The organism is Rhodococcus cerastii, from assembly GCF_033042195.1.
Classification (GTDB): Bacteria; Actinomycetota; Actinomycetes; order Mycobacteriales; family Mycobacteriaceae; genus Rhodococcoides.
In genome coordinates this window covers 56,220-171,562 of record NZ_JAWLKF010000007.1, presented here as the reverse complement: position 1 = coordinate 171,562, position 115,343 = coordinate 56,220, and the positions used below count along the sequence as shown (strand labels likewise).

The 115,343-nt window shown below is 65.2% G+C and carries 104 protein-coding genes and 1 pseudogene (2 of these 105 cut by a window edge); 60 read left to right on the top strand and 45 right to left on the bottom strand.

The window, feature by feature from the left end:
* Together R3P93_RS14825 and R3P93_RS14820 are read left to right on the top strand one after the other, a co-directional pair.
* Window positions 1-2,987 carry the 3' portion of a DNA-directed RNA polymerase subunit beta' gene (locus R3P93_RS14825; protein WP_243596072.1) on the top strand. It extends 970 nt beyond the left edge of the window, so the window shows 2,987 of its 3,957 coding nt (coding positions 971-3,957); its start codon lies beyond the left edge, outside the window; its stop codon occupies window positions 2,985-2,987.
* A 199-nt stretch (window positions 2,988-3,186) separates the two neighbouring features.
* Entirely contained in the window at window positions 3,187-3,576 is a 390-nt protein-coding gene (locus R3P93_RS14820) for a VOC family protein (RefSeq protein ID WP_094641133.1), read from the top strand.
* A gap of 155 nt (window positions 3,577-3,731) precedes the next feature.
* Here the strand turns inward: R3P93_RS14820 and R3P93_RS14815 are convergent, their stop codons facing one another.
* Window positions 3,732-4,151: a VOC family protein gene (locus R3P93_RS14815; protein WP_094668733.1), complete on the bottom strand. Its 420-nt coding sequence runs from the start codon at window positions 4,149-4,151 to the stop codon at window positions 3,732-3,734.
* Between the two features lie 121 nt (window positions 4,152-4,272).
* Here R3P93_RS14815 and R3P93_RS14810 point away from each other — a divergent pair, with 121 nt between their 5' ends.
* Window positions 4,273-5,886 carry an alkaline phosphatase D family protein gene (locus R3P93_RS14810; RefSeq protein ID WP_317533363.1) on the top strand — a complete coding sequence of 538 codons (1,614 nt, stop codon included), beginning with the start codon at window positions 4,273-4,275 and terminating at the stop codon, window positions 5,884-5,886.
* 9 nt (window positions 5,887-5,895) lie between these two features.
* On the opposite strand, the gene R3P93_RS14805 is transcribed toward R3P93_RS14810, so the two are convergent.
* Window positions 5,896-6,237, bottom strand: a complete 342-nt coding sequence (locus R3P93_RS14805) for a hypothetical protein (protein WP_317533362.1) — start codon at window positions 6,235-6,237, stop codon at window positions 5,896-5,898.
* 45 nt (window positions 6,238-6,282) lie between these two features.
* Entirely contained in the window at window positions 6,283-7,923 is a 1,641-nt protein-coding gene (locus R3P93_RS14800) for a GMC oxidoreductase (protein ID WP_317533361.1), read from the bottom strand.
* Window positions 7,924-8,056: 133 nt separating this feature from the next.
* Here R3P93_RS14800 and R3P93_RS14795 point away from each other — a divergent pair, with 133 nt between their 5' ends.
* A complete protein-coding gene (locus R3P93_RS14795; protein WP_317533360.1) occupies window positions 8,057-8,992 on the top strand; it encodes an endonuclease/exonuclease/phosphatase family protein in 936 nt (311 codons plus the stop codon).
* Here the strand turns inward: R3P93_RS14795 and R3P93_RS14790 are convergent.
* Entirely contained in the window at window positions 8,989-9,363 is a 375-nt protein-coding gene (locus tag R3P93_RS14790; RefSeq protein WP_317533359.1) for a VOC family protein, read from the bottom strand. The genes R3P93_RS14795 and R3P93_RS14790 overlap by 4 nt on opposite strands.
* Before the next feature lie 93 nt (window positions 9,364-9,456).
* On the opposite strand from R3P93_RS14790, the gene R3P93_RS14785 reads away from it, so the two are divergent.
* Window positions 9,457-10,425: an MsnO8 family LLM class oxidoreductase gene (locus tag R3P93_RS14785; RefSeq protein ID WP_317533371.1), complete on the top strand. Its 969-nt coding sequence runs from the start codon at window positions 9,457-9,459 to the stop codon at window positions 10,423-10,425.
* Here the strand turns inward: R3P93_RS14785 and R3P93_RS14780 are convergent.
* On the bottom strand, window positions 10,401-11,300 hold the full coding sequence (locus tag R3P93_RS14780) for a LysR family transcriptional regulator (protein WP_269595362.1): 900 nt from the start codon (window positions 11,298-11,300) through the stop codon (window positions 10,401-10,403). The genes R3P93_RS14785 and R3P93_RS14780 overlap by 25 nt on opposite strands.
* Window positions 11,301-11,430: 130 nt before the next feature.
* Here R3P93_RS14780 and R3P93_RS14775 point away from each other — a divergent pair, with 130 nt between their 5' ends.
* Window positions 11,431-12,753 carry an NAD(P)/FAD-dependent oxidoreductase gene (locus R3P93_RS14775; protein ID WP_317533358.1) on the top strand — a complete coding sequence of 441 codons (1,323 nt, stop codon included), beginning with the start codon at window positions 11,431-11,433 and terminating at the stop codon, window positions 12,751-12,753.
* Here the strand turns inward: R3P93_RS14775 and R3P93_RS14770 are convergent.
* The 3 genes from R3P93_RS14770 to R3P93_RS14760 form a co-directional block, all read right to left on the bottom strand.
* Window positions 12,750-13,403, bottom strand: coding sequence for a response regulator transcription factor (locus R3P93_RS14770; protein ID WP_068053396.1), 654 nt, complete (start codon window positions 13,401-13,403; stop codon window positions 12,750-12,752). The two genes, R3P93_RS14775 and R3P93_RS14770, sit on opposite strands and share 4 nt — an antisense overlap.
* A complete protein-coding gene (locus R3P93_RS14765) occupies window positions 13,400-14,650 on the bottom strand; it encodes a sensor histidine kinase (RefSeq protein ID WP_317533357.1) in 1,251 nt (416 codons plus the stop codon). Before R3P93_RS14765 ends, R3P93_RS14770 begins: the two co-directional genes overlap by 4 nt.
* Before the next feature lie 80 nt (window positions 14,651-14,730).
* The gene (locus R3P93_RS14760) at window positions 14,731-15,306 is read right to left on the bottom strand and encodes a hypothetical protein (RefSeq protein WP_317533356.1); all 576 of its coding nucleotides are present in this window, start codon (window positions 15,304-15,306) and stop codon (window positions 14,731-14,733) included.
* Window positions 15,307-15,487: 181 nt separating this feature from the next.
* Here R3P93_RS14760 and R3P93_RS14755 point away from each other — a divergent pair, with 181 nt between their 5' ends.
* The 3 genes from R3P93_RS14755 to R3P93_RS14745 all read left to right on the top strand — a co-directional run bounded on the left by R3P93_RS14755 (window position 15,488) and on the right by R3P93_RS14745 (window position 18,482).
* On the top strand, window positions 15,488-16,819 hold the full coding sequence (locus R3P93_RS14755) for a hypothetical protein (protein WP_317533355.1): 1,332 nt from the start codon (window positions 15,488-15,490) through the stop codon (window positions 16,817-16,819).
* Window positions 16,816-18,219, top strand: coding sequence for an outer membrane protein assembly factor BamB family protein (locus tag R3P93_RS14750; protein WP_317533354.1), 1,404 nt, complete (start codon window positions 16,816-16,818; stop codon window positions 18,217-18,219). Before R3P93_RS14755 ends, R3P93_RS14750 begins: the two co-directional genes overlap by 4 nt.
* A 62-nt stretch (window positions 18,220-18,281) precedes the next feature.
* Window positions 18,282-18,482 (top strand): hypothetical protein, encoded by a 201-nt coding sequence (locus R3P93_RS14745; protein WP_068053408.1) that lies wholly within the window; start codon window positions 18,282-18,284, stop codon window positions 18,480-18,482.
* A 34-nt stretch (window positions 18,483-18,516) separates the two neighbouring features.
* Here R3P93_RS14745 and R3P93_RS14740 read toward each other — a convergent pair whose 3' ends face one another.
* Together R3P93_RS14740 and R3P93_RS14735 are read right to left on the bottom strand one after the other, a co-directional pair.
* Window positions 18,517-19,041, bottom strand: a complete 525-nt coding sequence (locus R3P93_RS14740; protein WP_317533353.1) for a SixA phosphatase family protein — start codon at window positions 19,039-19,041, stop codon at window positions 18,517-18,519.
* Window positions 19,028-19,570 (bottom strand): GtrA family protein, encoded by a 543-nt coding sequence (locus tag R3P93_RS14735; protein ID WP_068053418.1) that lies wholly within the window; start codon window positions 19,568-19,570, stop codon window positions 19,028-19,030. Before R3P93_RS14735 ends, R3P93_RS14740 begins: the two co-directional genes overlap by 14 nt.
* Window positions 19,571-19,632: 62 nt before the next feature.
* Between R3P93_RS14735 and R3P93_RS14730 the strand changes: the two genes are divergently transcribed.
* Entirely contained in the window at window positions 19,633-20,826 is a 1,194-nt protein-coding gene (locus R3P93_RS14730; protein ID WP_317533352.1) for an MFS transporter, read from the top strand.
* Here R3P93_RS14730 and R3P93_RS14725 read toward each other — a convergent pair.
* Entirely contained in the window at window positions 20,805-21,410 is a 606-nt protein-coding gene (locus tag R3P93_RS14725; RefSeq protein WP_094641146.1) for a TetR/AcrR family transcriptional regulator, read from the bottom strand. The two genes, R3P93_RS14730 and R3P93_RS14725, sit on opposite strands and share 22 nt — an antisense overlap.
* Window positions 21,411-21,476: 66 nt before the next feature.
* Between R3P93_RS14725 and R3P93_RS14720 the strand changes: the two genes are divergently transcribed.
* The 3 genes from R3P93_RS14720 (at window position 21,477) to R3P93_RS14710 (ending at window position 23,456) form a co-directional block, all read left to right on the top strand.
* Complete coding sequence (locus R3P93_RS14720) at window positions 21,477-22,118, top strand: GAP family protein (protein WP_317533351.1); 642 nt, start codon at window positions 21,477-21,479, stop codon at window positions 22,116-22,118.
* Window positions 22,119-22,152: 34 nt separating this feature from the next.
* Window positions 22,153-22,404, top strand: a complete 252-nt coding sequence (locus R3P93_RS14715; protein ID WP_317533350.1) for a hypothetical protein — start codon at window positions 22,153-22,155, stop codon at window positions 22,402-22,404.
* 104 nt (window positions 22,405-22,508) lie between these two features.
* Window positions 22,509-23,456, top strand: a complete 948-nt coding sequence (locus tag R3P93_RS14710; protein ID WP_317533349.1) for a CPBP family intramembrane glutamic endopeptidase — start codon at window positions 22,509-22,511, stop codon at window positions 23,454-23,456.
* Here R3P93_RS14710 and R3P93_RS14705 read toward each other — a convergent pair.
* Complete coding sequence (locus R3P93_RS14705) at window positions 23,446-23,955, bottom strand: GNAT family N-acetyltransferase (protein WP_068053435.1); 510 nt, start codon at window positions 23,953-23,955, stop codon at window positions 23,446-23,448. The genes R3P93_RS14710 and R3P93_RS14705 overlap by 11 nt on opposite strands.
* Window positions 23,956-24,029: 74 nt before the next feature.
* On the opposite strand from R3P93_RS14705, the gene R3P93_RS14700 reads away from it, so the two are divergent.
* The 7 genes from R3P93_RS14700 to R3P93_RS14670 all read left to right on the top strand — a co-directional run bounded on the left by R3P93_RS14700 (window position 24,030) and on the right by R3P93_RS14670 (window position 31,901).
* Complete coding sequence (locus tag R3P93_RS14700; protein WP_317533348.1) at window positions 24,030-26,192, top strand: HNH endonuclease signature motif containing protein; 2,163 nt, start codon at window positions 24,030-24,032, stop codon at window positions 26,190-26,192.
* Window positions 26,193-26,343: 151 nt separating this feature from the next.
* Window positions 26,344-26,895 (top strand): biotin transporter BioY, encoded by a 552-nt coding sequence (locus tag R3P93_RS14695; protein WP_176460393.1) that lies wholly within the window; start codon window positions 26,344-26,346, stop codon window positions 26,893-26,895.
* Complete coding sequence (locus R3P93_RS14690; RefSeq protein WP_317533347.1) at window positions 26,892-28,019, top strand: AMP-binding protein; 1,128 nt, start codon at window positions 26,892-26,894, stop codon at window positions 28,017-28,019. The genes R3P93_RS14695 and R3P93_RS14690 overlap by 4 nt, the downstream gene beginning before the upstream one ends.
* Window positions 28,016-29,167, top strand: a complete 1,152-nt coding sequence (locus tag R3P93_RS14685) for a thiolase family protein (RefSeq protein ID WP_317533346.1) — start codon at window positions 28,016-28,018, stop codon at window positions 29,165-29,167. The genes R3P93_RS14690 and R3P93_RS14685 overlap by 4 nt, the downstream gene beginning before the upstream one ends.
* A 10-nt stretch (window positions 29,168-29,177) precedes the next feature.
* Window positions 29,178-29,858 (top strand): energy-coupling factor ABC transporter ATP-binding protein, encoded by a 681-nt coding sequence (locus R3P93_RS14680; protein WP_269595346.1) that lies wholly within the window; start codon window positions 29,178-29,180, stop codon window positions 29,856-29,858.
* Window positions 29,855-30,466, top strand: a complete 612-nt coding sequence (locus tag R3P93_RS14675; RefSeq protein WP_317533345.1) for an energy-coupling factor transporter transmembrane component T family protein — start codon at window positions 29,855-29,857, stop codon at window positions 30,464-30,466. The genes R3P93_RS14680 and R3P93_RS14675 overlap by 4 nt, the downstream gene beginning before the upstream one ends.
* The gene (locus R3P93_RS14670; RefSeq protein ID WP_317533344.1) at window positions 30,453-31,901 is read left to right on the top strand and encodes an AMP-binding protein; all 1,449 of its coding nucleotides are present in this window, start codon (window positions 30,453-30,455) and stop codon (window positions 31,899-31,901) included. The genes R3P93_RS14675 and R3P93_RS14670 overlap by 14 nt, the downstream gene beginning before the upstream one ends.
* On the opposite strand, the gene R3P93_RS14665 is transcribed toward R3P93_RS14670, so the two are convergent.
* From R3P93_RS14665 to aroQ, 5 genes are all read right to left on the bottom strand, one after another.
* Complete coding sequence (locus R3P93_RS14665) at window positions 31,805-32,596, bottom strand: acyl-[acyl-carrier-protein] thioesterase (RefSeq protein ID WP_394855307.1); 792 nt, start codon at window positions 32,594-32,596, stop codon at window positions 31,805-31,807. The two genes, R3P93_RS14670 and R3P93_RS14665, sit on opposite strands and share 97 nt — an antisense overlap.
* A 21-nt stretch (window positions 32,597-32,617) precedes the next feature.
* A complete protein-coding gene (locus R3P93_RS14660; protein ID WP_283347681.1) occupies window positions 32,618-34,150 on the bottom strand; it encodes a C40 family peptidase in 1,533 nt (510 codons plus the stop codon).
* 145 nt (window positions 34,151-34,295) lie between these two features.
* Window positions 34,296-34,868 carry a vitamin K epoxide reductase family protein gene (locus R3P93_RS14655; protein WP_283347680.1) on the bottom strand — a complete coding sequence of 191 codons (573 nt, stop codon included), beginning with the start codon at window positions 34,866-34,868 and terminating at the stop codon, window positions 34,296-34,298.
* A gap of 16 nt (window positions 34,869-34,884) precedes the next feature.
* Window positions 34,885-35,637 carry a DsbA family protein gene (locus R3P93_RS14650; RefSeq protein ID WP_317533343.1) on the bottom strand — a complete coding sequence of 251 codons (753 nt, stop codon included), beginning with the start codon at window positions 35,635-35,637 and terminating at the stop codon, window positions 34,885-34,887.
* Window positions 35,638-35,700: 63 nt separating this feature from the next.
* Window positions 35,701-36,135 carry a type II 3-dehydroquinate dehydratase gene (gene aroQ / locus R3P93_RS14645; protein ID WP_082899543.1) on the bottom strand — a complete coding sequence of 145 codons (435 nt, stop codon included), beginning with the start codon at window positions 36,133-36,135 and terminating at the stop codon, window positions 35,701-35,703.
* Between the two features lie 92 nt (window positions 36,136-36,227).
* Here aroQ and R3P93_RS14640 point away from each other — a divergent pair.
* Window positions 36,228-37,516, top strand: a pseudogene (locus R3P93_RS14640) (MFS transporter).
* 92 nt (window positions 37,517-37,608) lie between these two features.
* Window positions 37,609-39,303 (top strand): MDR family MFS transporter, encoded by a 1,695-nt coding sequence (locus tag R3P93_RS14635; RefSeq protein WP_317533342.1) that lies wholly within the window; start codon window positions 37,609-37,611, stop codon window positions 39,301-39,303.
* A gap of 77 nt (window positions 39,304-39,380) precedes the next feature.
* On the opposite strand, the gene R3P93_RS14630 is transcribed toward R3P93_RS14635, so the two are convergent.
* On the bottom strand, window positions 39,381-40,061 hold the full coding sequence (locus tag R3P93_RS14630; RefSeq protein ID WP_032393995.1) for a TetR/AcrR family transcriptional regulator C-terminal domain-containing protein: 681 nt from the start codon (window positions 40,059-40,061) through the stop codon (window positions 39,381-39,383).
* Between the two features lie 390 nt (window positions 40,062-40,451).
* Between R3P93_RS14630 and R3P93_RS14625 the strand changes: the two genes are divergently transcribed.
* From R3P93_RS14625 to R3P93_RS14615, 3 genes are all read left to right on the top strand, one after another.
* Complete coding sequence (locus R3P93_RS14625; protein ID WP_317533341.1) at window positions 40,452-41,828, top strand: ice-binding family protein; 1,377 nt, start codon at window positions 40,452-40,454, stop codon at window positions 41,826-41,828.
* A 3-nt stretch (window positions 41,829-41,831) separates the two neighbouring features.
* Entirely contained in the window at window positions 41,832-42,509 is a 678-nt protein-coding gene (locus R3P93_RS14620) for a class F sortase (RefSeq protein WP_317533340.1), read from the top strand.
* Window positions 42,510-42,611: 102 nt separating this feature from the next.
* Window positions 42,612-44,717, top strand: coding sequence for an ArnT family glycosyltransferase (locus R3P93_RS14615; RefSeq protein ID WP_317533339.1), 2,106 nt, complete (start codon window positions 42,612-42,614; stop codon window positions 44,715-44,717).
* Between the two features lie 90 nt (window positions 44,718-44,807).
* Here R3P93_RS14615 and R3P93_RS14610 read toward each other — a convergent pair whose 3' ends face one another.
* The 3 genes from R3P93_RS14610 to R3P93_RS14600 form a co-directional block, all read right to left on the bottom strand.
* Complete coding sequence (locus R3P93_RS14610) at window positions 44,808-46,661, bottom strand: HNH endonuclease signature motif containing protein (RefSeq protein ID WP_317533338.1); 1,854 nt, start codon at window positions 46,659-46,661, stop codon at window positions 44,808-44,810.
* A 401-nt stretch (window positions 46,662-47,062) separates the two neighbouring features.
* The gene (locus R3P93_RS14605; protein ID WP_317533337.1) at window positions 47,063-47,464 is read right to left on the bottom strand and encodes an ASCH domain-containing protein; all 402 of its coding nucleotides are present in this window, start codon (window positions 47,462-47,464) and stop codon (window positions 47,063-47,065) included.
* Between the two features lie 7 nt (window positions 47,465-47,471).
* The gene (locus R3P93_RS14600) at window positions 47,472-48,539 is read right to left on the bottom strand and encodes an endonuclease/exonuclease/phosphatase family protein (protein WP_317533370.1); all 1,068 of its coding nucleotides are present in this window, start codon (window positions 48,537-48,539) and stop codon (window positions 47,472-47,474) included.
* Window positions 48,540-48,639: 100 nt separating this feature from the next.
* Here R3P93_RS14600 and R3P93_RS14595 point away from each other — a divergent pair, with 100 nt between their 5' ends.
* The 18 genes from R3P93_RS14595 (at window position 48,640) to R3P93_RS14510 (ending at window position 70,287) form a co-directional block, all read left to right on the top strand.
* On the top strand, window positions 48,640-49,452 hold the full coding sequence (locus R3P93_RS14595) for a TIGR03084 family metal-binding protein (RefSeq protein WP_317533336.1): 813 nt from the start codon (window positions 48,640-48,642) through the stop codon (window positions 49,450-49,452).
* Window positions 49,449-51,176, top strand: coding sequence for an acyclic terpene utilization AtuA family protein (locus tag R3P93_RS14590; protein ID WP_317533335.1), 1,728 nt, complete (start codon window positions 49,449-49,451; stop codon window positions 51,174-51,176). Before R3P93_RS14595 ends, R3P93_RS14590 begins: the two co-directional genes overlap by 4 nt.
* On the top strand, window positions 51,173-52,321 hold the full coding sequence (locus R3P93_RS14585; RefSeq protein WP_149407531.1) for an acyl-CoA dehydrogenase family protein: 1,149 nt from the start codon (window positions 51,173-51,175) through the stop codon (window positions 52,319-52,321). Before R3P93_RS14590 ends, R3P93_RS14585 begins: the two co-directional genes overlap by 4 nt.
* The gene (locus R3P93_RS14580) at window positions 52,318-53,916 is read left to right on the top strand and encodes an acyl-CoA carboxylase subunit beta (protein WP_300521721.1); all 1,599 of its coding nucleotides are present in this window, start codon (window positions 52,318-52,320) and stop codon (window positions 53,914-53,916) included. Before R3P93_RS14585 ends, R3P93_RS14580 begins: the two co-directional genes overlap by 4 nt.
* Before the next feature lie 4 nt (window positions 53,917-53,920).
* Window positions 53,921-55,894, top strand: coding sequence for an acetyl/propionyl/methylcrotonyl-CoA carboxylase subunit alpha (locus R3P93_RS14575; protein WP_317533334.1), 1,974 nt, complete (start codon window positions 53,921-53,923; stop codon window positions 55,892-55,894).
* Window positions 55,891-57,051, top strand: a complete 1,161-nt coding sequence (locus R3P93_RS14570; RefSeq protein ID WP_317533333.1) for an acyl-CoA dehydrogenase family protein — start codon at window positions 55,891-55,893, stop codon at window positions 57,049-57,051. The genes R3P93_RS14575 and R3P93_RS14570 overlap by 4 nt, the downstream gene beginning before the upstream one ends.
* Window positions 57,051-57,803, top strand: coding sequence for an enoyl-CoA hydratase family protein (locus R3P93_RS14565; RefSeq protein WP_317533332.1), 753 nt, complete (start codon window positions 57,051-57,053; stop codon window positions 57,801-57,803). Before R3P93_RS14570 ends, R3P93_RS14565 begins: the two co-directional genes overlap by 1 nt.
* A gap of 45 nt (window positions 57,804-57,848) precedes the next feature.
* Window positions 57,849-58,472: a TetR/AcrR family transcriptional regulator gene (locus R3P93_RS14560; RefSeq protein ID WP_094641518.1), complete on the top strand. Its 624-nt coding sequence runs from the start codon at window positions 57,849-57,851 to the stop codon at window positions 58,470-58,472.
* A 61-nt stretch (window positions 58,473-58,533) separates the two neighbouring features.
* Complete coding sequence (locus R3P93_RS14555; protein ID WP_317533369.1) at window positions 58,534-59,940, top strand: amidohydrolase family protein; 1,407 nt, start codon at window positions 58,534-58,536, stop codon at window positions 59,938-59,940.
* 42 nt (window positions 59,941-59,982) lie between these two features.
* Window positions 59,983-60,510 carry a hypothetical protein gene (locus R3P93_RS14550; protein ID WP_317533331.1) on the top strand — a complete coding sequence of 176 codons (528 nt, stop codon included), beginning with the start codon at window positions 59,983-59,985 and terminating at the stop codon, window positions 60,508-60,510.
* 21 nt (window positions 60,511-60,531) lie between these two features.
* Window positions 60,532-61,032, top strand: a complete 501-nt coding sequence (locus R3P93_RS14545; RefSeq protein WP_394855309.1) for a DUF3558 domain-containing protein — start codon at window positions 60,532-60,534, stop codon at window positions 61,030-61,032.
* Complete coding sequence (locus tag R3P93_RS14540) at window positions 61,029-61,556, top strand: DUF3558 domain-containing protein (protein WP_149407536.1); 528 nt, start codon at window positions 61,029-61,031, stop codon at window positions 61,554-61,556. The genes R3P93_RS14545 and R3P93_RS14540 overlap by 4 nt, the downstream gene beginning before the upstream one ends.
* 294 nt (window positions 61,557-61,850) lie before the next feature.
* Window positions 61,851-62,225 carry a 30S ribosomal protein S12 gene (gene rpsL / locus R3P93_RS14535; protein WP_008714048.1) on the top strand — a complete coding sequence of 125 codons (375 nt, stop codon included), beginning with the start codon at window positions 61,851-61,853 and terminating at the stop codon, window positions 62,223-62,225.
* 1 nt (window position 62,226) lies between these two features.
* Window positions 62,227-62,697 carry a 30S ribosomal protein S7 gene (rpsG, locus tag R3P93_RS14530; RefSeq protein ID WP_003941856.1) on the top strand — a complete coding sequence of 157 codons (471 nt, stop codon included), beginning with the start codon at window positions 62,227-62,229 and terminating at the stop codon, window positions 62,695-62,697.
* 95 nt (window positions 62,698-62,792) lie between these two features.
* On the top strand, window positions 62,793-64,895 hold the full coding sequence (fusA, locus tag R3P93_RS14525) for an elongation factor G (RefSeq protein ID WP_037191357.1): 2,103 nt from the start codon (window positions 62,793-62,795) through the stop codon (window positions 64,893-64,895).
* A gap of 102 nt (window positions 64,896-64,997) precedes the next feature.
* Window positions 64,998-66,188, top strand: coding sequence for an elongation factor Tu (tuf, locus tag R3P93_RS14520; protein WP_032380840.1), 1,191 nt, complete (start codon window positions 64,998-65,000; stop codon window positions 66,186-66,188).
* A gap of 281 nt (window positions 66,189-66,469) precedes the next feature.
* The gene (locus tag R3P93_RS14515; RefSeq protein WP_317533329.1) at window positions 66,470-67,765 is read left to right on the top strand and encodes a 3' terminal RNA ribose 2'-O-methyltransferase Hen1; all 1,296 of its coding nucleotides are present in this window, start codon (window positions 66,470-66,472) and stop codon (window positions 67,763-67,765) included.
* On the top strand, window positions 67,762-70,287 hold the full coding sequence (locus tag R3P93_RS14510; RefSeq protein ID WP_317533328.1) for a polynucleotide kinase-phosphatase: 2,526 nt from the start codon (window positions 67,762-67,764) through the stop codon (window positions 70,285-70,287). Before R3P93_RS14515 ends, R3P93_RS14510 begins: the two co-directional genes overlap by 4 nt.
* A gap of 88 nt (window positions 70,288-70,375) precedes the next feature.
* Here R3P93_RS14510 and R3P93_RS14505 read toward each other — a convergent pair whose 3' ends face one another.
* From R3P93_RS14505 to R3P93_RS14485, 5 genes are all read right to left on the bottom strand, one after another.
* Window positions 70,376-70,765: a hypothetical protein gene (locus tag R3P93_RS14505; RefSeq protein ID WP_149407539.1), complete on the bottom strand. Its 390-nt coding sequence runs from the start codon at window positions 70,763-70,765 to the stop codon at window positions 70,376-70,378.
* 33 nt (window positions 70,766-70,798) lie between these two features.
* Entirely contained in the window at window positions 70,799-71,317 is a 519-nt protein-coding gene (locus tag R3P93_RS14500; protein ID WP_149407540.1) for a hypothetical protein, read from the bottom strand.
* Window positions 71,318-71,611: 294 nt separating this feature from the next.
* A complete protein-coding gene (locus R3P93_RS14495) occupies window positions 71,612-72,613 on the bottom strand; it encodes a GAF domain-containing protein (RefSeq protein WP_317533327.1) in 1,002 nt (333 codons plus the stop codon).
* Between the two features lie 132 nt (window positions 72,614-72,745).
* On the bottom strand, window positions 72,746-73,297 hold the full coding sequence (locus tag R3P93_RS14490) for a hypothetical protein (RefSeq protein ID WP_149407542.1): 552 nt from the start codon (window positions 73,295-73,297) through the stop codon (window positions 72,746-72,748).
* Complete coding sequence (locus R3P93_RS14485) at window positions 73,297-74,235, bottom strand: Asp23/Gls24 family envelope stress response protein (protein WP_317533326.1); 939 nt, start codon at window positions 74,233-74,235, stop codon at window positions 73,297-73,299. The genes R3P93_RS14490 and R3P93_RS14485 overlap by 1 nt, the downstream gene beginning before the upstream one ends.
* Before the next feature lie 186 nt (window positions 74,236-74,421).
* Here R3P93_RS14485 and ilvA point away from each other — a divergent pair, with 186 nt between their 5' ends.
* The gene (gene ilvA, locus R3P93_RS14480; RefSeq protein ID WP_218829037.1) at window positions 74,422-75,585 is read left to right on the top strand and encodes a threonine ammonia-lyase; all 1,164 of its coding nucleotides are present in this window, start codon (window positions 74,422-74,424) and stop codon (window positions 75,583-75,585) included.
* A 22-nt stretch (window positions 75,586-75,607) separates the two neighbouring features.
* Here the strand turns inward: ilvA and R3P93_RS14475 are convergent, their stop codons facing one another.
* Window positions 75,608-76,744 carry an adenine nucleotide alpha hydrolase family protein gene (locus R3P93_RS14475; protein WP_317533325.1) on the bottom strand — a complete coding sequence of 379 codons (1,137 nt, stop codon included), beginning with the start codon at window positions 76,742-76,744 and terminating at the stop codon, window positions 75,608-75,610.
* A gap of 166 nt (window positions 76,745-76,910) precedes the next feature.
* Between R3P93_RS14475 and R3P93_RS14470 the strand changes: the two genes are divergently transcribed.
* From R3P93_RS14470 to R3P93_RS14460, 3 genes are read left to right on the top strand one after another with little or no spacing between them, the layout of a single operon-like run.
* Complete coding sequence (locus tag R3P93_RS14470) at window positions 76,911-80,042, top strand: arabinosyltransferase domain-containing protein (RefSeq protein ID WP_317533324.1); 3,132 nt, start codon at window positions 76,911-76,913, stop codon at window positions 80,040-80,042.
* Window positions 80,043-80,097: 55 nt separating this feature from the next.
* Window positions 80,098-81,066: an ATP-binding cassette domain-containing protein gene (locus R3P93_RS14465; RefSeq protein WP_068052812.1), complete on the top strand. Its 969-nt coding sequence runs from the start codon at window positions 80,098-80,100 to the stop codon at window positions 81,064-81,066.
* Window positions 81,063-81,857: an ABC transporter permease gene (locus tag R3P93_RS14460; protein ID WP_094669390.1), complete on the top strand. Its 795-nt coding sequence runs from the start codon at window positions 81,063-81,065 to the stop codon at window positions 81,855-81,857. The genes R3P93_RS14465 and R3P93_RS14460 overlap by 4 nt, the downstream gene beginning before the upstream one ends.
* Window positions 81,858-81,927: 70 nt before the next feature.
* On the opposite strand, the gene greA is transcribed toward R3P93_RS14460, so the two are convergent.
* On the bottom strand, window positions 81,928-82,422 hold the full coding sequence (greA, locus tag R3P93_RS14455) for a transcription elongation factor GreA (RefSeq protein WP_032394210.1): 495 nt from the start codon (window positions 82,420-82,422) through the stop codon (window positions 81,928-81,930).
* A 225-nt stretch (window positions 82,423-82,647) separates the two neighbouring features.
* A complete protein-coding gene (locus tag R3P93_RS14450) occupies window positions 82,648-83,088 on the bottom strand; it encodes a DUF4307 domain-containing protein (RefSeq protein WP_068052817.1) in 441 nt (146 codons plus the stop codon).
* Between the two features lie 104 nt (window positions 83,089-83,192).
* On the opposite strand from R3P93_RS14450, the gene mca reads away from it, so the two are divergent.
* The 4 genes from mca to R3P93_RS14430 all read left to right on the top strand — a co-directional run bounded on the left by mca (window position 83,193) and on the right by R3P93_RS14430 (window position 87,378).
* Complete coding sequence (gene mca, locus R3P93_RS14445; RefSeq protein ID WP_176460389.1) at window positions 83,193-84,068, top strand: mycothiol conjugate amidase Mca; 876 nt, start codon at window positions 83,193-83,195, stop codon at window positions 84,066-84,068.
* Complete coding sequence (locus tag R3P93_RS14440; protein ID WP_300525448.1) at window positions 84,065-84,337, top strand: hypothetical protein; 273 nt, start codon at window positions 84,065-84,067, stop codon at window positions 84,335-84,337. Before mca ends, R3P93_RS14440 begins: the two co-directional genes overlap by 4 nt.
* The gene (locus R3P93_RS14435) at window positions 84,337-86,346 is read left to right on the top strand and encodes a thioredoxin domain-containing protein (RefSeq protein ID WP_317533323.1); all 2,010 of its coding nucleotides are present in this window, start codon (window positions 84,337-84,339) and stop codon (window positions 86,344-86,346) included. The genes R3P93_RS14440 and R3P93_RS14435 overlap by 1 nt, the downstream gene beginning before the upstream one ends.
* Before the next feature lie 96 nt (window positions 86,347-86,442).
* Window positions 86,443-87,378 carry a sensor domain-containing diguanylate cyclase gene (locus tag R3P93_RS14430; RefSeq protein ID WP_317533322.1) on the top strand — a complete coding sequence of 312 codons (936 nt, stop codon included), beginning with the start codon at window positions 86,443-86,445 and terminating at the stop codon, window positions 87,376-87,378.
* A gap of 6 nt (window positions 87,379-87,384) precedes the next feature.
* On the opposite strand, the gene trhA is transcribed toward R3P93_RS14430, so the two are convergent.
* Window positions 87,385-88,050, bottom strand: coding sequence for a PAQR family membrane homeostasis protein TrhA (gene trhA, locus R3P93_RS14425; protein ID WP_068052828.1), 666 nt, complete (start codon window positions 88,048-88,050; stop codon window positions 87,385-87,387).
* A 146-nt stretch (window positions 88,051-88,196) separates the two neighbouring features.
* Between trhA and R3P93_RS14420 the strand changes: the two genes are divergently transcribed.
* Window positions 88,197-88,979, top strand: a complete 783-nt coding sequence (locus R3P93_RS14420) for an isoprenyl transferase (RefSeq protein ID WP_037191390.1) — start codon at window positions 88,197-88,199, stop codon at window positions 88,977-88,979.
* Window positions 88,980-88,982: 3 nt separating this feature from the next.
* Here the strand turns inward: R3P93_RS14420 and coaA are convergent, their stop codons facing one another.
* Window positions 88,983-89,906: a type I pantothenate kinase gene (coaA, locus tag R3P93_RS14415; protein ID WP_037191653.1), complete on the bottom strand. Its 924-nt coding sequence runs from the start codon at window positions 89,904-89,906 to the stop codon at window positions 88,983-88,985.
* Window positions 89,907-90,071: 165 nt separating this feature from the next.
* Here coaA and R3P93_RS14410 point away from each other — a divergent pair, with 165 nt between their 5' ends.
* The 3 genes from R3P93_RS14410 to R3P93_RS14400 all read left to right on the top strand — a co-directional run bounded on the left by R3P93_RS14410 (window position 90,072) and on the right by R3P93_RS14400 (window position 94,455).
* A complete protein-coding gene (locus tag R3P93_RS14410) occupies window positions 90,072-91,268 on the top strand; it encodes a DUF885 domain-containing protein (protein WP_317533321.1) in 1,197 nt (398 codons plus the stop codon).
* Between the two features lie 46 nt (window positions 91,269-91,314).
* The gene (gene glyA, locus R3P93_RS14405; protein ID WP_037191396.1) at window positions 91,315-92,598 is read left to right on the top strand and encodes a serine hydroxymethyltransferase; all 1,284 of its coding nucleotides are present in this window, start codon (window positions 91,315-91,317) and stop codon (window positions 92,596-92,598) included.
* 531 nt (window positions 92,599-93,129) lie between these two features.
* Window positions 93,130-94,455 carry a PhoH family protein gene (locus R3P93_RS14400; protein WP_170945933.1) on the top strand — a complete coding sequence of 442 codons (1,326 nt, stop codon included), beginning with the start codon at window positions 93,130-93,132 and terminating at the stop codon, window positions 94,453-94,455.
* Between the two features lie 86 nt (window positions 94,456-94,541).
* On the opposite strand, the gene R3P93_RS14395 is transcribed toward R3P93_RS14400, so the two are convergent.
* On the bottom strand, window positions 94,542-94,949 hold the full coding sequence (locus R3P93_RS14395; protein WP_317533320.1) for a limonene-1,2-epoxide hydrolase family protein: 408 nt from the start codon (window positions 94,947-94,949) through the stop codon (window positions 94,542-94,544).
* Window positions 94,946-96,538 carry a serine hydrolase gene (locus R3P93_RS14390; protein ID WP_394855308.1) on the bottom strand — a complete coding sequence of 531 codons (1,593 nt, stop codon included), beginning with the start codon at window positions 96,536-96,538 and terminating at the stop codon, window positions 94,946-94,948. The genes R3P93_RS14395 and R3P93_RS14390 overlap by 4 nt, the downstream gene beginning before the upstream one ends.
* A 129-nt stretch (window positions 96,539-96,667) precedes the next feature.
* Here R3P93_RS14390 and R3P93_RS14385 point away from each other — a divergent pair, with 129 nt between their 5' ends.
* Window positions 96,668-97,525, top strand: a complete 858-nt coding sequence (locus tag R3P93_RS14385; protein ID WP_317533318.1) for an acyl-ACP desaturase — start codon at window positions 96,668-96,670, stop codon at window positions 97,523-97,525.
* 101 nt (window positions 97,526-97,626) lie between these two features.
* Here R3P93_RS14385 and R3P93_RS14380 read toward each other — a convergent pair whose 3' ends face one another.
* Both R3P93_RS14380 and glpX read right to left on the bottom strand, forming a co-directional pair.
* Complete coding sequence (locus R3P93_RS14380) at window positions 97,627-99,027, bottom strand: class II fumarate hydratase (RefSeq protein ID WP_094641182.1); 1,401 nt, start codon at window positions 99,025-99,027, stop codon at window positions 97,627-97,629.
* A gap of 47 nt (window positions 99,028-99,074) precedes the next feature.
* The gene (gene glpX / locus R3P93_RS14375) at window positions 99,075-100,115 is read right to left on the bottom strand and encodes a class II fructose-bisphosphatase (RefSeq protein WP_068052852.1); all 1,041 of its coding nucleotides are present in this window, start codon (window positions 100,113-100,115) and stop codon (window positions 99,075-99,077) included.
* A gap of 135 nt (window positions 100,116-100,250) precedes the next feature.
* Here glpX and R3P93_RS14370 point away from each other — a divergent pair, with 135 nt between their 5' ends.
* Window positions 100,251-100,823, top strand: a complete 573-nt coding sequence (locus R3P93_RS14370) for a DUF4245 domain-containing protein (protein ID WP_269595257.1) — start codon at window positions 100,251-100,253, stop codon at window positions 100,821-100,823.
* Here the strand turns inward: R3P93_RS14370 and R3P93_RS14365 are convergent.
* The 3 genes from R3P93_RS14365 to R3P93_RS14355 are packed head-to-tail and all read right to left on the bottom strand — an operon-like array spanning window position 100,820 to window position 102,917.
* The gene (locus R3P93_RS14365; RefSeq protein WP_068052858.1) at window positions 100,820-101,044 is read right to left on the bottom strand and encodes an exodeoxyribonuclease VII small subunit; all 225 of its coding nucleotides are present in this window, start codon (window positions 101,042-101,044) and stop codon (window positions 100,820-100,822) included. The genes R3P93_RS14370 and R3P93_RS14365 overlap by 4 nt on opposite strands.
* A 14-nt stretch (window positions 101,045-101,058) precedes the next feature.
* Window positions 101,059-102,321 (bottom strand): exodeoxyribonuclease VII large subunit, encoded by a 1,263-nt coding sequence (gene xseA, locus R3P93_RS14360; protein WP_068052861.1) that lies wholly within the window; start codon window positions 102,319-102,321, stop codon window positions 101,059-101,061.
* Window positions 102,318-102,917 carry a lipid droplet-associated protein gene (locus R3P93_RS14355; protein ID WP_068052864.1) on the bottom strand — a complete coding sequence of 200 codons (600 nt, stop codon included), beginning with the start codon at window positions 102,915-102,917 and terminating at the stop codon, window positions 102,318-102,320. The genes xseA and R3P93_RS14355 overlap by 4 nt, the downstream gene beginning before the upstream one ends.
* A 122-nt stretch (window positions 102,918-103,039) precedes the next feature.
* Here R3P93_RS14355 and R3P93_RS14350 point away from each other — a divergent pair, with 122 nt between their 5' ends.
* On the top strand, window positions 103,040-104,047 hold the full coding sequence (locus R3P93_RS14350) for a 4-hydroxy-3-methylbut-2-enyl diphosphate reductase (RefSeq protein ID WP_068052876.1): 1,008 nt from the start codon (window positions 103,040-103,042) through the stop codon (window positions 104,045-104,047).
* A gap of 60 nt (window positions 104,048-104,107) precedes the next feature.
* On the opposite strand, the gene R3P93_RS14345 is transcribed toward R3P93_RS14350, so the two are convergent.
* Both R3P93_RS14345 and R3P93_RS14340 read right to left on the bottom strand, forming a co-directional pair.
* Window positions 104,108-105,250, bottom strand: coding sequence for a DUF6542 domain-containing protein (locus R3P93_RS14345; RefSeq protein WP_317533317.1), 1,143 nt, complete (start codon window positions 105,248-105,250; stop codon window positions 104,108-104,110).
* Between the two features lie 20 nt (window positions 105,251-105,270).
* Window positions 105,271-106,437, bottom strand: a complete 1,167-nt coding sequence (locus R3P93_RS14340; protein ID WP_317533316.1) for a DNA recombination protein RmuC — start codon at window positions 106,435-106,437, stop codon at window positions 105,271-105,273.
* Window positions 106,438-106,559: 122 nt separating this feature from the next.
* Here R3P93_RS14340 and R3P93_RS14335 point away from each other — a divergent pair, with 122 nt between their 5' ends.
* Both R3P93_RS14335 and R3P93_RS14330 read left to right on the top strand, forming a co-directional pair.
* Complete coding sequence (locus R3P93_RS14335; RefSeq protein WP_317533315.1) at window positions 106,560-107,750, top strand: exonuclease SbcCD subunit D; 1,191 nt, start codon at window positions 106,560-106,562, stop codon at window positions 107,748-107,750.
* A complete protein-coding gene (locus R3P93_RS14330; RefSeq protein WP_317533314.1) occupies window positions 107,747-110,755 on the top strand; it encodes an SMC family ATPase in 3,009 nt (1,002 codons plus the stop codon). The genes R3P93_RS14335 and R3P93_RS14330 overlap by 4 nt, the downstream gene beginning before the upstream one ends.
* On the opposite strand, the gene R3P93_RS14325 is transcribed toward R3P93_RS14330, so the two are convergent.
* The 5 genes in view from R3P93_RS14325 to R3P93_RS14305 are tightly spaced (at most 57 nt apart) and all read right to left on the bottom strand, a layout consistent with a single transcriptional unit that may run on beyond the window.
* On the bottom strand, window positions 110,737-112,017 hold the full coding sequence (locus tag R3P93_RS14325) for an AI-2E family transporter (RefSeq protein ID WP_394855306.1): 1,281 nt from the start codon (window positions 112,015-112,017) through the stop codon (window positions 110,737-110,739). The two genes, R3P93_RS14330 and R3P93_RS14325, sit on opposite strands and share 19 nt — an antisense overlap.
* A gap of 51 nt (window positions 112,018-112,068) precedes the next feature.
* Window positions 112,069-112,566, bottom strand: coding sequence for a methylated-DNA--[protein]-cysteine S-methyltransferase (locus R3P93_RS14320; RefSeq protein WP_317533313.1), 498 nt, complete (start codon window positions 112,564-112,566; stop codon window positions 112,069-112,071).
* Complete coding sequence (locus tag R3P93_RS14315; protein WP_317533312.1) at window positions 112,563-114,029, bottom strand: DNA-3-methyladenine glycosylase 2 family protein; 1,467 nt, start codon at window positions 114,027-114,029, stop codon at window positions 112,563-112,565. Before R3P93_RS14315 ends, R3P93_RS14320 begins: the two co-directional genes overlap by 4 nt.
* A 57-nt stretch (window positions 114,030-114,086) precedes the next feature.
* Window positions 114,087-114,257, bottom strand: coding sequence for a YbdD/YjiX family protein (locus R3P93_RS14310; protein WP_094641195.1), 171 nt, complete (start codon window positions 114,255-114,257; stop codon window positions 114,087-114,089).
* Window positions 114,258-115,343, bottom strand: partial view of a carbon starvation CstA family protein gene (locus R3P93_RS14305; protein ID WP_269595267.1) — the end only. The gene runs 1,188 nt beyond the window's last position; the window shows 1,086 of its 2,274 coding nt (coding positions 1,189-2,274); its start codon lies beyond the right edge, outside the window; its stop codon occupies window positions 114,258-114,260.

Sequence of the window (115,343 nt, the reverse complement as noted above, 5' to 3'; positions counted from 1 at the left end):
TTCGTCCGATGGTGCAGCTCGACGGTGGCCGTTTCGCGACGTCCGACCTCAACGACCTGTACCGCCGCGTCATCAACCGCAACAACCGCCTCAAGCGTCTGATCGATCTCGGTGCTCCCGAGATCATCGTCAACAACGAGAAGCGGATGCTGCAGGAGTCGGTCGACGCCCTGTTCGACAACGGCCGTCGTGGACGTCCGGTCACCGGACCGGGTAACCGTCCGCTGAAGTCGCTCTCCGACTTGCTCAAGGGCAAGCAGGGTCGATTCCGTCAGAACCTCCTCGGCAAGCGCGTCGACTACTCGGGCCGTTCGGTCATCGTCGTCGGCCCGCAGCTCAAGCTGCACCAGTGCGGTCTGCCGAAGCTGATGGCCCTCGAGCTGTTCAAGCCGTTCGTGATGAAGCGTCTGGTGGATCTGAACCACGCGCAGAACATCAAGTCGGCCAAGCGCATGGTCGAGCGTCAGCGTCCGCAGGTGTGGGACGTTCTCGAAGAGGTCATCGCCGAGCACCCCGTGCTGCTGAACCGTGCACCCACCCTGCACCGGTTGGGCATCCAGGCGTTCGAGCCGCAGCTCGTCGAGGGCAAGGCCATCCAGCTGCACCCGCTCGTGTGTGAGGCGTTCAACGCCGACTTCGACGGTGACCAGATGGCTGTCCACCTCCCGCTGTCCGCCGAGGCTCAGGCCGAGGCACGCGTGCTGATGCTGTCGTCGAACAACATCCTCTCGCCTGCATCGGGCCGTCCGCTCGCCATGCCGCGTCTGGACATGGTGACGGGTCTGTACCACCTGACGCGTCTCGATGCCGGTGCTGTCGGCGAGCGCGCCGACGCCAAGACCGACACGGCCGAGTTCGGGGCGTACTCCTCCCCGGCCGAGGCTCAGATGGCCGTCGACCGTGGATCGCTCACGGTGCAGTCGCAGATTCGGGTTCGTCTCACCACGCAGCGCCCGCCGCGTGACATCGAGAACGAGCTGTTCCCCGAGGGCTGGACCCGTGGCGAGGCATGGACCGCGGAAACCACTCTGGGACGCGTTCTCTTCAACGAGCTGCTGCCGGCGGACTACCCGTTCGTCAACGAGCAGATGCCGAAGAAGCGTCAGTCGACCATCATCAACGATCTCGCCGAGCGTTACCCGATGATCGTCGTCGCACAGACCGTCGACAAGCTCAAGGACGCAGGCTTCTACTGGGCCACGCGTTCGGGTGTCACCATCTCGATCTCCGACGTCCTCGTGCCGCCGGAGAAGCCGCAGATCATGGAGACCTTCGAGGCTCAGGCCGATCAGATCGAGAAGAAGTACCAGCGTGGCGCACTCGACAAGGTCGAGCGCAACTCCGCATTGGTCAAGATCTGGCAGGACGCGACCGAGCAGGTCGGTAAGGCCATGGAGGCCCACTTCCCCGACGACAACCCGATCCCGATGATCGTGAAGTCCGGCGCAGCCGGAAACATGACTCAGGTTCGCTCGCTCGCCGGTATGAAGGGCCTGGTGACGAACCCGAAGGGTGAGTTCATCCCGCGTCCGATCAAGTCTTCCTTCAAGGAAGGCCTGACGGTCCTCGAGTACTTCATCAACACGCACGGTGCTCGTAAGGGTCTGGCCGACACGGCGCTTCGTACCGCCGACTCGGGCTACCTGACGCGTCGTCTGGTCGACGTCTCGCAGGATGTCATCGTTCGGGAAACCGACTGTGGCACCGAGCGCGGCATCGTCACGACGATCGCCGAGAAGACGGCCGACGGCAAGATGATCCGCGACGCTCACGTCGAGACCAGCACGTACGCCCGCACCTTGGCGAACGACGCTGTCGACGAGAACGGCACGGTCATCGTCGCTCGTGGACACGATCTCGGTGACCCGGCCATCGACGCGCTGCTCGCTGCGGGCATCACGTCGGTCAAGGTTCGCTCGGTGCTCACCTGCACCACCGGCACCGGCGTTTGCGCCACCTGCTACGGCCGCTCGATGGCCACCGGCAAGCTGGTCGACATCGGTGAGGCCGTCGGCATCGTTGCCGCACAGTCCATCGGTGAGCCCGGAACCCAGCTGACCATGCGTACCTTCCACCAGGGTGGTGTCGCCGGAGATGACATCACCGGTGGTCTGCCTCGCGTGCAGGAGCTGTTCGAGGCACGTGTGCCGAAGGGCAAGGCTCCGATCGCGGACGTGTCGGGACGCATCCAGCTCGAGGACGGCGATCGTTTCTACAAGATCACCATCGTTCCGGACGACGGCGGCGAAGAGGTTGTCTACGACAAGCTCTCCAAGCGTCAGCGTCTGCGCGTCTTCAAGCACGACGACGGCACCGAGCGCCTTCTGGCGGACGGTGACCACGTCGAGGTCGGCCAGCAGCTCATGGAAGGTGCTGCCGATCCGCACGAGGTGCTGCGCGTGATGGGTCCTCGCCAGGTGCAGATCCACCTCGTCAACGAGGTCCAGGAGGTGTACCGGTCGCAGGGTGTGTCGATTCACGACAAGCACATCGAGACGATCGTGCGCCAGATGCTCCGTCGCGTGACGATCATCGACAGCGGCTCCACCGAATTCCTGCCCGGTTCACTCACCGAGCGCAGCGAATTCGAGTCGAGCAACCGTCGCGTCGTCTCCGAGGGTGGCGAGCCCGCAGCCGGACGTCCGGTCCTGATGGGTATCACCAAGGCGTCGCTGGCCACCGACTCGTGGCTGTCGGCAGCGTCCTTCCAGGAGACCACTCGTGTGCTCACCGACGCGGCGATCAACTGCCGCAGCGACAAGCTCATAGGTCTCAAGGAGAACGTCATCATCGGTAAGCTCATCCCGGCTGGTACCGGCATTAACCGGTACCGGAACATCACGGTGCAGCCGACCGAAGAGGCACGTGCCGCGGCGTACGCGGTGCCGTCGTACGACGATCAGTACTACAGCCCGGACGGCTTCGGCCAGGGAACCGGCGCTGCAGTGCCGCTCGACGACTACGGTTTCTCCAACGAATACCGCTAGAGCGACTTCGTCGCACGTGCACGGCTGAGTTTTGGGTCGCTTCGCAGGCTCCGCTCCTGCCTCGTAGCCCACTACGAGTTTCCGTTCACGACGACAGAGCCAGCAGACAAAGCCCCGCATCGACTTCGGTCGATGCGGGGCTTTGTTGTATATCTGGGGTGCGCGGTGAGTTTTCGATGCGCCTCGAGTCGGTACCGGCATGACCAACCAAACCCCCAGCACCATCGTGAACATCGGCGTGGCCATGTTCACCGTCGCAGACCAGGATGCCGCTCTCGAGTTCTATTCACGCGTGCTCGGTTTCGAGCTGCGCGACGATACGCGTTTCGGCCCCGAGGGCGAGTATCGGTGGGTCGAGGTGGCCCCGCCCGGTTCGACGGCACGTCTGGCCTTGAATCCGCCGATGGGTGATTCGCCCGGCGGGTCCTCGATCGGTGTGGAAACCCCCGACGTCGAGGCGGAACATGCGCGGCTGGCCGCGATCGGCGGTGTCGACATGGACGCAATGTCCGGGACGGAGGACGGTGCGCCGCCCATGTTCGTGCTGCGTGATCCCGACGGCAACATGGTGTGGGTGGTTCAGGCCTGAATCGCACACCGGGCGGGTGGACCACCACGATCTACGGCGGCTACTGCGACGGCACTGTCGTCATGGATGTTGCTGCATATCCTGTCTCGCCGCTGCCTGTCTTGTCGCCGATGTTCGGCAGTAGCTGACCGACTGAGAACGCGTTCGTCGAATCATCAGTGATGGCAGACGGCTTCGAGGTCGATGCCGTTGAGATCGCGGACGAATGATCCGTAGTACGTGGCGTGGTATTCCGGCTGCAGCCCTGGAGGCCTGAGCTCGATCGCTCCTGCCGAGAGTGCCGCGGCGTGGAAGGCATCGACGGTGGCGCGATCCGGGGCGCTGAAGGCGAGATGGGTGTGCGGTCCGATGGCCGAACCCGGTGCGTCGACGATCCAGAAGAAGGGCTTCACCTGCGCCCAGCCGAACGCGATCATGGCGAGTTGGTTCGCCTCGGGGGTGTGCGGTACCCGCATGATCTCGCTGATCCCCAGTGGTTTCAATACAGCGCCGTAGAACTCGGCGCTGGCGTCGAGATCGGCGACGCCGATGTTGAGGTGGTCGATTTGGGAGCCTGTGCGGTCGGTGTTCGTCATGCGTTCGAGTTTTGCCGTGATTGCGGACGACTCAGGTCCTGAATCGAATGGAAATTTCGTGTTCATGTGCCCTTTCGATCGACGACGCGCACAGTTCGTTCGGGCGCGACAGCCTCGAAGGATGGTGAGACGGGGTAACGAGATACGGTTCGGTTCGGACATCTCCATGCGAGCGGGGGCCACACGTCGACAGTTTCTGACGTGGACTGCGCTGGTGGGGGCGTTGGCGTTCACTCCGGGACTCGCGGGAACCACGGCGCAGGCCCAGTCCGTGGTGACGCCCGATTACCCGTTCCGCCTCGGCGTGGCATCCGGCGATCCACTGCCCGATTCGGTGGTGCTGTGGACCAGACTCGCTACCGATCCCTTTGCGCCACTGGGCGGAATGACGCCTGGCGTCGTGCCGGTGCGGTGGCAGATCGCCGCGGACGAACGATTCGTGAACATCACCCGCGAGGGCGTCGAGCTTGCCACCGAGTTCGACGGCTGGTCGATTCACGTCGACGTCCGAGGGCTGGAGCCTGCTCGCGAATACTTCTATCGGTTCCTTGTCGGACCGCACTTCAGCTCGGTCGGCCGCACCAAAACCGCACCGGCGCTGGGCCAACCGTTGAGCAGGCTCGATTTCGCGTGGGCGTCGTGCCAGAAATGGGAGGACGGCTACTTCGGCGCGTACCAGGACCTGGCGGCGTCGAATCTCGATGTGGTGTTCTTTCTGGGCGACTACATCTACGAGTACGCGATCAAGGACGAGGGTGCTCGCAAGGGTGAGCCGCGTACCGAGTCGGCTGCCCGAGAGACCATGGTACTCAACGACTATCGAGACCGGTATGCGTTGTACAAGGCGGACGAGAACCTCGCCGCGGCCCATGCGTCGGCACCGTTCGTCTCGACGTTCGACGATCACGAGGTGGACAACAACTGGGCCTCGCAGATCAGTCAGGACGACGACGATCCGCGAGAGTTCCTGTTGCGCAGAGCCGATGCCTTCAAGGCGTGGTGGGAGAACACTCCGGTTCGGTCGAACCTGAAGCCCGTCGGCCCGGACATGACGGTCTATCGCCGGTTCTCGTTCGGCGATCTGGTGGACTTCTCGGTACTGGACACGCGGCAGTACCGCAGCGATCAGGCGCACGGAGACGGCGAGCATGCGCAGGACGCGGAGACGGCCGATCCGTCGCGCACCATAACCGGTGCAGCGCAGGAGAAGTGGATTCTCGACGGGTTCGCATCGCCGTCGACGTGGAACTTCCTGGCGCATCAGACGGTCATCTCGGACTTGGCTCGTGGGCTCGGTAGCGATCGCAAGGTCGGGATGGATCCGTGGAGCGGATACGAGGCGTCTCGGCACCGAATTCTGGACGGAGCCAGGGATCGTGGCGCGAAGAACGTCGCGTCGATCGTCGGCGACATTCATCGCACGATCGTCTCCGAACTGCGACGCGACTACCAGGATCAGGTGTCGCCGATCCAAGGTGTGGAGATCGCGGCCACGTCGATCGCGTCGGGCAAGGACGGTGCCGATGTCGACTCCGCCGGGGCGGCCATCGCCGAGGCCTCACCGCACGTCAAGTACGGCAATGCTCGCCGCGGCTATCTCCGCAGCACGCTGACGAACACCGAATGGCATTCGGAAGTGAGGGTTCTCGATGCGGTGTCGACGCCGGGCAGGCAGGTTCGCACCGCCGCAACCGTCACCGTCCCCGAAGGCCGCCCGGAGATTCAGTTGGGTTGACGCCGACGGTCACTGACGGACGGCGAACATCGGCATCGCAAGACCGAGCAGCATCACGGTGAACAGGAACCATGCCGCGCCCTGCCAGATCGGCCACGTGCCACCGGCTCGGTAGGACTTGTATCCCAACGTCAGAGCTCCGATACCGCCGAGGAAACACACCGCAGGCACCGACGCGGCCAACACAGGACTGGTGCGGTCGACTATCAGGAACACCGCGGTCAGGGCAGCCGCCACCGCCACGACGCCGGAGCAGTATCCCGCAGCCTTACGGAGGGCACCGGGGTCGTTCCAGCGCTTTTCGACGTCGCGGTCGGCGATGGTGCGTTCGGTCGGGTCGTTGACGGGCATACCTGTGGGCTACCCGTTCGGCGCGGGTCTACCCACTTCGGACGGTCAGCGACCGTCGGCGATGATCTGCGCGACGTTGCGTTCGGCCAACGCGGTGATGGTGAGCGACGGGTTGGCGGCTCCGGTGCTACCGGGGATCAGCGCACCGTCGACGACGTAGAGCCCGGGGTGACCCTTCACCCGCCCGTAGTTGTCGGTGGCGTCGCCCAGTACCGCGCCGCCGAGTGGGTGGGCGGTGAAGGTGTCGTCGACGTCGCGGGTGAACGGTTCGGCTGCGACGACGGTACCGCCGGCCTGAGCCATCCGATTCTGCACTGCGCGTAGGGCTTCCACGGTGTCGCGGCTGCCACCCTTCGGCCAGTTCAGGGTCAATGTGTCTGTGGCGGAATCGAATCCGAAGTTTCCACGCAGGGGATCGATGGTCATACCGAGGGAGCCGATGAAACCGAGATTCACCGGAACGCCCGGCACGTACCAGTTCTCGACGGTCAGTGGCAGTCCTGAGTCGTCGACGATGCGGGACGCGCACGGCGCACCCTGCGGCCCTGCCGACATCGGCCCCAGTGACCGCGTCATCGACGCGTCGCCGTTGGTGCCCCATCCGGTGCCGATGAATTCGTTGAGGTTCGCCAGCGCACCGGTGGTGCGGGCGCGCATCAGCAGCTCGGTGGTGCCGATGGACCCGGCTCCGAGGACGAGGGTGTCGCAGGTGAGTGTGCGTGTCTCGAGTACGTTGCCGAACGGGTCGAGGCGTTCGATCTCGACGCGGTGGCGGCCGCCGGATTCGGTGCCGATCGCCGCGACGCGATGGCTGTGACATACCGTCGCGTTGCCGGTGGCCTCGGCCTGGGGGATGTAGTTCTGGGTCAGGTCGTGCTTGGCACCGTTGGAGTTGCCGAAGGTGCTCGCGCCGACGGTCGCGGACGGCCTCGAGCGGCCGCCGATCTCGTCGCGGACGACGTTCCAGTTCCAGTTGCCGTCCACTGCCTGAGGGGTGAACCCGGCCCGCCTGGCGTGGTCGTCCCAGGTGCGTGAGTGTGCGAAGTTCGGGCTGTTGTAGACGTCCTCGGGCATCGCCGACGGCCGGAGCATCGAGAGCGCCTTGGGGTACCAGGTGGCGGCCATCTCGTCGTAGTTCAGTCGTCCGCCGAAGGAGAGGTCGAAGAACTTCTTGTCCGGGGCGATGGTGACGCCGGTGTAGACGATCGAGCCGCCGCCGACGGCAGCGCCGCGCCAGACGGAGAGGTTCTCGTAGCGGGTGGTGTCGAGGACGCCGCCGAACAGGTCGACCGGCCCGACGGGCATGCCGGTGATGTTGGTGAACGAGCTCTGCTGCCACAGTCCGCGTCCGTCGGCGGTCATGTCGGCGGTGAAGATCTCGCGCCACGGATCACGTGGCCAGCGCAGTCCGCGTTCGAGGACGGTGACCTGGGTGCCGGCCTGAGCCATGCGGAGGGCGGCGGCGCTGGCACCGAATCCGGAGCCGATGACGATCACGGGTGAGTGGTCCGGTGGGCGCGGGGGATCGGCGAACAGCTCGGGAACCAGTGCTCGGATGCGTTCGGCGCCGATCGGCAGCGCACCTGCGGTGGCGGAGCCCGGCATTCCGGCCGAGTTCAGGACCGGAGCGGCGGCAGCGCCGAGCATTCCGGCAGCGGCCAACCGCAGCAGTTGCCTTCGGTTCACGGAAAGTCCCCCTACTTGACTCACGGACAGCGTTGTCGATTCTGTCGTGTTTGCGGCGAGAAAGCGAACAGTTCGGTCGGTCTCGAGGATGCTTCCCAGCTCGGCCTCAGGTTTGCCTGTAAGACTTCCGCTCATGGTTTCGGCATCGATGGCCCTGTTACTGCTCTTCGCAGCGGTACTCGGCATCGTGGCGCACCTGGTCGACGCGCGGGGGCAGGCGATGCTCGTTGCCGCGTCTTTGGCACATGTCCTCATGCTCGCCGCGGTGCCCGGCGCTGCACTCGCGGCCGTGGCGTTCGGGTGGTGGGGGCTGGCTGCGGGGGCGGCTGTACTGACGGGTGCCATCGCAACGCAGCTGCCGCTGCAGAGGCGCAGATTCACAACGAACTCCGACGAGCCGACTCTGACGGTCCTGCACGCCAACATCTGGCTGGGACGGGCCGATCTCGACGCGTTGGTTGCGCTGGTCGAGCAACACCGCCCGGACGTGCTCACTCTCGTAGAACTGACGCCCGAGGCCGAGGCCCGTCTTCGCCCGAGACTGTCCGGCTCGTTGCCGCACGCGTACGTCAGCGCCGCCCCCGGCGGCGAAGGTACCGGCATCTACAGCCGCTTCCCGCTCGTCGACGAGCAGCGGCACGACGGTTTTGTCACCGAATTGCTCTCTGCACGGGTGGAGATGCCGGGTCGGCCGCTGGTGTTCGCGGTTCACCCGGTGCCGCCGTGGCCGCGGGAGCCGTCCGAGTGGGTTCGCGAGCTCGCGCTGCTGCGTCAACTACTGGCCAAGATCCCCGTCGACGACGGTCCCGTGGTGGTGGCCGGCGACTTCAACGCGACGCAGGATCATCGGCGGTACCGAGATCTACAGGACGGCCGGTTCGTCGATGCCGCGGTGGCCACCGGGGCCGGGATGCTCAGGACGTATCCGGCGCACACCTGGTACCCACCCGTCATCGCCATCGACCATGTTCTGGTGGCGGACATGGCGGTTCGATCGGTCGAGCCGGTGACGATCACCGGTTCCGACCACCGCGGCATCGTTGCCAGACTGGCGTTTCGGCCGGTTTAGGACCGGGCCGGCAACTGCTGCACCGACCACGTGTTTCCGTCGGGGTCAGCGAAGTACACGAACGTGCCCCAGCCCTCGTCCTTGGGCGGATCGATGGTCAGACCCGCCGACGTGAGGTGCTCGTAGGCCTCCTGGACGTCGTTCACGACCATCAGAATTCCGGCTCCCTTGCCCGGTTCGGCGTCGGTGATGCCCTCACCGATCGCGATGGAGCACGCCGATCCCGGGGGAGTGAGCTGGACGTACCGGATGCCGTCCCAAGGGCGGGCGTCATGGTCGGCGTGGAAGCCGATCGAGACATAGAAGTCCTTGGCGCGGTCCACATCGGTGACGGCCAGGGTGACGAGTTCGATCTTCATGGTGAGGTTCATGGAGAAATGATGAGCGCCTTTGCGGACACATTCGGTCCGCTATCAACGAACGCTTCGAGAAATATGCTCGACGCTTCCCCGGTTGACACACAGGTGTTCTTCTCACTGCTCGACAGATCCCGCACTCGGTCCGGAATGGACGACGCCTCGGCGCTGCGGCATACCGTCGAACGAGCGGTGCATGCGGAGAAGATCGGGCTGCACCGGTTCTGGGTGGCCGAGCATCACGGCGTTCCCGGTATCGCGTCGGGCGCGCCCGCGGTACTTGCTGCGGGGGTGGCGTCGCGCACCTCGCGCATTCGCGTCGGATCCGGCGGGGTGATGCTGCCCAATCATCAGCCCTTGGTCGTGGCCGAGCAGTTCTTGATGTTGGAGTCCCTCTTTCCTGGCCGAATCGACCTCGGTGTCGGCCGCTCCCTCGGATTCACCGAACCGGTCCGCGCAGCATTGCGCCGAGACTGTGACGCGCCCGACACGTTCGAGTCCGACATCGCCGAATTGCGTTCGTATCTGGACGGTTCGGCCGCGGTGACGGCGCGCCCTGCCACCGCTGCTCCACCGGTGTTCGTCCTCGCCACCGGAGCCGGTCTCGAGGTGGCCGCTCGCGCCGGGCTTCCGGTGGTGGTCGGTGGACCGGTGCTGCAGAAGGACGATCCGTTGGCGTTGTATCGCAAGCACTTTAGGCCCACGCCCTCGAATCCCGAACCGTACGTGATCATCTCGCTAGACGTGACGATCGCAGCGGACGCCGAGGATGCACGTAGGTTGGCCGTCCCGGAGGCATGGGCGATGGCCAGGTCCAGGCGCGAGGGCGAGTTCCCAGCTCTGGAACGAGCGTCTGCGATCGACGAATCGCAGTGGACGCCGCAGACACGGAACCGAATCGAGGCGTCGTTGGCGTCTAGCATCCTCGGCACGACCGGGCAGGTCCGTTCTCGGTTGGAGGAGGTGATCGAGCGCACCAACGCGAACGAGATCATGGCCTCGACGTCCACGTACGATCGCGCCGAATTGTTCGACGCCGATGCCGCGTTCGCTCAGCTCGCAGGGGTGGCGGGCTGAACAGGTGCTGTCGCAGCCAGGGCTGCTACGAGGTCGCGCTGGATGTCGGTGGCGGCCACGGTCGCGTCGACGACGGCCGAGACCGGGAGCCGCAGCCTGCGGTCGGCCTCGGTGCGGAAGACCAGGCCGGTCTTGGGGGTGCTGTCGGCGGTGCTGGCGTACAGGATGGACCAGCACTGCGGGTTCTTGAGGAGTTCGGCGCTGGCGGTGTGATCGGACGCCACGGGTGGGCCGAAGCTCAACGGCAGTCCGCTGCGCTTCATCTCGCGTTCGATCACCCGGTGCAGCAGGATCTGCTCGCTCCGTTTGGGAAGTAGCAGGGGGTAGCCGGCGAGCTGGCTCAGGCTCGGGTTGTCCTCACCCGCCAAAGGATGGCCCTCGGGGAGGACGACGACGAGGTCCTCGGTCCACAGCTCGGTCACATGCAGACCGGAGCGTTCGACGCTGCCGCGGATCAGCGCCACCTGGCAGTCCCCGGACGTCACCGCTTCGATCTGTTCTGCGAATCGTTTCAGCACGAAGTCGATCTCGGCGTCGGGGTGACGCTCGCGGACCGCGACGATGGCGGAGATTGCGTTGGCCGCGAACGTCATGTTTCCGGTCAGGCGCAGCTGGTTCCGCTTGCGCGTCGTCAGCGCCAGGGCGGCCTGCTCGAGCTCCACCATGTGCCGGGCGATGGAAACCAATTGTGCTCCGACGACGGTCAATCGGACGGTACGTGAGGTCCGCTCGAACAGCGGTTCACCGATTTCTCGTTCCAGCTTGGAGATCTGCAGACTGATCGCCGATTGCGAGACGTAGCAGCGTTCGGCAGCGCGCGAGAAGTTCAGTTCCTCGCCGACCGCGAGGAAGTACTTCAGCTGCCGCAGTTCCATATAGCCATCCAATCATGAGTTCTGCTCATAGATGCTATTTCAACTTCCGCGTTGATAGAGCACCGCGGTCGGAGTTTCATGGAGGTAGTTCTTCGTAGAGGAAAAGACTCGAGCCGAAAAGGAAAGTGCTGTGCAAACGTACGACGTCGTCATCGTGGGATCGGGATTCGGAGCATTGGCTGCCGCCAAGTCTCTGGGCAAGGCCGGTGTGACGTTCTCGCTGATCTCCAGCACCACCGAACACCTCTTTCAGCCGCTGCTCTACCAGGCCGCCACCGGAATGCTCTCGACGGGTGAGATCGCCCCTCCGATCCGGCGCATCCTCGCGCAGTACGACTCGGCCGACGTGCGTCTCGGACGCGTCGTCGATGTCGATCCCGAAAAGCACCAGGTCACCTACATCGGTGCCGGACAGAGCCACACCATCGGCTTCGGTCGATTGATCGTCGCCACGGGTGCCACGCAGGCGTACTTCGGGCGTGACGAGTTCAAGGACCGCACGTTCGCGCTCAAGACCGTCGATGACGCGATCGCTCTGCGTGAGCAGATCCTGAGTTGCTACGAAACTGCCCACTTGACAACCGATTCGGCTGCTCGCAAGGAATTGCTGAGCTTCGTCGTTGTCGGTGCAGGCGCGACGGGTGTCGAATTGGCCGGCCAGATCAGGGATCTCGCGCACCGCTACTTCGCCGGCTCGTTCCCCGACATCGACCCGAGCGACGTCACGGTCACTCTCGTCGACGGAGTCAAGGAAGTGCTGCCCGCATTCGGCGGCAAGCTCAGCGCGTACGCCCGCACGAAGCTCGAGAAGTCCGGCGTCGACGTCGTCACCGGAGCCATGGTCACCGACATCGCCGACGACGTCGTCACGGTGCAGGATGTCGACACCAAGACCTCGCGTACCTACCCGGCCAAGACCGTCATCTGGTCGGCAGGTGTTCAGGCCAGCGACCTCGCGGCCACGATCGCCGAGCGCACCGGGTGCGAGACCGACCGTGCCGGACGCCTTCTCGTGCACGACGATCTGACGGTCGGCTCGGCGAAGGACATCTACGCGATCGGCGACGTGACGTCGCTGCACAAGCTCCCCGGACAGTCGCCGGTGGCGATGCAGCAGGGCAGGCACGTGGCGAAGATGATCATCGGAAAGGTCGACGCGGGAACGCCGTTCGAGTACACCGACAAGGGCAGCATGTCGATCGTCGGCCGGTTCAGTGCGGTGGCGCGGCTGTTCGGCAAGGTCGACATGTCGGGCCCGATCGCCTGGCTCATGTGGCTCGCGGTGCACCTGATGTACCTGGTCGGCTTCCGGAACCGCTACGTCGCGGTGGTGTCGTGGATGACCTCGTACATCGGCGACAAGCGCCCGCACTTTCAGTACACCGACCACTCTGCCTCGCTGGTGGAGCGCGCCGATGAGACCGCGGATGACGAGGAGCAAAAGGCAGCCTAGCTGCTCACCAGGCCGTTGCGGTAGGCCCAGATCACCACGTGCACTCGGGTTTTCACGTCGAGTTTGCGGCAGATGTTACCGATGTGGGTCTTCACCGTGCTCTGTTCGAGTTGCAGTTCCCGCGCGATCTCGTTGTTGCCCAGGCCCTGCGCCAGTAGTTGCACCACTTCCATTTCTCGCAGGCTCAGGTCGTGTTGCGGCGGAACTGAGTTGGGTCGACTCGGCGCGCCGCGGCGGGCGAACTCGGTCATCAGGCGCGGGGTCAGTCGAGGAGAGAGCACCGCTCCGCCGCAGGCGACGGTGACCACCGCGTCGGCGAGTTCGTCGGGATCGGTGTCCTTGAGCAGGAAGCCCGACGCCCCGGCATCGAGGGCAGCGAACACGTACTCGTCGAGGTCGAACGTGGTGACGACGATGACGCGAACGTTGTCGAACTGCGCCAGTATCTCGCGCGTTGCGGTCAGCCCGTCACCGTTCGGCATCCTGATGTCCATCAGCACGACGTCCGGTTTCAGGGTCGATACCTGTTGCACGGCATGTCTTCCCGAGTGCGCGTGCCCGACCACTTCGATGTCGGGATGGCCCGCCAGGAACAGCTCGAATCCCTGCCGAACCACGGGTTGATCGTCCGCGATCAGAACGGTGATCATGCCGGCACCTCCTGCGCCCGAGAGATCTTTCCGCCGACGGGCAGTCGAGCGTGCACGGTCCACGTCGTTCGGTCGTCGGAAAATCCGGCGTCGAGGGTCCCGCCGAGTAGAGCGGCCCGCTCCCGCATACCCGGAATGCCGAATCCCTGTCCTGTGGACTCGCGCTGCTCTGTCCCATCCGACGTCATCGTGTTGGTAACGGTCACCTCGACGGTCGACGAACCCACGGTCACCTGCACGCACACAACGCAGTTCGGCGCATGGACTCGGGCATTGGACAACGCCTCTTGAACGACGCGGTAGCACGTCAGTTGCACGGCGCTGTCGGTATCAACGCTGTCTGCCACAATGCTCGTCTCGATGGACGCGAACGAGATTCGAGACTGTTCGATCAGCTCGGCGATGTCGGAGATCATCGGTTGCGGTGCAGTGTCGGTGTCGAAGCTGAGGTCGGTGTCGAAGCTGTAGGCCGCGTCGCTCGGTCGCAGGATGCCGACGATCTGGCGCAGGCTGTCGAGGGTGCGCTGGCCGTGTCCGATTGCGCCGGTGAGTAGTTCGCGTGCCTGCTCGGGGTTGCTCGGGATGAGGGTCTTCGATGCTTTGGCTTGGATGAGCATTCCGGTCAGGTGGTGAGCCGCGACGTCGTGGAGTTCGCGTGCCATGGCTTTTCTCTCGTTGTCCAGCGCCGCGTCGAGCTGCTGTCGGTGTTCGATCTCGGCTCGGCGGAGGGCAGCCTCGCTCTCGAGCTCCTGGGCTCTGTTCCGTGCGATGTACTTACCCAGAGCGATGAGCACCGTGTAGTTGACGGCGAGGTTCACGACCTGCTCGGCCACCACCCCGATCGTGCCACCGGGTCCGGCTGCGGCATCTGGAAAGGAAAGCCGTGTGTCGACGCTGACGACGATCTCGAGGATGAGGCCGACCGCAAGGGGAGCGAACAGGCGTGGCCCGGTCACTCGAATTGCCAACGCGGCGATCGCAAACCAGTACAGCGGGGTGAATCCGAGGGTGCGGTCCGGCAGAACCAGAATCAGCGCGACGCTGATCGCAACCACCGACAGGTACGACACGACGGGAAACGATCGGCGCACACACGTCGCGGCGGTCATCGCCAGCAGGGCAGCGATACCCACTGCGATCAGGGTCGGGCTGCGGACGAGTTCGTCTCTGGTGTCACCGACCATGCCGGTGGAGAGTTGGAATCCGGCGTAGACGAGCGTGGCCAGGAGCATTTCGAGCGGCAGCACCGCGGGATTTCGCGGTCGCCATGCCGGTCGAAACCTGCGCAGTGTCCTGGAACCAGCCAGTGTCCTGGAACCTCCCACCATCAGAGTCGACTCCGTTCTCCTGCCGCATCTTTCGAGCTCGAGTTGTGCTTGCCGGCCACCCACAGCGGTCCGGTGACGAACCAGAAGAACGTGATGACTCCGAGTGGCTGGATCACGGTCTTCAGTGCCGCTGCCTGCTCCGAGTCTGCCACGGTGTACGCCAGGCCGTAGGTGATCACCAGTGCGATGGTGGCGGCGACCAACCACTTCACGAACCCGCGGATCTCGTTGCGGTAGGCCTGCGGACCGGTCTTCGGGGCCTTGACCGGTGCGGGTCCACCGGCGAATCGGTGCGCGAAGCGTACGTCGAGCCAGGCGACAGTGGAGTGCGCGAACACGACGGTCCAGCCGAGGTAGATGCCGGCGAGGCGGTGTGCGAATTCGACGTCTCCGCCGCGGTGCAGGTCGAGCGCCACGGCTGCGATCAAGACGAGGTCGAGGACCGGGAGCAGGGCGAGCGTGATGGTGTTGGCGCGTCGCATGCGTGCCAGGTAGCGAAGGCACAGGCCGCCGATCACCAGAGCCCAGAAGCCGATCTCGCAGATCGCGATCGTGAGCAGAATCGGATTGTCCATGGATCCGATCTCACCGCAGCCGACGTGCACGCGATACCCCCGCGGAGGCGTCGTCGCTGGTGGTTCGGCCGAAGGTACGACGCTGCGCTCCACCGAAAGTCGTAGCTCGACCGAAGGCCGATAGCTCCACCTGAAGTCGTGGAGCGTCGAGTCTTGTGAACGGCAGGCTAGGCTTCTCGCCGTGATAGACCTCGACGCGTTGCACCTCGGAGCGCTCGGGCGTCAACCGAAGATTTTCTGGGTCTTCGTCGCTGTCGCTGTGGTCGCGGCGGGAGTCATCGTGGTGGATTCACGCGCGTCCGGTCCTGCGGACGTCGCGTTGCCGGATACGCCTGCGTCGAGCGGGTTCAGCGCGTCGAACTACGACCAGGGTGAGTCGTCGACCACGATTCCGGGGTGTGATGCCGTCGTCGTTCCCGAGTCCGGGGAATTCTCAGGGGCGTATTTCCGCCTCGAGGGAGGACGCTACGACGACCCCCGTTATCCATGGTTCTCCGGGCGCAAAGCTACTGCGCTGTCCGATGCGCTTGTTTCTGCGTTGCCGGCCGAGACCGCCGTCGAGTTCGCAACACCCGGTACGTTCGCGTTCGGTGCCGAATCCGCGTTTCGATTCGGTCCTGTCCAAGGTCCCACGTCCGATAGCTCTGTCGGCGATGGTCCGACGGATGATCTGTCGATGTTCGCGAGCGCCACTGCCGCCGGGTTGCTGATTCGCAACGGCAGGGGTGCCGACGTGACGGTGACGATCTCGAAGTCGACTGCCGGTGTACCGCCCTGTGTCGGTGGCAGTCTCGATCGCAGGCAGGTCGCAGCCGACGGTACGGTCGTGGACACGAAAGAGTCCACCGGCGAAGACGGTGGTAGAACAGCGGTGGTCAGGACGGCGACTGCATACGCAACCGATGGAACGACGTTGCAGGCCAACGCAAGCCAGTTCGTGTCTTCGGATGAAGCAGTGTCCATGAACGACCTGATCTCCCTGGTGTCGTCGAGCGAGCTGCGAATCGGTGCAGCGGTGCCGGACGGAACCCGACCCCCTCCTCTGCCGTGTGACACGCGAGTTGGGTCGCAGGATGGACCAGCGGTGACTCGCGCCGACGCAGACCGTATCGGTCGCGCTCTGGACCAGGCTCGAATCCGCGCGCTTCGGGCCGTGATCGTGCTCGAGCAGCCGCTGGCACCGATGCAACGGAGTCCGTTGTCCCACGACTCGTTGTGTGCAGCCGGAACAATTCTGACGCCAGGATCGGAAGGCGTTGTGACCGTGGCGATCACGGGTGGACAGCCGCTCCCGGAAATTCCCGATGCATATGACCCGACGGCTGATCGCTCGGTCGACACCGTGCGCCTGCCCGACGGATCGATGTCCGAGAGATCGAAGCGCGGCGTCAGGACCGTGACTGTGACCCGGCCGTCGGGCACTCGTGTCCGTATCTCGTCGACATCGGCGGGCGAGCTCGTCACGGTCGGCAATCTCGAGTCCATCGCGACGGCACCGGGCCTGGACCTGTGAGCACCCGATGGCCGGTGTGGACAGCGGGAGCCGTGGCGTTGGCGACTGTCGTTGCTGCGGTGATCGTTGTCGCGCAGGACGACGACCCAGCGATCGCGACTGCCCCCTCATGGACGACCACAGCTCCGCCGACGGTTCCGCGTGCGCCGGAGGTCCAGTGGTCCAGATCTGCAGAGGCCGTCTACGGCCGCGAGTTCGCGCAGTTTCGTGATCCTGGTGCAGGCGGACGGCTCAACCCCAGCGCAGCGAGATTCATCGATGCGGGCGGGGTGTATGTCGCTTCGGTGGGTCTGCCGGATCCTGCTACCGGGAATTTCGACGCTCCCGCGATGGTGGGCCTCGACGCAACGGATGGATCCACACTATGGCGGCGAGACGATCTTCGGGTGGACTCCTGTGCCGACCGGCCGTTGTCGGGATACCTCGTCTGCCTCTCCAGCACCGAGTCGGAGAATCCGGAATCGACGATCGTCACGGTGGACACCACGACCGGTGCTGGTCGTTCTGTTCGTGTGCCGCAACGTGTGTTCGCTGTGGGAACCGACGGGTTCTCGCTCTACTCGATCAGTTCCACTGTCACGCAAGCAGGTTACGAGGGAACGCCGCAGCTCGCCAAGGGTTCTGTGGACGATGTCGGGCGCGATTGGGTCACCGAATTTCCCGGCGAGGCCGTTTACGCGGGTATGCCGGGGCCGGTCATCACCATCGACGGAAACTACGGCCTGGGCCGGTTCGGTTCGACGGCAATAGGATTCGACTCGGTCACTGGAACGATCACGTGGTACCGGGGTTATCCCGACAGCTGCGTGTCGCAACCTTTTCGGGTGCAACCGGCACTGGTGATCATGACCGAGGCGGTGTGTACGCAGTCCCAGACGTACGCCGGTACCGTCGCGCTCGCCTCGGATGGTCGAACAGTCGCCAGAGCTCCGCTGCCGGTGTATCCCTTTCTCGAGATCGACGATCCAACGGACCTGTCGCTGCCGATGGTCGTCGGTGACAGTGCGTTCGATCGGACGACCGGAGAGTTTCTGTGGTCGAGCCCGCTGTTGGCGTCGACCAATGGCGTAGCTGTCGTCGGGGATGTGGTGATCGCACGTGCTCCCGGAACAGCTCATGTGACGGCATTGGATCTGAGAACCGGTTCGGTTCGGTGGGAGAACGATCCCGATGACTACTACCCGATCACGGCGTACGCCGACGGTCTCGCGTACTCCACCGTCGGCGGGACCGTGGAATCGATCGCGTTGGATGACGGTACGACACGTCGGCGGTTGGAGATCGAGCCGACGCCGGACCCCTATGCAACGAATCGGTACCTGGCATCGTGGGTGATCGAATCCGCCGACAGTCTGGTGTATTCGTCCACAGCCACGATTGCCGTCGTCGACCGCGGGTAGCTGCTGTCGGTGCGCCTACAGTGGAAGTACGCAAACGGGACATACGAAACAGGGAGTCCGCCATGGCAGGCAAGAAGATCGACAGAGTGCATGCACAGTCCGCGTTGGAGACGGTTCGAGAGAATCCCGGCATCGCGTTGATCGCCGCTGCGCCCGCGTTGGTGGTGCTGGCGCTGGTGTGGTGGCTGCTCGGGTTCCCGGCAGCGCTGATCCTGTTGATTGCAGCAGGCGGTGCCGGCTACCTGTACCTCAGGAACCGCTGATTACCTACAAGCACTGACTATCGGGAAGCACTGACTACTGATCGGCGCGAGGGATGCAGAACTCGGTGATCGTGGCCGAGCTTGCTGCGAGCTCTGCCCACGACTTCTCCGTGGTGAGCACGGCGATTGCCGAGGTGGGGAAGCGGTGACGAACCTCGCGGGCCACGTCGGTGTCGTCGTCTGCCGCCAATTCGAGTGAGGTCCAGGGAATTCCGGGTTCGTGTCCGACGACCAGCAGCGTCGAGACGGTCACGTCGTCGAAGTACGTGTCCGCAAGGCGGATCTCGTCGATGATCTCGTCCGCGGATCCGCCGTAGATGTCTCGCTCGAATCGGGTGGGAGCGTCGCCCATGCCGGTAGCGGCCAGCGTTTCGCGGGTGCGCAGGGCCGTCGAGCACAGCACTGCATCGACGCGGCCGACGTGTTCGGTGATCCAGGCTCCGGCGAGTGCCGCCTCGCGTTGGCCGCGCGGTGCCAAGGGTCGTTCGTGATCCGGCACTCCGTCGGGGTAGCCGGATTTTCCGTGCCGCATGAGCACGAGGGTCCTAGTGGTCGCCATGCCGTCCACCGTAAACGGTCAGGGCGGCGGGGTCGGCAAGAACGTTCACCGGTTCCGGGAAGACGAACTTGCGCATCGCCCACCATCGGAATGCGGTTGCCAGCAACGTGCCGATGATGGAGCCGCTGACGAAGTCGGCGATGTTCTCGGTGAGGAAGGACACGTTCGGCGACCGCAGATCCAGCACGTAACTCGACACCCACAGCGGTAGCTGGTTGATTGCCAGGCCGGTTCCGGCGACGGCGAAGAACAGCGCTGCCTCGTGGTGACGACGTCGTCCGCCACGCGCTGTGAACGACCATTCCCGGTTGAGGATGTACGACACGATCGTCGCGATCAGCACGGCCAGAACGTTCGCTGTCACCGGCTTGTCCTGCAGGATCGTCCACTTCAGGCCGAAGAACAGTACGACGGTGACGACGAAGGTGATCGCTCCGACGATGAGGAACTTGAGGGCCTCGGCGTGCTTGACGAGGGGCTCGAGCCAGCGTTCGGGAACGCGGTCGGTGAGGCGGTCGGACACATGCATCCGATCGACGTTACCTCGAGTAACGGATCCGGCCCGACGACGAACGATAGGCTCGCATCGATATGACTGGTGCCAGGCTGTCCGTTCTCGTCGTCTTCTTCGTCAACGGCGCGGTGTTCGCGAACTGGGCTCCCCGCATTCCGGAGATTCAGAACTCACTGTCGATCGACGTCGCAACGCTCGGCCTCGCCTTGACCGGTGTCGGGCTCGGCGGGCTGGCGGCAGCCCCCGTCGCCGCTGCGTCGGTCCGACGGTTCGGCAGTCGGTGGACCATTCTCGCCTCGGGGCTGCTGTTGTGTGCGGCCTTCGTCCTGCCCGCGGTCGCAGTGTCGTGGTGGACGCTGCTGGCGGCGCTCGTACTGCTCGGCGGTGCCGATGCTGTGATGGACATTTCGATGAACGCGCAGGGTGTCCTCGTGGAGGAACGAGCGGGGAAGTCGCTGCTGAGCGGCTTCCATGCCGCCTGGAGCGTCGGTGCCGTCGTCGGGGGAGTGACCGGCGCGGCCGCGGCCGGCATCCGGATGCCGGTGGTGGCGCACTTCGGCGTGGTCGCGGTGGTGCTGATGCTCGTTCTCGTTGCCGTCGGACGGGGTCTGGTGGGTCCGGAATCGGTGGCGCTCGACGATCACGAGGACCCAGCATCCGGCCCCGTTCTCGTGCGTCCGACCGCAGCACTGGCCCTGCTGGGGGCCGTGGTGCTGCTCGCCGGGCTGATGGAGGACTTTCCGCAGTCGTGGAGCGCGGTCTACATGACGACCGAAGAGGGCGCGGGCCCGGGTTCGGCCGGTATGGCGTTCGTTGCGTTCTCGGCCGCGATGCTGATCGGTCGGTTGGTAGGAGACCGGGTCGTGGACCGGTTCGGCCCGTCGACGGTGCTGAGCGGAGGCGCGTCACTGGTGGCCGTGGCGTTTCTCGTCATCCTGGGCCTGTCGGTTCTGGCTGCGGATCTACCGGTCCTGGTCATCGGGGCGTTCGCGGTTGCGGGCCTGGGCGCGAGCCCACTGTTTCCCATTGTCTTCAGCCTGGCCGGGCGGCTTCCCGGTGTGTCCTCGGCGGCGGCCATCTCGATCGTGTCGCTGGTGTCCCGGATCGGATTTCTCGTGGCGCCCTTGGCCGTCGGTCGCGTAGTGGATGCGTCGGGCTTCGGATCGGTGTTGGGTGCCATTGCCGCGGCGGGCGTCGTCGTCGCGGTGATCGGGTGGTACTACGGCCGCAGATTCCCTGTCGACTCGACTCAGGACCGCGGCTCCAGGTAAGTGCGCAGCAACCGACGTACCTCCTCGGTCGCGAGTTGCTCGGGGTACGTCACCGCCTGCAGCGTCAGGCCGTCGATGTAGGTATGCAGTTCGGCCGCTGCGTGTTCGTCCGCTGCGCGGTCGAATGTGAATGCGGGAGAGTTCGGGCGGTCGAGATCGTGCAGGTGCGCCCACGCGAGCCGGCACAGGTACCGGCTGCCGAACCACCCGGCCGTCTTGAGGGCGGCAAGTCGCTCGTCGAATCTGGCACGCACGATCGCTTCCAGCCATACCGACGCCTCGGCGTGGCGGTCCTCGTCGAGGGGCAGCATCTCCTCGAGGACGCGGATCGCTCGCGTCGGTCCGTCCCCGTCGGTGGGGTGCGCCTCCAACCGCTGCACGACGCGTTGCGTCATGGCCTCGGCCGCGAAGAGGACGAGTTCTCCCTGATCGGAGAAGTAGTACCGAAGTGATCCGGGGGAGACGCCGGCTTCGGCGGCGACGCTACGTACCGTCGCCCCGTCCATTCCTGCTCGTTCGATGACGCGCCACACGGCGGCGACGATCTCCGCCCGGCGTGCGTCGTGGTCGACGATCTTCGGCATCGGTCTGTTCTAGCACGCAGGAATCTTTTTGACACAACTGTGTCGTAATCCTGTTACCGTACAGCTGTGTTAATTCAGCTGATCGGGCTCGCGCTGGTGGACAGCATCGGCGTCGGGACTCTTGCGGTTCCGCTGTGGATGATGCTGCGGCCGTCGTTCCGGGTGCGTGTCGTTCTGCTGCATCTGGGTGTGTTGGGGCTGGTCTACTTCGGGGTCGGTGTTGCCTTGTGGGCGGCCACCGATGGCCTGAGCGGCTCGATTCCTGGTGACGCGTGGACTCGATTGGCGGTGGGTCTTGTGGTTCTGGTCATGGGCCTGGTCTGTGAGCGTCGGCGGCGGGACCCGAGCAGTGCGTGGTGGGCGCGGCCCCCGAGAAGCGTTCGCGGTGTGCTCCTGCTCGCCGTCGCTGTGGGCGCGGTGGAAGTGGCGACGATGCTGCCCTACTTCGCGGCGATCGATGCGGTCGTCGAGTCCGGCCTGGGGTGGGGGTTCTCGGTGCTACTGCTCGCGGGGTACGTGCTCGTGACGCTCTCACCCGCTCTCGTCCTGCTCATCGCCAGAGTGTTTGCGCAGGAATATGTTTCGTCGCTCACGCCAACTCTGCTCCGGCGCGTGGATCACTGGAGTGGGGACGTGTCGGCGACGGTGTTGCTCGTGGTGGGCGCGCTACTGGCCGCGGATGCGGCAATCGAACTGAACCTGGTCTGACCCAATTGTGGTCCGAATCGATGAAAGGGAAACGATGAAAGCAAGGAATGCGCGCAGCATCGTCGTAATTGTCGTCGGAGCTGTGCTGGCGCTGTTCTTCTGGGACCTTCGGTTCTTCTGGTTCCAGGGCGGCCCGATCGGCTGTGTTCTGGTGGTACTCGCGATGGTCGACGCATGGGAATCGCGCCGCGGCACCCCGAAGAAGGGATTGCTTGCGGAACTGCGAGACGACATCGTCGGCGGTGAGGATTCGAGCGACACACCCGAGCGTGGCCCTCGGCCGTGAGTGCTTCGCCGGCTCGTATCGCCAGGACGGTACTGAATTCTCGGCCCGGGCGTGATAGACAAGCTGTTCGGCGGTGCTGTATCGAGTGGAATGGTGGTGGCCTGGTGACGACCGGTGTCGACGCGGGGCTTGCTGAGCGCTCGCCTCGGCGTGGTCTGACCGCTGCCGGTACCGCCGTCATCGTCCTGGGTTTGGTGGCCGGTTGGGTCGTCGTCTACTTGGTCGGCCTGATGGGTGCGCTGTGGCGTTTCCGTGAGCCCGACGCGCCGGCCCCGATTCTGTCGATAGGGGATCAGTGGGCCGATCTCGCTGTCGGCGCGGCGCAGGTGTTGGTGGGCGCCGTCGCGATCGCCATCGTCTGGTTCGTTCGGCGTCGGAAGCTGCCTGCGGTGTGGCCGGCCCGCAGTGGGACCGCGTTCGAAGCTGCGCTCACGTGGTGTGCCGCGATCGGTGCCGCTTCTGCTTCGCTGCTCGTGTTATCGCGGCTGGACATCGTCCGATTCAGCTTCTCGATCCCGGCCTCGGTCGAGTCCGATTGGCTCGCAGTGGTTTCCGCTCTCGTCGTGGGTCTACGGGAGGAGCCGATCCTGGTGGCGTTGCCGGTGTTGTTGCTCGTCGGCCGGGTCCCGATCTGGGCGATCATGGCGTTGTCGGGCACGATGCGGGGCCTCCTCTATCTGTACTTCGGCGGAGGCGGTTTTCTGTGGGCTCTGTGCTGGGGTGCCGCGGCGGTCTGGGTGTTCTACCGCTACCGGCGACTGTGGGTGTTGATCGCCATCCACGGATTGGTGATGAACATCCAGGTGTTCGATCGCGTGATTCCGTCCGAGAATGCGGCGACAGTTCTGCAGTGGGTCAACATTCTGATTCTGTTCTCGGCGCTGCTGTGGTGGATCACTCCGCGTGCGCTGGAAGCTTTCCTGCCGAACACGGTCGCGGTTCGGTACGGCGATGCGACCGTCGAGACGACTCCGATGGTGGCCGAGGTGGTACTGAACCCCGAGAAGCTCGATCCCGACGAGTCCAGACGAGAACCGCCTGTCAAGCCCTGACCATGCGGGCTTCGAGGCACTCCCAGAGCGGGTCGAACTTCTCGGTGCCGTCCAGCTCGAACCGATGCTTGCGGTAGAACGCCACCGCACGATGGTTGGCCGCTGCCACCCACAGATAGGTGGATGCCTCCCGGTCGATCACGGTCGTCATGAGTTCTGTTGCGACGCCGGTGCCGTGGAGCTCGGGCACAACGTTCAGTGACCACAGTTCGGTCGGTGCCGGCGGATTGTCGTCGCGTGGTGGGCCGCCGGTGGCGAAACCGACGATGCGTGAATCACTGGTGTCGACGGCGCATCGGGTGCGCACACCGCGGCTCGACTGCTCGTCGAGGCGGGCGATGATCTGCTCCCAGCGTTCGATGCGATCGCGAGGGCGTAGTGCATCGAGCTTGGCGCTGTTCATCATTCCCGCGTACGTCGCCTTCCAGATTGCCACGTGCGCTGCGCCCAGTTGTTCCTCGTCGCCCGGGCGGATGTCGCGGATCGTGTAGCTGGCCACTGTTGCAGTTATACCGATACGACTCGAATTGTTCTCGGATTTTCTTGTCGTACCCCTCTCGTATCATCGAATGCATGTTCGATACCGGGGGGTGGGGAGCGGCGGAGACGCCGCCGGTCGATGACTGCGTCGCGGGGTTTCTCGACGTCATCGCGCTCAACCGTGTCAACGAGAATCTCGCTCGGGCAGCGACCGTGCTCGCCTACTGCGACGTGCTCGAGATGCGCCTCGAGGCAGCCGAAGCTGCCGGTGGAGATCCGGGCGAGACAGTCCGCGGTGCCCTGTGCGATCTGGCCGTGACGATGACAGGAACGCGCCGCGATGCGTCCGTGGTGCACGACGTCGCGGAGCGTTTACATCGGATGCCGTTGACTGCCTTGCGTTTCGTCACCGGCAGCTTCGACTGGTCGACGGTGGTGACGATCACCTCGGTGCTGCATCGTGCCAGTGACGAGACGATCGCGAAGATCGAATACGAGGTGTGTGCGGCGGGTGGCCGGATGCGTCCGCAGGCGCTACGCAATCGGATCTGGCGGCTGTGGATGAAGGCCGATCCGGTCGGTGCCGCAGCTGCCCGCGAGGCGGCGAAGTCCGAGGAGCTCGGCGTGCGGATCGACCGCACCGGTCCGGGCGGGATCGCGTCGCTCATTGCGAAGATCACCGATCTCGAAGCGGCAGAGGCGGATGCGCTCATCACCGAGATCGTCGGGACGGTCTGTAAGCGCGACCCACGATCGACGGGGACGCTGCGGGCCGCGGGTCTGATGGCGTTGCTGCACGGCGAGCATTCACTGGCGTGTCAGTGCGATCGCGGCGACGACTGCCCGGTGGCAGGCGCTGTCGACGACATTCCTCCTCGGCGCGGGCATCTCCTCCAGATCGTGGTGGCTGTGGAGACATTGCTGGGCCTGTCCTCGGAGCCTGCGACCCTCCCCGACGGGACGCCCATCGACCCCGAAGTGGCGCGCATCGTCGCCACGGATGCCAAGTGGCAGGCGCTGCTGACCGAGCTGGTCGAGATGCTGAAGCCCGAACAGAGAAACACGGGCGACGGCGGATCGAACGGTGACGGCCGGGACGTTGACGGCCCTGACAGTGGTGGGTTGGACGGTGGCCCCGAAGGCGGCCCTGACGACGGCGGTGCTGACGGCGGCGGCCCGGATGGCGATGGCCCTGACAATGGCGGCCCGGATGGCGATGGTCCTGACGGCGGCGGCCCTGACGGCGGCGGTCCAGACGACGGTGGTCCTGACGACAGCGGCCCCGATGGCGGTGGTCCGCACGACGGTGGTTCAGCCGGTGGCGGTCCTTCGCACTCCGGCCGCGGGCAGTCGCCCTGTGACTCCGGCCCAAGTTCCGGGCACTCCGACCCCGGCCAAACCGGCTTCCGCAGCGGCGATGGGTTGGGTGCGCAGTCGAGTTCGTTCGGACCGTTCTCTACGGCGGTGCCGTCGTTGTTGCGTCGGGTGGTCGGTATAGGTCGGGTACGAGGTGCCGCCCAGCTTCCGTCCGTGCGTCTCGGGGGTACCCACTGCCTTCCACCTGCGGTCCCGCTACCGGGGGAGGAGTCTGTCCGCGATGGGCTCGTCGCACGGTGGCTTGCCTGGATTGCCGAACGGCCCGAGCGTGCTCGCGGAATCTTTCCCGACGGTCATGGCGGCGAGTCCGCTCCGTTGCGGTCTGCGGTGACGTATCGGCCAGGTGCCCGCGTCGCGGCATTCGTTCGGGCTGCCTATCGCACGTGCACTTTCCCGAACTGCGACGTGCCGGCGGCCCGGTGTCAGATCGATCATCTGGTTCCGTTCGATCACGACGATCCCGAGCGGGGCGGCTGGACGATCGTGACCAATCTTCAGCCGGTGTGCGTGTTCCATCATCAGGCCAAGACCTCGGGAGCGTGGTCGGCGGTGATGCTCGCCGGCGGCGCGATTCTGTGGTCGAACTCGCTCGGTCTACGCAGAGTCACGTTGCCGGAGTTGTCGATCGCGACTCCCCGCGCATCCCGCCGACGGCGAAGGGTTTCGTCGAGGCCGGGAGCGAGCCTGCTCGAACCGACCCGCTGGGAACTCGAATACTGCGGGTGTACACCGCCGAGTCTGGACGATTGTCGTTCTGCGACAACGGATATCGACCGAAATGAGTTGGCGGAGAAGCGGCGGGCCTACCTGGAACACTGTCGCGTCGTCCATGCACGCGTCCGATACGACCGCACCCGATACGACCCTCCGCCCTTCTGAACCACACCCGTGCCGGTGTGGCACAGGCCGCTGGCCTGCTACCTTGAACGCCGTTCAAGTTTCTGGGGCAGGTCACCGCCCCACTCCACGAGGAGCCACCGTGTCAGATGTCGACAGCAGTACCCGCCAGCCGAGCCGTAAGGTCAGCCGAATGAACGTCTCCGCCCGCGACATGGCGCAGATCGCAGTGTTCGCAGCACTCATCGCCGCGCTCGGCCTGCCGGGATCGATCACGGTCGGGTTCTCGGGCGTCCCCATCACCCTGCAGACCCTCGGCATCATCCTGTCGGGCGCGATCCTCGGACCCCGCAAGGGCACGGCCGCGGTTCTGGTGTTCCTCGCCCTGACGATGATCGGCCTGCCGCTGCTGGCGGGCGGGCGCACCGGTCTCGCCGCCATGGCCGGGCCTACCGTCGGCTACCTCATCGGCTGGATACCGGCAGCGTTGCTGATCGGCTGGCTCACCGCCCGCATTCTCCCCAAGTACTCGATTGCGCTCGGCCTGGCGATCAACGCGGTCGGTGGCATCCTCGTCGTCTATGTATTCGGCATCGCCGGTCTGATCCTGCGCACCGACGTCGGAGTCTGGGCCGCGATCACCTCCAACGGACCGTTCCTGCCCGGCGACATCGCGAAGGTCGTCGTCGCCACCGTCGTCGCCAAGAGCGTCCACCGCGCGTACCCGGGCCTGATCAAGGCGTGACTCTCACGCTGGGAGGTCGAGGCCGCGACAACGACACCGCCATCTCCTGGGCGGGTCGCACACTCACCTACGCCGAACTCGACGCAGCCGTCGAGCAGTGGCCTCACCTCCCGGTGCACGACGCTCGATTTCACGACGCATCAGCACTGGAGCTGCCGGACGCGTTGATCTGCGTTTTCGCGGCAGCCAGGCAGGGCAGTGCGGTCCGAGTGGAGGATCCGGCCGCCCGTCCTGAGCGCCCTGCGCACATCGATCCCGATGCGTTCCTGCTGGTGGCAACCTCGGGCTCCACCGGCCGGCCGAAACCGCTCGCTCGCACGGTCGCGTCGTGGGTAGACAGCTTCCCCGAGTTCACCGACATCTCCGGTATCCGCCCGACCGACACCGTGCTCATCACCGGACCGCTGCACGCCACGATGCACCTGTTCGCCGCGGTGCACGCACTGTGGCTGGGGGCATGCGTCACCGACGATCCCGCGCAGGCCACGGCTGTCCACGCGGTGCCTGCGGTACTCCGTGACGTCCTCCGCCGCATGCCTCACGCGCGGATTGCCGTCGCTGCCGGAGCCGGCCTCGATGACGCTGCCGCGCAGACGATCTCGGCGCAAGATGTCAGGCTGGTCGAATACTACGGCTCGGCGGAGTTGTCGCTGGTGGCGGCGAGGGTGGTCGGCGAACAATCGTCTCTGAGGCTGCTCCGGGATGTCGACGCACGTACCGAGGACGGGCACCTGTTCGTTCGATCGCCGTACGCCGCGCTCGGTGCGCGCGATTGGTTCGGCGTCGGTGATCTGGCCGAACTGAACGGCTCCGAACTCCTCGTCCACGGCCGCGGAGATGCAGCGATCAACGTGGGCGGAACCACCGTGATCGCCGAGGACGTGGAAAGCATCCTGACCGGGCTCGACGGCGTCCGAGCTGCGGCAGCGATCGGCATACCGCACGCGGTTCTCGGCGAAACGGTCTCAGCCGTCATCGAACTCGACGGCACCCGCGACCTCGACCTGGTGCGCGCCGACGCTCGCGCAATCATGGCGAAGGAGGCGCTGCCGCGACGCTGGACGGTGGTGCAGCAGTTGCCCCGCACCGCGAGCGGCAAGATCTCCCGAAGGGCCCTGCTGTGAATGTGTCTGCTTCGTACAGCCCCGTCATCGTTGCGGCCAAACGTTCTGCGATCGGTATCGCCGGGCACGGCTTCGCCGATGTCACCGCCCCGAACCTCGCTGCGCCGGTACTGAAAGCTGTTGCAGCAGAGATCAGTCCGCTCGATACCCCGATCGACGACGTGATTCTCGGCAACTGCCTCGGTCCCGGCGGTGATGTTGCACGGGTCTCGGCGCTGCTCGCGGGCCTCGGTGTCGGTGTTCCCGGAGTCACCGTCGATCGGCAGTGCGGATCCGGGCTCGACGCCGTGGCGCAGGCCGCGTCGCGCATCCGCAGCGGCGACGAGACGTCGATACTGGCCGGTGGCGTCGAATCTGCCAGCACCAGTCCGTGGCGGTTCTGGCCACCGGTCGACGGCGAAGAGCCTGTCCGCTACACCCGAGCGCCGTTCGCTCCGCCCGGCTTCGAGGACCCCGACATGGGTGTGGCAGCGGACGACCTCGCGCGAATCCGCGGTATCGGGCGCGAACGCCAAGATGCCTACGCTGCACGGTCGTTCGCACGCGCGGCGGCCTGCGACTTCTCAGCCGAAATCGTCAAAGTGAACGAGGTCGCAACCGACGAGCGCATCCGCCCAAACATGACCGCCCAGCGACTCGGCAGACTGCGTCCCACATTCACCCCAGCCGGCACGTTCACCCCAGCCGGCACGGTGACCGCGGGCAACTCGTGCGGAATATCCGACGGCGCAGCGGTTCTGGCCATCACCACCGCCGAGCGGGCGGCCGGGATGCCGGCGTTGCGCATCCTCGGCAGTGCCGTCGCAGGGTCCGACCCGGCTCTTCCCGGGCTGGGTCCGGTGCCGGCGATCGAGAAGCTGCTCGCCCGCACCGGGGTGGGCCTCGCCGACATCGACACCATCGAAATCACCGAGGCTTTCGCGTCGGTCGTGCTCGCGGTCTCGGATGAATTGGGTCTCGACGAGGACCGCATCTGCCCGCAAGGTGGAGCCATAGCGATGGGGCATCCGTGGGGAGCTTCAGGCGCAATTCTGCTGGTACGGTTGGCCTCTCGAATGCTGCAACCCGGGGGTCCGGCACTGGGCCTGGCGGCCTGCGCCATCGGCGGCGGGCAGGGAATAGCGATGCTGGTGGAACGAGCGACATGAGCAGGGTCATATGAGCACAATCAAGTTCGAGAACATTTCGCACTCGTTCGGAGAACGGCAGGTGCTGCACGGCATCGATCTCGAGTTCGACGAGCGCCGGATCGGCATCATCGGCTCCAACGGTTCCGGCAAGTCGACGCTCGCGCGGATGATCAACGGTCTGATCAAACCCGATACGGGCCGTGTCACGGTCGACGGTATCGACGCCGCCAAGAAGGGCGCGCAGGTACGCAAGAAGGTCGGCTTCGTGTTCACCGATCCAGATTCGCAGATCGTGATGCCCACTGTCGCCGAGGATCTCGCGTTCTCGCTGCGCAGGTCCGGGTTGAACAAGGCCGAGGTGGCCGAGCGGGTGGAGGAGATTCTGGTCCGCTTCCGTCTCGATCAGCACCGCGACCATCCGGCGCATCTGCTCTCCGGTGGACAGAAGCAATTGCTGGCGATCGGTGCCGTCCTCATCCGACGACCGGAGGTGGTCGTGGCGGACGAACCGACCACGCTGCTGGATCTGCGGAACGGACGCGTCGTCGCGCAGGCTCTGGATTCGATGGATCAGCAAGTCATCGTCGTGACCCACCAACTGGCCCTGCTGGACAGCTTCGAGCGCGTCATCGTCATCGACGACGGCCGCATCGCGTTCGACGGCACCCCCGCCGCCGCGGTCCCGGCCTATCGGGAGCTGATCGGATGATCGGTCTCTACCGGCCCGGTACCTCGCTGCTGCACCGGATGAGCCCGGGATCGAAGCTGCTGGCGCTGATCCTCGCGATCCTGGGGACGGTGATCTTCGCGCGCACTCCGCTCGAGGTCGCAGCGGTAGCGGTACTGGTCGCGGCATTGTTCGCGGTGGCTCGCATTCCAGCGAAAGTCGCACTGGCGCAACTGCGTCCGGTGCTGTGGATGCTGCTGATCATCGGCGTCTTCCAGGTGATAATCACGACCTGGCAGCGCGCCGTCGTGGTGTGTGGGGTGCTGGTGATCTCCGTTGCACTGGCAGCTCTCGTCACCCTCACCACCCGCGTGACCGACATGCTCGATACCGTCACCCGAGCGCTCGGCCCCGTCCGCCGCTTCGGCGTCGACCCGGATCGCATCGGGCTGCTGCTGGCCCTGGCCATCCGATGCATCCCTCTACTCGCGTCCATCGTCCAAGAGGTGTCGCAGGCCCGTAAGGCACGCGGACTGCAGTGGTCGATGACGGCACTGGCAACGCCGGTCCTGGTGCGGGCCCTCCGCACCGCCGACGCCATGGGAGACGCCCTCGTCGCACGCGGTGTAGATGACGATGACCACGAGTGAACTCCTCGCCGCCCGGATAGCGCGGCATTTCGACCGCTCCGAGGCAGCCGTGGTCGACGCGACCGGGGCGATCACCTACCGCGAATTCTGGGACCGGGTGACGCGTGCGGCGTCCGCAGTGGCAGGGATGCGTCGCATCGCGGTTCTGCCGACGTCGGACATCGGGTCGTTGGTGGTCGTCGTCGCGGCGATGCATGCCGGGGTGAGTGTCGTTCTGCTGCATCGGCATTTGTTGGCTCCGGAATTCGCCGATGTCGTGGCGGTCTGCGAGCCCTCGCTGATTGTCGCGCACCCGCGTCAGCACGCGAGAGTGCACGGTTGGGGTGCAGTCGACGTGTTCGCACCCGAGGACATGGCTGCCAAGACAACCGCCGCGCCCACCCCCACACCGGATTCCGAGTTGCTCGTGGGCGTCACTTCGGGAACCACCGGTCCGCCCAAGTTGTTCGTGCGGAATCAAGCGTCGTGGGCGGCGACGCTGGATCGCTCCGATGCCTTGTTCGATCTCGGTCCGGGAGATCGGGTGTCCGCACCGGGCACTCTCGATCACACGCACTTTCTCTACGGCGCACTGCACGGGCTCACCCGCGGGGCGACGGTCGACCTACGAGGGCCCACGGCAGCTCTCGAAGGTGCTGCGACACATCTGTATTCGGTCCCGACCATTGCGTGGGACATCGCTCGCTCGGGAGTGCGATCGAACAGTGTCCGTGAGGTGCTCTCGTCCGCGGCGCGGTGGGCGGAGCCGGGGAGGGCCGCTCTGGCGGCGGTACTTCCGAATGCGGCGCTGACACATTTCTACGGGGCGTCCGAGCTCAGTTTCGTTTCCTACGACCGAAGCGAAATCGAAGGCACCGAGGTCCGCGGTCAGCTGTTCGACGGGGTCGAGGTCGAGATCAGGGACGATCTGCTCCACGTCCGCAGTGACATGCTGTTCGACGGCTACCTGAGCCGAGTGGGAGGCCACATGACCCTGACGAACGGGCCGGTCGAAGGGTGGATGACCGTCGGCGATCGCGGCAGTGTCGAAGAGGGCCGACTGACCTTGCACGGCCGCGGCAGCGAGACGATCGTCCGGGCCGGTCTCACGGTGGAGTTGACCCCGATCGAGGCGGCCCTGCTCGCAGTTCCCGGTGTGCTCGAGGCTGGGGTGGTCGGGTTGCCCAACGACAGAACCGGTGAGGAACCTGCTGCCGCAGTTGTTGTGGCGCAGACCGATTCGATATCCGTGGCTCGGATTCGCCGCCACCTGCGCACCGTGCTGCCGGGGCCGAGCCTGCCGGTGGTGATCGCCGTCGTGGACGCTCTTCCGCGTACGCCGCGCGGCAAGCTCGACCGTCAGGCTCTGGCGGCAACCTTGGCCACGGTGCGGACCGTGGGCTCGCCGGATGCTCCGGTGACGACGAACCAGACGGTCAACGCGCCGCCCTCGTAGCGGTGGCGCAGAGTGACGCGTTCACCCGCCAGTACCGGGCTCAGGTATTCGATGACGGCGCGGTGCGGCGACGCGGCCAGCTCGGGCACGTCGACCAGCAACTCCTCGATCGCGTGCCAGTAGACCGCATTGTTGAGGTGGTCGAACGGATCGATATCGGTTGCGCGCAAGGGGAACTGCACATCCGTGGTCGATTCGGCCGGCACCGGCTCGGTCAGCCATGCCTTCCATCGCAACCGGTGTTGATCGGTGGTTCGCGCCAGCATTTCCAGGGCACCGTCGCTGATGCGGGTCGGCATCCCGGTGTCCTTGCTGATGTTGATCCAGAAGCCCTCGGTCTCGATGCGCCCACCCTTCGGTGTCGTCAGTGCCACGCGCATGTTCGACCACCGCGTCGACATCGACGAACACCAACGCCGCATGTGTACTCGGTCCGGGAAATGGATCGGCTCGAAGACGTCGATGACGGTGCGCCGCACGATCCACATGGGATCCGTCTTGCCCAGGGGAGTGGCGTCGAGGTTGTCCGTACCGATGTCCTGCAGGTAGCGGGCAACGCCGTCGAACCGTAGTCGGTTGTTCGGATCGATGTCGCCGGTTCGCACCGGCCAGTCGGTCTCGAAACCCTCACCGGGCGGCGGCTCCGGTGCCAGTTCGTCGTCGAATCCTGCCGGTTCCACACGTGCATTGGTCACGTCCGCACTGTACGCGCGCACCTACACGATGTGACGGGCGCGCATACCGTCGAACACCGGTGCCACGCGCACCACGTCGCCGCGTTGGGGTGCGTGGACCATCTGGCCGTTGCCCATGTAGATCGCCACGTGGCCCGGCCCGGCCGGCCCGAAGTTACCGAACAGCAGATCGCCCGGTTGCGCCATTTCCATCGGAATCTCGGTGCCCACGTTCCACTGAGTTTCCGAGGTTCGGGGCAGCGTCACCTTTCCGCCCGAGGCCTTGTAGAGGGCATACGACGTCAGACCCGAGCAGTCGAATCCGCCGCCGGACGGTCCGTTGATGTTGCCGCCGCCCCACACGTACGGAAGTCCCAGATAGTCCATCGCCAACTGCACCGATCGGCCGCCGATTCCGGTGAGGTCGAGTCCGGCGAACGGGGTCAGGATGGCGGCGAACTGCGTTTCGGTCGCCCGGATACGAGAGACGTACGGCTTGGTCTGCGTCTCGTAATCGAATGTGCCAGAGGGCATACCGCCCGATCGCAGCACCGCTCCCGCGCCGGCGTTGTACCCGGCCAGGGTCAGATCCAAGGTGTCACCGGACACCTTGCCCTCGCGCTTCCACCCGTCGACCTGCCCGTAGATGTCGCACAGCAGTGTGCCCGACGCCATCACCGAATCACCGATGCTGTTGACGTCGGTGACACCGTTGCCGTCGTAGTCCTTGCCGTAGGTCGCCCAGGTTCCTGGCATGAACTGCCCTGGCCCCTGCGCGCCGGTGCTCGAGACCGGAGCAGTGGGGCCGTGCCGAAAACCGTTCTCGGCGGCATACAGTGCCGCGATCGTGGTCGCTTTGACGCCGCCGCAGATGTTGCCCGCCTTCTGCAGCCACGGCACGAAGGCGGTGATCGCTCCCACGGCACCCAAGCCGATCGCGCCCACGTTGATGCCGGTGAACGTGGCGGGTTGACCGGGAAACAGCGCACGCCTGATGGCCTCGGCCGACGCCATGAACGCGGTCTGGGTGGCGATATCGGCGGCGGTGTACGTACGGCCGGCGAATTGAACGGCACCGGCCCCGAGCGCGGCTGCAGTGGTGGACACCGCATTCGACGACCCAGCGCCCGAGGAGAACACACTGAACGGCAGTGGCGCGCTGGGTACCGCCGCAGCGAGAGCGGCAGGAGCGGCGGTAACAACATCTGTCGCCGCCGCAGCAGGATCGGTGGCACTGGCCGGATCAGCGGTATCGGCTGCTTCTGTGTCCACTGCTTCGATGTCTTCCACCGTCGGCAGATCGGGGAGCATCGGTTCGGCGGCGGTGTGCAGGCCCTCGGCGGCGTCGGAGAGGGTGCGGTCGGCGATGTCGGCGGCCGGTTCGGGCATGGTGCCCAGTAGTTCGGTCCACTGATCGCTCATCGTCTTCGCCTGATCTTCGGCGTTGGCGGCAATGTCTGCCGCCTGGTCCTGCACCGCCTGATCGGGAATCGGAGCCGGGGCGTCGGTTCCGGCGACTACACCGGCGGCGGACACGATGACGGCAACGATGACTGCGAATGGATCGCCTGCCATGTATCGACTCCTGCTACTCGAACGGTCTTCCCCGAGCCAGGAGCTGTGATCAGTCTCACTCGGGTGCTGCACCCATCATGCACGGTGCAGACGTTCGACTCATGAGATTCGCAAAAGGAAATGCAGGGTTGTCGGAGCAGTATTTTCAAACCAAAGTTGCCCAGTAGTCCGAGAACCGGATTCCGATGAGCGCGACGACGATTGCGTACCACACGGCGAGCAGCGTCCAGCGCCATTCCAGGAAGAGTCGGCCGACGGTACCGCCGCTGTTCGGGCCGGAGCCGACCAATCGGCTCAGAGCCAGCACGAACAACGGCATCGTCACCGCCCACACCACCATGCAGTAGGGGCACAGGGCGTTGATCAAGTACAGGCTCTCGAAGATCAGCCAGTGCACGAAGACCTCGCCGAGCAGCAGGCCTGCACTCAGTCCGAGCCAGAACCAGTGCGGTAGTTCGACGCGGCCGAGCCAGAGAACCCCGGCGACGAGGGCAATGGAGAAGGCGACGATGCCGAGGATGGGGTTCGGAAAACCGAACAGCGCAGCCTGTTTCGTCACCATCACCGAGCCGCACGAGAGCACCGGATTCAGGCTGCACGACGGGACGTACGACGCGTCCTCGAGCAGTTTGAATCGCTCGATCGTCAGCGTCATCGCGGCGAGTAGCCCGAGCGCGCTGAAGACGGTGAATACAACAGCGCCTGCGCGTGTCCTCATGGCGACCGGCTGCCGCTCAGTTACCGGGAGCGGCGGCGAGGATGTTCTCCGGCGTCGGGAAGGAGATGTCGGTGCCGTTGACGCGCACGTTCGGCGTTCCGTTGATGCCTTCGCCGAGGACCGACTGTGTCTGGGTGGTGACCCAATCGGTGTAGCTGCCGTCGGTGATACACGACGCGACGGCGGGGGAGTCGGCCCCTACAGAGGCGGCGATCGCGACGAGCTCGTCGTTCGTCAGTCCGGTTCCGCCCTCGGCCGGCTGCTGCTCGAACATGGTGGTGTGCCAGTTCATCCAGTTGTCGCGGTCGTTCTCGGCGACGCAGATGGCGGCGCTTGCCGCGCGGGTGGAGTACATGGTTCCGTTCGAGAACCGGTCGAGAATGGAGATGGGGCGGTAGTCGACGGCGACATTTCCCGCGTCGGCCAGCTGCTGCAACGTCGATCCGCTGATGGCCTCGAAGTTCTTGCACGCCGGGCACTGGAAGTCCTCGACGACGCTGACGACGGTGGTGGCATCGGGGTTGCCGAAGCGGATGGCACCGTCGTCCGTCACCGACGTGGGAGTGAGCTGGGTGCCGGTCGATTCGCCGGAGCCTGCGGCGGAAGATGCATCCCCCGACGTCGAATCCTTGTTGAGGATGAAGAGGGCAATCGCCGCCACGAGCGCGATCAGAACGACTGCGACGACGATCTGGATCAGAGTCCGACGATTCTTGTCGCCGTTCTGCATGGCCTTGATGTCTTTCGAGACGTTCTTGCTCGTGTTCACGGCGACCAGTTTATGCAGTACAACCTGAGTGTCAGATGAGAGCTGGGTTGAACGAGAGCTGTGTCAGATAAGTGCAGCCAGACGTTCGATGGCGAATCGGTATCCGTCGATCCCGAGTCCGGCGATGACGCCGCTGGCGATGGGGGAGACGAAGGAGTGGTGCCGGAACTCCTCACGGGCGTGCACGTTGGAGATGTGCACCTCGATGATCGGCACCTCGGGGATGACGAGGGCGTCGCGCAGCGCCACCGAGGTGTGCGTCAGTCCGCCCGGGTTGATGACGATGCCCGACGCCACCCCGCGGGCCTCGTGGATCCAGTCGATGAGCTGACCCTCGTGGTTGGACTGCTCTGCCTTGACGGTGAGCCCGTGCTCGGCGGCGGTCTTCTCGCACAGGGCGACGACATCGGCGAGGGTGGCGTGGCCGTACACCTCCGGCTGCCTGGTGCCGAGCATGTTCAGATTCGGCCCGTTGAGCACCAACAGCTGCTTGGCCACGACGTCGCTCCATTTCTTGCTTCGGGTACTACTGCCCGCTCCGAGTACTACCGGCTACGACTATTCCACAGCGTGGTTGACACAATCGTCCGGTGAGTACTGGCAAGGCAGTCTGGGTGGTGTGGGGCGTCGGCGTCTTCGCCTACATCGTCGGAGTGCTGCATCGAACGTCGTTCGGCGTCGCCGGGCTGAGTGCGGCGGATCGATTCTCGGTGTCGCCGTCGCTGCTGTCGTCGTTCGTGGTGCTGCAGGTGATCGTCTACGCGGGGATGCAGATCCCGGCCGGGGTGCTGTTGGATCGCATCGGTTCGCGCAAGATGATCGCCGCAGGCGCGCTGATCATGGCGTCGGCACAGATCACGCTGGCGTTGACGGAGTCGCTTCCGTCGCGGTGGTCGCCCGCGCGTTAGTCGGCGTGGGCGATGCTCTCACCTTCATCTCGGTGCTGCGGTTGGTGCCGGTGTGGTTCACGCCGCGGCGAGTGCCGATCGTCTCGCAGCTGACCGGTCTGCTCGGCCAGCTCGGCCAGGTGCTCTCGGCGGTCCCGTTCCTGATTCTGCTGAACGGCCCCGGTTGGACGTTCGCGTTCGGTAGCGCAGCGGCACTCGGTCTCCTTGCTCTCGTACTGGTTCTCGCGCTCGTCAGGGATCGCCCCGACGACGGAGCTGCCCCCGTGTTCGAACCGACGACGCTGAAACAGACCCTCGCCTCCATCGCCGAGGTGTGGCGACGCCCCGGCACCCGGCTCGGCTTCTTCTCGCACATGGGTACCCAGTTCTCCATCACGGTGTTCGCGTTGCTGTGGGGTGTTCCGTATCTGACGTCGGCACAGGGCCTGTCGGCGTCGACGGCCGGAGCGTTGCTGACGGTGTCGGTGGCATCGGCGGTGGCGTCGGGCATCGTGGTTGGTGTTCTCACCGGGCGTTATCCGATGCGACGGTCGTGGCTGGTGCTGGCGATCATGATCGGCAACGCGACCATGTGGGCGATCGTGTTGGCGTTGCCCGGGCCCGCTCCGCTGTGGTTGCTGGTGTTGCTCGTGGTGGTGATCTCGGTGGGTGGCCCCGGTTCGGTGATCGGGTTCGACCTCGCGCGAACGTTCAATCCGAGCGCCAATCTGGGCACAGCGCAGGGGATGGTGAACATCGGTGGTTTCCTGGCGTCGCTGTTGGTGATCGCGGCGATCGGCTGGATTCTCGACGCGATGGGCGGCTACACCTTCGACGGATTCCGGGTGGCGTTGCTCGCGCAGTTCCCGGTGTGGATCGTCGCGATCATCGGTGTCCTGTCGACGCGTCGCAAGACCCGTCGAGTGCTCGCTGCCGAAGGTATTCACCCGCACACGATGCGTGAGGTGCGGGACCGGATTCGCCGCAAATAAACCTTTGCGCAGACGGCCTTCTGCGCGCATGCTGGTGTCCCGAATATCGTTGTAAGACACAAGTAAATGCTACGTAAAGGTGAATCCAAGAGATGGTTACCGAGCCTGAAGTGAAGCCCGCGACCGGCGAGTATTCGCATCGCGAGATCATGACGATTCTGTCGGGCCTGATGATGGGCATGTTCCTCGCCGCCCTCGACCAGACCATCGTCTCGACGTCCGTTCGGACCATCGCCGACGACCTCAACGGGTTCTCGGTTCTGGCCTGGGTGACGACGGCCTACCTCATCACCTCGACGGTCTCGACCCCGTTGTACGGCAAGCTGTCCGACCTGTACGGGCGCAAGCCGTTCTTCATGACGGCCATCTCGATCTTCGTCGTCGGGTCCATGCTGTGCGGTATCGCGACGTCGATGTACGAACTCGCCGCTTTCCGTGCCATCCAAGGTCTCGGTGCGGGCGGTCTGATGTCGATGGCGTTGGCCATCATCGGCGATATCGTCCCGCCGCGTGAACGGGCCAAGTATCAGGGTTACTTTCTGGCCGTGTTCGGTACCTCCAGCGTGCTCGGGCCGGTCATCGGTGGACTGCTCGCCGGGCAGTCGTCGATCCTCGGAATCACCGGCTGGCGTTGGGTTTTCTACATCAACGTCCCGCTGGGAATCATCGCGCTCGTCGTCGTGTGGCGGGTGCTGAACCTGCCGGTCTATCGCCGCGAGGCGCGCGTCGACTGGTGGGGCGCAGTGCTTCTCAGCGTCGGCCTCGTGCCGCTGCTCATCATCGCCGAGCAGGGGCGCGTGTGGGGATGGAGCTCGCCGCGGGCCCTGCTGTGCTTCGGAATCGGCATCGTCGGCGTCATCGCGTTCGTGCTCGCCGAGATCAAGATGGGCGACGACGCCCTGATCCCCATGCGGTTCTTCCGAAACCCGTTGTTCTCGTTGTGTATTGCTGTCAGCGTCATCGCCGGCGCAGCGATGTTCGGTGGCATCTCGCTACTGCCGCAGTACCTGCAGGTGGTCAAGGGATCCTCGCCGACGCTGGCCGGTTACCAGACTCTGCCCCTCGTCGGTGCCTTGATGGTCGCGTCGATCGTCTCGGGTCGCATGATCTCGAAGACGGGGCGGTACAAAATCTTTCCGATCGTCGGTACTGCACTGATGGCCATCGCGATGTTCGTCTTCCACTACGTGCACGCCGATACCCCGCTGTGGCAGACGATGGTCGTCATGGGTGTCTTCGGCCTCGGTCTCGGGTCGATGATGCAGCCGTTGACCCTGGCCATCCAGAATGCGATGCCGCCCAAGGACATGGGTGTATCCACCTCTGCCGCAACGTTCTTCCGGCAGATCGGTGCGACGGTCGGTGTGGCGGTGTTTCTGTCGATGCTGTTCACGCAGCTGACCCCCAAGACGGGTGACGCGCTGATCGCCGCGAGTTCGACGCCGGAGTTCCAGCAGGCAGTGCAGAGCGCCGCAACCAGTTCCGATCCACTGGAATCCGGTTTCGCCCAGGCCATCGCCTCGGGTGACGCCTCCGTCGCGGGCAGTGCGCTGCAGGACAGTTCGTTCATTCAGAAGCTCGAACCCGCACTGGCCGAGCCGTTCCGTATCGGGTTCTCCGACGCCATGGACTACGTGTTCCTGGCCGTGTCGATTCTGATGGTGCTCGGATTCGTACTGGTGCTCTTCCTCAAGGAGGTTCCGCTGCGCACGATGTCCGGCCTGGCCGCTGCGCAGCAGGAACGAGACGAAGAACGAGCGAACGAGGCAGGCACCGGACTGCTCTGATGGCGTGAAGGCCAATGCCGTGATCCTGGGACAAGGTACGGCTCGGTCCGGTGCGGGCCCCGGGAGCGTCGATCCGCTCAGGTCGAAGGTGCGGTGATGCCTCGGAACAGCACGTCGAGACCCAACTCGAGTTCGAGGGCACCGTCGTACTCGGTGATCAGAGGTGGCAGCGTCGACAGCAGGGGAAATGTGTCGATGGGGAGTCGGCGCAGAGCGAGGCTGAGGCGGTCGCCGGTCTCGTCCGGGTTGGCGGTCGTTTCCTGGGTCTCGCTCAGTAGATGGCCGCGTAGGAAGGAGATCATCAGCCGATAGCTCGTCAGGGCCTCGGGCAGCGTGAATCCCGCGGTGGTCAGCAGAATCAGAATGTTCTCGAGTGAGGCCAGTGACCGGGGCGTGCCCAATCCCAGTGGAGTCGCCTGAGGGCAGGTGGTCAGCAGCACCGCCGCGTGTGGGTGTTGGAGGGCGAGCTCACGGTAGTGCCGCGCAAAAATTCTGAGCTGACGCTGCCAATCGGGGTCTGCGCCGTCGACGCAGACGAGTGTGCCCAGTACCGAATCTGCGATGGCGTCGAGCAACGCCTGTTTGGTGGGCAGGTATCGGTAGACGGTCATCGGATCGCGATCGATCGATGCCGCGAGGCTCCGGATCGTCAGGCTGTCGAGGCCGGTTCGATCGACGATGCTCAGGGCGGCGGACACCACGTACTCGCGGTCGATCTTGATATTGGAGTGTGGGCCCGGTCGGTTCGTCGTGGACATCGGTAGGCAACCTCTCGAAAGCAGTGAACCGACCGGTAAGTAGGGGGCAAACAAACTTGTTGTTCGACAACACTTTTCGCTTGACTCATTATCCTACACATGGTGTGCTGTAGCTCTACACCGTAGAGATACGGGGAAACTCTTAGGTGCGGAGTGGGCACGAGCCTCCGCTGATCGCATAGTTGTGTCACCTTGCCGAACTCCGTCGGCCGGTGACGTCATCGAATACGGAACCGCGATACCTCCACGCACTCGGATCGGTCCGGGGCGGCCGTTGAGCGTCGCGACATCAATTGCTGCGCAATCGAACTCGTCGGGGGATCGATTGCGCGGTTCACGAAGTCCGGCAACAAGTCCGCTTCGCCCAACCAGCAGAACGGTATGCAATCCATGCCCGCTTCACAGCACACGTGCACGTCGACCCCCATCAGGCGCAGGGGCAGAACCCTCGTTCCGCTTGCCGGTTCGGTCGCTTTGGCCACCAGCGCACTCATGCTGATCAACGTCCCCGCAGCCGAGGCTCAACCCACCACCGTCGAACTCGGCACCGCGGAGAGTTACGCCGTTCTGGCCGGCTCCAAGATCACGAACACCGGCCCGTCGAGGATCGGCGGCAACGTCGGAGTGAGCCCAGGCGTCGGTGTCGAACCGTTCATCACCGGATTCCCACCGGGAGAGCTCACCAGTGGAGTTATCGACGACCGCAATTCGGTTGCAGCGCAGGCGAAAGCGGATCTGAGTACCGGATACGACGACGCGGCCGGTCGACCGGGAGCAACCTCGACCGGAGTCGAACTCGGCGGACAGACATTGTTGGCCGGGTTGTACGGTTCTGGCACGTTCGGCCTGACCGGAACCCTCACACTCGACGCGCAGGGCAACTCCAACGCCGTGTTCATCTTCCAGGCGGCATCGACGCTGATCACGGCATCCGACAGCAGTGTCTCGCTGATCAACGGGGCCAACCCGTGCAACGTGTTCTGGCAGGTCGGAAGCTCGGCCACACTCGGCACCGGTACCGATTTCGTGGGCACGATCATGGCACGGGCGTCGATCACGGCGACCACGAATGCCGATGTGCAGGGACGGCTACTGGCTCTGGACGGAGCTGTCACCCTCGACTCGAACACGATCACCAACCCGGGTTGCGGAACCACCGAGCCGCCCGTGACCACCACACCTCCGATAACGACCACGCCTCCGGTGACCACAACGCCTCCGGTGACCACGACATCTCCGGAGACCACCACGCCGCCCGTGACCACGACATCTCCGGAGACCACCACGCCGCCCGTGACCACGACATCTCCGGTGACCACCACGCCGCCCGTGACCACGACATCTCCGGGTGATGGTGGCGGTACGCCGGGTGATGGTGGCGGTACGCCGCCGATCGTCATCGAGGTGCCCCCGATTCCGGGTGTGCCGCCGGTGATCACCATCGCGCCGATCCCGGGTGTCCCGAACGTGCCGAACCAGCCGAACGTGCCGAACCAGCCGAACGTGCCGAACCAGCCGAATCAGCCGAACGTGCCGAATCAGCCCAACACGCCTGATCAGCCGATCACACCGGGTGGCCCGGATCAGCCGGGCACGTACAACCCCGGTGGCCAGATCACACAGATCCCGAACGGTGGTGTCGACACCGGTGACGGCAGTACCGTGAACCGTTCGACTGCAACGTCGTTCGCTCCGATGTGGACATTGCTGGCGGTACTCGCGGTCGGTGCTTTCTCTGCCTTGGCTCTGACTCGTCGTCGGAACTGATCGGTGAGACCTACCGTCGAGGTATCGGTACCTCCGGCCGAATCCGCCCGCACCACGACCCGTCATCGGGTCGTGGTGCGGGCGGTGGCAGCGGCGTTCCTGGTGCTGCTGTCGCTGGTTGCCGGCTGCGCAACGCCCTCGGATGCCGGCCCCGCGCAGAACGAGTCGATGCCCTCGGCTTCTGCTCCCGCCGTCGTCACGCCGTCGGGTGAGGTCGGCGCCGGATGGTCGTCGGCGCCCGGGTCCCCGCCTGCGCGCCTCGAGATCGGTGCGATCGGCGTCGACTCCGATGTGATGGGTCTGGGTCTGCGTCCGGACGGCTCGATGGAGGTACCCGCGGGCGGTTTCCCCGCCGGTTGGTACACCGGGTCGCCGGTTCCGGGGCAACTGGGACCGTCGATCGTTGCGGGGCATGTGGATTGGGGCGGCAGCCCCGGTGTCTTCTACCGGCTGCGCGATCTCGAACTGGGCGACGATGTCACCGTTGTCAGCCAGGACGGCAGCACGGTCCGGTTCGTCGTCAGCGCGGTGGAGCAGTATCCGAAGGATGCGTTTCCCACCGACAAGGTCTACGGAGACATCGACCACCCAGGCTTGCGCTTGATCACCTGTGGCGGCCAATTCGACTCGGATATCTCCAGTTACGACGACAACATCGTCGTGTACGCCGATCGCGTCTGAGCGAGCTCTCTCGCTCACAGCAAGTTCGCAGGCTGCTCCCAGCCCGGCCGACGGTCCATCGCACATTCTCGTAGTCGACAACTTCGACGAACAGGATCTGCGATGACTGCCCAACTCGACCGACCGGCCGCGATGCCTCCGTCGCACGCCCGCCAGCCGTCCTGGCAGGACAGGTGGTGGTATCGCCGCCGGCACCTGCTCGGGCTGCTGGTTCTGCTCGCGGCCACGGCAACGCTGTACCTGTGGAACCTGACGACAAGTGGCTACGCGAACACCTTCTACGCCGCTGCGGTGCAGGCGGGAACCAAGGACTGGACGGCGTGGTTCTTCGGATCGCTCGATTCCGAGAACTTCATCACCGTGGACAAGCCGCCGGCCGCACTGTGGGTGATGGGACTGTCGGCTCGGGTCTTCGGATTCTCGAGCTTCAGCCTGCTTCTTCCCCAGGCGCTGATGGGTGTTGCCTCGGTGGCGACGGTGTATGCCGTGGTCAAGCGGGTCGCGAACCCCATGGCCGGTTTGCTCGCCGGCTTCACCCTGGCATCGGTGCCGGCGGCGGCCTTGATGTTCAACTTCGACAATCCCGACGCGCTGCTGGTGTTGCTCATGACACTCGGCGGCTACTTCGTCGTGCGATCTCTGCAGACAGCTGCCGGACGACGGGCCGCGATGTGGCTCGCTTTTGCCGGAGTGGCGCTGGGGTTCGCGTTCCTCACGAAGATGCTGCAGGGGCTGCTGGTGTTGCCGGCGTTCGGTCTCACGTATCTCGTTGCAGGACAGGCTCAGTTGCGGGCCAGATTGCTGCACCTGGTCGGGGCCTCGGCCGCTCTCGTGGTCGCCGCCGGGTGGTGGGTGGTGACGGTCCAGCTCTGGCCGGAAAGTGCCCGACCGTACATCGGTGGGTCCACCGACAACACCGTCATGGATCTGGTGCTCGGGTACAACGGGCTCGGCCGCATCTTCGGCAACAGCGGCGGAGGTGGCATGGAGGCTCCGGCGGGGATGAGTGCCGGGGCAGCCGGGTCCAGCTTCGGCGGCTCGACCGGTCTGGACCGGCTGTTCGGCAGCGAAATGGGAATTCAGATCTCCTGGCTGATCCCGGCGGCCCTGGTGGCGCTGGTCTTCGGGCTGATCGCACGTGGCCGAGCGCCGCGAACCGACCTCCTGCGTGCGTCCCTGATTCTGTGGGGCGGGTGGTTCCTGGTGACGGCGTTGATCTTCAGCTACATGTCCGGAACCATCCACCCGTACTACACCGTCGCGCTCGCCCCGGCTTTGGCCGGGCTGATCGGAACCGGCGGCTACGCACTGTGGCTCAGACGTGAATCGATCTGGGGCAGAGCCGGTATGGCATCGATGATGATCGCAGCCGGGATCTGGAGTTGGGTGCTGTTGCATCGCAACGCGGACTGGCTGCCGGCACTGAAGTGGATCCTGTTGGTGGGAACCATCGTTGCGGCCGTGATGATCTTGGCGGCCGGGCGATATCGAAAGCTCACTGCGGCAGCGCTGATCCTCGGAGCCGCGGCAGGTCTGGGCGGCGGCGCGTCGTACGCCATTGCCACGACGACGAACGCGCACAGTGGTTCCGTCCCCACCGCAGGTCCGACCGGTGCAGTCAGCGACGGCGGTCCCGGCGGAATGCCCAGCGGTGGAATGCCGAGTGGTGGAATGCCCAGTGGTGGAATGCCGACGGGCGCGATGCCAAGCGATGCCGTGTCGGGTGGTGCTGTGCCGGGCAATGCTGTGCAGGGTGGTGATGCGGGCATGCCTGCTGATGCTGCCGATCTTCCGGCCGGTTTTGCCGGCGGCAACGTGGGCGGCGGGATGGCCATGGGCGGAATGGGCGGTGAGTCCAACGAGGAGTTGGCTGCGCTGCTCGAGTCGACGACCACGAAATGGTCTGCTGCAGTGAACGGTTCGATGTCGGCTGCAGGTTACGAGTTGGCGTCCGATACGGCGGTGATGGCCATCGGCGGGTGGAGCGGAGATCCTGCGCCGTCGCTCGACGAGTTCATCCAGTACGTAGCCGATCATGAAGTCACGTACTACGTATCGGGCGGAATGGGCGGGGGCATGGCGCGCGGGGGCATGGGTGGCGACTCTGCGAGTACGTCCTCACAGATCCAGGAATGGGTCGAGGCCAACTTCACCGCCACGACGGTCGGCAGTGCGACGGTGTACGACCTCAGCACTTACACAGGCTGACACCGAACACATCGACACCCAGAAGTCACAGTTGTTCCACCGCAGACACTTCGACTGCGGTGGGACTTCTCTGTACTGACCCAAGATTCGTCAGAAGGGCGGAGGGTCATCGTCCGGTGCTGACGTAGGTACCGGCGCGGGCAGCGGCTGGATGATCTCCAGGCTCGACGTATCCGACTGTGTCGCGTGACCTTTGGGCCTGCGATAGACGGCGGGCAGGTGGCTCAGGTCGGCGAGTTGCGTGGTGCCGGGAACCGTAACCGCTGAAGTGCCGGCATTCGAGACCCAGAACTCGATGCCGTCGGCGAGCATCACCGGAGTCCACAGACCCATGGTCTTGAGGCTGTGGTGGTAGCGGCACAGGCAGTGCAGGTTGGTGTCGATGGTCCAGCCACCGGACTCGGGATCGCGATGGAAGTACGGGACGATGTGGTCGATCTCGCACTGCTGGGCCGGGACATCGCAACCCGGATGTCGGCAGGTGCGATCGCGATACCGAATACGTTCCGCCAGTGCGACAGTCGGGCGATAGATGAGGGCTCCGGGTGGCGGCAGCTCGAGACCGCCGTGCCCGTCCGGGTGCAGGGCGAGCCCAAGAGCTGGATCCGATGCGATCGCTGCTTCGAGTTCGGCAACGAAAGTGTAAGTACCGCGATACGGAGTGGCGACACAGCTGTTCCGTGGTGGTTGTGCGGACTTCGGCGCCCGCGGGTGCCGAGGAACAATGCCGCCGACACGGCGACGACCACGCCCCAGCGGATGAAACACCAGATGTGAGGTGCTGCCCTTGGACCTGCTGTTTCTCGACTTGCCTACCTTGGATCCTCTGGGCTTCTTCTGGCTGTTTTTCGATCTGCTGTTGTTCGTCCTGCTGCCGCCGCTGTCGGCTCTGCTCTCGGCACCCTTGTCACCAGTGCCTGCGCCACTGTCGGTATCGGTATCGAGGTCGATGAGTGACTCCAGGTCTTCGCCGTAACCGAGTTTCTCCGCCAGATCGCGGGCTTCGGTGAGCAGGATCTGCCAGTGTGCGTTGTCGGCGAGTTCACGGGCGTACTCGGCATCGATGGGGCCGTGGCCGGCCAGGTGAGCGGGATTGGACAGCAAACCGGCGAGCGTGGCGAGGTCGACGGTGATCACCGTCAGTGGGGCGCGTCGATCAGGACGCACAGTATCGGCCGTGCACGGATTGTCGTCATCGGGCTCGCACATGCAGACCATCGACGACTCCTGCTGCAGCAGAGCAACATACGCTGCGGCACGCTTCTGCCCCTTGTTTCGCGGATCTCGACGGCAGACGGTAGCGGCCATCTCGTTGATCAACTGCCAGGCAGCTGCGGCGTCGGCGGCGGTGAGGTCGGCCTTCAGCGTCGACAGCACATCTTTGTCGGTGTACGTGACGTTCGTGTGCCGTTCCAAGTCCTTACGCAGAGCGGCGGCCTGCTCGGGCGCGATGCGATACATGATGGACCAGATTTCCGTCGCCAGGGGACCAGGTGACAGACGTCGGGCAGCGTGCAGAACCTCTCCTTGGACGGCCGTCGCCGCGTCCTGCGTCAGGTTGTGGGTACAGCGGTAGATCGCGCGGACGCGAGCAAGATCGAGTTCGCCGGCCTCGAACGCGGCCGCGACGGTAGGAAGCCGAAGCCGAAGGTCCATTCCTACCTCGGCATACGTGTTCGCGACAGTCTTCGAGCAACCGAGAACGCGTGCGACTTCGGACGCCGCATAGTTGCCCGCGTCCTGAATGACATCACCGACGAGGACGTTCTGATGGATGCACGAGTCCCAGATAGCCGCGGCGAGAGCGACCTTGCGAGCGCACGCCTGATTCTCCAGAATCGCAACGTCGCGAATTTCGCCCAGCACTGTGCCGTCGATGTACGGCTTCGATCGCGGCCCGAGATAGGCCGCGAATCGACTGCGCGTCGAACTGGATGTATTCACTGTGTAGTCGCCCCCCGGCACGTGTTCCGACTAGAAGTAGAACGTACGTTCGATGGTACGTCGGAATGCGAAGTTCGTCAACACCAATTCTGTTGCGCGGAAGAAGGATTGATGGAAGCGGCCTATACACCCAGACACCGACAAGAATATTCGACTCCGACGCCGCGTAAGGCTCCAGGATGATCACGAGCCAGAACTACCCCGCCTTCGAGGTGAGCCCGGTATCGATTCCCCGGACTGATGCCGTCGCACCCGAGCCCCTGTGCGGCCTGTAGGGCATGCCGATGTTCGTCACCGTCTCCACCGCGAATCTCGCTGAATCGACCGAAATTCTGAACCCGAGCTCTCGGTCTCTTCGACCTCTTCGCGCTGGCCAGTGGCATCGATCCCCGCCCAACTCGTTATGGAACGAGTATGAATCGCTCCAGCACCACTCGAGTGTCGTCGTCGACGGTGAAATCGGGATCGCCCAGTTCCGCGCGAACCTCGGGCGAGTGCCAGAATCTTTCGTGCCCGGCGCGCCAGTGCGCCACGTCGATGTATCCCTCACCCTCGTCGAGGGCATGTTGGAGCGAAACATCCTTCAGCGCAACGATATCGACACCCGTGGTTTCGATGACTCCCACCACGACTCCGGCCGAATCCACCACCGCGCCGCGTTCACCGACCCTCGGAAGCTCCTCTTCGGTGTACTGAATCAACAGGCTCGCTGTGCTGGTCTTCTCACCGGACAGCACGGCCGCAACAAGTCTGTCCCGCAGCGGTCCGGGGTACGCGAATTCGACAATCGGTAGATCGGTCACTCGCCCATCATATTTCGAGGTCTACCCACACCAGTCGGTGGTCCGACGGGTGCTCGGTGCCCGAGGGCCAGTGGACGGCGGAGTCGATCACCGTCAGATCGTCCGACGGCAGTACGTAGTCGACGCGCAGGTCACCGGGCGTAGGGTCGGCGAAATCTGCTGTGTCCGTGCCATGTTCGGCCGAGCCGGGTGCCGGATCCTGCACCCGCGGAAGGTCGAGAACCTGCGCGATGGCACCGGCCACCGAATCTCCGTCGACCGGATCGCTGTTCTGATCGCCCAGCATGACGAACGATGCTCCGTCCTCCAGCCCGCCGCGCACACCGTTGTCGTCGTACAGGTAGTCCGCACCCGAGATGTAATCGGCACTGAGCCTGATCTCGTCGTGGTTGCGCTTACCGTTGCGGTCTTCGGGTCCGTCGAAGGACGGGGGAGTGGGGTGGGACGCCAACACATGTAGCGTCTTCCCGTTCACGTCGATCGGCACGTCCCAATGGGCCTTGCTGGACAGTCGAAGCGCGTCGGCCACCTCTCCGTAGTAGTCGCGCGGTAGCAGCGAATCCGGCATGTCCTTCCACAGGAAGTTCTGGAACGTACGTACCGAATCCGTGAGGATCGGAAACTTCGAGTACACGACCATCCCGTACTGGCCCGGGAACTGCCCGAATCCCCAGGCATCACCCGGGCCGCCCAGCTCGCCGTCTTTGTCCAGATCGAGGCCCGAGTCGACTCCGGTGTTGACGGGCGCAGTGAAGGAGTACGGGTACTGCCCGTCGAGGTAGTTGTCGTTGAACAATGTCACCGCGTCCTGGCCTGAGTAGTCGAACTCGTTGACCAGCAACACATCCGTTGAATTCGCTGCGATCACATCGGCGACCGCGCGGGCCTGGGCGTCCTCTCCGCTCAGGTCCGTCACCAGCTGCCCGGCCACCGGCCGATTGAGGCTGGCATTGAACGTCGCCACCCGAATGCTCGACGGTTCGTCGGGGGCCGGGTCTGTGGCGGTTGGCTTCATAGAGGAACAACCGGCGGCCATGACGGCGAGGGTAACGGTGACGGCCACGAGTCTCGACATGCTCACGCTCGTCACCGTAGGGATAGCAAGCGAACGCGAGGTTACGAATTAACAAGCAGGCGTGCTTGCTTTTTTCAGGACCTCCTGTGAAGCTGGGCTCATGGCAGACCTCGACTCTCTCGTCGACGACCTACGCGCCGAGGGCAACGACCTCGATGCACTCGTGGCCGAGCTGACCCCCGAACAATGGGCGGCACCGACACCGGCCGCGGGGTGGACCGTCGCGCACCAGATCGCGCACCTCTCCTGGACCGATCACGTCGCGGAGCGGACCACGTCCGGAGCATCCGGCGATGTCGAGGCCAAGGAGGAGTTCGCTCTCGTTCTGAAGAAGGCATGGGAGAACCCCACCGGCTTCGTCGACGAGGCGGCCGAGGAGGAATCGCGTGATCTCGAACTACTGAGCACCTGGCGTACTCGACGCCGTGCCATGACCGAGGCGCTCACACAGGTTCCGGCGGGGGCCAAGATCGACTGGTTCGGACCCCCGATGAGTGCGGCGTCCATGGCCACGGCGCGTCTGATGGAGACCTGGGCGCACGGTCAGGATGTCGCCGACGCGGTGGGCGTCACCCGCGTTGCCACCGACCGAATCCGCGGCGTCGCACACATAGGCGTCCGCACAAGGGATTTCGCCTACGCGATCAACGAGCAAACCCCTCCCGCCGAACCGTTCCGGATCGAACTCACCGCACCCTCGGGAGAGCTCTGGACCTGGGGACCCGAGAACGCCACCCAACGAGTGAGTGGTCCGGCCCTGGACTTCTGCCTCCTCGTCACCCAGCGCGCCCACCGCGACGACCTCGCCGTTCATGCCGAGGGAACCGACGCCGCGCACTGGCTCACCATCGCCCAAGCCTTCGCAGGCCCTCCCGGAGCAGGACGAGACAGAGCAGGACGAGAGCAAGCATGACGGTACGGATCGGCAACTGTTCGGGCTTCTACGGAGACCGCCTCTCCGCCATGCGAGAGATGCTCGAGGGCGGCGAACTCGATTATCTCACCGGCGATTACCTGGCCGAGCTGACGATGCTCATTCTCGGCCGCGATCGGATGAAGGACGCGACCCGTGGCTACGCCAAAACCTTTCTGCGGCAGGCAGAGGACTGCCTGGGACTGGCGCTGGACAAGGGTGTCAAGATCGTCGCCAACGCCGGTGGGCTCAATCCCCGAGGACTGGCAGAGGCACTGGAAAAGTTGGACTCCGGCGCGAAGATCGCCTACGTCGACGGCGACGACCTCCTCGGCCGAGCTGCCGAACTCGGCCTCGGCAACCCGCTGACCGCAAATGCCTACCTCGGCGCGTGGGGCATCGTCGAATGCCTGAACTCCGGTGCCGACGTTGTGGTCACCGGGCGCGTCACCGACGCCAGCGTGATCGTCGGACCGGCCGCGGCCCACTTCGGTTGGGCACCCACCGATTACGACGCGTTGGCCGGGGCCGTGATCGCCGGACATGTCATCGAATGCGGAACGCAGGCGACGGGTGGCAACTACTCGTTCTTCACCGAAATCGCAGACATGTCCAGGCCCGGATTCCCCATCGCCGAGATCGAGTCCGACGGTTCGTCCGTCATCACCAAGCACGAGGGCACCGGCGGTGCCGTCAGCGTCGGCACCGTCACCGCTCAGCTGCTGTACGAAATCACCGGCGGGCGGTACGCAAACCCTGACGTCACCGCGCGGATAGATTCCGCGATCCTGGCGCAGGAGTCCAGCGATCGAGTGTCCATCACCGGCGTCACCGGCGAAGCTCCACCGCCCACCTACAAGGTCTCGCTCAACGCACTCGGCGGGTTCCGCAACGAATTCACGATGGTGCTCACCGGCCTCGATATCGAAGCCAAAGCAGCACTGGCACAACGGCAATTCGAGTCCTGGCTCACGGCCCGCCCCACCGAGCTCGACTGGACCCTGGTGCGCACCGACAAGCCCGACGCCGAGACCGAGGAGACGGCCAGCGCCCTGCTGCGCTGCGTTGCCCGCGACAGCAATCCCGATGCCGTCGGACGTCAGTTCTCCGCCGTAGCAGTCGAACTGGCACTGGCCAGCTATCCCGGATTCTCGGTCACCGCCCCACCCGGAAACGGTGCGCCCTACGGAGTGTTCACCGCCGGCTTCGTCGACGCGGCCGAGGTGCCGCACGTCGCGCACCTGGCCGATGGCACCGAGTCCACCATCGCTCCTTCGACCGAGACGCAGGTACTGGAGCCCGTGGAAGAACCGGAGCTGCCTGCGCCCAGAGCAGCCGAGGCGACCATTCGCCTTCCACTCGGAACCATCGCAGCGGCTCGAAGCGGCGACAAGGGCGGCAACGCCAACGTCGGGGTCTGGGTCCGCACCGACGACGAATTCTCCTGGCTGGCGCACGCATTGACGGTCGAGACTCTGAAGCAGATGCTGCCCGAGGCCGAGCCGCTCACCGTCACGCGTCATGTCCTGCCCAATCTGCGGGCCGTGAACTTCGTCATCGAGGGCATCCTCGGCCAAGGCGTCGCCTCGCAGGCCCGATTCGATCCACAGGCCAAGGGACTGGGTGAATGGCTGCGGTCGCGGCACATCGACATCCCGGAAACACTCGCTTACGCGGGAGTGGAGCCTGCGGAACGACCCGACAAGAAAGTAGAACTCGAATGAGTATCTGGACGACGCCGGAGCGTCAGCAGCTGCGCAAGACCGTCCGCAGTTTCGTGGAGCAGGACATCGCTCCGCACATGAATCAGTGGGAGACCGACGGCGAGATTCCGCGTGAGCTGCACAAGAAGGCAGCGGCTCTCGGACTGATCGGAGCAGGCTTTCCCGAGGAGGTCGGCGGCGATGGTGGAGATCTGGCCGACGCCGTCGTGATCTGTGAGGAGATGCACCAGGCCGGTGCGTCGGGTGGACTGTTCGCATCGCTGTTCACCAGTGGAATTGCGTTGCCGCACTTGGTGGCTGCGGGCGACGCCGACCAGATCGAGAAGTGGGTGCGGCCCACGCTGGCGGGGGAGAAGATCGGCTCGCTCGCCATCACCGAACCGGGTGGCGGTTCCGACGTCGGGCACCTCAGGACGAAGGCCGTCAAGGACGGCGATCACTACGTCGTCAACGGCTCGAAGACGTACATCACCTCGGGGTGCCGAGCAGATTTCATCGTCACCGCGGTGCGGACCGGAAGCGAGGGCGCAGCGGGCGTCTCGCTGCTCGTCATCGAGAAGGGCACGCCAGGGTTCGAGGTCACCAGCAAGCTCGACAAGATGGGCTGGCGCGCATCCGATACCGCGGAGCTCTCGTTCGTCGACGCCCGCGTCCCGGTTGCCAACCTCGTCGGTGCCGAGAACAGTGGCTTCGCGCAGATCGCGCAGGCGTTTCTCACCGAGCGCATCGCCCTCGCCGCGCAGGCCTACGCCAGCGCGCAGCGGTGCCTCGATCTGACGCTGCAGTGGGTCCGTGATCGGGAGACCTTCGGAAAGCCGCTCATTGCACGGCAATCCGTACAGAACACCGTCACCGAGATGGCCCGCAAGATCGACATCGCCCGCGTCTATACCCGCAGTATCGCCGAACGGTCCATGCTGGAGGACAGCGACTTCATCGCAGAAGTCTGCTTCGCCAAGAACACCGCCGTCGAGTCCGGAGAGTGGGTCGCCAATCAAGCGGTGCAGCTCTTCGGCGGGCTCGGCTACATGCGCGAGAGCGAGGTCGAGCGGCAGTACCGCGACATGCGCATCCTCGGCATCGGCGGCGGGACGACCGAGATCCTCACCGGGCTGGCTGCAAAACGATTGGGGTACCAGGCATGAGCGTGCTCAAGTCCACCCTCGACACCGCATCGGAGCAGTACGCGGGGAGCGTCGAGGCCATGAACACCAAACTCGGCGAGATCGAGGCCGAGCACTCGAAGGCTCTGCTCGGTGGCGGTCAGAAGTACGTCGAGCGACACAAGAAGCGTGGCAAGCTTCTTGCCCGCGAACGCATCGAACTGCTGATCGACGAGGACTCGGCCTTCCTCGAACTGTGCCCACTCGCGGCCTGGGGCAGCGACTTTCCCGTCGGAGCCAGCACCGTCATGGGTATCGGCGTGGTGTGTGGCGTCGAATGCCTCATCGTCGCCAACGACCCGACTGTCCGCGGCGGGGCGAGCAACCCGTGGACGCTGAAGAAGGGGTTCCGCGGCAACGACATCGCCACGCAGAACCGGCTTCCGGTGATCTCCTTGGTCGAGTCCGGTGGAGCCGATCTACCGACGCAGAAGGAGGTGTTCATCCCCGGCGGTCGCATGTTCCGTGATCTGACGCAGCTCTCGGCGGCGGGCATCCCGACGATCGCGCTGGTGTTCGGTAACTCCACCGCAGGTGGCGCGTACATCCCCGGCATGTCCGATCACGTCGTCATGGTCAAGGAACGCTCCAAGGTGTTCCTCGCCGGACCACCGTTGGTCAAGATGGCGACCGGCGAGGACTCGGACGACGAATCGCTCGGCGGTGCCGAGATGCACGCCCGAAAGTCCGGCCTCGCAGACTACTTCGCCGTCGACGAGCAGGACGCCATCCGCATCGGGCGCAGCATCGTTTCCCGGCTGAACTGGAAGAAGAAGGGCCCCGAGCCGCGCGCCGAGGTCATCGAGCCGCTGGCCGATCCCGAGGACCTGCTCGGCATCGTCCCCACAGATCTGAAGATCCCGTTCGACCCACGCGAGGTCATCGCCCGCATCGTCGACGGTTCCGATTTCGACGAGTTCAAGCCCATGTACGGCGGTTCTCTCGTCACCGGCTGGGCCGAGCTGCACGGATATCCGATCGGCATCCTCGCCAATGCCCGCGGTGTGTTGTTCAGCGAGGAATCGCAGAAGGCGACGCAGTTCATCCAACTAGCGAACCGCTCGAACACCCCACTCCTGTTCCTGCACAACACCACCGGATACATGGTCGGCAAGGAATACGAGGAGGGCGGGATGATCAAACACGGTTCGATGATGATCAACGCCGTGTCCAACTCGAAAGTGCCGCACATCTCGATCCTGCTCGGTGCCTCCTACGGTGCCGGCCACTACGGCATGTGCGGACGCGCCTTCGATCCGCGATTCCTCTTCGCCTGGCCGTCCAGCAAATCCGCTGTCATGGGCGGCGCGCAGCTCGCCGGTGTCATCTCCATCGTCGGACGCGCCGCCGCCGAAGCTCGCGGACAAGCCTTCGATGCCGAAGCAGATGCCGGAATGCGCGCGATGATCGAAGGCCAGATCGAGGCCGAGTCGATTCCGATGTTCCTCTCCGGACGCCTCTACGACGACGGCGTCATCGACCCCCGTGATACCCGCACGGTGGTGGGAATGTGCCTGTCGGCCATCGCCACCGCCCCGATCGAAGGCACCGCCAACTTCGGTGTCTTCCGGATGTGACGCCATGACCGTAGCCTCCGTCCTCGTAGCCAACCGCGGCGAAATTGCCCGCCGCGTCTTCACCACCTGTCGCGCCGAAGGCATCGACACTGTCGCGGTGTTCTCCGACGCCGACGCGAACTCCCCGCACGTGCGCGAGGCCGATTCGGCAGTGCGGCTACCCGGAAACAGTTCGGCCGAGACGTACCTGCGCGGCGAGCTCGTCATCGCCGCAGCGGCGGCCGCCGGAGCCGACGCCGTGCATCCGGGATACGGATTCCTCTCCGAGAACGCCGATTTCGCGCAACAGGTGCAGAACGCCGGCCTGACGTGGATCGGGCCGCCCGTCAAGGCCATCGAATTGATGGGCTCGAAGGTCGAGTCCAAGAAGATGATGGCCGACGCCGGCGTGCCGGTGCTGACCCAGCTCGATCCCGAGTCGGTCACCGAGAACGAGCTTCCGGTACTGATCAAAGCATCCGCGGGTGGCGGTGGGCGCGGCATGCGCATCGTGCGCGATCTCGAGAACCTGGATTCCGAGCTCGAAGCCGCTGGACGCGAGGCACTCTCGGCGTTCGGTGACGGAACGGTGTTCGTCGAGCGGTACATCGAAACCGGTCGGCACATCGAAGTGCAGGTCATGGCCGACAGATTCGGCACGGTGTGGACGGTGGGCGAGCGCGAGTGCTCGATCCAACGCAGGCATCAGAAGGTCGTCGAGGAGGCACCGTCGCCGCTCGTCGAACGCATCGACGGCATGCGCGAGAAGCTCTTCCATGCGGCGACGCTGGCCACCGAGGCCATCGGCTACGAGGGTGCGGGCACCGTCGAATTCCTCGCCGACGAGAAGGGCAACTTCTTCTTCCTCGAGATGAACACCCGTCTGCAGGTCGAGCACCCGGTCACCGAATGCACGACGGGACTCGACCTGGTGGCGCTGCAGATCAGGGTCGCCGCGGGGGAGCGGTTGCCCGCCGAGCAGCCCGAGACACGTGGACACTCCATCGAAGTTCGCCTCTACGCGGAGGATCCGGCCCAGGACTGGCAGCCACAGAGCGGTGCCGTGCACCGATTCGAGATCCCCGGTGCGCAGTTCGAGGTGCTGACCAAGGCCGGCATCAGGGTGGATTCCGGCGTCGAGACCGGCAGTGCGGTGGGAACTCATTACGACCCGATGCTCGCGAAGGTCATCTCGTTCGCGCCGACGCGGGATCAGGCTGCGAATCTACTGGCGAAAGCGTTGCACAAGGCCACCGTTCACGGCCTGAAGACCAACCGCGATCTACTGGTCAACATCCTGCGGCATCCGGCGTTCCTGGCCGGGGATACCGACACGGCCTTCTTCGACACGCACGGGCTCGATGTCCTGGCTCAGCCGATCGCACACGGCCGGGCCGAGGAACTGTCGGCTCTCGCGGCTGCCTTGGCCGACGCAGCGAACAACACCGCGCGGGCGCGAGTGAACCGGGGACTGCCCGGCGGCTGGCGCAATCTCCGGTCCCAACCACAGCGCAAGACGTACAACGACATCACCGTCGAATACTCGATCGGACGCAGCGGACTCACCTCCTCGGTGGAGGGCGTCGAACTGATTGAGCACACCCCGACGCGGGTGACGCTCGACGACAACGGAATTCGTCGTATCTTCCAGGTGAGCAGCTACGGTTCGGACGTCTTCGTCGATTCCGCGCTCGGTCCGGTCAGGTTGATCAAGGCCCCGCGGTTCACCGACCCCACCGACGAGGTCGCGGCCGGTTCGTTGCTCGCACCGATGCCCGGCAGTGTCATCAGAATCGCTGCTGCGCAGGGCGATACCGTCACCGCCGGTCAGCCCATCCTGTGGCTGGAGGCGATGAAGATGGAACACACGGTCACCGCGCCCGCCGACGGTGTGCTCACCGAATTGAACGTAGTGGAAGGCCAGCAAGTCGAAGTCGGTGCAGTTCTCGCCGTTGTCACCGAAGAAGCCGTCACCGAAGAGGGAGTGGAGCAATCATGAGTTTCATCGAAACCGAAGAGCAGAAGGGTCTGCGCAACGCAGTCTCGTCACTCGGCAAGCGCTACAACTACATCGACTACGTCCTGCCGAAGGCGCGCAAGGGTGAGCCGCTGACCGAACTGTGGAACGAGGCTGGGAAGCTCGGCTTCCTCGGCGTCAACCTGCCCGAGGAGTACGGCGGCGGTGGCGCGGGCATCTACGAACTCGCGCTCGTGCAGGAGGAGTTGGCCGCGCACGGCGCCGGTCTGCTGCTGGTCGTCGTCAGCCCGGCCATCTGCGGCACCATCATCGGCAAGTACGGCACGGCCGATCAGAAGCAGGAGTGGCTCACCGCGCTCGCCGACGGGTCCAAGATCATGGTCTTCGGCATCACCGAACCCGACGCCGGCTCCAACTCGCACCAGATCACGACCACGGCGCGTCGTGACGGTGACGAGTGGATTCTTAAGGGCAACAAGATCTACATCTCCGGCGTGGATCAGGCCGATGCGGTCCTGATCGTCGCACGCACCGAGGATTCGAAGACCGGCAAGCTCAAGCCGGCGCTGTTCATCGTGCCCACGGACGCTCTGGGTCTGCAGAAGACGCAGATGGAAATGGACATCGTCGAGCCCGATCATCAGTTCGTACTGTTCCTCGACGACGTCAGGCTTCCCGCCGAGGCGCTCGTCGGAGAGGCCGACGCCGCTCTGATGCAGCTGTTCGCCGGGCTGAACCCCGAGCGCATTCTCGGTGCCGCGATGGCTGTCGGTATGGGCCGCTACGCCATCGACGCCGCCGTGAAGTACGCCAACGAGCGGACCGTCTGGAAGACGCCGATCGGAGCGCATCAGGGTCTCGCGCATCCGTTGGCGCAGTGCAAGATCGAACTCGAGCTCGCCAAGCTGATGATGCAGAAGGCAGCGGTGCTCTACGACTCCGGCGACGACTTCGGTGCTGCCGAGGCGGCGAACATGGCGAAATACGCTGCGGCCGAGGCCAGTATCAAGGCGCTGGATCAGGCGATCCAGACCCACGGCGGTGCCGGCTTGAGCAGCGAGTACGGCCTGGCTGCGATGCTCGGGGCGGCTCGCATCGCCCGCGTCGCACCGGTGAGTCGGGAGATGATCCTGAACTTCGTGAGCCAGCACTCGCTCGGCCTGCCGAGAAGCTACTGATGGCCGTACTCGTCGAGTCGGGCAAGGACACAGCGTATTTGACGTTGGATTCGCCGGAGAACCGGAACGCGCTGTCCTCGGTGTTGGTCGAAGAATTGACCGCGGGACTCATCGCTGCGGCGCACGACGACGACGTCAGAACGATCGTGCTCGGCCACACCGGCACCACGTTCTGTGCCGGAGCAGACCTCCGCGAAGCCGGAGCATCACCGGAACTTCGCACGCGGCAGATGCTGGATCTGATGCGGCTGATCATCGACACCCCGAAACCCGTCGTCGTGAAGATCGACGGACATGTGCGGGCAGGCGGGATGGGGCTCGTCGCGGCCTGCGACATCGCGGTCGCCGGACCCGAGAGCTCGTTCGCGTTGACGGAGGTTCGGCTGGGCCTGGCCGCGTCGGTCATCTCGGTGGCCGTGCTGCCGCGGCTGACGTCTCGCGCGGCGAGTCGCTACTTCCTCACCGGGGAGACGTTCGACGGGGCCACGGCCGAGGCCATCGGTCTGGTCACCGTGGCCGACGCCGTTCCCGCAGCCGCGGTGGCCGACTACATGATCATGTTCAGGAAGTGTTCGCCGCAGGGTCTGGCCGAGTCGAAGCGCCTCACCACGGCCGCGATCAGGCGCGAGATGGACGAGCGCGGGACGGCCGTCGCCGAACAATCGGCCAGGTTGTTTGCATCCGACGAGGCCCGAGAGGGGATGATGTCCTTTCTGGAGAAAAGGCCCCCGTCCTGGGCGGCCGAGAAGTAGAGCGGCCGAGAAGTCAGGTCGGTAGTAGGGAGTATGGCGATGGTGATGGCGCGCGAACCCAAGCAGGACCGCAGTAGGGTGACGCGTCAGCGACTGCTCGAGGCGACCATCGATTCGCTCGCCGAGCAGGGCTGGGTGGCAACGACGGTCGGCGTGGTCGCCGAACGTGCAGGCGTCTCCCGCGGCGCGACCCAGCATCATTTCCCGACGCGTGAGGACCTGATCACCGGAGCGCTCGAGTACATGTTCGACACTCGGATGGACAGCGCTCGCCGCGAGGCCCAGGAGATTCCGGCGGGCCCCGGCCGGACGACACTGGTGGTGGAGCGGCTCGTCGAGTACTACACCGGGCCGATGTTCAAAGCGGCACTCCAGGTCTGGACCGCGGCCTCGGCCGACCCCGAGTTGCGCGATCGGATCGTTCCTCTCGAAGAACGGTTCGGTCGTCGGGCCCACAAGATGGCCGTCGAGAACCTCGGGGTCGACGACAACGATCCCGTCACCCACCGTCTCGTTCAGGCAACCCTCGACCTTGCCCGCGGTCTGGGTCTGGCCGATGTGCTGACCGACGACGCACGACGACGTGCCGAGGTCGTGCGCTCGTGGGCAGAGGTGTTGGATGCGTCGTTGAACGCGCGGCTGTCCGCCGCGGGAGCGGTAGCGCAGTAGAGAGCCGCACGATCTGCAGTTCCGATCGACGTGTGCTTGAGTCTGGCGGGTGACTTCCGAAATCGCGCGCGTGCACCGCGGCCACATCTTTCACGTCGCCGGCTCGCCCACGGTGCTCGCCGCCGCCGCCGCGCTGGTCTCGATTCCCGACGGTGCCCTCGTGGTCGGCGACGATGGCATCATCGAGTTCTGCGGAGAGTTCGATTCGCTCCCAACCGAATTCGCGCAGCATACGGTTGCCGACCATCGGCCCGGGTTTCTGCTTCCGGGATTCGTCGACACCCACATTCACTTCCCGCAGACCTACGCCGGGGATTCCTACGGCGGCGGGCAACTGCTCGAGTGGCTGAACACGTGCATCTTTCCGTCCGAGTCCCGCTTCGCCGATCCCGAGTTCGCTGCCGCTGCGGCCAGAGATTTCTGTGCTGCGCGAATCCGGGCCGGAACCACACAGGCGATGGTGTTCGGATCGGCGTTCCCGCATGCGCAGGACTCGCTGTTCGCCGAGACCGAGAAGCACGGGCTACGCATCGTCAGCGGCCGCGGGGTCCAGACCACCGGCCCGGCGTCGGCGCAGGCATTGATCACCGGTGAGGACGAGGCCATCCGACTGGTGTCCGAGGAGATCGAGAAGTGGCACGCAGCCGACACCGGCGATGTCGACACGGCACTGCTGCACGTGGCCGTCGTACCGCGGTTCTCGCTCTCGGTGACGACGCAGACGCTGAAGAACCTCGGCGAGCTCTACGATTCCGTGCGGGCCCGAGGTGTCTACTTCCACACACACCTCAACGAGAACAACCGGCCGGGGACCGGCGAGATCGACGCCACCAAGAATGCCTACGGGGTGGAGACGTACCTCGACACCTACGACGGCAAGTTTCTGCCGGGCTCGCAGGTCGGTGGGAAGAGCTTCCTGGGCCCGCGCACCGTCCTGGCCCACGCGGTGCACTGTCAGGACGTCGAACTCGCGCGAATGGCAGAGACCGGCACGTCCATCGCGCACTGTCCCACCTCGCAGCAGTTCCTGGGCTCGGGCACCATGCCGTGGCTGCGGACCGTTGCCGCGGGAGTGAACATCGCCATCGGGTCGGACTTCGGCGGTGGTGACGAATGGCTGCTGCCGCAGGTCCTCGCCGACGCGTTCAAGGTGCACATCTCCGAGGCCGGTGACGCAGGACTGTCCCTGCATCCCGCTGAATTGCTGTTCACCGGAACCCTCGCGGGGGCACGAGCGCTGGACATGGATAGCCGAATCGGCAACTTCGACGCGGGCAAGGAAGCCGACTTCGTGGTGGTCGATCCGTCCGCATGGCCGCAGTTGGCGGCGGCGATCGACCACGGCGTCCGTGCCGACGATGCCGAGCTCGCCCGAGACCAGACCCTGTTCGCTCTGCTGATGTCGATGCGCGAGCCCGCGATCGTCGGCGTCTACGTCCAGGGCCGGAAGCTCGCGGCTTCGCGGTAACGTATGGCGACTCGCTTCCAAAGGATCAGGAGACACACAGGTATGGCTCGTCGGACTCGATTCGGTCTCCTCGCAGCCGCATTCGCGGCTGTGGGCGCCATGGCCCTCGCGCCGGTCGCACAGGCGCAACCGCCTGCCGATGCGCCGCCTGCACCCGCCGAGAACGCGCCTGCACCCCCGCCCGGACCGGTTCCCGTCCCCGTTCTGCAGATTCCCAACCTCGGGGTCACCGTCGGCGGACTCATCGTTCCGGACCAGTGGATCGGCACGATCGAGGTCGCCAGTACCGAGACGCCGGGACTGACCCACATCTGGGGCCGTGCCGCCGATCCGCGGATCTGCACGTCGTACCAGAACTTCGCCAGCCTGCAGGTCGACTTCGTCAATATCGCCAACGGACGCACCGGGTCGGTCAACGCACCGATCTGCCGGCAGGGAAACGGCGTGTTCGAGCCCGCGGGACCGGTCGTCGCCGATACCGGCAGCGGCCCGGTCCTGTTCACCGCGCACGTCCTTGCCTCCGGAATCGTGTTCGACATTCCCGGCGTCGGCGGATTCTCGGCCCCGTAGCAGATGACGAGACGGTTCGCGATGGTCGTGACGGCAACAGCCGTGCTGATCGCCGGGTGCGGCGGTGCGGAGGACGACGCTGCATCGCCGCAAGAGACTGCCCCGACGACCACGGTGTACGAGTCGGGTCCCTTCTTCGGTGAGTGCGGATCGATCACCGACGCCGAGGTGCAGTCCGCGTTCGGAGCGGGCCCGTTCGCGCAGATCACCCGTAATTCCGTCGGGTGCCAGTGGGAGACCACGGGGTTCGGCGGACCGGGCGTCAGCTTCTCCTGGTACCGCGGCAGCCCTATCGGACGCGAGCGCGCCGGTTCCGAGCTGATCGGCCGTCCGGCGAAAGACATCGAGATCGACGGCAACCCGGGGTTCGAGGCCGAGCAGGACACTCTGTGCGAAATAGGCGTGCAGTTCGGCGACGACTTCTTCCACTGGTCGATCACGTACTCCCTCGGACCGGCCGCGCGCCCGCCGTGCGACGTCGGAAACGAACTCGCGACTCTGACCGTGGAGCGCAAGCAATGACGCGCAGACGAGTGGTCGCGGCGGCGTCGACCCTGTTACTCGTCGCCGGGTGCGCCCAGACCGTCGAGGGAACTGCGAGACCGGCGAGCTTCGCAGGCTCCGGTGGCCAAGAATTCACCGAATTGTTGACCGAGTGCGATGCCGTCTCCGACGACCAGATCGCCGAGACCACCGGAGCCGACGCCATCGAACGCGGCTTCTTCGGGGCCATCTGTCGGTGGGATCTCGTCGGCTCCGCGGGCACGGTGAAGGTGACGTTCAACTGGTTCGAATCCGGCACTCTGGCCGCCGAGCGGGCCGCCGAGGAAAAGATGATGTACACCGTCACCGACACAACGGTGCAGGGCCGCAAGGCAATCCAGGCTCAGCGTCCGAACGATCCCGATTCGTGCGGAGTCTCGGCCGGGGCGGATCGGGACGGCATCTTCGGGTGGTGGGTGCAATACCAGCCCGGTGCCGCCCACCCCGATCCGTGCCAGGCCGCGGCGAAGCTGGCCGACCTCACACTCAACCTGAGCAGATAGGTTGCGTATCAGGGCGAAGGGTGTTTTGACCCGAGGCCGCGCCGCCGGGTATCGTTATGGGTCGTGTCCGGCCTGGCCGGACCGTTTGTGTGCCTATGCGAGGTACAGCCGTGCGCACGTTCGCTCTGAGAGCGCGCAACCGGCTGGACGTGTGGGGGTATGCGACACACCCGACCGCGGGGTGCAAGAGACCCGCGGTAGCAGTACTGGAGCAGCAGCAGTACCGGGTGAGGAGCAGTGTTCTCTTGCTCCAACTGCTAGATCCCTGTTTATCGACACGAAGAAAGCCGGTTCATGCCAACGATCAACCAGCTGGTCCGTAAGGGACGCACCGACAAGGTCGCGAAACTGAAGACCGCTGCCCTCAAGGGCAGTCCACAGCGCCGTGGCGTGTGCACTCGCGTGTACACCACCACCCCCAAGAAGCCGAACTCCGCGCTCCGTAAGGTCGCGCGTGTTCGCCTGACCTCCTCGGTCGAGGTCACCGCATACATCCCCGGTGAGGGTCACAACCTGCAGGAGCACTCGATGGTGCTCGTTCGCGGTGGTCGTGTGAAGGACCTCCCGGGTGTGCGTTACAAGATCATCCGCGGCTCGCTCGACACCCAGGGTGTCAAGAACCGCAAGCAGGCTCGTAGCCGCTACGGAGCCAAGAAGGAGAAGAGCTGATATGCCACGCAAGGGCCCAGCACCCAAGCGGCCGCTGATCAACGACCCGGTCTACGGATCGCCGTTGGTCACGCAGCTCGTCAACAAGATTCTCCTCGACGGCAAGAAGTCGACCGCAGAGCGCATCGTCTACCAGGCGCTCGAGCAGGCTCGCGAGAAGACCGGCACCGACCCCGTCGTCACGCTCAAGCGTGCACTCGACAACGTCAAGCCGGCCCTCGAGGTTCGCAGCCGTCGCGTCGGTGGTGCCACCTACCAGGTGCCCGTCGAGGTTCGTCCCGGCCGCTCCACCACGCTGGCACTGCGCTGGCTGGTCACGTTCTCGCGCGCTCGTCGTGAGAAGACCATGGTCGAGCGTCTGGCGAACGAGTTGCTCGACGCCAGCAACGGCCTCGGTGCCGCTGTGAAGCGTCGCGAGGACACTCACAAGATGGCCGAAGCCAACAAGGCGTTCGCTCACTACCGCTGGTGATCTCCTCGCTCGGGCGGTATTCGGAACTATCCGATACCGCCGGAGCGTTGATCAGCTCAGGCAATACCTCTTCCAACACCAAGGCGGGTTAACTCGTGGCACAGGACGTGCTGACCGACCTACTCAAGGTCCGCAACATCGGCATCATGGCCCACATCGATGCCGGCAAGACCACCACTACCGAACGCATCCTCTTCTACACCGGTATCTCCTACAAGATCGGTGAAGTTCACGATGGCGCAGCCACCATGGACTGGATGGAGCAGGAGCAGGAGCGTGGCATCACGATCACCTCTGCTGCCACGACGTGCTTCTGGAACGACAACCAGATCAACATCATCGATACCCCCGGTCACGTCGACTTCACCGTCGAGGTGGAGCGCTCGCTCCGCGTCCTCGACGGCGCTGTCGCAGTGTTCGACGGCAAAGAAGGTGTCGAGCCGCAGTCCGAGCAGGTCTGGCGTCAGGCCGACAAGTACGACGTGCCGCGCATCTGCTTCGTCAACAAGATGGACAAGCTCGGCGCGGACTTCTACTACACCGTGCAGACCATCATCGATCGTCTCGGTGCCAAGCCGCTGGTCATCCAGCTGCCCATCGGCGCAGAGAACGATTTCGAGGGCGTCATCGACCTCGTGCAGATGAAGGCTCTCGTGTGGAGTGGCGAGACCAAGCTCGGCGAGAAGTACGAGATCCAGGAGATCCCGGAAAACCTCAAGGAGCGCGCGGACGAGTACCGCACCATGCTGCTCGAGACCGTGGCCGAGTCCGACGAAGCGCTTCTGGAGAAGCACTTCGGCGGCGAAGAGCTCACGATCGACGAGATCAAGGGCGCCATCCGCAAGATGACGGTCAACAGCGAGCTGTACCCGATCCTGTGTGGATCCGCGTTCAAGAACAAGGGCGTCCAGCCCATGCTCGACGCGGTCATCGACTACCTCCCGTCTCCCCTCGACGTTGCCGAGACCATCGGACACGCCGTCGGCGACGAGGAGAAGGAGATCACTCGCAAGCCGTCCGCAGACGAGCCGTTCGCGGCTCTCGCGTTCAAGATCGCGACTCACCCCTTCTTCGGCAAGCTGACCTACGTCCGGGTGTACTCGGGCAAGGTCGACTCCGGCGCTCAGGTCATCAACTCGACCAAGGGCAAGAAGGAGCGTCTGGGCAAGCTGTTCCAGATGCACTCCAACAAGGAGAACGCGATCGCGACCGCATCTGCTGGTCACATCTACGCGGTCATCGGCCTCAAGGACACCACGACGGGTGACACGCTCTGCGATCCGCAGAACCAGATCATCCTCGAGTCCATGAGCTTCCCGGACCCGGTCATCCAGGTCTCGATCGAGCCGAAGACCAAGTCCGACCAGGAGAAGCTGGGAACAGCAATCCAGAAGCTCGCCGAAGAGGATCCCACCTTCTCGGTGAAGCTGGACGAGGACACCGGCCAGACCGTCATCGGCGGCATGGGCGAGCTGCACCTCGACATCCTCGTCGACCGTATGCGTCGCGAGTTCAAGGTCGAGGCCAACGTCGGCAAGCCGCAGGTCGCGTACCGCGAGACCATCCGCAAGACGGTCGAGAAGCACGACTACACCCACAAGAAGCAGACCGGTGGCTCCGGCCAGTTCGCGAAGGTCATCATCAAGCTCGAGCCTTTCGAGGGCGAAGACGGTGCGACCTACGAATTCGAGAACAAGGTCTCCGGTGGTCGTGTGCCCAGGGAATACATCCCCTCGGTCGACGCCGGTGCTCAGGACGCCATGCAGTACGGTGTTCTCGCCGGATACCCCCTGGTCAACGTCAAGGTCACACTGCTCGACGGTGCGTACCACGACGTCGACTCGTCGGAAATGGCCTTCAAGGTCGCCGGCTCACAAGCGTTCAAGGAAGCCGCCCGCAAGGCCAGCCCCGTCATTCTCGAACCCGTCATGGCCGTCGAGGTCATCACGCCCGAGGATTACATGGGTGAGGTCATCGGCGACCTGAACTCCCGCCGTGGTCAGATTCAGGCCATGGAGGAGCGCAGCGGTGCCCGTATCGTCAAGGCACTGGTTCCGCTGTCGGAGATGTTCGGCTACATCGGAGACCTTCGGTCGAAGACACAGGGCCGCGCTAACTACTCCATGGTCTTCGATTCGTACGCAGAAGTTCCCGCGAACGTAGCGAAGGAAATCATCGCGAAGGTCAACGGAGAGTAAATCTCTTCGTTTGCTGGACCACGCTCGACCTGTAATAAGTAAGAACACATACGCGTGCCGGCCCCGTCGGGGCCCGCACAGATCAGTCCAGGAGGACACACAGTGGCGAAGGCGAAGTTCGATCGGACGAAGCCGCACGTCAACATCGGCACCATCGGTCACGTTGACCACGGTAAGACGACGCTGACGGCTGCAATCACCAAGGTTCTGCACGACAAGTTCCCGGACCTGAACGAGGCCTCGGCTTTCGATCAGATCGACAAGGCTCCGGAGGAGAAGGCTCGTGGTATCACGATCAACATCTCCCACGTCGAGTACCAGACCGAGAAGCGCCACTACGCGCACGTCGATGCACCGGGTCACGCCGACTACATCAAGAACATGATCACCGGCGCGGCACAGATGGACGGCGCAATCCTGGTCGTTGCAGCAACCGACGGCCCGATGCCGCAGACCCGCGAGCACGTGCTGCTCGCCCGCCAGGTCGGTGTTCCGTACATCCTGGTCGCACTGAACAAGGCCGACATGGTCGACGACGACGAGATCATCGAGCTCGTCGAGATGGAGGTCCGCGAGCTCCTCGCTTCGCAGGAGTTCGACGAGGACGCACCGGTCATCAAGGTCTCCGCACTCAAGGCACTCGAGGGTGACGAGAAGTGGGGCGAGTCGGTTCTGGAGCTCATGCAGGCCGTCGACGATTCGGTTCCGGACCCCGTCCGTGAGACCGACAAGCCGTTCCTCATGCCCGTCGAGGACGTCTTCACCATCACCGGTCGTGGCACCGTGGTCACCGGACGTATCGAGCGCGGCTCGGTCAACGTCAACGAAGAGGTCGAGATCGTCGGCATCCGCCCCGGCTCGACCAAGACCACCGTCACCGGAATCGAAATGTTCCGCAAGCTGCTCGACTCGGGTCAGGCAGGCGACAACGTCGGCCTCCTCGTTCGTGGCATCAAGCGCGAAGACGTCGAGCGTGGACAGGTCATCATCAAGCCCGGCACCACGACTCCCCACACGGAGTTCGAGGGCAACGCCTACATCCTCTCGAAGGACGAGGGCGGCCGCCACACGCCGTTCTTCAACAACTACCGCCCGCAGTTCTACTTCCGTACCACGGACGTTACGGGCGTCGTGACCCTTCCCGAGGGCACCGAGATGGTCATGCCCGGTGACAACACCGAGATGTCCGTCACGCTGATCCAGCCGGTCGCCATGGATGTCGGCCTCCGTTTCGCAATCCGTGAGGGCGGTCGTACCGTCGGAGCCGGTCGCGTCACGAAGATCGTCAAGTGATCTAGTTTCACCCAGCTGTACCGAAGCGGCACTTACCCGAAAGGGTGGGTGCCGCTTTTGCGTGCGTGCGGCTCCGCCGCCCGCGTCAATGGACCCTTGCACCGCTCAGACGTATGCAACGGTCCATTCACGCGGGCCGAAGTGTTCACCCGCAGTGAGTGAATGGACCGCTGCCGCGGTCAGACGTGTGCAGTGGTCCATTGACGCAGCCCGACGGGCACCCGAAAAATGGGACGCATCGGACGCGGCTGTCCCGTAACGTCGCTGCGGTGCTACTGACCGTGACTGCAAATGCCACAACCGATTTCCCGGACTCCTCCGACATCGGGTATTTGTTGCACAAGCACCCCGATCGCGTGCAGAGCTGGAACCTGCCCATGGGCACCACCACTGTGCTGTATCCGGAAGTCTCGGTCGAGCGCACCACCGTTGCAGTCCTGTTGAACGACGGTGCAGCGTCCGGGCTCGCGGTGGCATTGTCGCGACTGTTCAAGCAGACGCTGGCCGGCGTGTGTACCGGAAGGCCTGAATTGGTCTCTGCTGCAATCGATCTGATGATCTCGATGCCTGCCGCGCCGTCTCGTGGTGCGACCGACCTGGCGTCACGGATGTTCGGTCCCCTCGGTTGGAAAGTGGACGCGACGCCCATCCCGCTCGATCCGACGCAGCCGCACTGGGGTAACTCCGAGTACGTCGATCTGGTCTTGACCGGAACATTCACGCTGTCGGCTGCACTGCGGCACCTGTACGTCCTTCTGCCGGTCCTCGACGACGGGAAGCACTACTGGGTGGGCGAGGACGAGGCCGACAAACTCGTTCGAGCAGCATGGGATTGGCTGGGGGATCACCCGGAGTCGTCGCTCATCGCCTCCCGCTACCTGGCGCACCGTCGCGAATTGGTGGCCTCGGCGCTCGACCGACTCGTGCCCGACGCTCCGCAGGGCGACGCAGCCCCGCGAGATCCGACGCTCGCCGAGCAGCGGGTACGCGCCGTCCTGGCGGCACTGACGGGTGCAGGCGCGAAGTCGGTGATCGACCTCGGTTGCGGTGAGGGTCGCCTGCTGCGAGAGATTCTCGCGGACAACAGTTTCGATCGCGTTCTCGGTGCGGATGTGAGCGATCGTGCACTCGCGAAGGCGCAGCGCAGGCTACGTCTGGACGACATGTCCGACCGGCAGCGCGCTCGGATCGAACTGGTGCAGTCGTCGGCCACGTACCGCGACGCTCGGCTGCACGGATTCGACGCGATGGTGCTCATGGAGGTCATCGAACACGTCGATCTCGATCGGCTGCCGGCGTTGGTGCGTTCGGTGTTTCTTCAGGCGCGTCCACGAACGGTTCTCGTCACCACACCCAACTCCGAGTACAACGCGCTGTACCCCGGCCTCGAACCGGGAACCTTCCGTCACGTCGACCACCGATTCGAGTTCACCCGAGCGCAGTTCGAGCACTGGGGTTCATCGGTGGCCCGTGAACACGGCTACGACGTACGCATCGAGGGAATCGGCCCCGTCGACGACATGCACGGCACCCCGACCCAGATGGCCGTCTTCACCCGAGAGGAGCAGACCCGATGAGTACCTTCGACATTCCGGATCGATCCCTCGTCGTACTCGTCGGCATCAGCGGCTCCGGCAAGTCGTCGTTCGCCGCGCAGCACTTCGGTCCGTACGAGACGGTGTCCAGCGACGCCTGCCGGGGCATGGTGAGCAACGACCCCAACCTGCAGAGCGCGACCAAGGATGCGTTCGCGCTGCTGGAATTCCTCGTCGCAACCAGGCTCCGGGCCGGTCTGCTCACCGTCGTCGACGCGACGAACGTCCAACCGGCCGCGCGCAAGGCACTGATATCACTGGCTCGCGAACACGATGTACTGCCGGTTGCCGTCGTACTCGATGTGCCCGAGTCGGTGTGTGCACAGCGCAACGCCGAGCGCACCGACAGGACGTTCGGCCGAGACGTGCTGCGCCGCCAGCAGTCCCAGTTGCAACGCTCGCTCCGGGGCCTGTCCAAGGAAGGCTTTCGCTCGGTTCACGTACTCGACGGTGTCGAGGCCGTGGCGTCGGCGACGTTCGTTCGCACCCCGCTACGCAGCGATCGACGTGAGCTGACCGGACCGTTCGATGTCATCGGCGACATCCACGGTTGCCTCGCCGAACTCGAAAGCCTGCTCGGCGTGCTGGGTTACACGATCGAGCGAGACGACGCCGGTCGCGCGGTCGGCGCGACGCCACCGCCTGGTCGGACTGCCATGTTCGTCGGCGATTACGTCGATCGCGGACCGGACTCGGTCGGAGTCCTGCGACTGGTGATGGGAATGGTCGGTACCGGAGCAGCATTGGCGGTTCCGGGCAACCACGAGAACAAGCTCGTCAAGGCACTCCGCGGCCGGAAGGTGACCACGTCGCACGGTCTCGCCGAGACCCTCGAACAGCTCGACGCCGAGTCGGCAGAGTTTCGCCGGCAGGTGCTCGAGTTCTGCGACGGCCTCGTCGCGCACCTCGTGCTCGACGGCGGCAAGCTCGTCGTCGCGCACGCGGGCTTGATCGAGAAGTACCACAACCGGGCGTCGGGCAGGGTTCGAAGTTTTGCCCTGTACGGCGACACCACCGGCGAGACCGACGAATTCGGCCTGCCGGTGCGGTACCCGTGGGCGCAGGACTATCGGGGCTCGGCGACGGTGCTCTACGGGCACACCCCGGTGCCGGAAGTGGAGTGGGAGAACAACACTGCGTGTCTCGATACGGGATGCGTCTTCGGCGGGAAGCTCACAGCGCTGCGTTACCCGGAGCGCGAGGTGGTGTCGGTTCCGGCCGAGAAGGTCTGGTACGAGCCTGCCCGCCCGATGGGCGCGTTCACGCGGGATGCAGCATCGCTCGATCTGTCCGACGTGATCGGCCCGACGGGCGTCGAGACGTCGCTGCGTGGGCGCGTATCGGTTCGGCCGGAGAATGCCGCGGGCGCACTGGAAGTGATGAGTCGGTTCGCCCTCGCTCCGCAGTGGCTGCACTATCTGCCGCCGACGATGGCTCCGAGTGGAACATCCGAGCGCGAAGGCTATCTCGAATATCCGACGCAGGCATTCGACGCGTATCGCGCGCTCGGTGCATCGACGGTGATCTGCGAGGAGAAGCACATGGGCTCGCGGGTGGTCGTGGTGGTGTGTCGAGATGCAGACACCGCTCGGGAGAAGTTCGATGCGCCGGAGGGATCGCTCGGCACCGCGTACACGCGGACGGGTCGTCCGGTGTTCGACGAGTCACTGACCGGCGAGCTCATCTCCGGGGTGTCCGACGCGATCGAGAAGGCCGGTGTGTGGGACGAATTGGCCTCGAGCTGGCTGATTCTCGACTGCGAACTGATGCCGTGGTCCGCCAAAGCGGAGGGCCTGATCAAAGCCGAGTACGCCGCGGTCGCTGCGGTGTCTCGAGCGAATCTCGGGGCCGAGGCAGCGGTGCTGGCATCGGCCGGTACGCGTGGTCTCGGTGTGCAGGCGTTGCTGGAACGGAACACCGTTCGGCAGGTCAACCTGGGCGAGTTCACCGATGCGTATCGGCGGTACATCTGGCCGACGGACGGCCTCGACGGGGTTCGGATCGCGCCGTTCCAGGTGCTGGCGTCGAACGTCGAAACGTATGCCGATCGTCCGCACGCCTGGCACCTCGATGTTGCCGACCGATTGGTGGCAGCAGCTCCCGAGGTGTTCGCCGCCACCCGTCGAATCGAGGTCGATCTGTCGACGCCGGATTCGGTTGCGGCAGCGGAGAAGTGGTGGGAGGAGTTGACGGCGCAGGGCGGCGAGGGCATGGTCGTCAAACCGGAAGCGAACGCTCCGCGCGGAAAGATGCAGCCCGGCATGAAAGTTCGTGGCCGTGAGTATCTGCGGCTGATCTACGGTGCCGACTACACCGACCCGGATCGACTGACTGCCCTGCGCAACCGAAACGTGGGACACAAGCAGTCGATGGCGCTCCGCGAATACGCGCTGGGAATGGAAGCGCTGGATCGCTCGGTGCGCGGTGAGCCGCTCTATTCCATCCACCAGGCCGTGTTCGCCGTCCTGGCACTGGAATCCGAGCCGGTCGACCCGCGGTTGTAAGAGCCGTGGCCAGTGGTGGGGGGGGGGGGGGGGGGGGGGGCGGGGCCGCCCCCCCCCCCCCCCCCCCCCCCCCCCACTGCCGCAGGCACTAGCCCCTCGGCGACGAGAATGGACTGATGCCTGCGCTGATCGGTGCCGCAATTGCTGCAACGACGGCTATGGACGCCCAGAACGTCGGTGAGTCCAGCATCAGTCCGCCTGCGAGACCACACACGGCGACGACGACGCCGCATCCCACCAGCAGTCCCGACCCGACGGTGACGTGAGCGAGGTGGTCTCGCGTCGGATCACGTCGGGCTCCGAGCCACACCATCGTTCCCGAGGTGACGAGGGCCAGAGGGGCGAAGAAGAAGAGGGAGCTGCCACCGAGCTTCGACGAGACACTGGCGATCAACAGCACTGCCCCGAATGCCACCGGGGCGGCGAGGGGCATCCCGCCGGACCATCGCTCGAACTTGTTTCGGGTGGGAGCTGTCATGGCAATCGTTCCTTTCCTGGGGAGAAGGGCATGTCAGAGTAGGTACTCCGCGAATATTCCGCCGCCGCAGGACAATGCGGCGATCAGCCCGACTCGCCTCAGGACGAACTTGGCAGCCTTGTCCCACGAGTTCACCTGGCTTTCGATCGCCTCCCAAGCACCGACTGCGCCGAAGAAGTCGATTCCGAGGCAGGCACCGACTACTCGCTTGATTTCATCGGTGACTCCACGGGCCTGAGGTCCCGTGGGAGTCGGCTGCCGGTCGAGGACCTTGCCGGTCTCGTCGACGATCGTCACAGTCGCATCATCGCTGATCTGAAAGCCGGCTGTGCCGGCGGGGAGTGGATTGCGGCCCTGTTCTGCCAGCGAAGCATTGAGCGAGGCAACTTCTTCTGCGCTCACGGGGACGAATTCCTCGACGGTGGCGGACACCGCGGGTGGCGCGGGTTGAGCAAGAGCAACAGCGGCTCCGCTCATCGACGTCACGGCGATCATCGAGCCGGCGATCAGGGCGATGGATGCGGTGCGAGTCCGAGCAGAAATGCGGTTCATGATGTCTCCCGTTCGTGAGTAGGGGGGCGATTCGGCGACGTGATGGTGGCTGTCGTTCGGACCGAGCCGGGTGCAGTGCCACAACGAATATGGGGCCACAACGGATATGGGCCGGTTGCGTACTCGATGGGATCGGCCTGGAACGAGAGCGCACGCTCGTCCGGCGATCTGTAGTTGTGCGGACCATCCCGAGAGACACAAGGTAGGTCGCGGGTTACGCCTCGTTGACCGAGTCTTTGCGTAACACACCGAACTTTAAACCCGTCGGTGCCGAAGCGCCAGCGCTGCGCGCGATCAGATACAGGCCTCGGTCACCGTCACCAGCGCGAGCCGAGGTTCTTCGTCGTCAGGGAGAATCGGCAGAGCGCACGCGGTCACCGAGTGGGTGGTGTAGCCACCGTTTCGGTCTCTGAACCGGACGGTGATGCTCGGTTCGTCTCCTGCGCCGTCGGCCCGGGACACTGATTTCGCGAGTGCGTCGACTGCTCCGTCGTCGTCCGGGTGCACTCGCGGTCGCGGGTCGGTCGGGTCGAGATTCCAGGCGATGGACGGTGGCGGCGGGCCGTGCCAGTACAAGGTCTCCAGGGTGCACAGATCGACTATTGCGGTGTGGCGTCGTGCGATGACCGAGGCACCCGCTACGAGCCCGCTCATCGTCTCCTGGACTCCGGTAGGGGATGGATGGTTCATGACGAACGGACCGCGGTCGATTGCGATGCCACGCAGGTGACGAGCTTCCCCTTCGACGGTGGTGTGCGCCAGCACGCGAATTCGATGTAGCTCGTCCGTGGTCCAACGCTGAGTGGCGTCGAGATCCACTGTGTCGCCGACTGTGCTGGATACCAGCATCGCGAGGACGTCGGTGGCTCGCAATCCGAAATCCAACGTTGCCATCGCTTCTGCTACCGACAAGTGCGCCACATCGGCATTCAGCGCCGGGGAGTCCTTGGAGTGGGCAGTGCCGCGAGTCAGATTCCAGCGAAAGGCCCAAGCATTCGACGGCGGAGAGTCGCACGTGCCCGGATGCAGTCTGGCCCACACCGCCTGGACCGTACCGTCGTCACCGAGAATCGGACGAGCCGACACGTACCTGCCCGGCCCGCATTCGGTGTCCACATCCCTGCCCGATTCTGCGCACCGAGCAACCGCATCGCGTGCGTGGATCGAGTCGGACGACCTCCTCAGGAACACCGCCATGGGAACCTTGCTCTTCTGCGTCGTCCCTACCGCCACCACGCACGCCACCGAATCCGGTTCGAGAAGAATCAACAGCCAGTCGCCGTTCCTACGCCCCATCGAGGCGGACTCCCTTCCACTCGAGTCGAGCTCCGCGGATCTTCCCTGCTTCGGGCCGTGTATCGACACCGTACCGGTGAATCCGACAGAAGGGACAGGTGGCCAGGCCTGTCGCAACGCTGCGCGGCCGCGCTACCGCCGCTTGTCGACGTGCAGTTGAATGCGAGTGGCGACGTGTGCACCGGCGAGTGATTCGGCCACGAAGGCGGCACGGGCTTCGGCCCGGGCGGTGAAGGCCACGACATCGAAATCGGCTGCAGCATGGACCGATACGGTGATGGTGGGCATTCCCCGATCGTCGATCGCCGTACCGCGGGCGCGTCGGACACCGGGGAACTCGGCCAGCTCCGCGGCGACGCCCGACGCGATGGCGCTCAGGTCCACGTGCGCCGAGAAGTGGGGCTTCTCGATGACGCTTGCCGTTCCGGTCGTGCGCGGAGAGAAGTTGCCGACCAACAGAAGCAGTGCCAGGACAACGGAGATGCAGCCGACCACGGCCAGGGTCGGCACCCACCAGCCCTGTTCCGGTAGGGCGGCGATTCGCGCACGATCGAAGCGAGAGAGCATCTCTCGTGCCCAGGGGACGTCGTAATGCCAGGCCAGCGCGAAGCTACCTCCCGCGATCAACCCGGCCCCGGCCGCGATGGCGAGGAGTCGGTCGACACCGGCAACGAAGGTCTTCATCACGAGACCCTCGTCGGTGCTGCCACCGACTGCTTCACCGTCAGCCGGCGCTCGCCCGCAGCAACGGACAGCACAGGAGCGAGTGCCTCGCGCACGCCGACGTCGATACGGTCGGCATCGTACGCAGCGTCACGCTCTACCCGAACTTCGATCTTCTTCCGGGTGACGACGGTGTGCGCGTCCACGACTCCGCGGGTCGACTGTGCTGCAGCACTGCACAATCGAGCGATGTCGGTCGGCGTGGCCCACACGGTCGACGCCGACTCGCCCAGGCCGGAATGCGTTCTCGTTCGGGGCTTGACCCCGATGAACACGACGAACAACCCGACGACGGCGGCTCCGGTCGCGGCGGCGATCATCCAACTCTGCCAGTGCAATCGGGAGATCCAGGACACCGCGTCGGCGATCCACGGGCTACCACCGAGGTTGCCGTGTGCGATCAGGAATTCCCGGCCGGCGACAAAGGCCACACCGAGGAGGGCGAACCCGAACAACAGTGCCAACGGCATCGCGGCCGGGCCAGCAGTGGGTGGTCGAGGTGAGATGGGCTGCGATGCTTCGGTATTCGAGGTGGGCGAGGGGCCGGTGTCCAGTGTGGTGTCCGATACCAGGACGTTCACTCGATGCACGTGCAGGCCCGTCATCGTCGCCAACGCGGCCTCGACGGTGGCGTGCACGGATTCGGTCACCTCGGTGATCTGCGACGGCCAGGTCACCCCGATGTAGAGGTTGACGGCAATCGTGTCCTCGCCGAGGGTGACGTCGGCGCGGGGGAGTTCTCGCCCGGTCAGTCGCGACAAGCCGCCGGTGGTGCGCGTGACCCGAGGATCCTTCGATGCCGCCGCGATGGCAGTCCGCGACATGGCCCGATCCTTGATCTCGACGCTGCCACGCACTTCGCGGCCGTCGTCGACCTCGTCGGATCCAGCCTGCGTCATGTTCAGAGAATCCTTTGCGCCCGTCGCGGCTCGCCGTGGTGCGGCACGCGCTCCACAACTGTAGTGACGACCGGTGGCGGATGACGTCACGAGAGTAATTGTTCCTGGCATACTGCGACCGTGTCGGAAATTGTGCGGGTGACCGCGTCGGATATCGCGTCGGCCGAGGAGCTGCTGGAGCCGGTCATGCGCCGGACCCCTGTGGTGGCCTCGCGAATTCTGTCGGACCTGACCGGCCACGAGGTGCGGCTCAAGTGCGAGAACCTGCAGCGCACCGGATCGTTCAAGCCGCGCGGGGCGTACAACCGCATTGCCCGGCTCGACGCCGAGCAGCGCGCCCGCGGTGTCGTCGCGGCCAGCGCGGGCAATCACGCTCAGGGTGTGGCGTGGGCCGCCTCTCAGGTTGGGATCGACTCGACGGTGTTCATGCCGGTAGGCGTGTCGCTACCGAAGCTCGTCGCCACCAAGGCCTACGGCGCGACTGTTCATCTGGTGGGCAACACGGTGGACGAGGCGCTGAAGTCGGCGAGGGAATTCGCCGAACGCACCGGTGCCACTCTCATTCATCCGTTCGACCACCTCGACATCGTCGCGGGGCAGGCGACGTTGGGTACCGAACTGCTGCAGCAGATGCCGGACGTCGGCACCATCGTGATCCCCACCGGCGGCGGTGGACTGTTGGCCGGTGTCGCCGCCGCGGTGAAGCTGACCAAGCCCGGTATCAGGATCGTCGGCGTGCAGGCCGAGGGTGCTGCCGCGTGGCCTGCATCGCTGAAGGCGGGTCATCCGATCGCGTTGACATCGATGTCGACGATGGCCGACGGCATCGCGATCGGCCTGCCCGGATCGGTGCCGTTCGATCACGTGCAGGGATGGGTCGACGACGTGGTGACCGTCAGCGAGGATGCGCTGTCGCGGGCGTTGGTGCTGTGCATCGAACGCGCGAAACTGATCGTGGAACCGGCCGGGGCGGCAGCGGTGGCAGCGCTGATGACGCATTCCGCGGACGAGCTCGGATTGACCGGTTCGGTGTGCGCCGTCCTCTCCGGCGGAAACATCGACCCGCTGCTGCTCACCCACGTCATCACTCATGGTCTCCGGGCGGGTGGACGCTATCTCGCTGTGCGCGTGACGATTTCGGACAAGCCGGGCGGACTCACCGGGGTGCTCGGCGTGGTGCGCGACGCCGGTGCCAGCGTTGTCGACGTCGTCCACTCCCGTACGGGCGGACGCCTGGGGCTCGAGGAGGTCGACGTGATGTTGACCGTCGAGACCCGCGGACCGGACCACCGCGGCTCGGTGCTCGATGCTCTCGGTGCGGCCGGATACGCAGTGCACGTGGAGAACTGACCTGCTGGTCGACACAACCGATTCAACGCCGCAGACTTCGACGGATCACCTGGCCGATATACGAACCTGCACTACGCACGTAGAGAAGCGCCGGGGTCCAATGGCTTCGGCGTATTGCTGTGTTCACGGCCCGCTGCAGTTCTGTGTCGGTGACACCGGCATCCTGCATCGCCGCGAGTGAGGTTCTCAGGTAGCCGCGATCGCGGCTTCTCATGTGCATTCGAGCCACAGCGCGCACATCCATGGTTTCGGGGAAAGTCGTGCACCGCGCACCCGCGGCCGCCAGCCCGATCTGGGTGCGAACGCATTTGGCACATCGGCCGCAATTGAATTCCCCGTCGAGGTTCTCCCAGCAGACCCGCAAATGGTTCATCGCGGTCCGGTTCTCGCCGATTCGACGAATTTTGCCCAAACGGTGCAGATCGAGTTCGTGATGCTCGAAGGCGACCGAGCTACTCGACCACAACGGGTCGAGGTCGGGATGAGAGCCCCACGGTGCGAGTTCCTCGCGGCAGTTCGAGGACGGGATGATGACGGTGCTCAGGTGCTGCGACAACGCCAGACCGACGTGCGCCAACGCGGCACCGTGGAAGTCGTATCCCCAATCGAGAGGCAGTCGGTCGGCGAAGGCCGACCTGATCGTGGTCTTCACCTCGATCAACGGCTTTCCCAATTCCGCCGCCGACTCTCGGGCTCCGGCCAAGGCTCTGGCCGCCAAACTCTCGTCGTCGATACCGATATCGAAACCGTGCACGAAGACCAGGTGGGTGATGCGGTCGGATTCCATGATTGCCGAGTAGAAGCTGTCGACGCCCCCGCTGAAGAAACAACCCACTCCCGTCGCGCCGGTGGCAACGCGGCCGGGTTCCGCCGACATCGATACCTCTCGAAAACGCTTGGGATACCAGTCCAGGAAGATCTTCTGAGCCTCGGATGCACCTCGAAGTGCCGTCGAATCCACGGGTCCGTCGAAAGCGACATCCCACCCTTTGCGCATCCCGGCGGTCAGGAGCGGAGGAAGCCAGGGATTGGAGGAATGGTCCAGCGAGTAATTCGACTCGGTTCTCACTCGCACTTCGACGCCCGATGGGGTCGTTATTCGCGCGGCAATGGAATCAGCACCGGTGTCGTCGACATGCACCGTCATCGGGCTGATCATCGGGCTGAGTGTGCCACAGCGAAGGTTGTCCGAACCGGAGTATCGGTCGGAAGGAAACTGTTCTGCGTCGAGCACATTTCCGCACGATCAGCGTGCCGGGTTCGCTCGACCCCGGCTGGTACCTTGATCAGCGACTTGGACCAGGACATCGGTGGGAGATATTTGCATGGCTCGGCTCGTCGCGATCGTCTCCGCAGTCCTGGGAATCCTGCTGACGATCGCGATACCGCTGTTGCCGATCGAGCAGCAACAGTCCTCCCTGACGTGGCCGCAGTCGGACACGATCGCCAGTGTCGAGGCTCCGCTCGTCGGATACACCCCGATCAGCGTCGACGCGACCGTCCCGTGTGCTGCCGCGAATCTGTTGCCCGACGGCGGGCTGTTGCTGTCGACCTCGCCCGAGGGATCGCCCGACGCCTATCGCTACGGTCTCGTCACCGAGGTCACGGGTGGTGAGGCATCGCAACTGAAGGTGACGTTGCGTGATTCCGTTATCCTAGAGAAGCCGATCTCGGAGCTGAGCCCTTCGACTGCGGACGACTGCGCGTTGACGATCACCTCGAACGGCACGGCGACCACCGTCGGGCTGACCGGTGCCGACACCGTGACGCGCGAGGGCGATGTTCGGCCGCAGCTGGTCGGAGTGTTCAGCGATCTTCGCGGCACCGTCGACGGTCTGACGCTGACAGCGCAGCTCGACAGTCGATTCTCGTCCACACCCAGTGCGCTGAAGTGGTTCGCGATGATCGTCGGGGTCCTCGCCACGGGCATCTCGCTGGTGGCGCTGCACCGCCTCGACCTGTCCGACGGCCGACGTGCCCGACGGTTCCTGCCGCGTCGCTGGTGGACGTTCGGTGCTGCCGATGCGGTGGTGATCGGGACGTTGCTGGTGTGGCATCTGATCGGCGCGAACACCTCCGACGACGGCTACCAGCTGGGCATGGCGCGTACGGCCGATCACGCCGGGTACATGGCCAACTACTTCCGCTACTTCGGTGTGCCCGAGACACCGTTCGGTACGCCGCTGTACGACATGTTCGGAATCATGTCGCACGTCTCGACGGCCAGTGTCTGGATGCGCCTGCAGACGCTGATCTGCGCGGTCGTGGCGTGGCTCGTCATCAGTCGCGAGGTGATTCCGCGGTTCGGTGCTGCGGCTCGCGCCTCGAAGACTGCCCTGTGGACCGGCGGGCTGGTGCTGCTCGCGTTCTGGCTGCCGTACAACAACGGCCTGCGTCCGGAGCCGTTCGTGGCGCTCGGAGTACTACTGACGTGGTGTTCGGTGGAGCGCTCGATCGCGACCCGCAGGTTGCTGCCCGCGGCCGCGGCGATACTCATCGCGGCGTTGACGGTCACGTGCGGCCCCTCCGGTTTCATCTGCTTCGCACCGCTGATCGCCGGGGCTCGGCCGGTGTTGCAGATCGTCGTCGCCCGCGCCCGGGAGTTCGGCAGTACCGCACTGGGCGCGCTGACACTGCTCGCCCCGCTGATCGCGTCGGGCACGGTGGTTCTGGTGTTCGCATTCGGCAACCAGACCGTGGCAGGCATGCTCGAGATGCAGCGGGTGCACAACGCGGCCGGGCCGAGCCAGGCCTGGTTCGACGAGTACCTGCGCTACCAGTGGCTGATGAACATGGACATCGACGGCTCGCTCGCGCGCCGCTTCGGAGTGTTCGTGATGATCGTCTCGCTGATCGCGGTCGTCGTCGCCATGCTGCGCAAGGGCGGCAAGATCCCCGGTACCGCAACGGGACCGGCGCGGCGGATCGTCGGCATCACCGTCGGGGCTATGGCCTTGATGATGATCACCCCTACCAAGTGGACCCACCACTTCGGGGTCTTCGCCGGACTCGCCGCATCGGTTGCGGTGCTCGCAGCCGTGGCGACCGGCGCGGCGGTACTGCGATCGCGGCGCAACCGACTGCTGTTCGCCGCGTCGGTCTCGTTCGTGATGGCCGTCGCGTTCACCGGAACCAACGGGTACTGGTACGTCTCGGCCTGGGGAGTTCCGTTCTGGGACAAGCCGATCCTCGTTGCCGGTCTCGGCATCTCGACCATGTTCCTCGGCCTGACCCTGCTGCTGTTGCTCGCAGCCGTCTGGTTCCATCTCCGCGCGCCGTACGTGCGCACCGACAAACCGATGGCGCGATGGTGGTCGGTGCCGCCGATCGCTGTCGGGGCAGCACTGATGGTGCTGGTGGCCGTCGCGTCGATGGCCAAGGGTGCCGTGGCGCAGTGGCCGTCGTACTCGGTCGCGAAATCGAATCTCTCGGCGCTTGCCGGCGACACGTGCGGCCTTGCCAACGACGTGTTGCTCGAGACGAACCCCAATGCCGATGTGCTGCAACCGGTCACCGGGGATGCGTTCGCCGCGCTGGGCGAAGAGAACGACGGGTTCACCCCCGACGGTGTGGCGGGCGATCTCACCGCAGACAAGGAGTCCTCGGCGTCGGGTACCTCGAACACCGTCGACACCGACGAGCAGCAGCAGCCGACGTCGACCACCGGGGCCGGAACCGGCGGTAGCGCATTGCCGTTCGGCCTCGATCCGGCCACCGTGCCGGTGCTCGGTTCGTTCGGATCCGACGCCCCCGCCACGTTGACGACCGGCTGGTACGCGCTGCCTGCCGATCCCGGCGACCTGATCTCGATCGCCGCTGCCGGACGCATCCGCTCGGTGGACTCCGACGGCATCGTCACGTACGGGCAGAGCCTCGAACTCGAGTACGGAGTCGACGGGCAGGCGCAGGGTCGGGTGACCCCCATCGACATCGGCCCGACGCCGTCGTGGCGCAACCTGCGTGTGCCGATGGATCAGATTCCGAACGGTGCCAACACGATTCGGCTCGTGCTGGCCGACAACGATCGAGATTCCGACCAGTGGTTGGCGATCACGCCGCCGCGGGTTCCGCGTACCCAGACGTTGAACGAGGTCGTCGGCCGTGACGCTCCGGTGATGCTGGACTGGGAGGTCGGCTTCAACTTCCCCTGCCAGCATCCGTTCGATCACCGCCTCGGGGTCGCCGAAGTTCCGCAGTACCGGGTGCTGCCGGACCGCAGCGGTGCCGTCATCACCAACGCGTGGCAGGACCACTTCGGCGGTGGGCCGCTCGGGTGGATCGACATCGTCGCCTCCGCCCGCACCATCCCGTCGTATCTTGACGGCGACTGGGACCGCGACTGGGGATCGATCGAGCAGTACATCCCGTACGACGAGACGGCGCAGGCGGCGCAGATCACAGCAGAAGAGGTCCAGCGTTCGGGTCTGTGGACGCCCGGTCCGATCAAGACCGGTTAATCTCTACGCGTTCGGAAGTCCTTACACCGACCAGTAGAGAAACGGGGAGAGGGCCATGGCGAACGCTATAGAAGTAGAGGACCTCGTACTTCGGTACGGCAAGAACGTCGCGCTCGACGGGATCGATTTCACCGTTCCCGAGGGCACGGTGCTGGGTGTGCTCGGCCCCAACGGCGCGGGAAAGACCACGGCGGTCCGTATTCTCGCCACCTTGCTGCAAGCGACATCCGGCTCGGCCCGGATCTTCGGGCTCGACGTGGCGACGCAGGCCAACGAGGTGCGCAGCACGATCGGGCTGACCGGTCAGTTCGCGGCCGTGGACGAGTACCTGACCGGGTACGAGAATCTCGAGATGGTCGGCCGACTGTTCGGCCTACGCAAGGCCGAGGCCAAGAAGCGGGCCGACGAACTGCTCGCACGATTCGACCTGGAATACGCACGTGACCGGACAGCCAAGCAGTACTCGGGAGGTATGCGTCGGCGACTCGACATCGCGGCCAGCCTGATCGGTCGACCACGGGTGGTGTTCCTCGACGAACCGACCACCGGACTCGATCCACGTAGTCGAATCACCATGTGGGAGTTCATCGCAGATCTCGTTCGCGACGGCACGACCATTCTGTTGACCACCCAGTACTTGGAGGAGGCCGACCGGTTGGCCGATTCGATCATCGTGCTGAACAAGGGCAAGATCATCGCGCGTGGCACGGCCGACGAGCTCAAGGCCCAAACCGGCGGCGAGCGAGTCGAATTCGTGTTGACCGATCGGTCCCAGGCCGAGCGAGCGATGCAGATCCTCGCTCCGATCGGCGTCGAGCCACCCACCCTCGACGATCAGGTGGGCCGGATCGTCATGCCCGTCAACGGGGGATCGAAGGACCTGTCCACGGCGCTGGCCCAGCTGGAGGACAACGGAATCGGAGTCGTCGACGTCGGTCTTCGGCGACCGAACCTCGACGATGTGTTCCTGAGTCTGACCGGTCAGACCACCGGCGAACCCGAGACGGCGGAGGAAGAGAAATGAGCAACGTTCTTCTGGATTCCGCGATCATCACCAAGCGAAATCTGATCAAGCTCAAGCGAGTTCCCGACCTACTGTTCTTCGCGACGCTCTCGCCGATCATGTTCGTCCTGCTGTTCGCGTACGTCTTCGGTAGTGCGATCGATGTCCCCGGAATCGACTACAAGAGCTTCCTGATGGGCGGCATCTTCGTACAGACGATGATCTTCGGTGCCTCCCTCACCGGGTCGTCGCTGGCCGAGGATCTGCAGAAGGGCGTGATGGATCGGTTCCGGTCGTTGCCGATGGCACGATCGGCCGTGGTGATCGGGCGGACCGCAGCGGATGTCGGCAACAACCTCGTCACCATCACGATCATGTCGCTCACCGGACTCCTCGTGGGGTGGCGCATCACGTCCTCGTTCTTCGACGCCCTGCTGGGGTACGTGCTGCTGTTGTTGTTCGCGTACTCGATCTCGTGGGTGATGGCCCTGGTTGGTCTGATCGTGCGGTCGCCCGAGATCTTCAACAACGCGTCGTTCATCGTGATCTTCCCGTTGACGTTCATCGCCAACACCTTCGTCCCGATCGACAATTTCCCCACCGTGCTCAAGACCATCGCGGAGTGGAATCCGATCTCGTCGGTGACGTTGGCGGTGCGAGAGCAGTTCGGCAACACCAACCCGATGGCACCGCCGCCGGAGGTGTGGCCACTGCAGAACCCCGTGCTCTACACCCTGATCTGGGTCGTGTTGATGCTCGTGGTGTTCGTGCCGCTGTCGGTGCGCAAGTACCAGAAGACGATGACCGCCTGACATCCACGCAGAAAAGCACCCCCGGTCGCTCGGCGACCGGGGGTGCTTTCATGTCTTCTCGTGAGCAGGCCTAGGTGTGGTACGGCTCCGCGCTGACGAGGGTGACCTTCATGGTCTTGCCGTTGGGCAGCGTGTACTCACGGGTGTCGCCGACCTTGGCGTCGATGAGCGATCCGCCCAGCGGTGACGCGGGGGAGTACACCTCGAGCTTGTTGTCGCGGGCACCCTCTTCGCGGGTGGCGATCAGGAACGTCTCGGTATCGGACTCGTCGCCGTCGTAGTAGACCTTGACGACCGAGCCGGGCAGTGCGACACCGGACTGGGTGGGTGCCTCGCCGACCTTCGCGTTGTTGAGCAGCTCCTGCAGCTGGCGGATACGTGCTTCCTGCTGGCCCTGCTCTTCGCGCGCAGCGTGGTAGCCGCCGTTCTCCTTCAGATCGCCCTCTTCGCGACGCTCGTTGATCTCGGCGGCGATGACGGGGCGATTGGAAATGAGCTGGTCGAGTTCGCTCTTGAGCCTGTCGTGTGATTCCTGGGTAAGCCAGGTCACCTGGGTCTCGGTCATCTCGATCACTCCCTCGTAGTCGGAATCTCGAGCTCGGATTCCGGTTTCTGAGCAGGTAGGGCACGCAACGAACAGGGGACTCCAATGGTTGGATCCCCTTGGTCGGCCCACATCCTGGAGCCGTCGTCATCGTTCGCAGGTGAACCCTGCCCGCAATGCAGCAATACACGGCACCTTCTGCGGTGGCCGTGTATGACCCGACCTTACCACGAACAGGCAGTTCGCCTATCGGGCTCGTAAATATTCGGGAACATCGAGGGTGCAGCCGTAGACGTCGCCGACGGCAGGGGCGGCCGACGTCGTCACCTCGGTGGTCATCTCCACGGTGGTGGACGCCGACTCCGGTGGGATGTACACCTCGCGCCTGCCGGTTTCGGAGCCGTCGCGCGAGCGAGCGCGGACGATGCAGACAGCGGGCTGCTCGGGATCCTGCCGGGTGACGCTGAACCTGATCGACATCGTGTCCTCGTCGACGATGTCGAACGAGAGCTGACTGCCCTCGATCGGTTTGACCGAGAACTTGCTGTACGCGTAGTAGGCCACGCCCAGCCCGACCAGCAGGACCAGTGCCACCAGTGCGATCTTCGTCGCACGTTTGGGGGCCTGTCGAATACCGCTCGGGCCTGAACCCGACGGGTATCTACCTGCGGGAAGTGCGTTGGTCATGGCCGCTCTCGGGATCGATTCGGGGGTGCCGCTGGGGGCCTGTCGGCGTCAGATGGAACTATAGGGGCAGGCAAGAATCAGGCGAATCCGAGGTGAGGAAGAACGTGTCCGGACTGCGGCTCATGGCAGTGCATGCCCATCCCGACGACGAATCCAGCAAAGGCGCTGCGACAACGGCTCGCTACGCAGCCGAAGGACACGATGTTCTGGTCGTCACCCTGACCGGTGGCGAGCGGGGAGACATCCTCAATCCGGCGATGGACATTCCGGGCGTGCACGAGCGCATCCACGAGGTTCGGCGTGAGGAGATGGCCGAGGCCGCCCGAGTGCTGGGCGTGCAGCAGACGTGGCTCGGGTTCGAGGACTCCGGGTTGCCCGAGGGCGATCCGCTCCCGCCGCTTCCCGACGGCTGTTTCGCGTTGGTCCCGTTGGAGGTCTCGACCGAGGCGCTCGTGAAGGTGGTTCGCGAGTTCAAGCCGCACGTCATCACCACGTACGACGAACGCGGCGGGTACCCGCACCCGGACCACATCCGGTGCCACGAGGTCTCGATGGCGGCATGGGAGGCAGCGGGCGATCCCGAACGCTTCCCCGACGCCGGTGAGCCCTGGACTCCGCTCAAGCTGTACTACTCCCACGGCTTCATCCGTAAGCGCATGCAGCTGTTCCACGACTGGTTCATCGATCGCGGCGAGGAGAGCCCGTTCGTGGACTGGCTGAAGCGGTGGGACGGCCAGCGCGACGAGATCATCGGCCGCATCACCACTCAGGTCACCGTCGGTGACTGGTTCGAGCAGCGCGACGACGCCCTACGCGCACACGCGACGCAGATCGATCCCAACGGCTCGTTCTTCGCCGTGCCGCTGGACGTGCAGCGCAAGCTGTGGCCCACCGAAGAGTTCGAGCTGGCCCGCACTCGGGTCACGACGTCGCTGCCCGAGACGGACCTGTTCGCCGGAATAGAAGAGACCGACAAATGATCGTTTCGATCCTCGCCCAGCAGCCGACCGGTCCCGAATTCGGTAAGTCCTCGCCCATCGGTCTGGTGATCCTGGTCGCGCTGTTGGTCGGAACGGCACTGCTGATCTGGTCCATGAACAAGAAGATCAAGCGTCTGCCCGCCACGTTCGAGCAGGAGGATCCGACGTTGGATCAGGCTCTCGACGAGGGCACCGATCGCGGCGGATTGGCAGATCCGTTTCCACCGGAACAGAACCGAACCAAACCCGTCGTCTCCGACGAGCCCTGATGCTCGACGCCAATGCCCTCGGTGAGTCCACCAGCCCGTATCTGAAGCAACATGCGGACAACCCGGTGCACTGGCAGCAGTGGGGACCGCAGGCACTGCAGTCCGCTCGCGATCGCGATGTTCCGATCCTGCTGTCGATCGGATACTCGGCGTGCCACTGGTGCCATGTCATGGCACACGAGTCGTTCGAGGACGAGGCGACCGCGGCGCTGATGAATGAGAATTTCGTGTGCATCAAGGTCGATCGCGAGGAACGACCCGACCTGGACGCGGTGTACATGAACGCCACCGTTGCGATGACCGGCCAGGGCGGGTGGCCGATGACGTGCTTCCTGACCCCCGACACCGAACCCTTCTACTGCGGTACCTACTTTCCGCCGGCTCCGCGTCAGGGAATGCCGTCGTTCCAGCAGTTGCTCACCGCGATCGCCGACACCTGGTCGACGCGGCGACAGGAGGTGTTCGACGCCTCCGCCGACATCGTCACCGAACTTCGCAAGCACAGTGCAGGCGTGCCCGCAGGCGGTCGCCCTATCGACGCCGATGCATTGGCGGCCTCGGTCTCCGCGATCTGCGCCGACGAGGACACCCTCTACGGCGGCTTCGGCCGGGCACCGAAGTTCCCGCCCGGCGCGTTGCTCGAAGGTCTGCTCCGGCACTACGAGCGCACCGGCGACTCCGAGGTTCTCGGCGTCGTGCGCCGTACCGCGTCGGCCATGGCGCGCGGGGGTATCTACGACCAACTGGGCGGGGGATTCGCGCGCTACTCCGTCGATGCCGAGTGGATCGTCCCGCACTTCGAGAAGATGCTCTACGACAACGCTCTGCTGTTGCGGTTCTACGCGCACGCAGCGCGAGTCGACGACGATGCGCTCGCCCGGCGGGTGGCGTCGGACACCGCGGAGTTCATGCTGCGTGAATTACGCACGGCCAACGGCTGTTTCGCGTCGGCACTCGATGCCGACACCGAGGGCATCGAGGGTCTGACGTATGCGTGGACTCCGGAGCAACTGACCGAGACACTCGGCTTCGAGGACGGTGTGTGGGCAGCAGGGCTGTTCGCGGTGAACTCGGCAGGCACGTTCGAGGCCGGCATGTCGGTCTTGCAGCTGCCCGCCGAACCCGAGGACTACGACCGGTTCGCCCGAGTGCGCAGCACGTTGTTCGCCGCTCGCGCGACTCGGCCGCAACCGGGCCGCGACGACAAGGTCGTCACCGCGTGGAACGGGTTGGCGATCACGGCGTTGGTCGAGGCCGGGACCGGGTTGGGGCAACCGCGATGGGTCGACGCGGCAGTCGAGTGCGGCGAGCAACTGTTCGCCGGCCACGTCGAGTCGGGCCGAGTCCGCCGCGCCTCGCTCGGCAGTGCAGTCGGTGAGGCCACCGGTGTGCTCGAGGACTACGCGGCTCTCGCGGTCGCGGCGGCAGCGTTGTTCCAGGCCACCGGAGACACGGTCTGGACCGAGCGTATGACGTCGATCGTCGATGCCGCGATCGACCACTTCGCCGACCCGGACGACGTCGGCGCGTGGTTCGACACCGCCGACGATGCCGAGACTCTCGTGACCCGGCCTCGTGACCCGATCGACGGGGCCACCCCGTCGGGCGCGTCGACGATGGCCGAGGCGCTGCTCACCGCGGCGGCGCTGGTCGATCACACCTCCTCGGCGCGGTACGGAGAACTGGCGGCTGCGTCGCTGGCACGATCGGCCTCGATTCTCGAACGAGCACCCAGGTCCGGTGGCCACTGGTTGGCGGTCGCGGAAGCGTCCGTTCGCGGTCCCATTCAGGTCGCGGTGTCGACGGCACCCGGCGGTGACCTGCTCTCGGCCGTCCGGGCTCTGGCCCCTGGCGGTTCCGTGGTGGTCGCAGGCGTGACGGATTCGTCGGTGCTGCTGAGCGACCGTCCACCGGTCGACGGCCTCGAAACGGCGTACGTGTGTCGTGGCTTCGTGTGCGACCGTCCTGTGACCTCTGCCGAAGAATTGCCGTTCGCACTGCGGAGTTGACCACGCTCGTCGATGCTTCGACGGAGCAACAGTACTGTTGCCGGGAGTTTCCTCGGCCTGGGGCGGTCGAGCGTCTACCAATGGATCGACGGTGTCATGAGTGAAGGCGTCATGAATGAGGGTGTGGTGCGTGCGGACACCGTGCACGAGGCAGTGACCGACGACCAGCGCGCTGCTGTCGCCCAGTTCGTGGCCGCGGTTCCGATGGCGGCCATGGTGCACTCGATGCACTACGAGGTGGTCGGTGCCAACACCCTGTGCGAGGGCGTGCTCGGGTGCGCCGTGGACGACATGATCGGTCGCCCCGTTGCAGATTTCGTGCCGCTCGGGGATCGCGCGTCGGCGACGCGTATCGCGGTCCAACTCGAGCACCGCTACCCCGAGGCAGGCCCCACCGACCACGGTCGACCGATCGGAGCTCTGCGTCGAGTGCGGCGCGTCGACGGGGAGGTCGTCTCCTGCTGGATGCACGTCGGAATCTCGACGATCGCCGGGCGACGGTTCATCGTCGCACTGCTGGACCTGGTCAATCCCGTCGTCGACGACACCGTTCACTGGCGCGATCGCGCCGAGCGCGACGAACTGACCGGATTGCTGCGACGAGGTCCTCTGCTCGCCCACGTCGACGAATGGATCGCCGAGGATCTGCCGGTTGCCCTGGCCTTCGTCGACGTCGATCGGTTGAAATCCATCAACGACGCGCACGGACATCCGGCAGGTGACGCCGTGCTCGAGGCAGCGGGCCGTCGACTGCACCAGTGGTCGCCGCGCGGGAGCGTCGTCGGCCGATACGCGGGAGACGAATTCGTGTTCGCGGTGACGTTCGACGGGTCGGCGGGCCTCGACACCGCCGAAGTCACCGAATCGGTGCGGTCGGCGATCTGCGGCGAGCCGGTGCCGTTCGGATCGAATCTGCTCGGGGTATCGGTGAGCGTGGGCGTTGCAGTACGTGAGCCGGGGGAGTCGAGAGACCGGCTGATTCAGCGCGCCGACGCACTGATGTACCGAGACAAGGCATCCCGAACCACCTGAGGTCGATCAGAACAGTACGAGCCAGACGGCAACCAGGTGGCAGGTTGCCGCCAATACCGTTGCCGCGTGGAAGAACTCGTGATGGCCGAAGGTCGTCGGCCATGGATTCGGCCACTTGGTGGCGTACAGCACGGCTCCGATGCTGTAGAAGACTCCGCCCACGAGCAGCAAGACGAACGGCGCGTAGCCGACGTGGTCGATCAGCGTGGGTGCGACCGGGACGATCGCCCAGCCGAGGAGCAGGTACAGCGGTACCCCGACCCAGCGGGGAGCGGTGGGCCACAACATCTTCAGGGCCACCCCGGCGAGGGCCCCGGCCCATACGACGACGAGCAACGTGCGTCCGGTGGATCCGGGTAGACCGAGCACTGCGAACGGGGTGTAGCTACCCGCGATGAACAGGAAGATCATCGAATGGTCGGCGCGCTTCATCCAGATCTGCGACGCCGTGGTCTTCCAGTGCACGCGGTGGTAAGTGGCACTGACCCCGAACACGCCGCAGACGGTGATGGAATACACGCTCACGGCCACACCCGCACTGACCGAGACCATGCTGAACGCGAGCGTGACGAGAGTGATCGCGCACACCACCGCCACGCCGAACGCATACAGGTGAATCCAGCCGCGCATGCGAGGTTTGACGGGTATCTCGTCGAGTCCGAACATCGTCATGTCGATTGCCTCCCGTGCCGCCGCCTTGAACCTACGCAACCGTAGGTTCTGACGCTACTGTACCGGCGACCGCCTCGCAGACGTCGGCGTAAGGTGATCCTTCGTGGTGATGAGAGCAGCGGTGACGGGGCAGTGGTGACGAAGCAGTGGTGATCATTCCGCAGAAGGTCCGCGGCGTTCTCTACAACGTGTACGAGCGGCGTCTGCTGAGCCAGCTCGAAGGCGTCCAGCACCCGCGGCACGTTGCGGTGATGTGCGACGGCAATCGCCGCTGGGCTCGCGAGAACGGGTTCACCGACGTCGCGCACGGGCACCGCATGGGCGCACTGAAGATCGCCGAGATGCTCGGCTGGTGTGACGCTGCCGGAATCGAGATGGCGACCATCTACCTGCTCTCCACCGAGAATCTCCGCCGCGACGCCGACGAATTGGATTCGTTGCTCGACATCATCACCGACGTCGTCGAGGAGATCTGCGGACCCGAGATGAACTGGGGAGTCAAACTCGTCGGCACCCTCGATCTGCTGCCCGCGTCGACCGCGCGTCGACTCAAGGAAGCGGCTGCGCTCACCGAGGGACGGTCGGGCACACACGTCAACGTTGCCGTCGGATACGGCGGTCGGCAGGAAATCGCCGACGCCGTGCAGTCCCTGGTGACCGAGAAGATCGCCGAAGGCGTCAGCGGCGACGAGCTGGTGGCGTCGATCAACGTCGACGAGATCGGTAGCCACCTCTACACCTCCGGCCAACCCGATCCGGACCTCGTCATCCGCACCTCGGGCGAACAGCGACTCTCCGGCTTCCTGCTGTGGCAGAGCGCCTACTCGGAAATCTGGTTCACCGAGGCCTACTGGCCCGAATTCCGACGCGTCGACTTCCTGCGGGCGCTGCGTGACTTCGCGGCCAGACATCGGCGCTTCGGTATCTGAGCTCTACAACTTACGAAGCCGCAGCCGGTTGATCGCGTGGTCGTTATCCTTGCGCAGCACCATCGTCGCTCGCGGTCGCGTCGGCAGGATGTTCTCCACCAGATTCGGCAGGTTGATCGAATGCCACAGATCCTCGGCCGCGATCTGCGCGTGGTCGTCGGACAGGCCCGCATAGTGGTGGAAGTGCGAGGACGGGTCGGTGAACGACGTCTTGCGCAATGCCAGAAAGCGTTTGACGTACCAGCTCTCGATGTCCTCTATTCGCGCGTCGACGTAGATCGAGAAGTCGAACAGATCGGAGACCATCAACCGTGGCCCGGTCTGTAATACGTTGAGCCCCTCCACGATCAGGATGTCGGGCTGCCGGACCATGTGGTACTGGCCCTTGACGATGTCGTAGGAGACGTGCGAATAGACCGGTGCGCCCACCTCTTCGGTCCCGGACTTGACCTCGGTGACGAATCTGAGCAACTTGCGCCGGTCGTAGCTCTCGGGAAAACCCTTGCGGTGCAATATGCCTCGACGCATGAGCTCGGCCGTCGGGTACAGGAATCCGTCGGTGGTGACCAGATCGACCCGCGGATGGTGGTCCCACCTGGCCAGGAGTGCCTGCAGCACACGGGCCGTCGTCGACTTTCCGACGGCGACGCTCCCTGCGACACCGATGACGAACGGGACCTGACGGTCGGGGTGCTTCTCACCGAGGAACGTCGCGGTCGCGGCGAACAGCCGTTGCCTGGCCGCGACCTGGAGGTGAATCAGTCGGGCGAGCGGTAGGTAGACCTCGGCCACCTCGTCGAGATCGATCTGTTCACCCAGACCACGCAGACCGACGAGTTCCTCCTCGGTCAGCACCAACGGCGTGGATTGACGCAGCGTGCGCCACTGCACACGGTCGAACTCGACATACGGACTGGACTCGCTCACGCACGACTCCGACCAAAATCGTTCCGCAGGCTCCACTCTTGCCACATCGGAGCTGCAGAGGGTTCGGCTGAGCTCCTGTCGAGCGCGAGTCGCATGGTTCCAGATTGTGCTCGGTGCCGGTGGATCGCGCACGGGCGGGGTCGTTCGCCGTACTAGGGTTCGGATATGGATGCTGCTTCCCTCGTTCGTGAATACCTGTTGCTGGGCCTGAGTTTCGACCGGCTCGAAGACGGTTTCGTCGACGCGTACACCGGCGATCCCGAGTTGCGTCGTATCACCGAGAACGCCCCGGCTCCCGAGCCGCGTGAGCTGATCCGTCGAGCACAGACACTGCGCGCCGAGCTCGGCAACGTCGATCTGACACCCGAGCGCACGACGTTCCTCGACGTCCACCTGCGCGCACTCGAATGCTCGGCGCGCAAGTTCGCAGGCGAGGACATCGGCTTCGTCGACGAGGTGCACGCCTACTTCGACGTCCGAATCTCCGCCGGCGATCAGGACCAGTACCTGCAGGCACACCGCAAGATGGACGAGGTTCTCGCCGGTCCCGGGTCGCTCGGCGAACGGTTGATCGCGCATCGCCGTGCCGACGTCATTCCGGCCGACCGACTACAGGACTGCGTCGAGGCGTTCTCGTCCGCGTTGCGCGACCGCGTCCGCGCCGAATACACGCTGCCCGACACCGAGAAGGTCACCTACGAGGTCGTCGGAGACAAGCCGTGGTCCGGATTCAACTACTACCTCGGCAATTTCCAGTCCACCGTTGCCATCAACTCCGATATCGAACAGCAGATGGCCAACCTGCCGCACCTGATCGCGCACGAGTCCTACCCGGGCCACCACACCGAACACTGCCGCAAGGAGACCGGACTGGTCGGTGCGGGCCAACTCGAGCAGACACTGTTCGTGGTGAACACCCCGCAGTGCCTGATGGCCGAGGGCTTGGCCGATCACGCGCTCGGTGCCGTCGTCGGCGAAGGCTGGGGCCTGTGGGCACAGGAGATCTACGCCGATCTGGGACTGCGATTCGACGGCGAGAAGGCCGAGCGTCTCGCGGCCGCGTCGAGCCAGCTGTTGGGGGTGCGGCAGGACGCCGCGTTGCTGCTGCACGATCAACACAAGAGCGAGGACGACGTGGCCGCCTACCTGGAGCGATGGTCGTTGGCATCGCCGCAGCGCGCCCGGCACAGCCTGCGGTTTCTGTCCTCCCCGCTGTGGCGGGCGTACATCAGCACCTACGTCGAGGGCTACAAGCTGCTCGCCGGCTGGATGGACCGAGGTGAGACGGCCAGTGAGCGCGCGCAACTGTTCGGCAGGCTGCTCGACGAGCCACTGACACCCGGTGCACTGCGCGTCTCGTAAACTGGCCTGGCCCCCTTCATTCTGCTGTCCCTTGGAGACTCCTGTTATGACTGACGTCAACAACCTGTCACTGGCCGAACTCGATCCCGAGGTCGCCGAAGCGATGGCCGGTGAGCTGGGGCGTCAGCGCGACACGCTGGAGATGATCGCCTCGGAGAACTTCGTTCCCCGCGCGGTGCTGCAGGCCCAGGGCAGCGTCCTGACCAACAAGTACGCCGAGGGCTACCCCGGCCGCCGTTACTACGGCGGCTGCGAGCACGTCGACATCGTCGAGGATCTCGCGCGCAACCGCGCCAAGGAACTCTTCGGTGCCGAGTTCGCGAACGTGCAGCCGCACGCCGGAGCGCAGGCCAACGCCGCGGTCCTGATGGCACTGATCAACCCGGGCGACAAGATCATGGGCCTCGACCTCGCCCACGGCGGCCACCTCACGCACGGCATGAAGCTCAACTTCTCGGGCAAGCTCTACGAGGTCGAGTCCTACGGGGTGTCGAAGGAAGACCACCGGATCGACATGGACGAGGTGCGCAAGCAGGCCATCGCCGCCAAGCCGCAGGTGCTCATCGCCGGCTGGTCGGCCTACCCGCGTCACCAGGACTTCGCCGCGTTCCGCTCCATCGCCGACGAAGTGGGCGCACTGCTCTGGGTCGACATGGCGCACTTCGCCGGACTCGTCGCCGCAGGCGTGCACCCCTCACCCGTGCCGTACGCAGACGTCGTCTCCTCCACCGTGCACAAGACCCTCGGCGGACCCCGCTCCGGCATCATCCTGGCCAAGAAGGAATGGGCCAAGAAGCTCAACTCCGCAGTGTTCCCCGGCCAGCAGGGCGGCCCGCTGATGCATGCCATCGCCGCCAAGGCAGTTGCGTTCAAGATCGCTGCGACGCCCGAGTTCAAGGAACGCCAGGAGCGCACCCTCCTCGGTGCATCACTGCTCGCCGAGCGTCTCACCGGTGCCGACGTCGCAGACAAGGGCGTGTCGGTCCTCACCGGCGGCACCGACGTGCACCTCGCTCTGGTGGACCTGCGCAACTCGGAGATGGACGGCCAGCAGGCCGAGGATCTCCTGCACGAGGTCGGCATCACCGTCAACCGCAACGCAGTGCCCTTCGACCCGCGCCCGCCGATGGTCACCTCCGGCCTGCGCATCGGCACCGGCGCACTGGCAACCCGCGGATTCGGCGAAGCCGAGTTCACCGAGGTCGCCGACATCATCGCCACCGCCCTGGCCACCGGTGAAGCCAGCGATTCCCTCAAGGACCGCGTCGTGAAACTGGCACAGAGCAAGCCGCTGTACGAGGGCCTCGAAGACTGGGGATTGCTCGGCTGACGCTGGTTCTTCTGCAGATTCGCCCACCCGGTCCGCGTGCACCCTCGTTCGCGTGCACCCTTGTTTGCGTCAATGGACCATTGCAGTGCTCAGACGTCTGCAGTGGTCCATCCACGCCGGACGCTGATCTGCGTGAATGGACCGTTGCACCGCCCAGACGTATGCAGTGGTCCATTCACCCAACCTCGGTGGATCAATGTGGCTTTCAGTCGATCCGAGTGCAACGAAGTCGCATTGATTCACCCCGGGGGAGGGCACTTTCGACACCGGTCGGCCGGCGACCTGGGGCGATGTCGACGTAACGCGTTGTTCACCGACACGCCAGACTTCCAGCGAGCCGATACCGGATTTCGGCGGTACCGTCGGCAGTAACAGGCAGCGGGGAAGCTACCTGTGCGGGAGGTTCTGATACGTGACTGAGCTAGTGAGCGCGAGAGGGCCGGTACCCGGTCCTCGTGTCACCTGACACATCGGACCCGACCGGCCGAGCGACAGAGTTTGCGCGGTGCCGCGCAGACGTAGGAGCCCCACGTGACCACTTCACGCTCCGTTTCCGCCCCTCTTCGGACATTCGTGCTCGACACCTCGGTCCTGCTGTCGGACCCTTGGGCAGTCATCCGATTCGCCGAGCACAATGTGGTACTCCCGCTGATCGTCATCAGCGAGTTGGAGGGCAAACGCCACCATCACGAATTGGGATGGTTCGCGCGGGAATCCTTGCGCATGCTCGACGACCTGCGCGTAGAATTCGGTCGACTCGACCAGCCGGTTCCTATCGGAACCTCCGGTGGCACACTGCAAGTCGAGCTCAATCACACCGATCCTTCGGTTCTTCCCGTCGGATTCCGCACCGACTCCAACGATTCTCGTATCCTCGCCTGCGCCCTGAATCTGGCGGCCGAGGGCAAGGACGTGGTGTTGGTCAGCAAAGACATTCCGTTGCGCGTCAAGGCCGGTGCTGTCGGTCTCCCCGCCGACGAATACCACGCTCACGACGTCGTTCCCTCCGGTTGGACCGGCATGACCGAGCTCGACGTACCGTCCGATGCGGTCGACACGCTGTTCAACGACGGTGTCATCGACCTGGCGGAGGCGCGAGACCTGCCGTGCCACACCGGAGTTCGACTGCTTGCCGGACGGCAGAGTGCGCTGGGGCGCGTCACGCCGGACAAGCAGATCCAACTCGTTCGCGGTGAGCGTGAGGCGTTCGGTCTGCACGGTCGTTCGGCGGAACAGCGCGTGGCGCTGGATCTTCTGCTCGACGAGAGCATCGGCATCGTCTCGCTCGGCGGAAAGGCAGGCACCGGTAAGTCCGCTCTGGCGCTGACCGCCGGACTCGAGGCCGTTCTCGAACGTCGCTCGCATCGGAAAGTCGTTGTATTCCGGCCTCTCTACGCCGTCGGCGGCCAGGAGCTCGGCTACCTCCCCGGTAGCGAGAGCGAGAAGATGGGCCCCTGGGGTCAGGCGGTCTTCGACACCCTCGAAGGGCTCGCGAGCCCAGAGGTGATGGAGGAGGTCATCGCCCGCGGAATGCTGGAAGTGTTGCCGCTGACGCACATTCGTGGTCGATCGCTGCACGACTCCTTCGTCATCGTCGACGAGGCACAGTCACTCGAGCGCAACGTGCTGCTGACGGTTCTGTCCCGGCTGGGTTCGGGCTCACGCGTCGTACTCACCCACGACGTCGCTCAGCGAGACAACCTCCGCGTCGGACGTCACGACGGCGTTGCCGCAGTGATCGAAAAGCTCAAGGGACACCCACTTTTCGCGCACATCACCCTCACCCGCAGCGAGCGTTCACCGATCGCTGCACTGGTGACGGAAATGCTCGAAGAGTTCGGCCCGTCGGGAGCCTGACCCCCCTCGTGAGCGTGGAGCCTGCGGGTCGTTCCGCAGGCTCCACTCCTGCCTCGTAGCCCACTACGAGGTTTCGCTCACCTGGGTCACCGGCCCACGACGACCCGGAAGATGCCTCGCACAACACCTTTCAGGAAGTCGACGGTGTCGAAGTAGTCCCGCCACACGGCTATTCTGCCGTCGCGCATCTCGAAGGTTCCGCACACCCAGAACTCGATTCGGAGTCGCCGCCAGATCAGGACGTCGGTGCGCTCGGTGAGCACGACATTCCCGTCGGCCGCGATGTTGTGCACGATCACGTCGAAGCCGAACGCAGGTCTGGCCAGCATCGCCACGAACTTGCCCGCGTTCGCGCGGCCGCGCACCTCGGGCAACCCGACGTTGTGCCAGACGATGCGGTTGTCGAGCAGAGACATCGCGCGATCGGTGTCTCGACTTCGCAACGCGTCGAACAGATCCAGCACGGTCTCGGTTGCCTGCTGTGTCTCGGTCATTTCGTGAACCGCCCCAATCCATCGCCGTCGAAGAACTCGAGCGTCAGCGTATTCGCGTCGAACGTCGCTTGGGAAATGGTTCCGTCGGGCGCGTTCTCGCCGGTCGGCTCGAACGTGAACGTGTCACCGTCCCAGGGCGACAACTCGTACGACGTCGAGTTCGGTCCGAGGGACAACAGCAGCTCACCGTTGACCTCCGCCACCGTCGCCGGCCCCCAGTAACTGTTCTGGTACACCCCGGTGTACGACGCGAGAGGTTGTGGCGCTGTGGGATTCGCGGGAGCGGTCTTGCCCGCGAGCTCGCCTTCCGGTTCGCTCATGCCGGCGAACGCATTCTTGTACAGCGTTCGCCAGTCCTCCCGCACCTCACCGAACTGAACGAGGTCTGCGAACTCGGCGGTCACCGTTTCGGCGATACCGAGGGGCGCGGCGTTGGTCAGTACGACGATGGCGACGTCGAGCGACGGAATCCACAGGAAGTTGGTGCCTGCCCCGAGCGCGAACGCTCCCGAGTGGCTCACCGTCGTGCGGCCGGCCGCACTGGTGGAGACGTTGAATCCGTACCCGTAGTAGCCGGAGCGTGAGTCCGGCGTCGCCGACGGGCTCGACACGATCTGCGCACTGACGGCGGGCAGGAGGGCGTCGGGATCGACGATCTCTCGTCCGTCGTGAGTACCGTCGGCCACCAGCATCCTCAGCCACTTCGCGAGATCGTTCACCGAAGAGCTGACGCCACCGGCCGGCGTCTGTGCATCGGGTTCCCGCTGATACTTCGCCTGATACTCGCCGTCGACGAGAACGTGAGGTACGGCCCGGTCGGCCCGCGCGATGTAGTCCGCGAACGACGAGCTGGTCGAGGTCATGCCGAGCGGGCCGTAGATCGTGTCCTGGCTGAGGGTGTCCCAGTCCTTGCCCGACGCCGCAGCGACGGCCTCGGCCGCGGCCGTGATTCCGAAGTTGGTGTAGTGGTACGTCGACCGGAACGGGTCGAGGGGCACCTCCCTGAGGCGTTCGAGAACCTGGCGCCGGTCGTAGCCGAGGTCCTCGAGCAGATCACCGGCATGCTCGGGAAGCCCGCTTCGGTGGGCGTAGAAGTCTCCGACCGTGATGTTCTCCGTCACCCAGGGATCGTCGAGCGCGAACCACGGCAGCTGCGAGACCACCGGCGTAGACCAGTCGACCACGCCCGCTCCCACCTGGGACGCGATGACCGTCGCACCGACCGATTTCGACAGCGAGGCCAACTGGAACACCGAGTCGCCGTCGACGGGGTCGTTCTCACCCACCTCGCGAACGCCGAAGCCCTTCGAGTAGACGACGTCCGAGCCGTGCACGACGGCAATGGCCATACCGGGAATGTTCGACGACGCCATCAACTCCTCGGCGATGCCGTCGAGCTTGCCGACCGCCTCGTCGACGCGGCCGGTCGGAACATCGACGCCTGCGACCTGACCGGGGGAGAGGTCGCTGGGCGGCGCGGGCTCCGATGTCGGCGGACTCTCGGCGGCGGGTGTGTCGTTCGAGCACCCGACCAGCACGACCATCGAGCACACGACAGAAAGACACAGAAAATTTCGCCCCGACCGCATCATGAGGAGTCCTCACTTCGATGACTGGATGCACCTGAGAATAGACCCGCAACGACCTGGCGTTAGGAGAATTCACAATGGTCAGGGGCACGGCGTCGGGCGCTCGGGCGTAGGCGCTACGGTTACCGCATGTCTACGAACCTGTCCGACGGTGATCTGCTGGTCCGTTTGGAGCCCGCGGTCGAAGAGAATCTACGACGCCACATCGAGGCAGCCAGCGACTGGCATCCCCACGATCTCGCGCCGTTCGACGAGGGCAAGAACTTCGCGTTCCTCGGCGGCGAGGACTGGACGCCGGAGCAGTCGCACCTCAGTGATGTCGAAATCCTGTCCGCAACGGTCGGCGTGTTGGTGGCCGACAACCTGCCCGCGTACCACCGCGAATTGGCCCACGCCCTCACCGGTCTCGGAGCCTGGTGGAAGTGGACCGGCCGATGGACGTCGGAGGAGAACCGACAGTCGATCGTGTTGCGCAACTTCCTGGTGCTGACCCGCGCAGTCGATCCGGTCGCCCTCGAGCGCGTTCGGATGGAACACATGACGCTCGGATACGACGCCCCCAGCCAGCATCTGCTCGACATCCTCGCGCATTTCGCCATCGAGGAAGCTGCAGCCTCGCTGCGCAACCGCAACACCGTCGCCCTCGGCAAGGATCCGGTGCTCGCCACCATCCTCGGCCGGATCGCCGACGACGACGCGCTGCAGTCGGCATTCTTCGCCAGCATCCTCGACGAGGCATTCGCCGTGGTGCCCGATCAGGCCGCTCGCGCCATCGCGGACCGGATCAACGGCTTCAAGATTCCCGAGGTCAACCTCCCGGACCGCGGCAGCAGCACCGCCGCGCTCGCCGAAGCCGGAATCTACGACGCCGACCAGGAACGCGACAAGGTGTTCAAGCCGCTGCTCGCAGGCTGGAAGATCTTCGACCGCACCGATCTGGGCGAGGACGGCCTGAAGGCACGCGAGGAACTCGCTCACCTGGCTTGAGGTTCGGCCCCTTTCGAAAGCGTGAATGGTCCATTGCACACGTCTCGGCGGTGCAATGGACCATTCACGCGTTCGGGGGTCCGGCGGGGCGAACGGGAAAGCTAGTCCTTGACCTTCGCCATGGCGAGGACGTCGAGGCGCTTGTCCAGTTCTGCTTCGCTGAGCTTGTCGCCGATCAGTCCGCGGTCGATGACCGTCTGACGGATCGTCTTCTTCTCCTTGAGTGCCTGCTTTGCGACGGCGGCAGCTTCCTCGTAGCCGATCGCGGAGTTCAGCGGCGTCACGATGGACGGCGAGGACTCGGCGAGGGTCTTGAGGTGCTCGACGTTGGCTTCGAGGCCGACGACACACTTGTCGGCGAACAGGACCGAGACGTTGGCGAGCAGCTTGAACGACTCGAGCACGTTGCGCGCCATCATCGGGATGTACACGTTGAGCTCGAATGCGCCCGACGCGCCGCCGAATGCGACTGCGGCGTCGTTGCCGATGACCTGAGCCGCGACCTGCGTAACAGCCTCGGGCAGAACGGGATTGACCTTGCCGGGCATGATGGAGCTACCGGGCTGCAGGTCGGGGAGGGTAATCTCGCCGAGTCCGGTGAGCGGTCCCGATCCCATCCAGCGAATGTCGTTGGCAATCTTGGTCAGTGAGACCGCGATGGTGCGCAGTGCGCCCGATGCCTCGACGAGTCCGTCGCGTGCAGCCTGTGCCTCGAACGAATCCTTGGCTGCGGTGAGTGCGTCGATTCCGGTCGACGCAACCAGTGCTGCAACGACTTTCGGGCCGAAGCCGTCGGGTGCGTTGAGGCCGGTGCCGACGGCGGTGCCGCCGATGGGCAGTTCACCGAGGCGCGGCAGGGTGGCCTCGACGCGTTCGATGCCTGCTTCGATCTGACGGGCGTAGCCGCCGAATTCCTGACCGAGGGTGACCGGAACGGCGTCCATGAGGTGGGTGCGGCCGGACTTCACGACGTGCTTCCACTCGGTGGCCTTGACCACGAGAGCCTCGTGGAGGTGGCGCAGTGCGGGCACGAGCGACGTCACGGCGGCCTCGGTGGCGGCGACGTGAGTGGCCGTCGGGAACGTGTCGTTGGAGGACTGCGACATGTTCACGTGGTCGTTGGGGTGTACTTCGACGCCGGCCGCCTTCGCGATCGACGCGATGACCTCGTTGGCGTTCATGTTCGAGCTGGTGCCCGAGCCGGTCTGGAAGACGTCGATCGGGAACTGGTCGTCGTGCTTGCCGTCGGCGATCTCGGTGGCAGCGGCGATGATCGCGTCGGCCAGTGCGCCGTCGAGCAGACCGAGATCCTTGTTGACCTGCGCGCAGGCTGCCTTGAGCAGACCCATCGCGCGAATCTGAGTGCGTTCGAGCGGACGGCCGGAGATGGGGAAGTTCTCCACCGCACGCTGCGTCTGGGCACGCCAGAGCGCATCGATGGGAACGCGAACCTCTCCCATGGTGTCGTGCTCGATCCGGAACTGCTGTTCGTTCTCTGTCATTGACCTCTTGCCTCGGTAGGGGAGCGGAAACTTCGTCGAGCGGACGGTCAGAAGGACGGGATGGCGCCGGAGGTGTCGCCGTCGAAGTCGATGGTCGAGTACTCCTTGAGCTTGTTGAGCTGGTGGTACGCGTCGATCATGCGGACGGTGCCGGACTTCGAGCGCATCACGATGGACTGCGTGTGCGCGCCGCCGCCCGAGTATCGGACGCCCTGGAGCAGGTCGCCGTCGGTGACGCCGGTGGCGGTGAAGAAGACGTTCTCTCCCGAGACCAGGTCTTCGGTGGACAGGACGCGATCGAGATCGTGTCCTGCGTCGATCGCCTTCTGGCGTTCGTCGTCGTCGGTCGGAGCCAGCATGCCCTGGTGCGCGCCACCCATGCAGCGCATGGCGGCCGCGGCGATGATGCCCTCGGGAGTTCCACCGGTACCCATGAGGATGTCGATGGGGGAGGTGGGACGCGCGGCGGCGATGGCACCGGCGACGTCGCCGTCGGAGATCAGTCGAATGCGAGCGCCGGTGTCGCGCACCTGCTGGATCAGCTCGGCGTGACGGGGGCGGTCGAGGATGCACACCGTGACGTCGGAGGTGGATCCCTTCTTGATCTTGGCGACGCGGGCGATGTTCTCCGCGACCGGTGCGGTGATGTCGATGACGTCGGCGAAGTCGGGTCCGACGGCGATCTTCTTCATGTAGAAGACGGCGGACGGATCGAACATCGCGCCGCGCTCGGCGACGGCGAGAACCGAGATGGCGTTGGGCATGCCCTTGGCCATCAACGTGGTGCCGTCGACGGGGTCGACGGCGAAGTCGACCTCGGGGCCGTTGCCGTTGCCGACCTGTTCGCCGTTGTAGAGCATCGGCGCTTCGTCCTTCTCGCCCTCGCCGATGACGACGACGCCGCGCATCGAGACCGAGCTGACCAACTGACGCATGGCGTCGACTGCTGCTCCGTCGCCACCTTCCTTGTCGCCGCGACCGACCCAGCGACCCGAGGCGAGCGCACCGGCCTCGGTGACGCGTACGAGTTCGAGTGCGAGGTTGCGATCTGGCGCCATGGCGCGAGTGGACTCGGTGCTGGCCGTCATCGGTTTGTAGCCTCCTGGTTGGTGGGGTGTTACCCAGGCGCGATTATCTCACTTCTGTGATGCCTGCCGTGGGGTCGGGTGGTCTGTGAGGCACGCGCCGACCGAGCACTGCTGCGCAGAGGGGATACTGGTGGAGTGGCGAACAGCAAACCTCGGATTCTCAACAACAGTCGCGACATGGTGTGGTCGCTCATTCCGCTGGTCATCGCGTGTTTGTTGATTGCGGGCATCGCCAGTCAGTGCTCGCTGAGCCCCGGCGGGCCCCAGCAGGGGCCCATCCCCAACTTCGACGTGGACACCGCGTTGCAGTACGACGCGTCGGAAATCGGCTTTCCGGTGCGTAATCCGGCTGTTCCGGAGGATTGGACGCCCAACTCGGGCAGTCGTCCGACGATCTCCGGTGACAACGGCGGACCGGTGTCGACTGTCGGGTACATCACCGGATCGGGTGCGTATCTGCAGCTGACCCAGACCAGCGCCGTCGAGGAAGTGTTGGTTCCCTTCGTGGCCGGCGACGAGACGGTGTACGCGTCGGGCTCGCAGAACGTGTCGGGTCGAGATTGGGTCGTCTACGGCGAGGAAGGTTCGCGGAAGTACTGGGTCTCGGACTTCGGCGATGTGCGAATCCTGCTGGGCGGTACCGCGAACGACGCAGACTTCACCACGCTCGCCGAGGCCCTCGAGGTCGCCGAACCGCTGGAGCCCTAGCTGTCCTTCTCGGTGCTCGCGAGTGCGGTCTCGATCCGCTTGCGGGCTCCGGCGAGCTGCTCCTCACAGCGGGTGGCCAGCTGCTCTCCGCGCTCCCACAGGGCCAGGGAGGCGTCGAGATCGAGCCCGCCCTGCTCGAGGATCTTCACCACGCCCACCAGTTCGTCCCTGGCCTCTTCGTAGCCCAATTCCGATACCGGCTTGTCTTCGTTCTCGCTCATACGTACTCCTTCTGTCATTTGACTCGCCCCATGACTGCGGCGGTGACGGCACCGTCGGCCACTCGCACTCTGATCTGTGTACCCGGTGGCGCGTCCTCGACCGAACGCAGAACCTCGGGATCCGAACCCGCAACCACCCGCTGTACGACGGCATAGCCCCGAGCAAGTGTGGCAGCAGGCCCCAGCGTCGACAGCCTGGCCCGCAGATGTTCGACGAGCGTGTCCTGGGTGGTGAGTTCGCGTTGCACGTCGCGTCGCGCCGCCTCCAGCAGACGTCGAACCTCCTCGCGGCGTTGCTCGAGCGAGGCCAACGGGTCCGCCAGTACCGGCCGGTGTCGGAGCATGTCCAGTCCGCGTGCCTCGCGCTCGACCCAATTGCGCAGCGCTGCAGCACTTCTCGACTTCAACTCCGAGACCAGAGCTTGTTCGGCGACGGCGTCGGGCACCACGAGTTTGGCGGCGTCGGTTGGGGTTGCGGCGCGCAGGTCCGCGACGTGATCGCTCAGTGGGCTGTCGGGCTCGTGGCCGATGGCACTGACGATCGGCGTGGTGGCGCGCGAGATGGCGCGGCACAGGGCCTCGTCCGAGAACGGCAGCAGATCCTCGACGCTTCCGCCGCCGCGGGCGAGGATGATGACGTCGACGCTGGGGTCGTCGTCCAGATCTTTCAGCGCATCCAGAATCGCCGGCACCGACTGTGGCCCCTGGACCGGAGTGTTGCGAACCTCGAATCGAACCGCGGGCCAACGCCTCTGCGCCACGGTGAGCACGTCCTTCTCGGCTGCGCTGGCGCGCGCAGTGATCAGGCCGATGGTGCCCGGCAGAAACGGCAACGGGCGCTTGAGGCGTGGGTCGAACAACCCCTCTGCGGCGAGCAGCGCTCTGAGCCGCTCGATGCGGGCCAACAGTTCGCCGACGCCCACCGCGCGAATGTCGGTGGCGCGCAGCGAAATGGTTCCGCGGCCGGTGAAGAACGACAGCTTGCCGTAGAGGATGACGCGCGCACCCTCGGTCAACGGAACCGGAGAGCGGTCGAGCAGTTGCGGCGAGCACGTCACCGACAACGACATGTCGGCCGACGGATCACGCAGCGTCAGAAACGCCGTCCTCGTGCCGGGACGCGCGTTGATCTGCGTGAGCTGGCCCTCCACCCAGATGGAGCCGAGCTTGTCGATCCAGCCCGCCACCTTCATGGCGACGGTACGCACCGGCCATGGCTGTTCGGCGGTGCTCGAGCCTGGCTGGGTGGGACCGGACTGGGTTGAGGGAGTGCTCACTTGGCCTTGGCGGTGGTGATGCGGTTGGCCAACATGGTCTGGAACGGTGCGCGGGCGAGCGTGTCGTTCTCGTAGTCCAGCAGAGTTTCGAGGTCTTCGATCGAGAGCGTGCGCAGGCGTGCGCGCAGCTGGGCAAGGGCGAGGGTGTCGAAGTCGATCATCTCGACGATCTCGGGCTTGTCGGCGGAGGGCGCGCGCTTGGCCGAGGTGTCCTGCACCGGCTCGTCCAGCGGAGGCGTCGAGTACAGCGCGAAGCGGCCGTTCGCCGCGACCGGTTCGGCTACGGGGGCGTCGGGCACGTCGACGTCGTCGGTGACGACCGGGGCGTCGAAGACGTCGTCTTCGTCCTCGTCGAAGCTGGCCCAGGAGGGCTGCTCCTCGGTCGGGGTCCCGATCACCGGCAAGCTCGCGATGATCAGATCGCCCTTGATGGCCAACGCCGTCACCTGCTGCTGAAATCGCATCCCGCGGGCCAGCGCTTCGCTGACGACCGTCATCGGCAGCATCAGAGCGGAACCGGGAAGCTTACGAGCCTCTTCCACGACGGTCACGGCGACGCCTGCAGCCACACGCGCTGCAAAGGGGACTCGAGTCATGTGCACCAGACTGCCCGAAACGGTGAACTTTGGGTAGCCGACAGGCTGTACGACCCGTTGCAGCCGGGGCCGGAGGACATGGAAACGAGGCAGGCGAGCTCGGTGCACGTATCCTGGGAGGTATGTCTTCGGCTGTTCCTCTGAATCTTGGTATTGCACAGTCCGCCGGTACGGGTAAGTCCTCGTACGCGGGGGGTAAGCGAGTGCTGCTCGCGGAGCCGCGGGGCTATTGCGCGGGTGTCGATCGTGCGGTCGAGACCGTCGAGAAAGCGCTCGAGCAGCACGGTGCGCCGGTGTACGTGCGCAAGGAGATCGTGCACAACAAACACGTGGTCGAGACGTTGTCCGATCGCGGTGCGGTGTTCGTGGAAGAGACCGACGAGGTGCCCGAGGGATCACTGCTCGTGTTCTCCGCGCACGGCGTCTCGCCCGCCGTGCACACTTCCGCGGCCGAACGGAACCTGCGCACCATCGACGCCACCTGCCCGCTGGTGACCAAGGTGCACCAGGAAGCCAAGCGCTTCGCTCGCGACGACTACGACATCCTGCTCATCGGCCACGAGGGCCACGAGGAGGTCGAGGGCACCGCGGGCGAGGCACCCGAGCACATTCAGCTGGTGGACGGCCCCGACTCGGTCGCCAACGTCACCGTCCGTGACGAGAGCAAGGTCATCTGGCTCTCCCAGACCACGCTGAGCGTCGACGAGACCATGATGACGGTCGCCAAGTTGCGCGAGCGCTTCCCGACGCTCCAGGACCCGCCGAGCGACGACATCTGCTACGCCACGCAGAACCGTCAGGTCGCGGTGAAGGCGATGGCACCGGAATGCGATCTGGTGATCGTCGTCGGTTCGAAGAACTCCTCTAACTCGGTGCGGTTGGTCGAGGTTGCACTGGGCGCGGGTGCGCGGGCGAGCTACCTCGTCGACTACGCCAAGGAAATCGACCTGGCCTGGCTCGACGGGGTCGAGACGATCGGCATCACCTCGGGTGCATCCGTACCGGAGATCCTGGTGCAGGGCGTCATCGAACTGTTCGCCGAGCACGGCTACGCCGACGTACAGCCGGTCACCACGGCCAACGAGACCCTGGTGTTCTCCCTGCCCCGCGAGCTGCGCCCAGCCCGCTAGCAGCGGGAAAGGATTCACGCCCCGTACAGGAATTCCTGTACGGGGCGTTTCTTGTTCGAACTAGTCACTGTGACGGTCGCGGTAGCGAACCTTCGGCACCGGGTGCGGGGGAATGTCGTCCCGGCGCGGGTCAGGCAGAGAATGGCTGCCCTGGCTGTTTCCGGCGATGTAGTCGGTGGCAGCGGGGCCGGCGGGGGCGGCGGGGGCGCTCGTCCGAGGAGTAACGACCGGCTGAGCTCCGGAGCCGTACGGATCGGCAGCCTCCCGCGGAGCATTGACCCGAGTCGATCGTTCGCGACGAGGTTCGGTCGAATACCGCGGCTCTGCCGAGTAGCGAGGCTCCGGCGCGTAACGCGACTCGGAAGGTTGCGGCCGCCGGGCATCACGTGACTGTGCCTGCGGATACTGCGTTCGTGGGTATTCGGGCTTCTGGTGCTCTGGCTTGTGGTCCTGACGCGGGGAGTCGGCGGAGTATCGAGTCTGCGGTGCCGAGGTCGGGGTAGCCGATCGCCGGGGGCTTACGGTGGGATCTGCCGCAGCACGAGAGCCGGTGCGAGGGGTCGAACGCGGGCGAGGATCGGTGCTTCTGCGACCGACGTACGGCCCGGGCACGATGTCGGTTGCCTCCGCCGCGGAGTCGGTGCTGCGATCGGCTGCGGCTGCTCGCCTGCGGGAGCGTTCGGGGCGCTCTTCCTGTGCCCGACGCTGTGCTCTGGTGGGCTTGTCGTCGCTGGGCTTCGGGCTGCGTCGCACAGCGGGGGCATGCGTGTTCTGCCGTTTGAGCACGATGCGCAGTACTCCGAGTCCGACGGCGACCAGGGTGCCGAGCAACATCAACGGAAACCGGTTGACCAGTGGAATGGCAACGTTGAGGATGATGTCCTTGAGGCTGGTGCCTGCGTTGTCGGTGAAGTACTGGTACGACAGCGGCACGGCCACGAACAGGATCAGCGGGGCTTGCACCATCGCGGTGAACAGTCCGCGGAAGCGGACCAGGAGGACGCCGGCGATGCAGCCGAGGACGTACATGAACGCGAACGCACCGGTCAGTTCGGTACCGCGTGCGGCATCGATCAGGAATCCGAGAAAGGTCAGTCCCGCGGCGATCGCGACGGCACCCCATGCGGGAACGCCGGGCAGGGTCGCGAGGATGGATCGGTGATCCAGCGGTACCCCGGAGCGGGCACGTTGGGAGGTAGACACCCCCCGAGGTTAGCCGTTGTTCAGCCCACTGCATCGCTGACATGACCGAAGTCGTGCCGGTAGCGGGACGAATCGGACAGTTTGGGCCGCTCGTCCACTCGGGCGATGTCCACCGGATCGGCGTCGAACAGCTCGAGCTCGTGCAACTTTCTCGCCGTCACGCTCACCCGGGTATCGACGGACCCGACGGTGGAATTGAAGGATTCCACGGCCTTGCCGAGGTGGGCACCGAGCTTGTCCAGGTGTGTCGAGACGACACCGATGCGCGTGTACAGCTCGCGTCCCAGTTGCTGGATGCGCGCAGCGTCCTCGGCCAGTGACTCCTGCTTCCACGTGTAGGCAACGGTTCGAAGTAACGCGACCAGGGTGGTCGGGGTGGCCAGGATCACGTTCCTGCCGAAGGCGTACTCGAGCAGACCGGTGTCCGAGGTCAGGGCCGCGTCGAGAAACGGGTCGCCGGGAACGAACAGCACGACGAACTCCGGCGTCGGCTCGAACGCCTGCCAGTACGCCTTGTCGGCCAGTTGGTCGATGTGGGTGCGCAGTTGCTTGGCGTGGCGTCGCAGATTCTTCTCCCGCGCGGCGGGATCCTCGTCCTGGGCGGCATCGAGGTACGCCGCGAACGGTACTTTGGCGTCGACGACGATCTGTCGACCGCCGGCGAGACGCACGATCATGTCGGGTCGGATGCCGTCCTTGCTCACCTGCGTGTCGAAATCGCAGTGCTTGACCATGCCCGCGAGCTCGACGACCCGCTCGAGCTGGATCTCGCCCCACCGGCCCCGGATCTGCGGTGCGCGCAGTGCCGTGACCAGCTGACCGGTCTGGGTGGACAGATGCATCGACGCTCGATGCATCCCGGTGACCTGCTCGGACAATCCCGCGTACGCCCGAATTCGATTGTGCTCGACCTGGCGCACGTGCTCGGAGAGCGCATCGACGGCGTCGTGCAACGGCTCGACCAGGTGCGAGACCTGTTGGCCGATCACGGTCGAATTGCGCCGCGCGGAATCCTCGTTGACCGCACTCAACGACTGCCGAAGCATGCCCTCGTGCTCGCGGAGCGCGGCCAGCTGGGCTTCGGCTCTAACGGCACGATCGCCCATCCGCGAGGCGTGCAACAACCAGCCGACGACCGCACCGATACCGAGAGCGACGAGCAGGCCGAACGCGGTGAGAATGTTCATGGAGCAGATGATGCAGGACGGTACCGACAACTTCGGTTCGTGACGGCGTGCACCGCAGCTCACGTCCGACAGGCCGAAGAGCCTCGAGGAGTTTGTCGGTGGTTCCCGATAGCGTCGAACGCATGAGAATTCTGCACACCTCGGACTGGCACATCGGTCGCACCTTTCACGGTGTCGACCTGTTGGCCGATCAGGGCGCTGTGCTGGAGTCCATCGCGGAACTGGTTGCGGCACAATCGATCGATGTGGTGGTGGTGCCGGGCGATATCTACGACCGCGCTGTTCCCAGTGCCGATGCCGTCCTGGTCTGCAACCGCGGACTCGAGGCGATCCGAGCGGCAGGCGCGGTGATCGTCGCGACGTCGGGAAACCACGATTCACCCGCGCGGCTGGGCGCGGGTGCCGCGTTCGCCTCGGCCGGAGGGCTGCATCTGATGACGCGGGTGGGCGACGTCGCCACCCCGGTGGTCATCGAGGACGAGCACGGCTGCGTTGCGTTCTACGGCATTCCCTACCTCGAGCCCGAGACGACGCGGGCCGAGCTCGACGTTCCCACCGCGCGGACGCACGCGGAGGTGCTCAGCGCTGCCATGGATCGGATCCGGGGTGATCTCGCGACGAGAAACGAAGCGGGACAACATCATCGCTCGGTCGTACTCGCGCACGCGTTCATCGTCGGCGGTGAGGCGACCGGCTCTGAGCGGTCGATTTCCTCCGGCGGTATCGAAACTGCGCCTGCGTCGGCGTTCGACGGGGTCGACTACGTGGCGCTCGGGCACCTGCATTCGCCCCAGACCCTCACCGATCGAGTGCGGTACTCCGGTTCCCCTCTGCCCTATTCCTTCGGTGAGCGGTCGCATCGCAAGGCGGTATGGATCCTCGATCTCGACGCCAACGGGCTCGGCACCGTCGAGCGAGTCGACCTGCCGGTGGTACGCGGACTTGCCCGCATCGAAGGCACGGTCGAGCAATTGACAACGGACACAGCGTATTGCGAGTTCGAGGATCATTACGTCTCCGCCGTGCTCACCGACGAGGTACGCCCGGTCGACGCAATGCGCTTGTTGCAGCAGCGTTTCCCGCACGCGATCCATTTGGAATGGCGTCGCCCGGAGGGATCCGGCGAGCTTCGCTACCGCGACCGTGTGCGCGGCCGTAGCGATCTCGACATCGCCACCTCGTTCGTGACGGACATGCGCAGCGTGCCGACGGCAGCGGAGTCCGGGCTCCTGGCTCGCGCGCTGGCCTCCGTGCATCGCGAGACCGAGGCCATCCGCGGGACGGCCACCACCGCCGACCGCGGTGCTGCATGAGACTGCATTCACTCGAGATCACCGCCTTCGGCCCCTTCGCGGGCACCGAGACGGTGGACTTCGACGCACTGGGAGCCGACGGGCTCTTCCTGTTGCACGGGCAGACCGGAGCAGGCAAGACGACGGTGCTCGACGCCGTGGCGTTCGCGCTGTACGGAACAGTGCCCGGAGCTCGTCGCGAGGGCAAGCGACTGCTGTCCGATCACGCAGCCAAAGGCGCGGTGCCACAGGTCACGTTGGAGGCGACACTTGCTGGGCGACGCATCAGAATAGTGCGCAGTCCGGAGTTCCTGCGGCCCAAGCTCCGCAGCACGGGCACCACCAAGCAGCACGCCAAAGCCAGTCTCACCTGGCTCGACGGCCGCGGGCAGAACCTCACCCGGCTCAACGAGATCGGTGACGCCGTCAACGCGCTGCTCGGAATGAGTGCCGACCAGTTCTTCCAGGTGGTGCTGTTGCCGCAGGGTGAATTCGCGCGATTCCTCCGAGCCGACAGCGACGAACGCGGCAATCTGCTCGAAAGGCTCTTCGACACAGGCCGATTCGGAGATGTCGAAGAATGGTTCGCGCAGCGCCGCCGGGAGCTGGCCGCCGAACTCGCCGACGCTCACCACGCCATCGACATCATGCTCGGCCGGGTGTCGCAGGCGTCGGGGATACCCGAGCCCGCGGGCGAGGACGGCGAGCAGCCGGACCCGCTCGAGTGGGCGGCCGACGTCCTGGCCGATGCCCGGCAGAATCGGACTCTCGCACAAGGTCGGGCGGTGCTGATCGACGCGGCAGCTCGGCGTGCGTCGGCAGCTCTGACGAAGGCCACCATCGTTCTCGATCTGCAGCGTCGTCGGGCTCTCGCCGAGGCGCAGCTCGTGCAGTATCGGGAGGGCGAGACGGCGCGAGCTGCGCGCAGAACCGAGCTCGCCGATTCCGCGGACGCCGGACCGATCGCGGCCACTGCCGCAGACCTCCGTCTCGCCCGCCGGACCACCGAGGCCGCGACCTCCTCACTCGCGGCGGCGGAGCGTGCGCTGCCGGCAACGGCGGAGGGGCGACGCTTTCACGCTGCGTTGCATTGGCCACCCGCGCCGGCGGATCCGTCGGACGAGCGCACGGTCGTTGCACAGTTCGTGCGTGACTGGACCACCGACGTCGCGCGGTTGCAGTCGCTGCTCGGTCTCGCTCGCGAGGCCGACCGGCTCGACGGCACCCTCGTCGAATATCGTGCGCAGCAACGTACTACCGCAGCGGCGATCGAACGCACCGTGCAATCGCAGGCCTCGATGCCCGAGAAGATCGCAGCGGTCGAATCACGGATGGCACGAGCCGCCTCGGCTGTGGCGGAGTTGCCGGGCCTAGAGGAGCGCTGCAGTCGGGCCCGCGCGGCAGCCGAGTCCGCTCTCGAACTGGTACGCACACGCGCGACTCTGGCCGAGGCCGAACGTGTCCGCGACAGCGCTCGGGCAGCGCACAACACCGCCTGGGAGCACCTGCTCGATCTCCGTGAGCGACGCCTCGACGGGATGGCCGCCGAGCTGGCGGCCCGTCTGGAGGCGGGCGAGCCGTGCGTCGTGTGCGGATCGGAGGTGCACCCGCATCCCGCCGCAGCGTCGACGTCGACGGTGACCAAGGCACAGGAAGACAAGACCGCTGCTGCAGAACGCAAGGCCGCTGCCGTGCTCGATCAGGCGGTCGCGGTTGTTGCTCGAGCGCAACGGGACGTGGATCTGCTGCACGACCGCACCGGTGGGGCCTCCGCTGCAGAGCTGGCCCAGACGCTCGATGCTGCAACCACCGCAGTGCAGGACGCCCGTGCGCGTGCTGCCGATGTCGAACCGGCAACCGCAGAGCTCGATCGCCTGCGGAGCGAGTCGGACGCGCTGACGATCACGCTCCACGACCTGGTTGCCTCGCGGAGTGCTGTGGACGAGCGCATCGCGGCCACCGAGGAATCGCTGACGCAGATGCGTGCGTCGGTGGCCGAGGAAGTGGACGAGGGCGCGTCGCTGGCCGACCGAATCGCGGAGCGAGAAGCGTTGATCGACGGTGCCCGGCGAATTCAGGAAGCGCGCATCGCCTGGCTCGACGCCACTGCGCGGGCCGATTCGCTGGCAGCAGAACTGGACCGTCGGGTGGAGGCGTCGAACTTCGAGTCCGTCGACGCCGCGGCCGGGGCAGTGCTGACCGCAGACCGCGTCGAGCAGATCGAGACCGAGCTGCGTACCGCCGAGGAGACGCGTGCGCATGCCGAGCACGTGCTGCGCGAGCCCACCATCGTGGACGTGGCCGGTCGGCCGCCGGTGGATCTGGCCCCGTTGGAGCAGGCGTGCGCCGAGATGGACGACGAGGTCAGGGTCGCTGCCGCGGCGGTGGCGGAATGTCGAAGGCGCGCAGACGATCTGGAACGGTTGATCGCCGAATTGTTCACCGCGGCCCAGGCCATCGCGCCGCAACGTGCGGAATTCGACGAGCTCGCCAACCTGGCGGACGTGGTGGCAGGCCGGGGACAGAATGCACGCAAGATGTCGTTGCGTTCGTACGTCCTCGCGTCTCGACTCGAGGATGTCGCCGAGTCCGCATCCGCGCGGCTGCGTCGAATGTCTTCGGGACGATACGAATTCGTGCACTCCGACGAGGCAGGCGTCCGCGGCAAACGGGGCGGTCTCGGACTGGACATCAGGGACGACTACACCGGTGTGGTGCGCTCGGCCAAGACATTGTCGGGCGGTGAGGCATTTCTCGCGTCGCTCTCGCTCGCGTTGGGCCTCGCCGATGTCGTGGCTGCCGAATCCGGTGGTGTCGTCCTCGACACCATGTTCATCGACGAAGGATTCGGCACGCTCGACGCCGACACCCTCGAATCGGTGATGGCGGTTCTCGACGAACTACGTGCGGGCGGACGCGTCGTCGGCGTCGTCAGTCACGTCGACGAGATGCGTCAGCGCATTCCCAGTCGCCTCTACGTCAAGCGGGAGCGCACCGGATCCACGCTTCAGGTAGTGGCTTCCTGACCCGAGTCCTTCTTGTCGGAGTTCTTCTCCTCGTCGAGGCCGGCCTGCTCCTCGGTCAATCCGTCGGGCGGCGGGATTTTGTCCTCTAACTCGTCCTGGTCCGGTTCGTTCGAGCGCGCATCGATCTGCTCGGACAGGTACCGGATCAGCACGGCCGCAACCGCCGCGGCCGGGACGGCCAGGAACGCGCCGATGATGCCGAACAGTGAGCTGCCTGCCGTCACGGCGAGCAGCACGATCGCCGGATGCAGGTTCATGCTGCGGCTCTGCAGAATGGGCTGCAGCACATTGCCTTCCAACTGCTGTACCGCGACGATGATGGCGAGCACGATCAGTGCAGTGGTCAGCCCGTTCGCAACCAGGGCCACCAGCACAGCGAGTGCGCCGGCGACGAACGCTCCGACGATCGGAATGAAGCCACCGATGAACGTCAGGGTCGCCAGCACCAGCGCCAGCGGAACGCCGAGAATGACCAGTCCGAGACCGATGAAGAATGCGTCGATGAAACTGACGATGGCCTGAGTTCGGATGAATCCGCCGAGGGTCGCCCACATCCGTGAGAGCACCTCGCCCAGATGAGTCCCGGCGCGGCCACCGGAGAACCCGTGCAACCACGGCAGGAACTTCGGTCCGTCCTTGACGAAGAAGAACGTCAACACCAACACCAACGCCAGAGTGACCAACAGCGAGCCGGCGGCGGACACGCCGGTGAACACGCCGGTGGCGATGACCTCCCCGCTGTCCTGTAGCCGCGACACGATCGCCGACACGGCCGAGTCGATCTGGTCGTCGCCGATGTTGAGCGGCGGCCCCTTCAACCAGTCCTGTACCTGTGCGATACCGCCCGAGGCCTGGTCGACCAATTCCGGTGCCTGCTCGGCGACCGACGGAACGATCAGAGTGATGATGCCGCCGATGACGACGAAGAACACCACGAGCGATACCGACGCGGCGAGGGCGGGAGGAAATCCCAGACGCATCATCAGCTTCGCCGGCGGCCACAGCACCGTCGCGACGATCACGGCGAGCAGGACCGGCAGCAGGATCACCCAGAACTGCCCGATCAGCCAGCCCAACACCCACGCCCCGGCTGCGATCGCAATGAGGATCAGCGACCACTTGGCCAGCCACATACCGCCGACCCCGATGAGGTCACCACGATCACTGCCGGACGTCTTGGACTTCGACGGACTGCCGGGCACTGCCGATTCGGTCACTGTGGCTTCCTCACATTCGGCGGATGGCGGATCGTGAAGAACCATAACGTCTCGGTATGCCCAGCTGTATGTCACCGCCGTCCAAGGCGAGGCCTTTCAGGCCGCCTCGTGTGCCAACAGCCATTGCTTGACGGGCAGGCCCCAGCGAAAACCGCCGAGGGCCCCGCCGATTCGAACCACCCGATGGCACGGCACGAACAGTGCGGCCGCATTGCGAGCGCATGCCGACGCAGCGCCACGGATGGCTGCCGGTCTGCCCGACAGTTCTGCGAACTCGGAGTAGGTCACCGGCGCACCGGGTTCGACGGTGCGCAGAACTCCCCAGGCGTGCATGAGAAATTCGCCGGATCGTTGCGCGACGGCAACGGAGTTGATGACGGTCAGCTCACCGCGGTGATAGCTCTCGACGGCGCGCGTCACATCGCCGAGATCGGCCGCCGTGCGCACGCTGTCGGGGCGCATCGTCGGGTGGATCAGGACGCGGAGTTCGTCGACATCGGCGGTCCACCCGGATGCCAGGACGCGCTGATCGGCGTCGACGATGGCGCTGAACGGCCCGATCGGGGTGTCCTGGGTGGCGGCGGTGGCAGTCATGGCTGTCTTCTTTCCAATGCGGTGATCCACAGGTGCATCGAGACGTACGAACGCCACGGAGCCCAGCGGCCAGAATCGTTCAACGAGATGTCGAGTGCCTGAGCACCTTGTCTGACGACGAGATCGGTATCGAGCAGAACATCGGGATCGCCGAGCAGCCGCATCACGACGTATCGGGCGGTCCAGGGTCCGATTCCTTTGAGTGCGAGCAGTTCTCGCTCCAGTTCCGGGCCTTCTCGCGCGGGATGGAGCACGACGGTTCCCGACGCGATGGCGTCGGCGACGCGGATGACGGTCTGGACCCGGGCGGCAGGTCCGGTGAGTACCTCGTGGCCTCGTTCGGCGATGACGGCAGGTTCGGGAAACAGTCTGGTGACGGAGTCGTTGCCGAGATCGAGTGGTGCGCCGAGAGCGTCGACGAGTCTAGCGGTGTGAGTGGCCGCAGCCTTCAGCGAAATCTGTTGTCCGATCACGGTTCGCAGCAACATCTCTGCGCCGTCGACCACTCCCAGGGCGCGAATGCCCGGGTGGGCGTCGACGCTCGGTGCCAACTGTGGGTCTGCGCTCAGTGCGTCGTCGACGGCGAGTGGATCGGCATCGAGATCGAGCAGGTGTCGGATTCGGGCGACGGCAGGGGCGAGGTCTCGCATGTCCTGCAATGTCACTGCGGCGCTGACGAATCCATCCATCACCCGCAACGCCACGAGCCCGGCGGCGTGCGGCAGGCTCAGGGATCGCACGTATTCGCCGTCCTCGGCGAACGATTCGATGCCCTCGACCACGTGGCCACGCAGGAACCACTCGATCCAGCCGCGGTCGAGCGGCGGGCGGTACGGCAACCGCAGGGTGACGGTTCCGCCCGCGGTCGGTACGGCGGTGCGGTGCGCTTCTCGACGCAACGTCGACGGGTCGACGGCGAAGACTTCCCTGATGGTGTCGTTGAACTGCCGGACGCTGGAGAAACCGGCCGCGAAGGCGACGTCGGCCATCGGCATGTCGGTGGTCTGAATCAACGTGCGGGCGGTGTGGGCGCGGTGCGCGCGGGCCAGCGCGAGCGGGCCTGCACCGACCTCGGCCGTGAGCACTCGGGTCAGCTGCCGGGTCGAGTAGCCGAGGGTGCTGGCGAGGCCGTCGACGCCACCGCGTTCGACGGCTCCGTCGGAGATAAGCCGCATGGCGCGAGAACTGAGGTCCGAGTGGATGTTCCAGCGTGGGGAACCGGGGGTGGCGTCGGGCTGGCAGCGGCGGCAGGCGCGGTAGCCGGATTGTTGAGCCGCCGCTGCGGTGGCCAGGAACGAGACGTTGCCGGGCTTGGGTGTGCGGGCCGGGCAGGATGGTCGGCAGTAGATGCCGGTGGTGGAGACGGCGGTGAAGAACTGGCCGTCGAACCGTGCGTCACGCGAGGAGACCGCGCGATAGCACCGATCGAAGTCCAGTTCTTGCACCTGCCGTTCACTGCTCATGCACCTACTGTGTCAGCGAGGACGCGTCGGTGCTAGCGGAAATCGGACATCACCGTGTCAGCAGCATCGAGCACCCGGGTTCCGGTCCGCCTCCGCGTGCCTGTCCTTCCAGTACTGCCGCACGGTCGGCGGTTCCTGATCCGGATGGTGGCGGGCCAGATGGGCGACGTAGCGGTCGTAATCGTGATCGCCCATCACCGAGGTGATCCACCACCACAGCCCGCGCATCTAGTGCGCCGATCCGGGTCGACGGACGGTGCCCGCCTCGATCAGCTCGTCCCATTCCGCCTGGATCTTCTTCTCGGCCGGGGTGAGCACGAAGCCGGTGGGGCCGAAGATCTTCGACGGCACCTCGGGATCCTCGTTGTCGGGCAGGTTGTCGCCTCGAACTGCCTTGATGCACACCCACACTCCGGCGAACACGACGACCAGGACCAGTACCGCGAAGATGATCGACAGCGTGCCCTGAATGAACGTGTTGCGGATGACGGCGTCGATCGCCTCGGGCGTTGCGGCACTGCCGAATTCGGTCAGTCCCTGGGCCTTGGCCTCGCGGAACTGCGAGTGCTGCGTCCAGTAGCCGATGGCGGGAACGGAGGAGAAGATCTTCTGGTACGAGGCCGTCATGGTGACGATCAGGTCCCAGGCGAGTGGGAGTCCGGGGATCCAGGCCCACTTGTAGAGACCGCGTTTGACGACGATGACGAGCACCACCGTCAGGGCGATCGCGGCGAGGAGCTGGTTGGCGATACCGAACAGCGGGAAGAGGGTGTTGATGCCACCCAGGGGATCGGTGACGCCCATGAGAAGAATTGCGCCCCAGGCTGCGACGACGATGAGCGAGCAGATCCACGCGCCGGGACGCCAGGACGGATCCTTGAACTTCTTCGCCGAGGCTCCGGGCAGGTTGCCGATGCTGTCGGAGAGCATGAAACGTGCGACGCGGGTTCCTGCATCGACCGTGGTGAGGATGAACAGCGCCTCGAACATGATCGCGAAGTGGTACCAGAACGACTTGAGACCCGCTCCGCCGAAGACCTGGCTCAGTACCTCGGACATGCCGAAGGCGAGGGTCGGGGCTCCGCCGGTGCGGGAGATGATCGATTCCTCGCCCACATCGGCTGCCGCCTGGCTCAATTCGGCCGGGGTGATGTCGCCGCCGCTGATCGGCAGTCCGTTGACGTAGTCCGCTGCGGTCTCCGGGGTCCCGCCGGTGAGTGCAGTCGGCGCGTTGAGGGCGAAATAGATGTGCTGATCGAGAACACATGCGGTGATCAGCGCCATGATGGCCACGAACGACTCGGTCAGCATGCC

Bases quoted from the DNA above. Each gene is read 5' to 3' on its own strand.
- R3P93_RS14820 (WP_094641133.1), top strand. From the start codon at position 3,187: ATGACCAACCAAACCCCCAGCACCATCGTGAACATCGGCGTGGCCATG.
- R3P93_RS14815 (WP_094668733.1), bottom strand. From the start codon at position 4,151: ATGACGAACACCGACCGCACAGGCTCCCAAATCGACCACCTCAACATC.
- R3P93_RS14810 (WP_317533363.1), top strand. From the start codon at position 4,273: ATGGTGAGACGGGGTAACGAGATACGGTTCGGTTCGGACATCTCCATG.
- R3P93_RS14805 (WP_317533362.1), bottom strand. From the start codon at position 6,237: ATGCCCGTCAACGACCCGACCGAACGCACCATCGCCGACCGCGACGTC.
- R3P93_RS14795 (WP_317533360.1), top strand. From the start codon at position 8,057: ATGGTTTCGGCATCGATGGCCCTGTTACTGCTCTTCGCAGCGGTACTC.
- R3P93_RS14790 (WP_317533359.1), bottom strand. From the start codon at position 9,363: ATGAACCTCACCATGAAGATCGAACTCGTCACCCTGGCCGTCACCGAT.
- R3P93_RS14780 (WP_269595362.1), bottom strand. From the start codon at position 11,300: ATGGAACTGCGGCAGCTGAAGTACTTCCTCGCGGTCGGCGAGGAACTG.
- R3P93_RS14770 (WP_068053396.1), bottom strand. From the start codon at position 13,403: ATGATCACCGTTCTGATCGCGGACGATCAACCCGTGGTTCGGCAGGGA.
- R3P93_RS14760 (WP_317533356.1), bottom strand. From the start codon at position 15,306: ATGGACAATCCGATTCTGCTCACGATCGCGATCTGCGAGATCGGCTTC.
- R3P93_RS14745 (WP_068053408.1), top strand. From the start codon at position 18,282: ATGGCAGGCAAGAAGATCGACAGAGTGCATGCACAGTCCGCGTTGGAG.
- R3P93_RS14740 (WP_317533353.1), bottom strand. From the start codon at position 19,041: ATGGCGACCACTAGGACCCTCGTGCTCATGCGGCACGGAAAATCCGGC.
- R3P93_RS14735 (WP_068053418.1), bottom strand. From the start codon at position 19,570: ATGCATGTGTCCGACCGCCTCACCGACCGCGTTCCCGAACGCTGGCTC.
- R3P93_RS14730 (WP_317533352.1), top strand. From the start codon at position 19,633: ATGACTGGTGCCAGGCTGTCCGTTCTCGTCGTCTTCTTCGTCAACGGC.
- R3P93_RS14725 (WP_094641146.1), bottom strand. From the start codon at position 21,410: ATGCCGAAGATCGTCGACCACGACGCACGCCGGGCGGAGATCGTCGCC.
- R3P93_RS14715 (WP_317533350.1), top strand. From the start codon at position 22,153: ATGAAAGCAAGGAATGCGCGCAGCATCGTCGTAATTGTCGTCGGAGCT.
- R3P93_RS14700 (WP_317533348.1), top strand. From the start codon at position 24,030: ATGTTCGATACCGGGGGGTGGGGAGCGGCGGAGACGCCGCCGGTCGAT.
- R3P93_RS14695 (WP_176460393.1), top strand. From the start codon at position 26,344: ATGAACGTCTCCGCCCGCGACATGGCGCAGATCGCAGTGTTCGCAGCA.
- R3P93_RS14680 (WP_269595346.1), top strand. From the start codon at position 29,178: ATGAGCACAATCAAGTTCGAGAACATTTCGCACTCGTTCGGAGAACGG.
- R3P93_RS14675 (WP_317533345.1), top strand. From the start codon at position 29,855: ATGATCGGTCTCTACCGGCCCGGTACCTCGCTGCTGCACCGGATGAGC.
- R3P93_RS14670 (WP_317533344.1), top strand. From the start codon at position 30,453: ATGACCACGAGTGAACTCCTCGCCGCCCGGATAGCGCGGCATTTCGAC.
- R3P93_RS14660 (WP_283347681.1), bottom strand. From the start codon at position 34,150: ATGGCAGGCGATCCATTCGCAGTCATCGTTGCCGTCATCGTGTCCGCC.
- R3P93_RS14655 (WP_283347680.1), bottom strand. From the start codon at position 34,868: ATGAGGACACGCGCAGGCGCTGTTGTATTCACCGTCTTCAGCGCGCTC.
- R3P93_RS14635 (WP_317533342.1), top strand. From the start codon at position 37,609: ATGGTTACCGAGCCTGAAGTGAAGCCCGCGACCGGCGAGTATTCGCAT.
- R3P93_RS14630 (WP_032393995.1), bottom strand. From the start codon at position 40,061: ATGTCCACGACGAACCGACCGGGCCCACACTCCAATATCAAGATCGAC.
- R3P93_RS14625 (WP_317533341.1), top strand. From the start codon at position 40,452: ATGCCCGCTTCACAGCACACGTGCACGTCGACCCCCATCAGGCGCAGG.
- R3P93_RS14615 (WP_317533339.1), top strand. From the start codon at position 42,612: ATGACTGCCCAACTCGACCGACCGGCCGCGATGCCTCCGTCGCACGCC.
- R3P93_RS14600 (WP_317533370.1), bottom strand. From the start codon at position 48,539: ATGTCGAGACTCGTGGCCGTCACCGTTACCCTCGCCGTCATGGCCGCC.
- R3P93_RS14595 (WP_317533336.1), top strand. From the start codon at position 48,640: ATGGCAGACCTCGACTCTCTCGTCGACGACCTACGCGCCGAGGGCAAC.
- R3P93_RS14590 (WP_317533335.1), top strand. From the start codon at position 49,449: ATGACGGTACGGATCGGCAACTGTTCGGGCTTCTACGGAGACCGCCTC.
- R3P93_RS14585 (WP_149407531.1), top strand. From the start codon at position 51,173: ATGAGTATCTGGACGACGCCGGAGCGTCAGCAGCTGCGCAAGACCGTC.
- R3P93_RS14580 (WP_300521721.1), top strand. From the start codon at position 52,318: ATGAGCGTGCTCAAGTCCACCCTCGACACCGCATCGGAGCAGTACGCG.
- R3P93_RS14575 (WP_317533334.1), top strand. From the start codon at position 53,921: ATGACCGTAGCCTCCGTCCTCGTAGCCAACCGCGGCGAAATTGCCCGC.
- R3P93_RS14570 (WP_317533333.1), top strand. From the start codon at position 55,891: ATGAGTTTCATCGAAACCGAAGAGCAGAAGGGTCTGCGCAACGCAGTC.
- R3P93_RS14565 (WP_317533332.1), top strand. From the start codon at position 57,051: ATGGCCGTACTCGTCGAGTCGGGCAAGGACACAGCGTATTTGACGTTG.
- R3P93_RS14560 (WP_094641518.1), top strand. From the start codon at position 57,849: ATGGCGCGCGAACCCAAGCAGGACCGCAGTAGGGTGACGCGTCAGCGA.
- R3P93_RS14550 (WP_317533331.1), top strand. From the start codon at position 59,983: ATGGCTCGTCGGACTCGATTCGGTCTCCTCGCAGCCGCATTCGCGGCT.
- R3P93_RS14545 (WP_394855309.1), top strand. From the start codon at position 60,532: ATGGTCGTGACGGCAACAGCCGTGCTGATCGCCGGGTGCGGCGGTGCG.
- R3P93_RS14540 (WP_149407536.1), top strand. From the start codon at position 61,029: ATGACGCGCAGACGAGTGGTCGCGGCGGCGTCGACCCTGTTACTCGTC.
- rpsL (WP_008714048.1), top strand. From the start codon at position 61,851: ATGCCAACGATCAACCAGCTGGTCCGTAAGGGACGCACCGACAAGGTC.
- rpsG (WP_003941856.1), top strand. From the start codon at position 62,227: ATGCCACGCAAGGGCCCAGCACCCAAGCGGCCGCTGATCAACGACCCG.
- R3P93_RS14510 (WP_317533328.1), top strand. From the start codon at position 67,762: ATGAGTACCTTCGACATTCCGGATCGATCCCTCGTCGTACTCGTCGGC.
- R3P93_RS14505 (WP_149407539.1), bottom strand. From the start codon at position 70,765: ATGACAGCTCCCACCCGAAACAAGTTCGAGCGATGGTCCGGCGGGATG.
- R3P93_RS14500 (WP_149407540.1), bottom strand. From the start codon at position 71,317: ATGAACCGCATTTCTGCTCGGACTCGCACCGCATCCATCGCCCTGATC.
- R3P93_RS14495 (WP_317533327.1), bottom strand. From the start codon at position 72,613: ATGGGGCGTAGGAACGGCGACTGGCTGTTGATTCTTCTCGAACCGGAT.
- R3P93_RS14490 (WP_149407542.1), bottom strand. From the start codon at position 73,297: ATGAAGACCTTCGTTGCCGGTGTCGACCGACTCCTCGCCATCGCGGCC.
- R3P93_RS14485 (WP_317533326.1), bottom strand. From the start codon at position 74,235: ATGACGCAGGCTGGATCCGACGAGGTCGACGACGGCCGCGAAGTGCGT.
- ilvA (WP_218829037.1), top strand. From the start codon at position 74,422: ATGCGCCGGACCCCTGTGGTGGCCTCGCGAATTCTGTCGGACCTGACC.
- R3P93_RS14475 (WP_317533325.1), bottom strand. From the start codon at position 76,744: ATGATCAGCCCGATGACGGTGCATGTCGACGACACCGGTGCTGATTCC.
- R3P93_RS14470 (WP_317533324.1), top strand. From the start codon at position 76,911: ATGGCTCGGCTCGTCGCGATCGTCTCCGCAGTCCTGGGAATCCTGCTG.
- R3P93_RS14465 (WP_068052812.1), top strand. From the start codon at position 80,098: ATGGCGAACGCTATAGAAGTAGAGGACCTCGTACTTCGGTACGGCAAG.
- R3P93_RS14460 (WP_094669390.1), top strand. From the start codon at position 81,063: ATGAGCAACGTTCTTCTGGATTCCGCGATCATCACCAAGCGAAATCTG.
- greA (WP_032394210.1), bottom strand. From the start codon at position 82,422: ATGACCGAGACCCAGGTGACCTGGCTTACCCAGGAATCACACGACAGG.
- R3P93_RS14450 (WP_068052817.1), bottom strand. From the start codon at position 83,088: ATGACCAACGCACTTCCCGCAGGTAGATACCCGTCGGGTTCAGGCCCG.
- R3P93_RS14440 (WP_300525448.1), top strand. From the start codon at position 84,065: ATGATCGTTTCGATCCTCGCCCAGCAGCCGACCGGTCCCGAATTCGGT.
- R3P93_RS14435 (WP_317533323.1), top strand. From the start codon at position 84,337: ATGCTCGACGCCAATGCCCTCGGTGAGTCCACCAGCCCGTATCTGAAG.
- R3P93_RS14430 (WP_317533322.1), top strand. From the start codon at position 86,443: ATGAGTGAAGGCGTCATGAATGAGGGTGTGGTGCGTGCGGACACCGTG.
- trhA (WP_068052828.1), bottom strand. From the start codon at position 88,050: ATGACGATGTTCGGACTCGACGAGATACCCGTCAAACCTCGCATGCGC.
- R3P93_RS14410 (WP_317533321.1), top strand. From the start codon at position 90,072: ATGGATGCTGCTTCCCTCGTTCGTGAATACCTGTTGCTGGGCCTGAGT.
- glyA (WP_037191396.1), top strand. From the start codon at position 91,315: ATGACTGACGTCAACAACCTGTCACTGGCCGAACTCGATCCCGAGGTC.
- R3P93_RS14395 (WP_317533320.1), bottom strand. From the start codon at position 94,949: ATGACCGAGACACAGCAGGCAACCGAGACCGTGCTGGATCTGTTCGAC.
- R3P93_RS14390 (WP_394855308.1), bottom strand. From the start codon at position 96,538: ATGCGGTCGGGGCGAAATTTTCTGTGTCTTTCTGTCGTGTGCTCGATG.
- R3P93_RS14385 (WP_317533318.1), top strand. From the start codon at position 96,668: ATGTCTACGAACCTGTCCGACGGTGATCTGCTGGTCCGTTTGGAGCCC.
- R3P93_RS14380 (WP_094641182.1), bottom strand. From the start codon at position 99,027: ATGACAGAGAACGAACAGCAGTTCCGGATCGAGCACGACACCATGGGA.
- glpX (WP_068052852.1), bottom strand. From the start codon at position 100,115: ATGACGGCCAGCACCGAGTCCACTCGCGCCATGGCGCCAGATCGCAAC.
- R3P93_RS14365 (WP_068052858.1), bottom strand. From the start codon at position 101,044: ATGAGCGAGAACGAAGACAAGCCGGTATCGGAATTGGGCTACGAAGAG.
- R3P93_RS14355 (WP_068052864.1), bottom strand. From the start codon at position 102,917: ATGACTCGAGTCCCCTTTGCAGCGCGTGTGGCTGCAGGCGTCGCCGTG.
- R3P93_RS14350 (WP_068052876.1), top strand. From the start codon at position 103,040: ATGTCTTCGGCTGTTCCTCTGAATCTTGGTATTGCACAGTCCGCCGGT.
- R3P93_RS14340 (WP_317533316.1), bottom strand. From the start codon at position 106,437: ATGAACATTCTCACCGCGTTCGGCCTGCTCGTCGCTCTCGGTATCGGT.
- R3P93_RS14335 (WP_317533315.1), top strand. From the start codon at position 106,560: ATGAGAATTCTGCACACCTCGGACTGGCACATCGGTCGCACCTTTCAC.
- R3P93_RS14330 (WP_317533314.1), top strand. From the start codon at position 107,747: ATGAGACTGCATTCACTCGAGATCACCGCCTTCGGCCCCTTCGCGGGC.
- R3P93_RS14325 (WP_394855306.1), bottom strand. From the start codon at position 112,017: ATGGTTCTTCACGATCCGCCATCCGCCGAATGTGAGGAAGCCACAGTG.
- R3P93_RS14320 (WP_317533313.1), bottom strand. From the start codon at position 112,566: ATGACTGCCACCGCCGCCACCCAGGACACCCCGATCGGGCCGTTCAGC.
- R3P93_RS14315 (WP_317533312.1), bottom strand. From the start codon at position 114,029: ATGAGCAGTGAACGGCAGGTGCAAGAACTGGACTTCGATCGGTGCTAT.
- R3P93_RS14310 (WP_094641195.1), bottom strand. From the start codon at position 114,257: ATGCGCGGGCTGTGGTGGTGGATCACCTCGGTGATGGGCGATCACGAT.